The sequence below is a fragment of the Streptomyces showdoensis genome, assembly GCF_039535475.1.
GTDB classification, from domain to species: domain Bacteria; phylum Actinomycetota; class Actinomycetes; order Streptomycetales; family Streptomycetaceae; genus Streptomyces; species Streptomyces showdoensis.
This window is the reverse complement of the sequence record NZ_BAAAXG010000026.1, coordinates 3,385,082-3,498,616: the sequence shown is the minus strand read 5'-3', so window position 1 is coordinate 3,498,616 and position 113,535 is coordinate 3,385,082. Positions and strand designations below refer to the sequence as shown.

97 protein-coding genes and 1 pseudogene (2 of these 98 only partly in view) are annotated in these 113,535 nt (G+C 73.3%); 54 read left to right on the top strand and 44 right to left on the bottom strand.

All coding sequences use genetic code 11. The features are described from left to right. On the bottom strand, nt 1–31 hold the beginning of the coding sequence (gene pspAA, locus ABD981_RS29030) for a PspA-associated protein PspAA (protein WP_046908931.1). Its footprint begins 248 nt before the window's first position; 31 of the gene's 279 nt are visible here — the first part of the coding sequence; its start codon is at nt 29–31; the stop codon falls past the left edge of the window. A 70-nt stretch (nt 32–101) separates the two neighbouring features. Further along, nucleotides 102–896: a PspA/IM30 family protein gene (locus ABD981_RS29025; protein ID WP_123954651.1), complete on the bottom strand. Its 795-nt coding sequence runs from the start codon at nt 894–896 to the stop codon at nt 102–104. A gap of 249 nt (nt 897–1,145) precedes the next feature. Here ABD981_RS29025 and ABD981_RS29020 point away from each other — a divergent pair, with 249 nt between their 5' ends. Further along, nucleotides 1,146–1,748, top strand: coding sequence for a DUF3043 domain-containing protein (locus ABD981_RS29020; RefSeq protein ID WP_046908929.1), 603 nt, complete (start codon nt 1,146–1,148; stop codon nt 1,746–1,748). A 50-nt stretch (nt 1,749–1,798) separates the two neighbouring features. Further along, nucleotides 1,799–2,545 (top strand): class I SAM-dependent methyltransferase, encoded by a 747-nt coding sequence (locus tag ABD981_RS29015; protein WP_240495303.1) that lies wholly within the window; start codon nt 1,799–1,801, stop codon nt 2,543–2,545. Nucleotides 2,546–2,610: 65 nt separating this feature from the next. On the opposite strand, the gene ABD981_RS29010 is transcribed toward ABD981_RS29015, so the two are convergent. Next, nucleotides 2,611–2,817, bottom strand: coding sequence for a hypothetical protein (locus ABD981_RS29010; RefSeq protein ID WP_046908928.1), 207 nt, complete (start codon nt 2,815–2,817; stop codon nt 2,611–2,613). An 80-nt stretch (nt 2,818–2,897) separates the two neighbouring features. On the opposite strand from ABD981_RS29010, the gene ABD981_RS29005 reads away from it, so the two are divergent. The 4 genes from ABD981_RS29005 to ABD981_RS28990 all read left to right on the top strand — a co-directional run bounded on the left by ABD981_RS29005 (nt 2,898) and on the right by ABD981_RS28990 (nt 7,986). After that, nucleotides 2,898–4,100: a bifunctional adenosylcobinamide kinase/adenosylcobinamide-phosphate guanylyltransferase gene (locus ABD981_RS29005; RefSeq protein WP_046908927.1), complete on the top strand. Its 1,203-nt coding sequence runs from the start codon at nt 2,898–2,900 to the stop codon at nt 4,098–4,100. A gap of 190 nt (nt 4,101–4,290) precedes the next feature. Further along, on the top strand, nt 4,291–5,388 hold the full coding sequence (gene cobT / locus ABD981_RS29000) for a nicotinate-nucleotide--dimethylbenzimidazole phosphoribosyltransferase (protein ID WP_046908926.1): 1,098 nt from the start codon (nt 4,291–4,293) through the stop codon (nt 5,386–5,388). A gap of 97 nt (nt 5,389–5,485) precedes the next feature. Beyond that, on the top strand, nt 5,486–7,246 hold the full coding sequence (locus ABD981_RS28995) for a phosphatidylglycerol lysyltransferase domain-containing protein (protein ID WP_046908925.1): 1,761 nt from the start codon (nt 5,486–5,488) through the stop codon (nt 7,244–7,246). Beyond that, a complete protein-coding gene (locus tag ABD981_RS28990) occupies nt 7,243–7,986 on the top strand; it encodes a hypothetical protein (protein WP_240495302.1) in 744 nt (247 codons plus the stop codon). Before ABD981_RS28995 ends, ABD981_RS28990 begins: the two co-directional genes overlap by 4 nt. Here the strand turns inward: ABD981_RS28990 and ABD981_RS28985 are convergent. After that, a complete protein-coding gene (locus ABD981_RS28985) occupies nt 7,920–8,690 on the bottom strand; it encodes a hypothetical protein (RefSeq protein ID WP_046908924.1) in 771 nt (256 codons plus the stop codon). The two genes, ABD981_RS28990 and ABD981_RS28985, sit on opposite strands and share 67 nt — an antisense overlap. Nucleotides 8,691–8,769: 79 nt before the next feature. On the opposite strand from ABD981_RS28985, the gene ABD981_RS28980 reads away from it, so the two are divergent. Continuing rightward, entirely contained in the window at nt 8,770–9,534 is a 765-nt protein-coding gene (locus ABD981_RS28980) for an adenosylcobinamide-GDP ribazoletransferase (protein ID WP_046908923.1), read from the top strand. Nucleotides 9,535–9,579: 45 nt separating this feature from the next. Here ABD981_RS28980 and ABD981_RS28975 read toward each other — a convergent pair whose 3' ends face one another. From ABD981_RS28975 to ABD981_RS28955, 5 genes are read right to left on the bottom strand one after another with little or no spacing between them, the layout of a single operon-like run. Continuing rightward, a complete protein-coding gene (locus ABD981_RS28975) occupies nt 9,580–10,446 on the bottom strand; it encodes an endo alpha-1,4 polygalactosaminidase (protein WP_046908922.1) in 867 nt (288 codons plus the stop codon). After that, a complete protein-coding gene (locus ABD981_RS28970; protein WP_046908921.1) occupies nt 10,443–11,081 on the bottom strand; it encodes a spherulation-specific family 4 protein in 639 nt (212 codons plus the stop codon). Before ABD981_RS28970 ends, ABD981_RS28975 begins: the two co-directional genes overlap by 4 nt. Before the next feature lie 10 nt (nt 11,082–11,091). Beyond that, nucleotides 11,092–12,510, bottom strand: coding sequence for a hypothetical protein (locus tag ABD981_RS28965; RefSeq protein ID WP_046908920.1), 1,419 nt, complete (start codon nt 12,508–12,510; stop codon nt 11,092–11,094). Further along, a complete protein-coding gene (gene pelF, locus ABD981_RS28960) occupies nt 12,507–14,018 on the bottom strand; it encodes a GT4 family glycosyltransferase PelF (RefSeq protein ID WP_046908919.1) in 1,512 nt (503 codons plus the stop codon). The genes ABD981_RS28965 and pelF overlap by 4 nt, the downstream gene beginning before the upstream one ends. Before the next feature lie 28 nt (nt 14,019–14,046). Continuing rightward, a complete protein-coding gene (locus tag ABD981_RS28955) occupies nt 14,047–16,161 on the bottom strand; it encodes a hypothetical protein (RefSeq protein ID WP_123954649.1) in 2,115 nt (704 codons plus the stop codon). A 304-nt stretch (nt 16,162–16,465) separates the two neighbouring features. Here ABD981_RS28955 and ABD981_RS28950 point away from each other — a divergent pair, with 304 nt between their 5' ends. From ABD981_RS28950 to ABD981_RS28925, 6 genes are all read left to right on the top strand, one after another. Beyond that, nucleotides 16,466–17,974: a leucyl aminopeptidase gene (locus tag ABD981_RS28950; RefSeq protein WP_046908918.1), complete on the top strand. Its 1,509-nt coding sequence runs from the start codon at nt 16,466–16,468 to the stop codon at nt 17,972–17,974. A gap of 322 nt (nt 17,975–18,296) precedes the next feature. Further along, nucleotides 18,297–19,685, top strand: a complete 1,389-nt coding sequence (gene lpdA / locus ABD981_RS28945; protein ID WP_046908917.1) for a dihydrolipoyl dehydrogenase — start codon at nt 18,297–18,299, stop codon at nt 19,683–19,685. A gap of 62 nt (nt 19,686–19,747) precedes the next feature. Beyond that, nucleotides 19,748–21,526: a 2-oxoglutarate dehydrogenase, E2 component, dihydrolipoamide succinyltransferase gene (sucB, locus tag ABD981_RS28940; protein ID WP_345530408.1), complete on the top strand. Its 1,779-nt coding sequence runs from the start codon at nt 19,748–19,750 to the stop codon at nt 21,524–21,526. A 121-nt stretch (nt 21,527–21,647) separates the two neighbouring features. After that, a complete protein-coding gene (locus tag ABD981_RS28935; protein ID WP_046909934.1) occupies nt 21,648–22,271 on the top strand; it encodes a GntR family transcriptional regulator in 624 nt (207 codons plus the stop codon). Nucleotides 22,272–22,605: 334 nt separating this feature from the next. Next, nucleotides 22,606–25,320 carry a pyruvate dehydrogenase (acetyl-transferring), homodimeric type gene (gene aceE, locus ABD981_RS28930; protein ID WP_046909933.1) on the top strand — a complete coding sequence of 905 codons (2,715 nt, stop codon included), beginning with the start codon at nt 22,606–22,608 and terminating at the stop codon, nt 25,318–25,320. A gap of 45 nt (nt 25,321–25,365) precedes the next feature. Beyond that, a complete protein-coding gene (locus tag ABD981_RS28925) occupies nt 25,366–26,343 on the top strand; it encodes a helix-turn-helix transcriptional regulator (protein WP_046909932.1) in 978 nt (325 codons plus the stop codon). On the opposite strand, the gene ABD981_RS28920 is transcribed toward ABD981_RS28925, so the two are convergent. Further along, complete coding sequence (locus tag ABD981_RS28920; RefSeq protein ID WP_046909931.1) at nt 26,334–27,257, bottom strand: SDR family oxidoreductase; 924 nt, start codon at nt 27,255–27,257, stop codon at nt 26,334–26,336. The genes ABD981_RS28925 and ABD981_RS28920 overlap by 10 nt on opposite strands. A gap of 99 nt (nt 27,258–27,356) precedes the next feature. Between ABD981_RS28920 and ABD981_RS28915 the strand changes: the two genes are divergently transcribed. Further along, the gene (locus ABD981_RS28915; protein WP_046909930.1) at nt 27,357–27,878 is read left to right on the top strand and encodes a DUF4240 domain-containing protein; all 522 of its coding nucleotides are present in this window, start codon (nt 27,357–27,359) and stop codon (nt 27,876–27,878) included. 79 nt (nt 27,879–27,957) lie between these two features. Here ABD981_RS28915 and ABD981_RS28910 read toward each other — a convergent pair whose 3' ends face one another. Beyond that, on the bottom strand, nt 27,958–28,752 hold the full coding sequence (locus tag ABD981_RS28910) for an SDR family NAD(P)-dependent oxidoreductase (RefSeq protein ID WP_046909929.1): 795 nt from the start codon (nt 28,750–28,752) through the stop codon (nt 27,958–27,960). Between the two features lie 121 nt (nt 28,753–28,873). On the opposite strand from ABD981_RS28910, the gene ABD981_RS28905 reads away from it, so the two are divergent. Then, nucleotides 28,874–29,545 carry a TetR/AcrR family transcriptional regulator gene (locus ABD981_RS28905; protein WP_046909928.1) on the top strand — a complete coding sequence of 224 codons (672 nt, stop codon included), beginning with the start codon at nt 28,874–28,876 and terminating at the stop codon, nt 29,543–29,545. Nucleotides 29,546–29,580: 35 nt separating this feature from the next. Here ABD981_RS28905 and ABD981_RS28900 read toward each other — a convergent pair whose 3' ends face one another. Next, nucleotides 29,581–30,078, bottom strand: a complete 498-nt coding sequence (locus tag ABD981_RS28900; RefSeq protein WP_046909927.1) for a GNAT family N-acetyltransferase — start codon at nt 30,076–30,078, stop codon at nt 29,581–29,583. A 46-nt stretch (nt 30,079–30,124) separates the two neighbouring features. Here ABD981_RS28900 and ABD981_RS28895 point away from each other — a divergent pair, with 46 nt between their 5' ends. Together ABD981_RS28895 and ABD981_RS28890 are read left to right on the top strand one after the other, a co-directional pair. After that, on the top strand, nt 30,125–31,045 hold the full coding sequence (locus ABD981_RS28895; protein ID WP_046909926.1) for a TIGR01777 family oxidoreductase: 921 nt from the start codon (nt 30,125–30,127) through the stop codon (nt 31,043–31,045). A gap of 267 nt (nt 31,046–31,312) precedes the next feature. Then, nucleotides 31,313–32,608, top strand: coding sequence for an NAD(P)/FAD-dependent oxidoreductase (locus ABD981_RS28890; protein WP_046909925.1), 1,296 nt, complete (start codon nt 31,313–31,315; stop codon nt 32,606–32,608). 73 nt (nt 32,609–32,681) lie between these two features. On the opposite strand, the gene ABD981_RS28885 is transcribed toward ABD981_RS28890, so the two are convergent. Beyond that, on the bottom strand, nt 32,682–34,139 hold the full coding sequence (locus tag ABD981_RS28885) for an NsdA family TPR-like regulatory protein (RefSeq protein WP_046909924.1): 1,458 nt from the start codon (nt 34,137–34,139) through the stop codon (nt 32,682–32,684). 343 nt (nt 34,140–34,482) lie between these two features. Here ABD981_RS28885 and lipB point away from each other — a divergent pair, with 343 nt between their 5' ends. From lipB to ABD981_RS28865, 4 genes are all read left to right on the top strand, one after another. After that, nucleotides 34,483–35,304: a lipoyl(octanoyl) transferase LipB gene (lipB, locus tag ABD981_RS28880; protein ID WP_046909944.1), complete on the top strand. Its 822-nt coding sequence runs from the start codon at nt 34,483–34,485 to the stop codon at nt 35,302–35,304. A gap of 102 nt (nt 35,305–35,406) precedes the next feature. Further along, entirely contained in the window at nt 35,407–36,375 is a 969-nt protein-coding gene (gene lipA, locus ABD981_RS28875) for a lipoyl synthase (RefSeq protein WP_046909923.1), read from the top strand. Between the two features lie 185 nt (nt 36,376–36,560). Next, the gene (locus tag ABD981_RS28870; protein WP_046909922.1) at nt 36,561–36,770 is read left to right on the top strand and encodes an SCO2195 family GlnR-regulated protein; all 210 of its coding nucleotides are present in this window, start codon (nt 36,561–36,563) and stop codon (nt 36,768–36,770) included. A 10-nt stretch (nt 36,771–36,780) separates the two neighbouring features. After that, nucleotides 36,781–37,491, top strand: coding sequence for a DUF4191 domain-containing protein (locus tag ABD981_RS28865; RefSeq protein WP_046909921.1), 711 nt, complete (start codon nt 36,781–36,783; stop codon nt 37,489–37,491). A 105-nt stretch (nt 37,492–37,596) separates the two neighbouring features. Here the strand turns inward: ABD981_RS28865 and ABD981_RS28860 are convergent, their stop codons facing one another. Next, complete coding sequence (locus ABD981_RS28860; RefSeq protein ID WP_046909920.1) at nt 37,597–38,064, bottom strand: RDD family protein; 468 nt, start codon at nt 38,062–38,064, stop codon at nt 37,597–37,599. A gap of 222 nt (nt 38,065–38,286) precedes the next feature. Here ABD981_RS28860 and glnA point away from each other — a divergent pair, with 222 nt between their 5' ends. Then, a complete protein-coding gene (glnA, locus tag ABD981_RS28855; protein ID WP_046909919.1) occupies nt 38,287–39,711 on the top strand; it encodes a type I glutamate--ammonia ligase in 1,425 nt (474 codons plus the stop codon). Between the two features lie 124 nt (nt 39,712–39,835). On the opposite strand, the gene ABD981_RS28850 is transcribed toward glnA, so the two are convergent. After that, nucleotides 39,836–41,089: a thioester domain-containing protein gene (locus ABD981_RS28850; protein ID WP_046909918.1), complete on the bottom strand. Its 1,254-nt coding sequence runs from the start codon at nt 41,087–41,089 to the stop codon at nt 39,836–39,838. A gap of 558 nt (nt 41,090–41,647) precedes the next feature. On the opposite strand from ABD981_RS28850, the gene ABD981_RS28845 reads away from it, so the two are divergent. The 4 genes and pseudogenes from ABD981_RS28845 to ABD981_RS28830 form a co-directional block, all read left to right on the top strand. Next, the gene (locus ABD981_RS28845) at nt 41,648–42,613 is read left to right on the top strand and encodes a hypothetical protein (RefSeq protein ID WP_046909917.1); all 966 of its coding nucleotides are present in this window, start codon (nt 41,648–41,650) and stop codon (nt 42,611–42,613) included. 64 nt (nt 42,614–42,677) lie between these two features. Next, entirely contained in the window at nt 42,678–46,658 is a 3,981-nt protein-coding gene (locus tag ABD981_RS28840; RefSeq protein ID WP_123954844.1) for a wHTH domain-containing protein, read from the top strand. A 101-nt stretch (nt 46,659–46,759) separates the two neighbouring features. Beyond that, on the top strand, nt 46,760–47,488 hold the full coding sequence (locus ABD981_RS28835; RefSeq protein WP_123954847.1) for a cyclodityrosine synthase: 729 nt from the start codon (nt 46,760–46,762) through the stop codon (nt 47,486–47,488). Beyond that, nucleotides 47,485–48,408: pseudogene (locus tag ABD981_RS28830) on the top strand (cytochrome P450 family protein); the annotation flags it as partial. The gene ABD981_RS28835 and the pseudogene ABD981_RS28830, both read left to right, overlap by 4 nt. A gap of 331 nt (nt 48,409–48,739) precedes the next feature. Here the strand turns inward: ABD981_RS28830 and ABD981_RS28825 are convergent. After that, complete coding sequence (locus ABD981_RS28825) at nt 48,740–49,015, bottom strand: hypothetical protein (protein ID WP_046909914.1); 276 nt, start codon at nt 49,013–49,015, stop codon at nt 48,740–48,742. A gap of 136 nt (nt 49,016–49,151) precedes the next feature. Here ABD981_RS28825 and ABD981_RS28820 point away from each other — a divergent pair, with 136 nt between their 5' ends. After that, nucleotides 49,152–49,511: an arsenate reductase family protein gene (locus ABD981_RS28820; protein WP_046909913.1), complete on the top strand. Its 360-nt coding sequence runs from the start codon at nt 49,152–49,154 to the stop codon at nt 49,509–49,511. 14 nt (nt 49,512–49,525) lie between these two features. Here the strand turns inward: ABD981_RS28820 and ABD981_RS28815 are convergent, their stop codons facing one another. Continuing rightward, nucleotides 49,526–50,425, bottom strand: a complete 900-nt coding sequence (locus tag ABD981_RS28815; RefSeq protein WP_046909942.1) for a Gfo/Idh/MocA family protein — start codon at nt 50,423–50,425, stop codon at nt 49,526–49,528. A gap of 231 nt (nt 50,426–50,656) precedes the next feature. Between ABD981_RS28815 and ABD981_RS28810 the strand changes: the two genes are divergently transcribed. The 4 genes from ABD981_RS28810 to ABD981_RS28795 all read left to right on the top strand — a co-directional run bounded on the left by ABD981_RS28810 (nt 50,657) and on the right by ABD981_RS28795 (nt 55,331). Then, a complete protein-coding gene (locus ABD981_RS28810) occupies nt 50,657–52,087 on the top strand; it encodes a hypothetical protein (protein ID WP_046909912.1) in 1,431 nt (476 codons plus the stop codon). Then, a complete protein-coding gene (locus ABD981_RS28805; protein WP_046909911.1) occupies nt 52,084–53,220 on the top strand; it encodes an ARPP-2 domain-containing protein in 1,137 nt (378 codons plus the stop codon). The genes ABD981_RS28810 and ABD981_RS28805 overlap by 4 nt, the downstream gene beginning before the upstream one ends. Nucleotides 53,221–53,371: 151 nt before the next feature. Further along, nucleotides 53,372–54,403 (top strand): glutamine synthetase, encoded by a 1,032-nt coding sequence (glnII, locus tag ABD981_RS28800; protein WP_046909910.1) that lies wholly within the window; start codon nt 53,372–53,374, stop codon nt 54,401–54,403. 376 nt (nt 54,404–54,779) lie between these two features. Next, nucleotides 54,780–55,331 (top strand): winged helix-turn-helix domain-containing protein, encoded by a 552-nt coding sequence (locus ABD981_RS28795; protein ID WP_046909909.1) that lies wholly within the window; start codon nt 54,780–54,782, stop codon nt 55,329–55,331. On the opposite strand, the gene ABD981_RS28790 is transcribed toward ABD981_RS28795, so the two are convergent. Both ABD981_RS28790 and ABD981_RS28785 read right to left on the bottom strand, forming a co-directional pair. Then, nucleotides 55,332–56,774, bottom strand: coding sequence for a PepSY-associated TM helix domain-containing protein (locus ABD981_RS28790; protein ID WP_046909908.1), 1,443 nt, complete (start codon nt 56,772–56,774; stop codon nt 55,332–55,334). A gap of 54 nt (nt 56,775–56,828) precedes the next feature. Continuing rightward, nucleotides 56,829–57,569: a hypothetical protein gene (locus ABD981_RS28785; RefSeq protein ID WP_240495357.1), complete on the bottom strand. Its 741-nt coding sequence runs from the start codon at nt 57,567–57,569 to the stop codon at nt 56,829–56,831. A 200-nt stretch (nt 57,570–57,769) separates the two neighbouring features. Between ABD981_RS28785 and ABD981_RS28780 the strand changes: the two genes are divergently transcribed. The 4 genes from ABD981_RS28780 (at nt 57,770) to ABD981_RS28765 (ending at nt 62,694) form a co-directional block, all read left to right on the top strand. Further along, nucleotides 57,770–58,570 (top strand): tyrosine-protein phosphatase, encoded by an 801-nt coding sequence (locus ABD981_RS28780; RefSeq protein WP_046909906.1) that lies wholly within the window; start codon nt 57,770–57,772, stop codon nt 58,568–58,570. Between the two features lie 175 nt (nt 58,571–58,745). Further along, entirely contained in the window at nt 58,746–60,674 is a 1,929-nt protein-coding gene (locus ABD981_RS28775) for a hypothetical protein (protein WP_123954843.1), read from the top strand. A gap of 74 nt (nt 60,675–60,748) precedes the next feature. Then, nucleotides 60,749–61,636: a metal-dependent hydrolase gene (locus tag ABD981_RS28770; RefSeq protein ID WP_046909905.1), complete on the top strand. Its 888-nt coding sequence runs from the start codon at nt 60,749–60,751 to the stop codon at nt 61,634–61,636. Next, nucleotides 61,636–62,694: a PDR/VanB family oxidoreductase gene (locus ABD981_RS28765; protein WP_046909904.1), complete on the top strand. Its 1,059-nt coding sequence runs from the start codon at nt 61,636–61,638 to the stop codon at nt 62,692–62,694. The genes ABD981_RS28770 and ABD981_RS28765 overlap by 1 nt, the downstream gene beginning before the upstream one ends. 5 nt (nt 62,695–62,699) lie before the next feature. Here ABD981_RS28765 and ABD981_RS28760 read toward each other — a convergent pair whose 3' ends face one another. Then, the gene (locus tag ABD981_RS28760) at nt 62,700–63,041 is read right to left on the bottom strand and encodes a hypothetical protein (RefSeq protein ID WP_046909903.1); all 342 of its coding nucleotides are present in this window, start codon (nt 63,039–63,041) and stop codon (nt 62,700–62,702) included. Between the two features lie 38 nt (nt 63,042–63,079). Here ABD981_RS28760 and ABD981_RS28755 point away from each other — a divergent pair, with 38 nt between their 5' ends. Then, a complete protein-coding gene (locus tag ABD981_RS28755) occupies nt 63,080–63,799 on the top strand; it encodes a TetR/AcrR family transcriptional regulator (protein ID WP_046909902.1) in 720 nt (239 codons plus the stop codon). A 64-nt stretch (nt 63,800–63,863) separates the two neighbouring features. Here ABD981_RS28755 and pulA read toward each other — a convergent pair whose 3' ends face one another. The 7 genes from pulA to ABD981_RS28720 all read right to left on the bottom strand — a co-directional run bounded on the left by pulA (nt 63,864) and on the right by ABD981_RS28720 (nt 77,126). Continuing rightward, nucleotides 63,864–69,164, bottom strand: a complete 5,301-nt coding sequence (gene pulA / locus ABD981_RS28750) for a pullulanase-type alpha-1,6-glucosidase (RefSeq protein WP_046909901.1) — start codon at nt 69,162–69,164, stop codon at nt 63,864–63,866. Between the two features lie 69 nt (nt 69,165–69,233). Further along, the gene (locus tag ABD981_RS28745; protein ID WP_046909900.1) at nt 69,234–70,937 is read right to left on the bottom strand and encodes a carbohydrate-binding module family 20 domain-containing protein; all 1,704 of its coding nucleotides are present in this window, start codon (nt 70,935–70,937) and stop codon (nt 69,234–69,236) included. 149 nt (nt 70,938–71,086) lie between these two features. Then, on the bottom strand, nt 71,087–72,154 hold the full coding sequence (locus ABD981_RS28740) for a LacI family DNA-binding transcriptional regulator (RefSeq protein ID WP_046909899.1): 1,068 nt from the start codon (nt 72,152–72,154) through the stop codon (nt 71,087–71,089). Next, nucleotides 72,142–73,812, bottom strand: a complete 1,671-nt coding sequence (locus ABD981_RS28735) for a glycoside hydrolase family 13 protein (protein WP_046909898.1) — start codon at nt 73,810–73,812, stop codon at nt 72,142–72,144. The genes ABD981_RS28740 and ABD981_RS28735 overlap by 13 nt, the downstream gene beginning before the upstream one ends. A gap of 86 nt (nt 73,813–73,898) precedes the next feature. Further along, nucleotides 73,899–74,810, bottom strand: coding sequence for a sugar ABC transporter permease (locus tag ABD981_RS28730; protein WP_046909940.1), 912 nt, complete (start codon nt 74,808–74,810; stop codon nt 73,899–73,901). After that, the gene (locus ABD981_RS28725) at nt 74,804–75,817 is read right to left on the bottom strand and encodes a carbohydrate ABC transporter permease (RefSeq protein WP_046909897.1); all 1,014 of its coding nucleotides are present in this window, start codon (nt 75,815–75,817) and stop codon (nt 74,804–74,806) included. The genes ABD981_RS28730 and ABD981_RS28725 overlap by 7 nt, the downstream gene beginning before the upstream one ends. Before the next feature lie 31 nt (nt 75,818–75,848). Further along, entirely contained in the window at nt 75,849–77,126 is a 1,278-nt protein-coding gene (locus ABD981_RS28720; protein ID WP_046909896.1) for an extracellular solute-binding protein, read from the bottom strand. Nucleotides 77,127–77,443: 317 nt separating this feature from the next. Here ABD981_RS28720 and ABD981_RS28715 point away from each other — a divergent pair, with 317 nt between their 5' ends. Together ABD981_RS28715 and ABD981_RS28710 are read left to right on the top strand one after the other, a co-directional pair. Next, complete coding sequence (locus tag ABD981_RS28715; RefSeq protein ID WP_046909895.1) at nt 77,444–78,466, top strand: LacI family DNA-binding transcriptional regulator; 1,023 nt, start codon at nt 77,444–77,446, stop codon at nt 78,464–78,466. Between the two features lie 87 nt (nt 78,467–78,553). Then, nucleotides 78,554–79,471, top strand: coding sequence for a phosphatase PAP2 family protein (locus ABD981_RS28710; RefSeq protein ID WP_046909894.1), 918 nt, complete (start codon nt 78,554–78,556; stop codon nt 79,469–79,471). Here the strand turns inward: ABD981_RS28710 and ABD981_RS28705 are convergent. Further along, nucleotides 79,455–81,026 (bottom strand): amidohydrolase, encoded by a 1,572-nt coding sequence (locus tag ABD981_RS28705; RefSeq protein WP_046909893.1) that lies wholly within the window; start codon nt 81,024–81,026, stop codon nt 79,455–79,457. The two genes, ABD981_RS28710 and ABD981_RS28705, sit on opposite strands and share 17 nt — an antisense overlap. After that, nucleotides 80,936–82,573, bottom strand: coding sequence for an APC family permease (locus ABD981_RS28700; RefSeq protein WP_240495356.1), 1,638 nt, complete (start codon nt 82,571–82,573; stop codon nt 80,936–80,938). Before ABD981_RS28700 ends, ABD981_RS28705 begins: the two co-directional genes overlap by 91 nt. 122 nt (nt 82,574–82,695) lie before the next feature. Between ABD981_RS28700 and ABD981_RS28695 the strand changes: the two genes are divergently transcribed. The 3 genes from ABD981_RS28695 (at nt 82,696) to ABD981_RS28685 (ending at nt 84,143) form a co-directional block, all read left to right on the top strand. Continuing rightward, nucleotides 82,696–83,310 carry a TetR/AcrR family transcriptional regulator gene (locus ABD981_RS28695; RefSeq protein ID WP_046909892.1) on the top strand — a complete coding sequence of 205 codons (615 nt, stop codon included), beginning with the start codon at nt 82,696–82,698 and terminating at the stop codon, nt 83,308–83,310. A gap of 17 nt (nt 83,311–83,327) precedes the next feature. Next, nucleotides 83,328–83,546, top strand: coding sequence for a hypothetical protein (locus ABD981_RS28690; RefSeq protein ID WP_046909891.1), 219 nt, complete (start codon nt 83,328–83,330; stop codon nt 83,544–83,546). Nucleotides 83,547–83,684: 138 nt separating this feature from the next. After that, nucleotides 83,685–84,143, top strand: a complete 459-nt coding sequence (locus ABD981_RS28685) for a hypothetical protein (RefSeq protein WP_046909890.1) — start codon at nt 83,685–83,687, stop codon at nt 84,141–84,143. On the opposite strand, the gene ABD981_RS28680 is transcribed toward ABD981_RS28685, so the two are convergent. Then, nucleotides 84,094–87,081 (bottom strand): bifunctional [glutamine synthetase] adenylyltransferase/[glutamine synthetase]-adenylyl-L-tyrosine phosphorylase, encoded by a 2,988-nt coding sequence (locus ABD981_RS28680; RefSeq protein WP_046909889.1) that lies wholly within the window; start codon nt 87,079–87,081, stop codon nt 84,094–84,096. The two genes, ABD981_RS28685 and ABD981_RS28680, sit on opposite strands and share 50 nt — an antisense overlap. A 140-nt stretch (nt 87,082–87,221) precedes the next feature. Between ABD981_RS28680 and ABD981_RS28675 the strand changes: the two genes are divergently transcribed. Beyond that, nucleotides 87,222–87,653: a VOC family protein gene (locus ABD981_RS28675; RefSeq protein ID WP_046909888.1), complete on the top strand. Its 432-nt coding sequence runs from the start codon at nt 87,222–87,224 to the stop codon at nt 87,651–87,653. On the opposite strand, the gene ABD981_RS28670 is transcribed toward ABD981_RS28675, so the two are convergent. From ABD981_RS28670 to ABD981_RS28660, 3 genes are read right to left on the bottom strand one after another with little or no spacing between them, the layout of a single operon-like run. Continuing rightward, nucleotides 87,650–88,168, bottom strand: coding sequence for a GNAT family N-acetyltransferase (locus ABD981_RS28670; protein WP_338058646.1), 519 nt, complete (start codon nt 88,166–88,168; stop codon nt 87,650–87,652). The two genes, ABD981_RS28675 and ABD981_RS28670, sit on opposite strands and share 4 nt — an antisense overlap. A gap of 59 nt (nt 88,169–88,227) precedes the next feature. Beyond that, complete coding sequence (locus ABD981_RS28665) at nt 88,228–88,629, bottom strand: hypothetical protein (protein ID WP_046909887.1); 402 nt, start codon at nt 88,627–88,629, stop codon at nt 88,228–88,230. A 13-nt stretch (nt 88,630–88,642) separates the two neighbouring features. After that, nucleotides 88,643–90,004: a glutamine synthetase family protein gene (locus ABD981_RS28660; RefSeq protein WP_046909886.1), complete on the bottom strand. Its 1,362-nt coding sequence runs from the start codon at nt 90,002–90,004 to the stop codon at nt 88,643–88,645. Nucleotides 90,005–90,242: 238 nt separating this feature from the next. On the opposite strand from ABD981_RS28660, the gene ABD981_RS28655 reads away from it, so the two are divergent. From ABD981_RS28655 to ABD981_RS28640, 4 genes are all read left to right on the top strand, one after another. Next, a complete protein-coding gene (locus ABD981_RS28655; RefSeq protein WP_046909885.1) occupies nt 90,243–90,629 on the top strand; it encodes a hypothetical protein in 387 nt (128 codons plus the stop codon). 77 nt (nt 90,630–90,706) lie between these two features. Continuing rightward, nucleotides 90,707–91,384: a thioredoxin-like domain-containing protein gene (locus ABD981_RS28650; protein WP_046909884.1), complete on the top strand. Its 678-nt coding sequence runs from the start codon at nt 90,707–90,709 to the stop codon at nt 91,382–91,384. Between the two features lie 2 nt (nt 91,385–91,386). Further along, a complete protein-coding gene (locus ABD981_RS28645; protein WP_046909937.1) occupies nt 91,387–92,007 on the top strand; it encodes a DUF305 domain-containing protein in 621 nt (206 codons plus the stop codon). A 140-nt stretch (nt 92,008–92,147) separates the two neighbouring features. Next, nucleotides 92,148–92,567 carry a CBS domain-containing protein gene (locus ABD981_RS28640; RefSeq protein ID WP_046909883.1) on the top strand — a complete coding sequence of 140 codons (420 nt, stop codon included), beginning with the start codon at nt 92,148–92,150 and terminating at the stop codon, nt 92,565–92,567. 15 nt (nt 92,568–92,582) lie between these two features. Here the strand turns inward: ABD981_RS28640 and ABD981_RS28635 are convergent, their stop codons facing one another. Genes ABD981_RS28635 through gadC form a run of 3 tightly spaced genes read right to left on the bottom strand, consistent with a single transcriptional unit; the run spans nt 92,583 to nt 95,671 of the window. Further along, nucleotides 92,583–93,392: an alpha/beta fold hydrolase gene (locus ABD981_RS28635; RefSeq protein WP_046909882.1), complete on the bottom strand. Its 810-nt coding sequence runs from the start codon at nt 93,390–93,392 to the stop codon at nt 92,583–92,585. Nucleotides 93,393–93,436: 44 nt separating this feature from the next. After that, nucleotides 93,437–94,168, bottom strand: a complete 732-nt coding sequence (locus ABD981_RS28630) for a DUF998 domain-containing protein (RefSeq protein ID WP_046909881.1) — start codon at nt 94,166–94,168, stop codon at nt 93,437–93,439. A gap of 12 nt (nt 94,169–94,180) precedes the next feature. Continuing rightward, nucleotides 94,181–95,671, bottom strand: coding sequence for a glutamate/gamma-aminobutyrate antiporter GadC (gadC, locus tag ABD981_RS28625; RefSeq protein ID WP_123954840.1), 1,491 nt, complete (start codon nt 95,669–95,671; stop codon nt 94,181–94,183). 200 nt (nt 95,672–95,871) lie between these two features. Here gadC and ABD981_RS28620 point away from each other — a divergent pair, with 200 nt between their 5' ends. Next, entirely contained in the window at nt 95,872–96,705 is an 834-nt protein-coding gene (locus ABD981_RS28620; RefSeq protein WP_046909879.1) for a DUF4190 domain-containing protein, read from the top strand. Nucleotides 96,706–96,849: 144 nt separating this feature from the next. Next, nucleotides 96,850–98,607 carry an NAD+ synthase gene (locus ABD981_RS28615; RefSeq protein WP_046909878.1) on the top strand — a complete coding sequence of 586 codons (1,758 nt, stop codon included), beginning with the start codon at nt 96,850–96,852 and terminating at the stop codon, nt 98,605–98,607. Nucleotides 98,608–98,646: 39 nt separating this feature from the next. On the opposite strand, the gene ABD981_RS28610 is transcribed toward ABD981_RS28615, so the two are convergent. The 3 genes from ABD981_RS28610 to ABD981_RS28600 form a co-directional block, all read right to left on the bottom strand. Further along, a complete protein-coding gene (locus ABD981_RS28610) occupies nt 98,647–99,672 on the bottom strand; it encodes an endonuclease/exonuclease/phosphatase family protein (RefSeq protein ID WP_046909877.1) in 1,026 nt (341 codons plus the stop codon). A 169-nt stretch (nt 99,673–99,841) separates the two neighbouring features. Then, nucleotides 99,842–100,483, bottom strand: a complete 642-nt coding sequence (locus ABD981_RS28605) for a TetR/AcrR family transcriptional regulator (RefSeq protein WP_046909876.1) — start codon at nt 100,481–100,483, stop codon at nt 99,842–99,844. 50 nt (nt 100,484–100,533) lie between these two features. Beyond that, on the bottom strand, nt 100,534–102,147 hold the full coding sequence (locus ABD981_RS28600) for an MFS transporter (protein ID WP_046909875.1): 1,614 nt from the start codon (nt 102,145–102,147) through the stop codon (nt 100,534–100,536). 239 nt (nt 102,148–102,386) lie between these two features. Between ABD981_RS28600 and panB the strand changes: the two genes are divergently transcribed. The 3 genes from panB to ABD981_RS28585 all read left to right on the top strand — a co-directional run bounded on the left by panB (nt 102,387) and on the right by ABD981_RS28585 (nt 105,319). Continuing rightward, nucleotides 102,387–103,250, top strand: coding sequence for a 3-methyl-2-oxobutanoate hydroxymethyltransferase (gene panB, locus ABD981_RS28595; RefSeq protein ID WP_046909874.1), 864 nt, complete (start codon nt 102,387–102,389; stop codon nt 103,248–103,250). Nucleotides 103,251–103,466: 216 nt separating this feature from the next. Beyond that, complete coding sequence (locus tag ABD981_RS28590; RefSeq protein ID WP_205628248.1) at nt 103,467–104,468, top strand: ATP-binding cassette domain-containing protein; 1,002 nt, start codon at nt 103,467–103,469, stop codon at nt 104,466–104,468. Further along, nucleotides 104,465–105,319: an ABC transporter permease gene (locus tag ABD981_RS28585; protein ID WP_046909873.1), complete on the top strand. Its 855-nt coding sequence runs from the start codon at nt 104,465–104,467 to the stop codon at nt 105,317–105,319. Before ABD981_RS28590 ends, ABD981_RS28585 begins: the two co-directional genes overlap by 4 nt. A gap of 13 nt (nt 105,320–105,332) precedes the next feature. On the opposite strand, the gene ABD981_RS28580 is transcribed toward ABD981_RS28585, so the two are convergent. Further along, complete coding sequence (locus tag ABD981_RS28580) at nt 105,333–108,644, bottom strand: AfsR/SARP family transcriptional regulator (protein ID WP_345530407.1); 3,312 nt, start codon at nt 108,642–108,644, stop codon at nt 105,333–105,335. Between the two features lie 148 nt (nt 108,645–108,792). On the opposite strand from ABD981_RS28580, the gene ABD981_RS28575 reads away from it, so the two are divergent. After that, nucleotides 108,793–109,587, top strand: coding sequence for a site-2 protease family protein (locus tag ABD981_RS28575; protein ID WP_345530406.1), 795 nt, complete (start codon nt 108,793–108,795; stop codon nt 109,585–109,587). Between the two features lie 18 nt (nt 109,588–109,605). On the opposite strand, the gene ABD981_RS28570 is transcribed toward ABD981_RS28575, so the two are convergent. After that, nucleotides 109,606–109,785, bottom strand: a complete 180-nt coding sequence (locus tag ABD981_RS28570) for a hypothetical protein (RefSeq protein ID WP_345530405.1) — start codon at nt 109,783–109,785, stop codon at nt 109,606–109,608. 122 nt (nt 109,786–109,907) lie between these two features. Continuing rightward, nucleotides 109,908–110,636, bottom strand: coding sequence for an NADPH-dependent F420 reductase (gene npdG / locus ABD981_RS28565; RefSeq protein ID WP_345530404.1), 729 nt, complete (start codon nt 110,634–110,636; stop codon nt 109,908–109,910). Between the two features lie 101 nt (nt 110,637–110,737). Here npdG and ABD981_RS28560 point away from each other — a divergent pair, with 101 nt between their 5' ends. Beyond that, nucleotides 110,738–111,343 (top strand): hypothetical protein, encoded by a 606-nt coding sequence (locus ABD981_RS28560; RefSeq protein WP_345530403.1) that lies wholly within the window; start codon nt 110,738–110,740, stop codon nt 111,341–111,343. Nucleotides 111,344–111,491: 148 nt separating this feature from the next. After that, nucleotides 111,492–112,757 carry an MFS transporter gene (locus ABD981_RS28555; RefSeq protein ID WP_345530402.1) on the top strand — a complete coding sequence of 422 codons (1,266 nt, stop codon included), beginning with the start codon at nt 111,492–111,494 and terminating at the stop codon, nt 112,755–112,757. Here ABD981_RS28555 and ABD981_RS28550 read toward each other — a convergent pair. Together ABD981_RS28550 and ABD981_RS28545 are read right to left on the bottom strand one after the other, a co-directional pair. Then, complete coding sequence (locus ABD981_RS28550) at nt 112,754–113,137, bottom strand: hypothetical protein (RefSeq protein ID WP_345530401.1); 384 nt, start codon at nt 113,135–113,137, stop codon at nt 112,754–112,756. The genes ABD981_RS28555 and ABD981_RS28550 overlap by 4 nt on opposite strands. 16 nt (nt 113,138–113,153) lie before the next feature. Continuing rightward, nucleotides 113,154–113,535, bottom strand: the 3' portion of a protein-coding gene (locus ABD981_RS28545; RefSeq protein ID WP_345530400.1) for a plastocyanin/azurin family copper-binding protein. 170 nt of this gene lie beyond the right edge of the window; 382 of the gene's 552 nt are visible here — the last part of the coding sequence; the start codon falls outside the window, past its right edge; its stop codon occupies nt 113,154–113,156.

The following is a 113,535-nucleotide window of genomic DNA, read 5'->3' as shown; positions in this document are numbered from 1 at the left end:
ACTGGCCCTCCCCCATGATCCGTACGATCATGACGTGCCGTCCTCCTGAAGGATTGCCCCGAGTCGAGGGAATGGCCCCGAGGGAGTGCCCCCGGGGGCCGCTACTTCTCGAAGCGCGGGTGGGACTGCTGCTGCGACTGGTCCTGCGGGGCGGCGGCGCCGCCCTCGATGGCCTGCTGCTGCGCCGACGGGCCGCCGGCCAGTTCCGCCTTCATGCGCTGGAGCTCCAGCTCGACGTCCGTACCGCCGGACAGCCGGTCGAGCTCCGCCTGGATGTCGTCCTTGCCCAGGCCCGACTGGTCGTCGAGCGCGCCCGAGGCGAGCAGCTCGTCGATCGCGCCGGCCCGCGCCTGGAGCTGGGCGGTCTTGTCCTCGGCCCGCTGGATCGCGAGGCCGACGTCGCTCATCTCCTCCGAGATGCCGGAGAAGGACTCGGCGATCCGGGTCTGCGCCTGGGCCGCCGTGTAGGTCGCCTTGATGGTCTCCTTCTTGGTGCGGAAGGCGTCGACCTTGGCCTGGAGGCGCTGCGCCGCGAGGGTGAGCTTCTCCTCCTCGCCCTGCAGCGTCTGGTGCTGCACCTCCAGGTCGCTCACCTGCTGCTGCAGCGCGGCGCGGCGGGACAGCGCCTCGCGCGCCAGGTCCTCGCGGCCGAGGGCCAGCGCCTTGCGGCCCTGGTCCTCCAGCTTGGCGGACTGGCCCTGCAGCTGGTTCAGCTGCAGTTCGAGCCGCTTGCGGGACGTCGCCACGTCGGCGACGCCGCGGCGCACCTTCTGCAGCAGCTCCAGCTGCTTCTGGTACGAGTAATCGAGGGTCTCGCGCGGATCCTCGGCCCGGTCGAGGGCCTTGTTTGCCTTCGCGCGGAAGATCATCCCCATACGCTTCATGACACCGCTCATGGGCTTCGCGCGCCCCCTTCTGACGGACTCGGCTCCAGCTCTCCAACAGAAACCACAGTACGGTTCCTGCCTCCATTACCGCACTGTTCGGGACCCGATGTGCTCCTCCCCAAGGACGACTGACGATCATCCGTCTCCCGCCCAGGGAGTAGTGGAGCCCCGGTCTCCCCTGCCCAGGGACGCAGGCCGTTAGCGGATCGTTCCCACCGGCGCTGGGGTCCATGCGCGGCACCCCGTACCCTTGGCCTTGTGTTCCGTAGCCGTTCGAAGGATGAGAAGGCCCCCACCGAGAAGGTGACGGCGGACCTCTCCAAGCAGCCCCGCGACCCCGAGGCCCCCAAGGGCCGCCCGACCCCGAAGCGGAGTGAGGCCCAGACCCAGCGCCGGCGCGCGCAGTCCGCGCCGTTGGACCGCAAGGAAGCCGCCAAGCGGCAGCGCGAGGCGCGCCGTGTGGACATGGTCAAGCAGCGCGAGGCGCTGGCCAGCGGCGACGAGCGTTATCTGCCGGCCCGCGACAAGGGCCCGGTCCGGCGCTTCGTGCGTGACTTCGTCGACTCGCGCTTCGCGGTCGCCGAGTTCTTCCTGCCGATGGCCGTGGTCATCCTCGTGCTGTCGCTGTTCGGCAGCAAGGCGCCCCAGCTGCAGACCATCTCCCTGGTCCTGTGGGCCGGTGTGATCGTGATGATCGTCATCGACTCGATCGGCATCGTGTTCCGGCTGCGCAAGCAGCTGAACGCGCGCTTCCCGAACGAGTCGAAGCGCGGCGCCGTCGCGTACGGCCTGATGCGCACGCTCCAGATGCGCCGGCTGCGGCTGCCGAAGCCGCAGGTCAAGCGCGGAGAGCGGCCCTGAGCGCGGACGGCTCCGGTTCGGCGCTGCCCGTCGTCGCCCACTGGCCGGTCGTGCCGGGCGGACTGCGTGACACCGTCCGCCAGGAGTTGATCGCGCGCCAGCTCGACGAGCAGATAGCCGGCCGCTACCCCGTGGGGCAGCGGCTGCGGATCCTCGACGCGGGCATGGGCCAGGGAACCCAGGCCCTGCGCCTGGCCCGGGCCGGGCACACCGTGACCGGCCTGGAGGCCGACCCCGAGCTGTTGAAGGCCGCCCGCGAGTCGCTGGCGACCGAACCGGCCGGGATCCGCGAGCGGGTCCGGCTGATCGAGGGCGACGGGCGCGAGACCGGGGTGCACTTCCTGCCCGGCAGCTTCGACGTCGTCCTCTGCCACGGTGTGCTGATGTACGCCGACGAGCCGGACGCGCTGCTCGCGGGCCTGGCCCGCATGCTGGCCCCCGGCGGCCTGCTCTCCCTGGTGGTCCGCAACGCGGAGGCGCTGGCCATGCGGCCGGGCCTGGCCGGGGACTGGACGGGCGCGCTCGACGCCTTCGAGTCGGACGTGTACACCGACCGCAACGGCACGAAGGTGCGGGCCGACCGGCTCGACGCGCTGACCTCGACCCTCGCCGGGATCGCGGCGCCGCTGCACGCCTGGTACGGCGTGCGGGTCTTCACCGACGGCATCCCCGGCGACGAGGGCCTACCGGCCGCGGACGAGCTGGAGCGCCTGCTCACCGCCGAGGACCGGGCCTCGCGCACGGATCCTTACCGGCGCATCGCGGGACTGCTGCACCTCTGCGGCGTTCGGGGCTGAGCCCACCGGGTGCTCCGGGGTGCGGGCCCCGGGCCCGCACCCCGTCCTCGGACGCTCCGGGCGTCCTAGCCCTCCGCGTCGAGCGGCATCGGGCCGTAGATCTTCGCCCCGTCCTCGGAGAGCGTCACCTGGTCCGCGCCGCCGTCGAGCAGGTCGCGCCAGTTCTCACCGATCCAGGATTCCGCGTCGCCCTGGGTGGGGAACTCCTCGGGGGTCACCGCCGGTGCGACCTCAGTGCCGTCGGACTTCTCGAACCGCCACGTCCATGCCATGCCAGCCTCCGGATGATCGGTTTCCTGCCCGCAGCGTAGCCGGGCGCGCACCGCTTGCGGTGACGCGGGAGGATCTGAGGGTGGAACTGACTCTGCTCGGCACCGGCGCACCCCTCGGACTCCCCCGCCCCGACTGCCCCTGCGCGGTGTGCGCGCTGTCCCGCGGGGAGCGCGCGCGGGCGGCGACCTCGCTGCTCGTGGACGGGGCGCTGCTGCTGGATCTGACCCCGGGGGCCGCGCTGGCCGCGGCCCGGTCGGGGCACTCGCTGGTCGGGGTGCGCCAGGTGCTGCTCACGCATCCGCACGACGGTCCGGCCGTGGAGCTGCCCGCGGGGCTGCCGACGGCGGGGCGGGTGCCGGACGGGCGGGAGCTGACGCTGATCAGCGGGCACCGGGTGCGGGCGGTCTCGATGGACTCGCCGGGCACCGGGTACGAGGTGACCTCGGCGGAGGGCGAGCGGCTGCTCTACCTGCCGCCGGGCGGGGCGGCGGCCGGGCTGCCGGACGACCACCGGCCCCCGTACGACATGGTGGTCGCGGACGTGACGGGCCGCCCGGACGGGCTCGCCCGGCTGCGCGCGATCGGGGCGGTCGGGCCGGGCACGGACGTGATCGCCGCGCACCTGGACCACGACGCGCCCGCCGGAGCCGAGCTGGACCGGCGGCTCGCGGCGGCGGGGGCCCGTGCGGTGCCGGACGGGACGACGCTGTACGTCGGCGAGTACCACGCGGTGCCGGACGTGCCCCGGCGGACCCTGGTGACGGGCGGCGCCCGGTCGGGGAAGTCCGTGGAGGCCGAGCGGCGCCTGGAGACCTTCCCCGAGGTGCTGTACGTGGCGACCGGCGGGACGCGTGAGGGCGACCCGGAGTGGGCGCAGCGGGTGGGGCTGCACCGGGACCGGCGGCCGGGCTCCTGGCGTACCGCCGAGACCACCGACCTCGTGCCGCTGCTCGCCGGGGAGGGCCCGGCGCTGCTGGTCGACTGTCTGTCGCTGTGGCTGACGGACGCCATGGACCGGGTCGGGGCGTGGGACGACGAGCGGTGGGCGGCCGGGGGCCGGGAGGCCCTGGCGGAGCGGGTCGCCGAGCTGGTGGCGGCGGTGCGGGCGACGCCCCGGACGGTCGTGGCGGTGACGAACGAGGTGGGTTCGGGCGTGGTCCCGGCGACGGCCTCGGGGCGCCGCTTCCGCGACGAGCTGGGGCGGCTCAACGCGGCCTTCGCCGACGAGTGCGAGCAGGTGCTGCTGGTGGTCGCGGGTCAGGCGCTGGTGCTGCGCGGGTAGGCCGCCGCCGCGGGCGGGCGGGATCGGCACCCGGGGCCGGGCGTCGCGGGCCCGGCATGATCCGGAAGCCCCCCGGGCCGCCGCCGCGGGCCGGCGGCACGTGACGGACACGGCCCGGGGCCCCGGGTAGGGTTCGAACGTCCTACGGCCATGCCCACGAGCGTATTGACGTCACTAGGCGGAACGAACCTTGAACCTCGACGACTTCTCCGATCTGATCGAGCGCCCCGACGGGGGGATACGGCGTGACGCCGAGGAGCGCAGGGAGCGGCTGAGCGTCCGTCCCGGTGCGCTCGGGCGGCTCGACGAGCTGGGCGAGTGGCTGTCGGCGGCACAGGGCGCGGTGCCGCCGCGGCCGGTGGAGCAGCCGAAGGTGGTGCTCTTCGCGGGCGACCACGGGGTGGCCGCGCTGGACGTGTCCGGGCGGGCCGCCGGCGGCGGGTGCGAACTGGTGCGCGCGGTGCTCGACGGGGCGAGCCCGGTGGCGGTGCTGGCCCGGACCCAGCGGGTGCCGGTGCGCGTGGTGGACGCGGGTCTGGACTGCGATCCGGAGCTGCTGCCGGCCGAGGTGACCCGGCACCGGGTGCGGCGCGGCACGGGCCGGATCGACATCGAGAACGCGCAGTCCCTCGACGAGACCCGGGCGGCCCTGGAGCTGGGCATCGCGATCGCCGACGAGGAGGCCGACTCCGGCACCGATCTGGTGGTGCTCGGGGACCTGAGCGTGGGCGGCACGACCCCCGCCTCGACGCTGATCGCCGCGCTGTGCGGGACGGACGCCTCCGTGGTGACCGGCCGGGGCGGCGCCGGGATCGACGACCTCGCGTGGATGCGCAAGTGCGCGGCGGTCCGGGACGCGCTGCGCCGGGCCCGGCCGGTGCTGGGCGACCAGCTGGAGCTGCTCGCGGCGGTCGGCGGGCCCGATCTGGCGGCGATGACCGGTTTCCTGCTGCAGGCCTCGGTCCGGCGGCTGCCGGTCATCCTGGACGGCGTGGTGGGCGCGGCCTGTGCGCTGGTGGCGCAGCGGGCGGCGTTCCGGGCGCCGGACTGGTGGCTGGCGGGCCAGGTGAGCGGGGAGCCGGCGCAGGCGAAGGCGCTGGACCGGATGTCGCTCAACCCTCTGCTCGACCACGGCGTCACTGTGGGCGAGGGAACCGGGGCGCTGCTCGCTCTCCCCCTCGTCCGGGCCGCCGCGGCGCTGGCCGCGGAGCTGCCGGAGGTGACCACTCCGGTGGCGGAGACCACGCCGGTGGATGACACCGCCGTGGTGGCGGACGAGACGGGCTGAGCCGGATCACGGGCCCGGATGGGGCCGTTCCGCCACGTGCGGACGGTCGCATCCGGCGCCCAGCCATGCAGGGTGATGCCCCATATGATCGCTTTTCATGGGAGAGGTCCGTTTGTCCACCGAAGAAGCGCCCCGGACCACGGTCCGTTCGCGGCGCAGCGCCGCGTTCGCCGTCTGGTACCTGCGGGCCGTCACGTTCATCAATTTCCTGAGCGCCGTGTGGGTCTCGTTCGGCCAGGACCTGCGCCGGCACAACGAGGACAACTACTTCACCCCGTACATGCTCACCGCCGGCTTCGCGTCCGGCGTCTTCACCCTCTTCCTGGCGATCACCATGCGCCGCCGCAAGCGGGCGGCGTGGATCCTCAACCTGGTCCTGAGCGGGCTCTTCCTGCTGCTCTTCGCGCTGGTGATGATCTTCCCGGAGATCCGCCAGCACGCCCAGAACTGGGTCTCGCTGGTCCTGACCGCCGCCTTCTTCGTCTCCCTGCTGCTCGGCCGCAAGGAGTTCTACGCGAAGGGCGACCGCTCCAACCCGCTGCTCGCGGCGGCCGTGGCGGTCGGCGGGCTGCTGGTCACCTCGCTGCTCGCCGCGGTCCTGGTGACCGTCACCAACACCGCGGCCGGCCACTCCACCTTCCTGGAGCGCTGGAAGTACGGCGTGATGCGGCTGATCACCCTGGCCTCGGACGACTCGGCCTACGCCGCGATCGCCACCCCGGGCTGGGTGGACGTGGTCATCAACATCATGTCGACGCTGCTGCTCTTCGCCGTGCTGTTCGCCGCCTTCCGCTCCCGGCGGGCCGTCGACCCGCTCACCGAGGAGGACGAGGACCGGCTGCGGGCGCTGCTCGACAAGCAGGGGGACCGGGACTCGCTCGGCTACTTCGCACTGCGCCGCGAGAAGAGCGTCATCTGGTCGCCCAGCGAGAAGGCCGCCATCGCCTACCGGGTGGTCGGCGGGGTCTCGCTCGCCTCCGGTGACCCGATCGGCGACCCGGAGGCCTGGCCCGGGGCCATCGAGCCCTGGCTGGCCGAGGCCCGCGAGCACGGCTGGATCCCGGCCGTGATGGGCGCGAGCGAGGAGGCCGGCACCATCTACGCCCGGCACGGCCTGGACGCCCTGGAGCTGGGCGACGAGGCCATCGTGGAGACCGACGAGTTCACCCTCGACGGGCGGGCCATGCGCACCGTCCGGCAGGCCTTCAACCGGGTCAAGCGGGCCGGCTACGAGGTCCGCATCCGGCGCCACGAGGACATCCCGGCCGACGAGATGGACGAGCTGCTCCGCAAGGCCGACGACTGGCGCGACGGGGCCACCGAACGCGGCTTCTCGATGGCGCTCGGGCGCCTCGGCGACCCCAGGGACGGCCGCTGCGTGATGCTGGAGTGCTCCGACGAGTCGGGCGAGCTGCGCGCCGTGCTGTCCTTCGTGCCCTGGGGGCCGAAGGGCCTCTCCCTCGACCTGATGCGCCGCGACCGGGACTCCGAGAACGGCCTGATGGAGTTCATGGTGATCGAGCTCCTCCAGCGCGCGAAGGAGATCGGGATCACTCAGGTCTCGCTGAACTTCGCGATGTTCCGGTCCGTCTTCGAACGCGGCTCGAAGCTCGGGGCGGGACCCGTGCTGCGCATGTGGCGTTCGCTGCTCAGCTTCTTCTCCCGCTGGTGGCAGATCGAGTCGCTGTACCGCGCCAACGCCAAGTACCGACCGATCTGGGAGCCCCGCTTCATGCTCTTCGAGAAGAGCGCCGACCTGCTGCGCATCGGCCTCGCCGCCGGACGCGCCGAGGGCTTCCTGGAGGCCCCCGGTCTGCCCAAGTGGCTGCACCGCAAGCACCTGGAGGGACGGCGTTGAGGGGATCGCGCGGCGCACGGGGGGCGCGCGGGTCCCTGAAGGACTTCGCCATACGGGAGTGGGGGCCGCTGTACACGACCGTGCGGACGGCGCTCGTCGCCCGCAGGTGGCGGGCGATCCCCATGACCCTGGCGGCGGTGTGCCTCACCTCCGTCTTCCAGATCGTGCAGAACCAGGACTGGGGCTACCAGCCGGTCCAGGACATCGGCTCGGTGCGGGCCGAGGACCCGCTGGTCCTGGCCCTGCTGCGGACCCCGCTCTCGCTCTTCGTCCCGGCGCTCGACCTGCCGGTGTGGGGCGCGCTGGCACAGGTCCTGCTGGTCTTCGGGATCGCCGAGATCTGCCTCGGCCGGTGGCGGACGCTGCTCGTCGCGTACGCGGCGACGCTGGCCGGCACGCTGTACGCCCGGGTCGGCATCGCGCTCGGCCCGGACGGCCCGCTGGGGCTGCCCGCCTCCGACGCACGGGTGGTGGACACCGGCCCTTCGGCGGCGGTGGTCGGCCTCGCGGTGTACGTGTGCTGGCGCTACCGGGCCCGGTGGACCGGGACGCTGGTGGTCGTGGCGATGGTCGTCGAGGTGCTGATCAAGAACAACCTGGCCGGCAAGGAGCACATCGCCGCCATCGCCGCGGTCCTCGCGGTCATCGCCTTCCAGCGGTGGCGGGAGCGGGGTCAGCGCGGCGGCGGCGCGGAGCCCCGCCCGGGGACGCGCTCCTGGAAGCCGCCGATCAGGTCCTGAGCCCTGCGGCGCACCCGGGTCCAGCGCTTGTCGTGCCGGTAGGCGCGGATCCGGGAGCGGGCCCGGGCCCGGTGGCGCCGGGCGTAGAGGTGCCGGGACCACCAGGAGCCGGGGCGGGCCAGGCGGACCGCGCCGACGATCGCGACGAACGGCACCAGGGTGCCGAGCACGGCCATCCGGAACTTCCCCTTCACCAGGGTGACCAGGACGAAGAGGAAGTTCACCGCGAGGGTCAGGAGGAACGAGGCCCGGTCCTGGCGCTCCTCCGCAGACATGTCGTCCACGCCCAGCGGGGAGAAGCCGGCCAGGGTGAGCAGCACCAGGGCCGCGGTGAGGACGACGACCTCGACGCTCTTGCGGCCGTCGTCCGACCAGTAGACGTCGTCCAGGTGCAGGATCAGCGCGAACTCGTCCAGGACGAGCCCCGCGCCGACCCCGAAGAGCACCGCGAAGACGGCCGCCCCCACCCCCTCCCGCCCGCTGGCGACCGCCCCGAAGCCGCCGAGGACGGTCAGCACCACGCCCGGCACCACGTGGTGGATGTGCAGCCCGCCGGAGGAGACGTTGCGGAACGGGCCCTTGCCGGCCCGGATGAGCCGGGTGACCGTCCGGGTGACCGCGAAGGTCAGCACGAAGGAGGTCAGGGCGAGGAACAGCGGGAGCTTCCCGGGTTCGACGATGTTGCGCGAGAACCAGTGACCCATGCCACCCCTCTGCCGATTGGCCGCTTTCGTACCCTATGGCCAATTTAGCGTCCGGGCGCGTGGCACTACCCTTCCGCGGATGGACGGCCTGCGTTTCGCCTTCGGCACCCTCACGGTGCTCCCCGCCCGCATCACCCGCTGGGACCGCGACGCGGCCCGCGCCGGGATGCTCTGCGCCCCGCTCGCGGGCCTCGTCGTCGGTCTGTGCGCGGCCGCGGTGGGCGGGCTGTTCCTGCTGCTCGGCGCGGGTCCGCTGCTGGCCGCCGTCCTCACGGTCGCCGTCCCGGCGCTGATGACCCGCGGCCTCCACCTCGACGGGCTCGCCGACACCGCCGACGGCCTCGGCAGCGCCAAGCCCGCCGAGGACGCGCTGCGCATCATGAAGCAGTCCGACATCGGCCCCTTCGGCGTGATCGCCGTCCTCTTCGCCCTGCTGGCCCAGGTCGCCGCGCTCCACGAGCTCTACGCCGAGGGCTGGGCCACCGGCGCGGCCGCCGCCGTCCTCGCCGCCACCACCGCCCGCCTCGCCCTCACCCACGCCTCCCGCCACGGCGTCCCGGCCGCCCGCCCCGAGGGCCTCGGCGCGGTCGTCGCCGCGACCGTCCCGCTCCGCCCCGCCGCCCTGACCACCGCCCTGCTGCTCGCCCTCTGCGCGGCGGCCGGTGCCCTCTTCTCCCCGTACGACGCCCTCCGCCTCCCGCTGGCCGCCCTCGCCGCCCTCGGCGTCGCCGAACTGCTGCTGCGGCGGTGCGTGCGGCGCTTCGGCGGGGTGACGGGGGACGTGTTCGGCGCGGTGGAGGAGACGGCGGCGACGGCGGCGCTGGTGGCGCTCACCCTGGGGTGAGCCCCGGCGTGCCGCCCGGGCCGCCCCTGGTCCGGTGACCGCCCGTCAGCAGGCCCGCCGCCACGCCCCCAGGTCGTACTCCTTCCGGAGCGAGCTGAGGCCGAGCCCGCGGGTGCGCGGGCAGAACTCGGCCGGCTCCCGCTCGTACTCGACGTGGAACACCGCCTTGCCGGCCTTCACGAAGGGGGCCAGCAGCTCGCACTCCTCGTACTGCGCGCACTGCTCGTTGACCGCGAAGTCGAAGTCCGGCAGGAGCTCGGGGATCTGGTCCAGGTCGTTCTTCAGGCCGACGGCCAGGCCGCGGTCGTGGGCCAGGCGGGCGATCAGGCGGTTGTAGCGGAGCTGGTCGGCGGCGGTGAGGGGGAAGCCGGTGGGGTTGCGGTAGCCGTCCATGTTGTCCGGCTCGACCGCGTCGAAGCCCTTCGCCCGGCACATGTCCAGGCGGGCCGCCATCAGCGGGGCGAGCAGGTCGGTGCGGCGGATGTCGAGCCAGCGCTCGCCCTGCCAGCCGTTGCCCTTGCCGAGGAGGGCCTTCGGGAAGCGTCCCGCGTCCGGGCGGAAGTCCTCCCAGGCGCCGGTGGAGAGGTAGCAGATCACCTTGCGGCCCCGCCGGTGCAGGTCGGCGACGGTGGCCGCCGGGTGGTCGAAGCCGTCGATGTCGTAGACGGGGACGTCCACGGACGGGTCCAGTCGCCCGCTGAGCTGCCACTGCCAGGCCAGGCCGGGGCGGGGCTGCCAGCGGGCGGCCGGTTTCGGGTCGGAGGAGCGGGGGCGGGGCTCGGCGGGCGGGGCGGCCGTGCAGGCGGTCAGGAGGAGCAGGAGGCCCAGCACGGCCGACAGGACCGGCAGGGCGCGCGGGGGCGGCGGGACCGGCAGGGCGCGCGGGGCCGGCAGGATCGGCGGGCGTCTCATCGGGTGGGCTCCAGGGTGTGCGGCAGGGTGCCCCAGGGGTGGGCGCCCGTGCCCGGGACCGCGCAGTGCACCGGGGTCGCGGGGCGGACGTCCGCCGGGGCCGCGTACACCAGGTGGCAGTAGTGGTCGGCGACCGGCAGGTCGAGGTGCCGGTAGGAGTCCCAGGGGCCCTCGAAGGTCACCAGGAGGTCGGCGAGGGCCTCGTAGCCGGGGGCGGGGTGGGCGCCGTGGTTCAGGACCAGGGTGCGCAGCCCGGCGGCCCGCGCCGAGACGACCAGGCGCCGGTAGTGCGGCAGCGCGGAGGGCTCCGTCGGCACCTGGTCGAGGAAGGCGCCGTCCGCCGCGTACCAGTCGCGGTGCCGCACCAGGTCGGAGACGACCTCGGCGTGCGGGCGGCGCCCGTAGTCGGTGTCCGCGTAGCCGAGGACCCGCACCCCGGCGGCCCGCAGCCGGCCCGCCAGCTCGGCGAAGGCCGGGTCGGCGGAACGGCCCGCGCCGCTCGCCGGGTTGAGGACGACCCCGTAGAGGGCGGGGGCCGCCGCCACGACGGCGGCCCAGTCCTCGGGGCGGTCGGCGGGGTGCTCGTAGAAGGGGACGAGAAGGGAGGAGCGGGAGGAACAGGAGGAGGTAGTCACAGTTCGGGCCCTAGAAGCGGTGGGAGGTCGGTCGGACCAGCAGGACACACGTGAGCACGCACAGCACCAGTGCCGCCAGGCCCGCCGCCACCGGCCCCGCGGCCGGCACCAGCGTCTGCGCGCCCGCGGCCAGCAGGCACACCGAGGCGGCGCCCGCCACCCCGCCGAAGGCCTGCATCAGCAGCCCCAGCCACAGCACCGCGCCCACCAGGAGCAGCGAGCCGATCCGCCCGGGGCCGACGGCCGCGGCGCCCGGCCAGAGCGCGGCGGCGGTGAGGGTCAGGGCGGCCAGCACGCCCAGGTACGCGCCCAGGCAGCGGGCGAGCATGCCGGCGACGGCCCGGCGGAACTCGTAGGCCGTGGTCAGCAGCCGCAGCCGGGTGAGGCTCGCGCCGCGGAAGCGGTGCAGCAGCCATTCGGCCGGGCCCATGGAGAGGGTCAGCGCGATGACCGCGTCGGCCCCCGCGTAGAGCACGAGCAGTCCGCTGCCCAGGCCGAACAGGCCGTACGGGACGGAGGCCGCGAACGGCGGCCCGCCCCGGCCCCGGGCGGGGCGCCGCTCCCCCGGTCCGGGCCGCAGCGCCCGCCCGGCGCAGACCGCCGTCGCCGTGAGCGAGGCGAGCAGCAGGGCGATCCGGAGCGGGTCCGGCAGGTCGTGGCGGAACGCGGGGACGGCTCCGGCGAGCGGCAGCAGCGCGCCCAGCAGGGCCCGTTCGCGGCCCAGCACGAGCAGCACGGTCGCGGCCCCCAGGTACACCGCCTGGCCGGCCCCGAACAGGGCCGCCGGGGCCTCGCCCGGTCCCGCGGCGGCCACGGCGACGGCCGCGCCCGCGAGGGCTCCGGCCGGGGCGCCGGTGAGCAGCGCGCGGGCGGCGGCCCGCCGGTCGCCGAGGCCGAGCCAGGTGTAGGCGCGGTGGGACAGCGCCTGGTTCCAGACCCAGCCGGTGACCGCCCCGGCGAACAGCGGCACGGTGCCGGGCGGCAGCCCGTACCGGCCCGGTCCGGTGGCCAGCAGCGGGGCGCCGAGCACGTAGGCGAGCCCGGGCAGGGCGAAGACGAGGCCGCGCAGCAGGCAGCCGGCGAGCCCGGTGTGCCAGGGGTCGGCGGGCGGGGCCTCGGGGGCGGCGTGCCGGCGCTCGACGCGGGCGTAGAGGTCCTCGGCGAGGGCGAAGGAGTCGTCGCGGCCGTAGGTGAGGCGGATGTGCGCGTCGGTCATGCCGTCGGATTCCAGGATCGCCGCTATCTCGTCGGGGTGGACCGCGGCGGCGGCCAGGTCGTCCAGTCGGGCGGCGAGTTCGTCCAGGGGGTCGGCGGCCAGGTCCGGCGCCGCGGGGTCCGCGGGCCCCTGCGGGGGCGTGGTCCGCTGACGGGGGATCACCGGGAGGGTGTCCCCGGTCGTGCCGGGCTTCAGCCAGAGGGAGCCGCTCATGCCCGGGCACCTCCCAGCAGTTCGGCGCGCCAGGGGTCGGTGAGGCGGGTGGTCCAGTCGCCGGTCTCGGCGGGCGGCGCGGTCGGCCGCCGGCCCGCGAGTTCGAGGTAGATCCGGCGGAAGCCGTCGACCGAGCGGTGCAGGGTGAAGCGGTCGACCACGCGCTGCCGGGCGTCCCGGGCCAGGGCGGCGCGCCGGGTGTCGTCGTGGAGGAGTCCGGCGACGGCCGCGGCCATCACGGCCGGTTCCCGGGGCGGGACGACCAGGCCGGTGTCGCCGACGGCCTCGCGGACCCCGCCGACGTCCGTGGAGACGGTGGCCCGGCCGCAGGACATGGCCTCGATGAGGGAGAAGGGGAAGCCCTCGCTGATCGAGGAGAGCATCACGATGTTGCCGGCCGCGTAGGCCCCGGCGACGTCGGAGGTGCGGCCCTCGAAGCCGACCCCGTCGGCGACGCCGAGTTCGGCGGCGAGCTTCTCCAGCCGGGTGCGGTAGTCCTCGTTGCCCGCCGGGACGGGGCCGAAGAGCCGGAGCAGGAGTTCGGGGATCTCGGCGCGGACGATCGCGTACGCCCGGATCAGGGTCTCCAGGTCCTTGATCGGGTCGACCCGGCCGACCCAGCTGAGGGTGGGCGTCTCCGGTTCGGGCCCGGCCCAGGGGAAGGCGGCGGGGTCGACGCCGTTGTAGACGGTGCGGATGCGGTCGGCGGGGGCGCCGCCGCGCTCCTCCCAGCGCCGGTTGTACTGGTTGCAGGGGGTGATGAGGTCGGCCTTGCGGTAGCCGAGGGAGTTGAGCTCGCGGTAGAAGCCGAGCATGAGGGCCTTGACCGGCCAGCGCTGGGCCTCGGTGCGGTAGCCGAGGTAGCGCTCGCGGAGGTAGATGCCGTGTTCGGTGAGCAGGAAGGGCACCCCTTCGAAGTGCTGGGCGGCGAGCGCCGGCAGCGTGGCGAGACCGCTGGAGACGGCGTGCGCCACGCGGTCGCCGGGTATCCGGGCGGCGAGCGGGCGCAGGGCGTGTTCGAGCAGGTCGGTGGCGGTGAGGGCGTCGTGGACGGTGGGCCTGGCCACGGCCGTCGGCAGGTGTGGCATGGCCCAGATCCACATGAGGGAGCGCAGCACCCGCTCGGAGCGCAGGGCGGCGGTCAGGCGTCCCTGGCGGGCGAGTTCGGCCAGGGCGTAGAGGCCCTCGCCGAAGTCGCAGCCCGCGCTGGGGTCGAGGATCGAGAGCAGGAAGCGCTCGTAGGTGTCGAGGAAGCGGCGGCGTGCCCGGCCCCGAAGGGCCCCGCCCCGCTCCGGGGTGCCCCAGAGCGGGAAGGAGCGGTGCTCGGAGATGTTCGGCGGCAGCTCCCAGGTCACGGGTTCGCGGCCGCTGCCGGTGAGGGCGAGGATGCGGAAGTCGACCTCGGGCATGCCGCGGACGAGCTGGTCGCACCAGGTGCTGACGCCCCCGTGCACGTGTGGATAGGTGCCTTCGGTGAGCATGGTGACGTGACGGCCACTGCTCGGCATGTGAGTCCCCCCGGACGTGCTGGCGTGGTCAGGTGGTGGGCAGTTTGAGCGTGATCGAGGTCTGCAGCAGCTCGGGGCCGGTCCAGGCGGACCGGGTGCCCGCGTACGCCGTGCCGAAGGCCGTGGTGCCGAGCAGGAGTTGCTTGCGGGTGCCCTCGGGGGCGGTGAGCGGGACGTCCACGCCGGAGGGGGCCTTCACGGTGACGGTGGCGCCGACCCGGTAGGCGGTGACCTTGCCGTCGGCGAGCGCCCGCTCCCAGGCGGCGCGGCGGTCCAGCTCGGTGCCGACGTCCTTCTGGCGCGGGTTGACCAGCGGCGTGTTGGCCGCGAAGAGCTCGCGGTAGTCGGCGAGGACCTTGTCGAGGACCGGGTAGAGGATGCGCTCCTCGGCGAGGTTGGACTGGTGCACGTAGTGCGGGCGCGGGTCGTTGCCCATGACGTGGGAGAGGGCGGTGCGGGCCTCCTGCGGCGCGATGTGCTCCGCGTAGCCGGTGGCCGGGTCGAGCGGGGCGGGCAGGCAGGTGGAGGCCGGGTTGGACTCGCAGATCCCGCTGCCGCCGTCGGCGCGCGAGGTGTAGATCCAGTTGTACTCGTCGGTCATCTCGGCGGCGGTGCCCACGTTGTAGTACACGTTCATGGGGTGGCGGGGCACGGTCTGCGCGGCGAGGGAGCCGGTGCCGACGGAACGTTGCTGCGGTTCGCGCGAGTTGTCGCTCGCGGTCCACTCCACGCCGTTGTCGGCGAGCGCCCCGGCGAGGTTGGGGTTGTCCGCGGGCTGCTGGGGCAGCGTCTTCAGGCCGGAGTGCTCACCGGTGACCAGCTCGGTGCGGTCGACGGAGACGCCCTTGCCGAGGGCCCAGTTCAGGTTGTCGCGGATCTGGGCGGAGATCTCGCTGCGGCTGGTCCACTTCACGGCCCCGGTCACCGGGTCCTTGGCGCACTGCCAGGGGACGGTGGTGTTGTCCTGGACGCAGCCGAGGAACGGATGGGTGTAGGTGTGGTTGACCCAGCGGTACTGGGCGCGGTCGGCGAGCAGCCGGGTGGCGAGCGGGTCGGTGCCGCCGTGCTCGGTCTTCCACTGCTCGCCCTGGCCGCCGTTGTAGACCAGGTCGAGGAGGAGGCCGGAGGACTTCTGCCAGGCGGCCGCGTACTGGGCGTCGGCGGCGGTCATCCGGATCGGGTTCTCGGCCTCCCCGTCGCCGCCGGGGCAGTCGAGGTCGCCGGGGGTGCAGTTGCGCGCGGTGTCCCAGCGGGCGTCGGGGGCGAGCACGTCGTCGACGTGGACCGAGAGGTAGTTGCGCTCCTGCCCGAGGTGGACGCCCTGGGTGAGCCATTCGACGATGCCGCGGGCCAGCGCCCGGAACTGGCGCTGGTAGCGGTTGTACGCGAAGGAGACCACCAGCTCGCGCCGCCCGTCGTGGGCGTACTCGCCGATCAGGCTGGCCCGGGCGCCGCCCGCGACGGGCATGTCCAGGTAGCTGGTGTAGCCGGCCCGGGGGCGGCCGGCGTAGCCGTAGCTCTCGGAGACGGACGGGTCGTTGTCCTCGAAGTCCACCGCCCCCCTGAGGTGCCGGAAGGGGCCGCCCTGCCCGGCGGGCGTGACGTAGGCGCGGGCGCCGTCGAGGACGCCGGAGTAGCCGCCGTCGGAGGTGTAGTCGAGCCCGACGCCGGGGTGGGCCCAGGTGTACGCGTCGACCTGCGGGATGCCGAAGGTCTTCTCGTACGCGACGAGGGCGGCCTGCTCCGCGGAGTCGGGGCCGAAGACGGCCTCGTGCGGGAGGACGACGCCCTGGTACTTGGCGCGGGGGCGGCCGGTCACCGGGTCGCTGGGCTCGCTGAGGAAGGCGGCGGTGAGCGTCGGGCGGTTCGCGTCGTTCAGGTCGAGCGTGCGGTAGGGCACCCCGGAGCCCTTCAGCTCGGCGGTGATCGCCTCGACCGCGCTGCCGCCGTCGTCGACGACGAGCACCGTGAGGTCCACGCGCGGGGCCTGCTCGGCGGCGCCCGCCTGTGCGGACGGGACGACGGTGGCGAGCAGGCCGGCGGCGGCGAGGACCGCGAGGCGCCCGGACAGGGGCGTGCGCGGCGGGCGGTGCGCACGGGGTGTGCGGGCGGTTCTGGGCGTACGGATTCGGCCGGAGTCCATCGGACGGTGTCCCCCCTCGGGCAGGCCCGCCCGGTCGGGGGGACCTGTGGAGATGCTGCAGAGGATGCAAAGGCGAGGGCGTCGCCCTTGCGCGATTGAGGCGAGTGTGAAGGAGCTCCCGGACCCGGCGGGGTAAACATGAAAGAGACACCACGGATGAGTGAATCACCGCCGCCGTGAGCGAACACGGCGAGCGGGCGTAGGCTCGTTCTCGGCGCTCATCGGGCCGAAATACGATGCGGCGGGCACGGTCGGCCCATCCCTCGACCGCCACAGAACTCAATGGAAGCGAGATTTCACCACCGTGACTGCTCTCACTCTCAGCACCGCCGGAGCGGCGACGCTGCGCGCCGACGCCCTCGTGGTCGGCGTCGCGAAGTCCGGCAAGGCGCTCGTCGTCGCCCCCGGCGCCGAGGCCGTCGACCAGGCCTTCGACGGCGGGCTCGCCGCCGTCCTGGAGACTCTGGGTGCCTCCGGTGCCGAAGGTGAGGCGACCAAGCTGCCCGCCCCCGCCGGTGTGAAGGCCCCCGTGATCCTGGCCGTCGGCCTGGGCTCCGTCCCGGAGGACGACGAGGCCTACGCGGCCGAGACGCTCCGCCGCGCCGCCGGCACCGCCGCCCGCCTCCTGACCGGCTCGAAGAAGGCCGCCTTCGCGCTGCCGGTCTCCGCCCCGGAGGACGCGGCCGCGATCGCCGAGGGCGCGCTGCTCGGCGCGTACGCCTACACCGCGTACCAGGAGGCCGACAAGGACGCCAAGAAGCCGCTGGCCGAGGTCGCCCTGCTCGGCGCCAAGCCCCGCGACAAGGCCTACAAGGCCGCCGCGGAGCGCGCGCAGATCGTCGCCGAGGAGATCAACCGCTCCCGCGACCTGATCAACCAGCCGCCGAACGACCTCCACCCGGTCGCCTTCGCCGCCGCCGCCCAGGCCGCCGGCAAGGAGTACGGCCTCAAGGTCCAGGTGCTCGACGAGAAGGCGCTCGCCAAGGGCGGCTACGGCGGCATCCTGGGCGTCGGCCAGGGTTCGCAGAACCCGCCGCGCCTGGTCCGGATCGCCTACACCCACCCGAAGGCGGAGCAGACCCTCGCCCTGGTCGGCAAGGGCATCACCTACGACTCGGGCGGCATCTCCCTCAAGCCGGCCGGTCACAACGAGACGATGAAGTGCGACATGAGCGGCGCCGCCGCCGTGTTCTCCGCCGTCGTCGCCGCGGCCCGCCTCGGCCTGGCCGTCAACGTCACCGGCTGGCTCGCGCTCGCCGAGAACATGCCGTCCGGCTCGGCCACCCGCCCCGGCGACGTGCTGCGCATGTACAGCGGCAAGACCGTCGAGGTCCTCAACACGGACGCCGAGGGCCGCCTGGTCCTGGCCGACGCGCTGACCAAGGCCTCGGAGGAGGACCCGGACGCGATCGTCGACGTGGCCACCCTGACCGGCGCCATGGTGCTGGCCCTGGGCGACCGCACCTTCGGCATCATGGCCAACGACGACGACTACCGGACCGCGATCCACGAGATCGCCGAGGAGGTCGGCGAGCAGTCCTGGCCGATGCCGCTCCCGGCGGACCTGCGCAAGTCCATGGACTCCCCCACCGCCGACATCGCCAACATGGGCGTCCGGATGGGCGGCGGCCTGGTCGCCGGTCTGTTCCTGCAGGAGTTCGTGGGCGAGGGCATCACCTGGGCCCACCTGGACATCGCGGGCCCGGCCTTCCACGAAGGCGCCCCGTACGGCTACACCCCGAAGGGCGGCACCGGCTCCTCGGTGCGCACCCTGGTGAAGCTGGCCGAGCGCCACGCGGACGGCGAGCTCTGAGCGAGCCCCCGATCCGACGGTGACGGCCCCGGGACCCCTGTCCCCGGGGCCGTCGCCCGTTCCCGGGCCCGGTCCCGCGCCGGTTCCGCGCCGTTCGCCCGCGACGAAATCCGCAGCTCGGCACCCCCGCGTTACCGGTCCGTACGGACCATCGGCCGGTCTCATCCACCGGCCCCGCGTCCCGTCGTCCGTCAACAAGTGCGAAGATGGGTTCTCGGCAGGACAGGGCCCCCACCACAGGGCCGAAGAAAAGCGGCCGGACACCAGCCGCCGCCCGGTCACCGCAGACCGGCGACGAGCGCACATGCATGGAGGACGTGACGTGGCGAACGACGCCAGCACCGTTTTCGACCTAGTGATCCTCGGCGGCGGTAGCGGCGGTTACGCCGCGGCGCTGCGCGGAGCGCAGCTGGGCCTGGACGTCGCACTGATCGAGAAGAACAAGCTCGGCGGCACCTGCCTGCACAACGGCTGCATCCCGACGAAGGCCCTGCTCCACGCCGGCGAGGTCGCCGACCAGGCGCGCGAGGCGGAGCAGTTCGGTGTCAAGGCCTCCTTCGAGGGCATCGACATCAAGGCCGTGCACAAGTACAAGGACGACGTGATCTCGGGCCTGTACAAGGGCCTGCAGGGTCTGGTCGCCTCCCGCAAGGTGACGTACATCGAGGGCACCGGCCACCTGTCCTCGCCGACCTCGGTGGACGTCGACGGCCGCCGCGTCGAGGGCCGTCACGTCCTCCTCGCCACCGGCTCCGTGCCGAAGTCGCTCCCCGGCCTGGAGATCGACGGCAACCGCATCATCTCCTCGGACCACGCGCTGACCCTGGACCGGGTCCCGGAGTCCGCGATCATCCTCGGCGGCGGCGTCATCGGCGTCGAGTTCGCCTCCGCGTGGAAGTCCTTCGGCACCGACGTCACCGTCATCGAGGGCCTGAAGCACCTGGTCCCGGTCGAGGACGAGAACAGCTCGAAGCTGCTGGAGCGCGCGTTCCGCAAGCGGGGCATCAAGTTCAACCTCGGCACCTTCTTCCAGTCGGCCGAGTACACCGAGACCGGTGTCAAGGTCACCCTGGCCGACGGCAAGACCTTCGAGGCCGAGGTGCTGCTCGTCGCCATCGGCCGCGGCCCGGTCTCGGCCGGTCTCGGCTACGAGGAGCAGGGCGTCGCGATGGACCGCGGCTACGTCCTCGTCGACGAGTACATGCGCACCAACGTGCCCACCGTCTCCGCGGTCGGCGACCTGGTCCCGACCCTCCAGCTCGCGCACGTCGGCTTCGCCGAGGGCATCCTGGTGGCGGAGCGGCTGGCCGGTCTGAAGACCGTCCCGATCGACTACGACGGTGTCCCGCGGGTGACGTACTGCCACCCCGAGGTCGCCTCCGTCGGCATCACCGAGGCCAAGGCCAAGGAGGTCTACGGCGCGGACAAGGTCGTCGCCCTCAAGTACAACCTCGCGGGCAACGGCAAGAGCAAGATCCTCAAGACCGCGGGCGAGATCAAGCTCGTCCAGGTCAAGGACGGTGCCGTGGTCGGCGTCCACATGGTCGGTGACCGCATGGGCGAGCAGGTCGGCGAGGCGCAGCTGATCTACAACTGGGAGGCGCTGCCGGCCGAGGTCGCGCAGCTCATCCACGCCCACCCGACGCAGAACGAGGCCCTCGGCGAGGCCCACCTGGCCCTGGCCGGCAAGCCTCTTCACTCCCACGACTGACGCTCACGTCACTCAGGGCGCGACGACCACTTTCCGCACATTCGATAGGAGCAACCGAAACCATGTCGGTTTCCGTAACCCTGCCGGCGCTCGGCGAGAGCGTCACCGAGGGCACCGTCACCCGCTGGCTCAAGGCCGAGGGCGAGCGCGTCGAGGCTGACGAGCCGCTGCTCGAGGTCTCGACCGACAAGGTCGACACCGAGATCCCCGCCCCCGCCTCGGGCATCCTGGCCTCCATCAAGGTCGCCGAGGACGAGACGGTCGAGGTCGGCGCCGAGCTGGCCATCATCGACGACGGCACCGGCGCCCCCGCCGCTGCCTCCGCGCCGGCCGCCGAGCCGGCCGCCGCCCCGGCCCCGGCCGCCCCGGCGCCGGTCGCCGAGGCCCCCGCCGCCCCGGCCCCCGTGGCCGAGGCCCCGGCCGCCGCCCCCGCCGGTGCCGCTCAGGGCACCGACGTCGTGCTGCCCGCGCTGGGCGAGTCCGTCACCGAGGGCACCGTCACCCGCTGGCTGAAGTCGGTCGGCGAGACCGTCGAGGCCGACGAGCCGCTGCTCGAGGTCTCCACGGACAAGGTCGACACCGAGATCCCGGCGCCCGCCTCCGGCGTGCTGCTCGAGATCGTCGTCGGCGAGGACGAGACCGCCGAGGTCGGCGCCAAGCTGGCCGTCATCGGTGCCGCCGGTGCCGCGCCCGCCGCCGCCCCGGCTCCGGCCGCCGCAGCCCCGGCCCCGGCCGCTCCGGCCCCGGCCGCCCCGGCCCCGGCCGCTCCGGCTCCGGCCGCTCCGGCTCCGGCGCCCGCCCCGGCCGCCCCGGTCGCCGCCCCGGCCCCGGTCGCGCCCGCCGCCCCGGTCGCCGCCCCGGCTCCGGTCGCCCCGGCCGCCCCCGCCGCCGCACAGCCGGCGGAGGACGGCGCGTACGTGACCCCGCTGGTCCGCAAGCTCGCCACCGAGAACGGTGTCGACCTGGCGGCCGTCAAGGGCACGGGCGTCGGCGGGCGCATCCGCAAGCAGGACGTCCTCGCGGCCGCCGAGGCCAAGAAGGCCGCTCCGGCTCCGGCCGCCGCCGCTCCGGCCGCCGCCCCGGCCGCCGCGTCCAAGGCTCCGGCCCTGGAGGTCTCGCCGCTGCGTGGCCAGACCGTCAAGATGACCCGCATGCGCAAGGTCATCGGCGACAACATGATGAAGGCGCTGCACGGCCAGGCCCAGCTGTCCTCGGTCGTCGAGGTCGACATCACCAAGCTGATGAAGCTCCGCGGCCGCGCGAAGGACGCCTTCGCCGCCCGTGAGGGCGTCAAGCTCTCCCCGATGCCGTTCTTCGTGAAGGCGGCGGCCCAGGCGCTGAAGGCCCACCCGGTCATCAACGCCCGGATCAACGAGGACGAGGGCACGATCACCTACTTCGACTCCGAGAACATCGGGATCGCGGTGGACTCCGAGAAGGGCCTGATGACCCCGGTCATCAAGGGTGCGGGCGACCTGAACATCGCCGGCATCTCCAAGGCCACCGCCGAGCTGGCCGGCAAGGTCCGCGGCAACAAGATCACGCCGGACGAGCTCGCCGGTGCGACCTTCACCATCAGCAACACCGGTTCGCGCGGTGCGCTGTTCGACACGATCATCGTGCCGCCGAACCAGGTCGCCATCCTGGGCATCGGTGCCACGGTCAAGCGTCCGGCCGTCATCGAGACCGCCGAGGGCACCGTCATCGGCGTCCGCGACATGACCTACCTGACGCTCTCCTACGACCACCGTCTGGTGGACGGCGCCGACGCCGCCCGCTACCTGACGGCCGTCAAGGCGATCCTGGAGGCCGGCGAGTTCGAGGTCGACCTCGGTCTGTAAGACACGCTGCCGGAAGGCAACGTAACAAGCCTCACCTGCGGTGTCCCCGTCCGGATGTGTTTCCGGGCGGGGACACCGCCGTATTGTCTAAGGGTCAATGACTCCCTAAGGAGCGGCTTCCATGACCATGCCCGTCGTCCATTCGCTGCGCGAGCAGATCCGCGAGCACATCGTGGAGGGCATCGTCAGCGGGCGCTGGAAGCCGGGCGAGCGGATCGTGGAGCGCCGGATCGCGACGGAGCTGGAGGTCTCGCAGACCCCGGTGCGCGAGGCGCTGCGGGAGCTGGAGTCGCTGCGGCTGATCGAGTCGGCGCCGAACAAGGGCGTCCGGGTGCGCAATCTGACCGCCGCCGACCTGGAGGAGAGCTACCCGGTACGGGCCGGTCTGGAGCAGATCGCGGCCGAGCTGGCGGCGGGCCGGCTGGCCTCCGACTGCTCGGCCCTGGAGCCGCACGTGGCGGCCCTGTACGAGGCGGACGCGGCCGCGGACGGCACGGCCCAGGTGCGGCACACGGTGGCGTTCCACCGCGAGCTGGTGAAGGCGGCCGGGAACAGCGTGCTGCTGCACACCTGGGAGGGCCTGGGCATCGAGGTGTTCACGGCCCTGTCGATCCGCTGGCTGGGCACGGTGCAGAAGTCGTACGCGGAGGAGCACCAGGAGCTCGTGGAGGCCTTCCGCCGGGGCGACCCGAACATCGGGGCGCTGGTGAAGGCGCACGTCCTCGGGTGCGCCCCGAGGGCGTGAATCGAGGCGGTGGACCGAGGGCGTGTTCCGGCCACTCGTCCTCCCCTCCGCCGCATGAGCGGGTCCGTCTCGAACGGGCCCGCTCATTCGTGCGTACGGGCCCTCAATCGCTTCCCCCACCTGCGGGAATCCTTCGAAAAGTAGGCACCGGGTGCCCTTTTTCGCGGCACCCTGTGCCGACTTTCGTTCTCCGGAGAAGTTTTTCGCTCAACGCTTTGATCGATCATCGATCGGCGGCTTACAGTCTTCGGCGGGCCGTACCCCGGCCCTTCGCCCTGTCCTGCCAGACAAGGCCTCTTTTTCTCCACCCCCACCTGTCCGGAAGGCGGCGATCATGACCGATCCCGTAGGCAAGATTCCGAGCGAGCTCGACCAGCTCCCGGACCGTGACACCGAGGAGACCGCCGAGTGGGCGGCCTCCCTGGACGCCGTCACCAAGGCCGCCGGCCCCCACCGGGCCGCCTACCTGATGCGCCGCACGCTCCAGCACGCCGAGGGCGCGGGCCTGGCCCTGCCCAAGCTGCTGGAGACGGACTACGTCAACACCATCCCCACCTCCGCCGAGCCCTCGGTCACCGAGTTCGGCGGCGACGAGGAGATGGAGCGGAAGATCACCGCCTGGAACCGCTGGAACGCGGCCGCGATGGTCACCCGCGGCTCCAAGCACGGCGTCGGCGGCCACATCGCCACCTTCGCCTCCGCGGCCTGGCTCTACGAGACCGGCTTCAACCACTTCTTCAAGGGCAAGGAGTCGGGCGCCGCCGAGGGCTCCGGCGACCAGCTCTACATCCAGGGCCACGCCTCCCCCGGCATCTACGCCCGTGCCTTCCTCGACGGGCGGCTGAACGAGGGCCACCTCGACAACTTCCGGCAGGAGTCCGGCGGCAACGGCCTGCCCTCCTACCCGCACCCGCGGCGCCTCCCCTGGCTGTGGGAGTTCCCCACCGTCTCCATGGGTCTCGGCCCGCTCTCCGCGATCTACCAGGCGCGCTTCAACCGCTACCTGACCAACCGCGCCATCAAGGACGTCTCCGCCTCGCACGTGTGGGCCTTCCTCGGCGACGGCGAGATGGACGAGCCGGAGTCGACCGCCGCCCTGGCGCTCGCCGCCCGCGAGGGCCTGGACAACCTGACCTTCGTCATCAACTGCAACCTGCAGCGCCTCGACGGCCCGGTCCGCGCCAACTTCAAGATCGTGCAGGAGCTGGAGGCCCAGTTCCGCGGCGCCGGCTGGAACGTGGTCAAGTCCCTGTGGGGCAACGCCTGGGACGAGCTCTTCGCGCTCGACACCACCGGCGCCCTGGTCCGCCGCCTGCGCCAGGTGCCGGACGCGCAGGTCCAGACGTACCAGACCCGCGACGCCGCCTACATCCGCCAGGACTTCTTCGGCTCCGACCCGGCGCTCGTCGAGATGGCGAAGCTGCTGAGCGACGACAAGATCCTCGAGTGCTTCCACCTCTCCCGCGGTGGTCACGAGCCGCGCAAGGTGTACGCCGCGTACAAGGCCGCCCTGGAGTTCAAGGGCGCGCCGACGGTGATCCTCGCGCAGACCGTCAAGGGCTTCACCCTGGGTGAGGGCTTCGCGTCGAAGAACGCGAACCACCAGATGAAGAAGCTCACCACCGACGAGTTCAAGAACATGCGCGACCTCCTGGAGCTGCCGATCTCGGACGCCCAGTTCGTCGACGGCCAGGTCCCGTACGGCCACCCGGGCGCCGACGCCCCGGAGGTCCGCTACCTCCAGGAGCGCCGCGCGGCCCTCGGCGGCCCCGCCCCGGCCCGCCGCGTGCACCCGCTGGCCCCGCTTCCGGCCCCGGCCGAGAAGACCTTCGCCGCCTTCGACAAGGGTTCCGGCTCGCAGTCCATCGCCACCACGATGGCCTTCGTCCGCCTGGTCAAGGACCTGGTCCGCGACAAGGAGACCGGCAAGCGCTGGGTCCCGATCGTCCCGGACGAGGCCCGCACCTTCGGCATGGAGTCGCTGTTCCCCTCGCTCGGCATCTACTCGCCGAAGGGTCAGACGTACGAGCCGGTCGACCGCGACCAGCTGATGTACTACAAGGAGGCCGTCAACGGCCAGATCCTGAACGAGGGCATCACCGAGGCCGGTTCGATGGCCGACTTCATCGCCGCCTCGACGTCGTACGCGACGCACGGCGAGGCGATGATCCCGTTCTACATCTTCTACTCGATGTTCGGCTGGCAGCGGACCGCCGACCAGATGTGGCAGCTCGGCGACCAGCTCGGCCGCGGCTTCCTCGTCGGCGCCACCGCCGGCCGCACCACCCTGACCGGTGAGGGCCTCCAGCACGCCGACGGCCACTCCCCGGTGATCGCGGCCACCAACCCGGCGGCGCTGACCTACGACCCGGCGTTCGCCTACGAGGTCGCGGCCATCGTCAAGGAGGGCCTGCGCCGCATGTACGGCGAGGCGGCCGAGGGCGAGGACCAGAACGTCTTCTACTACCTCACCGTCTACAACGAGCCGATGCCGCAGCCGGCCAAGCCGTCCGGCATCGACGAGGGCATCATCAAGGGCCTCTACCGCTTCAACACGGCCGAGTCGGCCGGCCTGGAGCTGCCGGCGAACGCCTCGCGCATCCAGCTGCTCTCCTCCGGCACGGCCATCCACTGGGCCCTGGAGGCGCAGAAGCTGCTCGCCGAGGAGTGGGGCGTGGCCGCCGACGTGTGGTCCGCCACCTCCTGGACCGAGCTGCGCCGCGACGCGCTGGAGGCCGACGCGGCCCTGCTGCGCGGCGAGGAGCGCGTGCCGTACGTCCGCCAGGCCCTGGAGGGCGTGGACTCCCCGGTCCTCGCCGTCTCGGACTACATGCGCCAGGTCCCGGACCAGATCGCGCAGTGGGTCGAGCAGGACTGGTCCTCGCTGGGTGCCGACGGCTTCGGCCTGTCGGACACCCGCGACGCCGCCCGCCGCCACTTCGGTGTCGACGCCCAGTCGATCGTGGTCGCCGCGCTCGCCCAGCTGGCCCGCAAGGGCCAGGTCCAGGCGACCTCGGTGAAGGAGGCGCGCGAGCGCTACGGCCTGTAAGGGCAGCTTGATCCACCCGGGGCGGGCGGCACGCATGATGGAGTCATGCGTGCCGCCCGCCTCATCAAGTTGGTGCTCCTCCTCCAGTCCCGGCCGTCCATGACGGCCGCCGAACTCGCCGCCGAGCTGGAGGTCTCGGAGCGCACCATCACCCGCGACGCCCTCGCCCTCTCCGAGGCGGGGGTGCCGGTCTACGCGGACCGCGGCCGGGCCGGCGGCTACCGGCTGGTCGGCGGCTACCGGACCCGGCTGACCGGGCTCGCCCGCGGGGAGGCCGAGGCGCTGTTCCTGTCCGGGCTGCCGGGGGCGCTGCGGGACCTGGGGCTCGCGGACGCGGCCTCCGCGGCCCGGCTGAAGGTGTCGGCGGCGCTGACGCCCTCGCTGCGGGACGCGCCGGAGGCGGTGGGCCGCCGCTTCCACCTGGACGCGCCCGCCTGGTACCAGGAGCCGGAGACGCCGGAGCTGCTCGCCCCGCTCGCGGACGCCGTCTGGGACGACCGTCCGGTGCGGGCCCGCTACCGGCGGGGCGACGGCGAGGTGGAGCGCGCCCTCGAACCGTACGGTCTCGTCCTGAAGGCGGGCGTCTGGTACGTGTGCGCGCGCCTCCGGGACGGGGCCCGCCCGTACCGCACCTACCGGGTGGACCGCTTCGTGGAGGTGGTGGTGGTGGTGGCCGGGGAGCGCTTCGAGCGGGATCCGGACTTCGATCTGGCGGCGTTCTGGGACGAGCGGTCCGCCGAGTTCGCGCGCTCGCTGCTGCGGGCCGAGGTGGTGCTGCGGCTGACCCCGGCCGGGGCGCGGCGGCTGCCGTACGTGACGGACCGGGCCGCCGCCGAGGAGGCGCTGGCGGCGGGGGCCGGGGAGGCGGACGGCCGGGTCACCGTGACGCTGCCCGTGGAGAGCGAGGACGTCGCCTTCGCGCAGCTGCTCGGGCTCGGCCCGGAGGCGGAGGTGCTGGCCCCCGCCTCCCTGCGCGAGCGGTTCGCGGCGGCCGCCCGCGCGCTGGCCGGGATCTACCGGTAGTCCTCGATCCGGGCGTCCGGGTCCGTCTCCTTGGCCACGATGAACCCCCAGGAGTCGGGCCGGGAGCCGTCGGCGTCGGTGAAGCCGTACTCCCGGGCGAGCCGTCCGCTGTCGAGCGACCGCCCGTTCCAGCGCGCCCGGTCCGGGTCGGCGGCGAGGGCGGCGACCGCCCGGCCGACGTAGACCGGTGACTCGGAGACGCCGAAGTCGGGGACCTTCGCGGTCGCGTCGCGCCAGTTCTCCTCGGTGACGCCGAAGTGGGCGAGCATCTGCTCGGACCTGAGCCAGCCGGGGCTGACGCAGACGGCCGTGCCGCCGTACTCCTTCAGCTCCTCGCCGAGGCCGAAGGCCATCCGGATCGGGGCGTTCTTGGCGAGGTCGTAGAAGAGGTTCTCGCGGTAGCGGGTGCCGTTGTAGGCGCTGGTGCCGTCGGTGACCTCGACGACCAGCCCGCCGGGGTTGCGGATCAGCAGCGGCAGCGCGATGTGGGAGGTGATGGCGTGCGTCTTCACGCCGAGTTCGAGCATCCGCAGCCCGCCGTCGAGGTCGCTCTCCCAGGTCTTGCTGCCGAAGACGAGCAGGTGCTCGCCGCCCCAGACGTCGTTGACGAGGACGTCGAGGCGGCCCCGCTCGCGGTCGATGCGCTCGACCAGGGCGCGCACCTGTGCGGGGTCCAGGTGGTCGGTGGGGACGGCGACGCCCTCGCCGCCGGCGGCGGTGACGAGTTCGGCGGTCTCCTCGATGGTCTCGGTGCTGCGGCCGACCTCGCTGACCCTGTCGCGGGTGGTGCGCCCGGTGACGTAGACGGTGGCTCCGGCGGCGCCGAGCTGGACGGCGATGGCCCGCCCGGCGCCCCGGGTGGCGCCCGCGACGAGGGTGATCCGGCCGGACAGGGGCTTCGTTTCGGTGGTCATGGGCCGAGCCTGACAGGAAAATCAGACATCTTCCGTCCGGATTGTTTTCGGCCGTTTCCGGGTGCGTCGCCCGGCGGCACCCACGATGCTTGTCCCGTGATGGACGAGACGGAGTTCTGGGAGATCATCGACTCCACCCGGGAGGGCGCCGACGGCGACCCGGAGGAGCATGCCGACCTGCTCGTCGAACGGCTGACGCAGCTGGACCCCGATGCCGTCCTCGACTTCGCCCGCCATTTCGAGGCCCGCTACAACCGCGCGTACACCTGGGAGCTGTGGGGCGCGGCGGCGGTGCTGTTCGACGGGGCGGGCGACGACGCCTTCGACTACTTCCGCTGCTGGCTGATCGGGCAGGGCCGGGAGGTCTTCGAGGGCGGGGTGCACGATCCGGACGCCCTGGCGGAGCTGCTGGGCGCCTTCGACGAGGAGCTCGACGGGGACGGCGAGGAGCTGGGCTTCGCGGCGGACGAGGCGTACGAGCGGCTGACCGGCGCGGAGGCGCCGGACCTGGGGATCCCGCCGCAGGCGGCGGAGCCGGAGGGCACGCCCTTCGACCTGGCGGACGACGGGGTGCTCGCGGCCCGCTTCCCGCGGCTGTGGGCCCGGTTCGGTCCCGGCTGACGGGGGAAGGGGTGCCGGGACCGAACCGGACCGGTCCTTCAGCCCCCGAGCCGGAGCACGGGGTGCTCCCGGCCGAGGATCAGAAGTGGGTTCCGCCGTCGATGCGGACCTCGGTGCCGGTGATGAAGCGGCCGTCCTCGGAGGCGAGCATCGCGACGACGCCGGCGACGGTCTCGGGGCCGGCGAAGCCCTGGCCGAGGGCGGGGGCCAGCTTCGCGAACAGCGACCAGTCGGTGTCCTCGGGCAGGCCGGGGCCCGCGGACTGCTTGCTGGCGCCGCTGCCGTCGGTCATGCCGGAGGAGATGGAGCCGGGCTGGACGGCGGTGAAGCGGATGCCCTGCTTGGCGTACTCGGCGGCGAGCGCGTGGGTCATGGACTGGATGCCTCCCTTGCTGGCCGCGTAGGCCGCCATGTAGGGGTGGGCGAACGTCGCGGAGGTGGAGGAGAAGTTGACGACGGCGGCGCCCTCGCCCTCCAGGAGCGCGGGGATGGCCTCGCGGATCACCAGGAAGGTGCCGGTGAGGTTGATCCGGACCACCTGCTCGAAGGCGTCGAGGCTGGTCTCGTGGGTGTGCGAGGAGCGCAGGATGCCGGCGGCGTTGACCAGCACGTCCAGGCCGCCGAGGGTCGCGACGGCGGCGGCGACGCCCTCGCGTACCGAGGTCTCGTCGGCGATGTTCACGACGAGGGTGGTGAGGCGGGCGGCGTCGGCGCCGGCCTTGGCGACGGTGTCCTTGAGGCCGTCCTCGCTGATGTCGGCGGCGACGACGGTGCCGCCCTCCGCGAGCATGCGCAGGACGGTGGCCTGGCCGATGCCGGAGCCGCCGCCGGTGACCAGGGCGCGGCGTCCTTCGTAGCGGGTGAGCTGGTTCATGACGGCAACCTCTCGATGTCGAGCTATCCGGGGGATGCTCGCCACCGTACGCCTAAGTGGCACGTTTTGCCATAGCTGCACAAAGTGCACGCATGGCAGTCGCGGGCGTACGCTGGGTGGCGTGAGCGACAAGAAGCCGGCCGACGGCACCGCACCCCCCAGGAGCCCCTCCCTGACGGAGCGCCGCAAGGCGGCCACGCAGCTGGACATCGCCCGCGCGGCCGCCGAGCTGTTCACCGAGCGGGGCCCGGACGACACCACCGCCGAGGACATCGCCCAGCGGGCCGGGGTCGCGCTGCGCACCTTCTACCGCTACTTCCGCTCCAAGCAGGACGCCGTCGCCCCGCTCCTCGCGGGCGGCGCCGACCGCTGGCGGGCCGAGCTCGCCGCCACCGCCCCCGGCACGGCGCTGCCCGCCGCCCTGGAGCGGTCCATCGCCGGTTCGCTCGCCGCGGAGGGCGAGGAGGCGGAGGAGGGCCTGCGCTGGACCCGCGGGCTGCTGCGCGCGGCCGAGCACGACCCGGCGCTGCGGGCCGTCTGGTACCGCGTCAACCAGGAGTCCGAGGACCGGCTGCGCGGTGTCCTCGCCGGGCTCGCGGGCCCGTCCGCCGACCCCCTGGAGCTGCGCCTGGCCGCCGCCGCGGCGACGGACGCGATCCGGATCGCCCTGGAGACCTGGGCCGAGACGGACGCACCGTCCCGCGGCGAGGGCTCACCGGCCGCCCTCGCGGTGCGGTGCCTGCGGGAGCTGATGGGCGGGATGCGGGTGCTGGGGGTGGCGGGCGGGGGGTGAGCCCGGGCCCCGGGCCCGGCCCGGCTCAGCTCAGCTCAGCTCAGGGAGCGCCCCATGCAGACGTCGTCCACGTACTCCCCCGCCAGCAGGAACTCCCCCGGCAGGACGCCCTCGACGGCGAAGCCCTCCGCCTCGTAGAGGGCGCGGGCCGGGGTGTTGTGGCCGAGGACGCGCAGGGTGATGCGGGTGGCGCCCTGCCGGCGGGCCCGGTCCATCGCCGCGCGGACCAGCGCGCGGGCCACGCCCTTGCCGCGGGCGGCCTCGCCGACGACGAGGCCCTGGATCTGGCGCACATGGGCGTTGCTGGGGATCGGGACGGCCCGGACCAGGCGGACGAAGCCCACGACGCCCGCGTCCGGCAGCTCGGCGACCAGGTAGTCCTCGGGCAGGTGCCGCTCGTCGTAGAACGGCTCGCCGCCCTCCGGGGCGGGCAGGACCGCGTGCAGCGGCGACCAGGCGGTGCGGTCGAGCTCGGCGAGGACGGGCTCGTCGGCCCTCAGGGCCGCGCGTATCCGAATCTCCGGAACGATCATGCGAGCCACTGTGCCACGGACCGCGCCGGAAGGGCAGGATGAACGCATGCAGCGCTCCCCTCACACCTCCCCCCGCAAGCGCGTCGCCGTCACCGGCGCGACCGGACTGATCGGCTCCGCCCTCGTGCGCTCCCTGCGCGCCGACGGCCACGAGGTCCTGCGCCTGGTGCGCCGTCCCGCCGCCGCGCCCGACGAGGTCGAGTGGGACCCGGCCCGGCTGTACGTGGACGCCGCCGCGCTCGTCGGGGTCGACGCGGTCGTGCACCTGGCGGGGGCGGGCGTCGGCGAGCGGCGCTGGAGCGAGGCGTACAAGAAGGAGATCCGCGACAGCCGGGTGCTCGGCACGCGGGCGGTCGCCGAGGCGCTCGCCTCGCTGGCCGAGCCGCCCGAGGTGCTGGTCTGCGGCACCGCGCTCGGCTACTACGGCGACACCGGCTCCCGCGCGGTGGACGAGAGCGCACCCGCGGGCGAGGGCTTCCTGCCGTCGGTGTGCGTGGAGTGGGAGGCCGCCGCGGCTCCCGCCGAGGCCGCCGGCATCCGGGTGGCGTACGCCCGCACCGGCCTGGTCGTGGCGCGCGAGGGCGGGGCGTGGGGACGGCTGTTCCCGCTGTTCCGGGCCGGGCTCGGCGGACGGATGGGGGACGGCGGCCAGTACTGGAGCTTCATCTCGCTGCACGACGAGGTCGCCGCGCTGCGGCACCTGGTGGACACCCCCGCGGTGTCGGGCCCGGTCAACCTGACCGCGCCCGAGCCGGTCACCAACCGGGAGGTGACCGCGGCGATGGGCCGCGTGCTGCACCGCCCCGCCTTCTTCCACGTGCCGGCCGCCGCGCTGCGGGTGGTGCTCGGGGAGTTCGCGCAGGACGTGCTGGGGAGTCAGCGGGTGCTGCCGGGGCGCCTGTTGGAGACGGGCTTCGACTTCGCCTTCCCGACGATCGACGAGTCGGTGCGCGCGGCGGCCCGCTGACGTCCCGTCGGTGCCCTGCCGGGGCCCGGCCGGCGAGCCGCCACCGGGGGCCGCGCGCCGGGCGCCCCGCCGGCCCCGCCACCTCGCGCCTTTCCCCGCCGTTCCCCCGCCGCTCCCCTCCCGTGCGCTCCCCCGTGCTGCGTGCACCCCGTCGCGCGCGGCTTCGCCGGGTGGGAGCGCTGCCTAGTCTTCTGCGAACTCGGGCATTCCGGGGGTCTGTTGGGGGCATAGGCATCCCACCAACCGCGCCGACCTGGGGAGGGGCACGTGCTCAACAACTCGGACGTCGTCGTCGTAGGAGCCGGGATCGCGGGTCTCGCGGCGGCCCGGCTGCTGACCGAGGCCGGCCTCTCGGTCACGGTCCTGGAGGCGGCACCACGGATCGGCGGCCGGATGGCGACGGACACCGTCGACGGCTTCCGGCTCGACCGGCTCGGGCCGCTGTTCACCGCGCCACGGCTGGAGGGCGTCCCGCTGCGCGCCTTCGCCCCCGGGGTCGTCGTGCACAGCGACGGCCGGTACGGGCGGTGGGGGGCGCCGCACGCCCCGTGGAGCTCGCGGGGCGCGGGGCCCTCGGTCGTGGGGGGAGCACGTGCCAGGGCACGCGCCCTCGCGAGCGCCCCGCGGAATCCGGCCACCTCGCTCGACCAGGCGCGGCTCGGCGCCTCGCTGGTGCGGCTGGCCACCACGCCCACCCAGCGGCTGCTCGGCCGCGCGGAGCGGAGCGCCCGCGAGGCCCTGACGGCCCGGCTGCCCGCCCGTACGGTCCAGGGGGTGCTGCGTCCGCTGGTCGCCGCGCTGCTCGGCGACCCGGACCTCACCACCTCCAGCCGCCGCGCGGACCTCGCGCTGCGCTCCTTCGCGCGGGGCCGGCCGAGCGTGCCGGCGGGCGGTTCGGACGCGCTGCCGGAGCGGCTCGCGGCGGGGCTGCCGCCGGGGACGGTCCGTACCGGCGTCGAGGTCACCGAGGTGTCGATCGCACGGGTCACGACGGCGGAGCACGGGGTGTTCGCCTGCCGTTCGGTGATCCTGGCGACGGGCGGGCGGACGGCGGCGGAGCTGCTGCCGGGGCTGTGCGTGCCGGAGTACCACGCGGCGACCGTGCTGCACCACACGGCGCCGGTCGCGCCCACCGCGGACCCGGTGCTGATGCTGGAGTCCGACCCGGGCGGCCCGGTGGCCCACACCGCCGTGATGAGCGCGGTCGACCCGTCCCGCGCGCCGGCCGGGCGGACGCTGATCACCTCGACGGTGCTGGGGACCGCGCCGGACGACACCGAGCGGCGGGTCCGCAAGCACCTGGCGACGCTGTACGGCGCGTCGACGGACGAGTGGGAGCTGCTGGCGCTGCACCACACCCCGTACGCCTTCCCGGCGATGCGGCCGCCCTTCGACCCGGAGCGCCCGGTCCGGGTCCTGTCCGGGCTGTACGTGTGCGGCGACCACCGCGGCACCGGCACCCCGGTCGGCGCCCTCGCCTCGGCCCGCCGGGCGGCGACGACGCTGCTGGCGGACCTGGGGCTGCGGCCGGCGGGGGCGGCCTCGGAGGCGGAGGCGGCTTAGCCAAGCCCTTCGGATCGGAACGGACCGGCATCGGGCGGACGCCGCGGTCCGGTCCGGTCCGGACGACAGGGCCTCAACCCAGGGCCGCCACCCGGTCCCGGTAGGTCCGGACGGCCGGAGCGTCGCGGTAGGGCTCCAGGCGGCGTTCGAAGTCGCGGACGTATTCGACCGCGCGGGCCGAGCGCATCTCGGAGGCCTGCTGGGCGGCCTCGGCGCCGAGGGCGCAGGCCTGGTCGAGTTCGCCGAGGGCGAGCCGGGCGGAGGCCAGGACGACGCGGCAGAACAGGCGGCTGCGGGCGTAGCCGGGGGCGCGGAGCTGGAGGGCGCGCTCGGCGTGCTGGGCGGCGGCCCGGTACTGCTGGAGGTCGCGGTGGCAGTGCCCGAACTCGTCCGCCAGCTGGGCCTCGTCGAAGGGCCTGGCCCAGTAGGGCACCTCGTCGCCGGGCCGGGCGGCCTCCAGGGCGCGCTCCGCGCGGGCGAGGGAGGCGCCGCAGGCCCGGGAGTCGCCGAGGACGCCGTGGCCGCGGGCCTCGACGGAGTGCAGCAGCGCCTGGACGACGGGCGGGGCGGCGGAGCCGACGCCCTGCTGGGCGACCCGGGCGAGCTGGACGGCCTCGCGGCCGTGGCCGAGGTAGACGGCCTGGTGGCTCATGGTGATCAGGACGTACGAGCCGTACGCGCGGTCCCCGGCCGCCTGGGCGAGCCGCAGCGCCTGGACGAAGTACCGCTGGGCGAGGCCGTGCGCGGCGATGTCGTACGAGGTCCAGCCGGCCAGCCGGGTGAGGTCCGCGGCCGCCCCGAAGAGCCGGCGGCCGGTGTTCTCCCCGTAGGTGCCGCGCAGCATCGGCTCGGCCTCGTGCTCCAGGTAGCGGACGAGGGCCTGGCGGGCGTGGCCGCCGCCGTAGGCGTGGTCGAGGGTGCGGAAGAGCTCGCCCACGGAGCGCAGGGCGGCGATGTCGCCGCTGGAGACCCGCTGTCCCGGGCCGCGGTCGGTGCCGCGCTGGCGGGGCACCGAGAAACGTCCCTGGGCCGGCACGCGCGGGTCCCCCGGGGCGCCCGCCGGGGCGCCGGGCTCGCCGCGGGCCACCCGCTCGTCGGCGCGTCCGATCAGCCAGTCCCGGCTGGGGACGACGAGTCCGGCCGGGGTGAAGGCGATCTTCCGCAGCTCGGCGTGGCTGCCGGAGTCCTTGCGCCAGAGGCCGCTGACGATGTCGACGGCCTCCTCCGGCGTCGCCGCGAACTCCAGCCCCGCGTAGACCGGGGCGCAGGCGTCGAGCCCCAGGTCCTGGGCGGAGAGCCGGCGCCCCAGGCGCCGGGTGAAGACCTCGGCGATCAGCGCGGGGGTGGTGCCGCGCGGCTGCTGCCCGCGCAGCCAGCGGGTGACCGAGGTCTTGTCGTACCGCAGGTCGAGCCCGTGTTCCAGGCCGAGCTGGTCCACCCGTCTGGCGAGGCCCGCGTTGGAGAAGCCGGCCTCGGCGATGAGCGCGGCGAGCTGGCGGTTCGGGATGCGCTGCGGGGGTCGTTCCGTCATCAGCTGTGCGGTCTCCTGCCTTCCGGGCCGGGTGGCAGCCCGCCCGTGCGGACCCTCATGGCCCTCATGGAACGGCGTGAATTTAGCGGCAGACTCCGCCCTAACCGCCACCTTCGCCCCACATTCATCCGATCGTGTGAGGAACGCGGAGACTTCTTTACGCCAGTGCCGGAAGCGCAGGCCTCCGGAGCAGCGCGCACGTGCCCCCGCGCACCTGCCGGACGGCTGTTCGGCGTTCCGCCGTACAGTGGCATGGGCGCGTATGACGCATGGTGCCGAGCCGGCTCCCGCCCCGGGACGATCCCCGGAACCCGGCCTTCGGCATCCAGGAGGAGGCATGGCCGTGAGTGAGCTGCGATTCGTCCGTCTGGGCTTCGGCGAGGACGCCGTGGAGTACCGGGCGGCGTGGGACAAGCAGCGCGAGGTGCACGCCGCCCGGTTCGCGGACGAGGTCGACGACACCTGTCTGCTGCTGGAGCACCCGCCGGTGTACACCGCGGGCCGGCGCACCGCGGAGAGCGAGCGCCCCCTGGACGGGACGCCCGTCGTGGACGTGGACCGCGGCGGCAAGATCACCTGGCACGGCCCCGGCCAGCTGGTCGGCTACCCGATCATGAAGCTGCCCCGCCCGGTCGACGTGGTCGCCCACGTCCGCCGGCTGGAGGAGGCGCTGATCCGCACGGCCGCCGACTTCGGCCTGGAGACCACCCGCATCGAGGGCCGCAGCGGGGTCTGGGTGCTCGGCGACCCGGTCGAGCAGCGCCCCTCGCTCGGCGGGCTCTCGCTGGACTTCGACCCGCGGCTGACCGACGAGGAGTTCGACCCCCGGCTGAACGGCCCGGAGTACGCCCCGTCCAACGCGGGCCAGCGGCGCGAGGACCGGAAGCTCGCCGCGATCGGCATCCGGGTCGCCAAGGGCGTCACCATGCACGGCTTCGCGCTCAACGTGAACCCGGACAACACCTGGTTCGACCGGATCATCCCGTGCGGCATCCGCGACGCGGGCGTGGCCTCGCTCGCCAACGAGCTGGGCCGGGACATCACCATCGAGGAGGTGCTCCCGGTCGTCGAGGGGCACCTGCGCGAGGTGCTGGAGAACGCGGAGCTCAGGCCCCGGGACATCGAGCGGACCGCGGAGCCGGAGACCGCTCGGGCCTCCGCCTGAGGAATGCGTGGCGCCGGCCAGAGGTTGGCCGGACGTAGTAAGGCATGGGAAGCAACGGCGTACCCTGGTGTGCGCCGAAGAATCGAAGCTACAGGAGCCGATGTGTCCGCAGTCGCACCCGACGGACGCAAGATGCTGCGCCTGGAGGTCCGGAACGCCCAGACCCCCATCGAGCGCAAGCCCGAGTGGATCAAGACCCGCGCGAAGATGGGGCCGGAGTACAACAAGCTCCAGGGCCTCGTGAAGAGCGAGGGCCTGCACACGGTCTGCCAGGAGGCGGGCTGTCCCAACATCTTCGAGTGCTGGGAGGACCGCGAGGCGACCTTCCTCATCGGCGGCGACCAGTGCACCCGGCGCTGCGACTTCTGCCAGATCGACACCGGCAAGCCGGAGGCCCTCGACCGTGACGAGCCCCGCCGCGTCGGCGAGTCCGTCGTCACGATGGACCTGAACTACGCCACCATCACCGGCGTCGCCCGCGACGACCTGGAGGACGGCGGCGCCTGGCTGTACGCGGAGACCGTCCGCCAGATCCACGAGCAGACCGCGGGGCGCGCCGACGGCCGCACCAAGGTCGAACTGCTCGCCCCCGACTTCAACGCGGTGCCGGAGCTCCTGGAGGAGGTCTTCGCCTCCCGCCCCGAGGTCTTCGCGCACAACGTCGAGACCGTGCCGCGGATCTTCAAGCGGATCCGCCCCGGCTTCCGCTACGAGCGTTCGCTGGAGGTCATCACCAAGGCGCGTGACTACGGTCTGGTCACGAAGTCGAACCTGATCCTCGGCATGGGCGAGACCCGCGAGGAGGTCAGCGAGGCCCTCCAGCACCTGCACGACGCGGGCTGCGAGCTGATCACCATCACGCAGTACCTGCGCCCCTCCGTCCGGCACCACCCCGTGGAGCGCTGGGTGAAGCCGCAGGAGTTCGTGGAGCTGAAGGAGGAGGCCGACGAGATCGGCTTCTCCGGTGTGATGTCGGGCCCGCTGGTCCGCTCCTCCTACCGGGCCGGCCGTCTGTACCAGCAGGCGATCGAGAAGCGCGCGGGCGCGGTGGACGCGGCCCAGGCCGTCTGACCCGACCTGACCCCGCCTGACCCCGCCTGACCAGGTGTTGTCCGCGAAGCGGCCGTTCCTCCGGACGGCCGCTTCGGCGCATCAGGGTTTCATCAGTGTTTGACCGCCGGGTCACGCCCTGGTAACACCGATGCGTGAGGATTTACTCACTCACCGCCACCGAGCGTTCACGGAGGCCCTCACCCATGCAGGCCGCGCAGATCCGCGCCACGGCGCTCCCGTCCGTCACCGACGCCCTCCGGGCCGTCGAGTCCCTGCTGCTCTCCCGCGGGCAGCGCAGGGCCCGCAGCAACGCCTGGACCTCCGTCCTGGAGGACCGCCGCCGCGCCAAGGACCGGGTGGAGGCCCAGCACGTCCTGGAGGCGGTGTCGGGCCGGGCTTCCCGGGCCACGTAAACTTCAGGACATGGCGAGGAGTGCAAACACGGGCGGCGCTGACGCCGCGAACCCCGGGCGACTGAAGCAGATCGCCCTCACGTACAAGATGACCCGGAAGGCCGATCCCAAGGTCGGTCTCGTCGTCGCGGGCGTGGGCATCGTCGTACTCGGTGTCCTCCTCGCGATCGGCTTCCTGATCGGTCACCCGGTCTACCTGGGCATCCTCGGCTTCGTGCTGGCGTTCCTGGCGATGGCCATCGTCTTCGGCCGGCGCGCCGAGAAGGCGGCCTTCGGTCAGATGGAGGGCCAGCCGGGCGCGGCCGCGGCGGTGCTGCAGAACATCGGGCGCGGCTGGACGGTCACCCCGGCGGTGGCGATGAACCGCAACCAGGACGTCGTGCACCGGGCCGTCGGCCGTCAGGGCGTCGTGCTGGTCGGCGAGGGCAACCCGAACCGGCTGAAGACGCTGCTCGCGGCCGAGAAGAAGAAGATCGCCCGCATCGTCGTGGACGTCCCGGTGACCGACATCATCGTCGGCAACGACGAGGACCAGGGCCAGGTGCCGCTCAAGAAGATCCGCACCAAGATGCTGAAGCTGCCCCGGCTGCTGGCCGGCCCCCAGGTGACGGCCACCAACGACCGGCTGCGGGCGATGGGCGACCTGATGAGCAACATGCCGCTGCCGAAGGGTCCGATGCCCAAGGGCATGCGGATGCCGCGCGGCGGAAAGATGCGCTGAGCGTACGGCGACGTACGACACGCGCGGCACGTACGACGGGAAGCGCCCCGGACCGATCGATTCGGTCCGGGGCGCTTCCCTGTGCGCGTGCTGCGGGTGCCGGTGTCAGATCCGGACCTGGACGGCGCCGGAGAAGCGGTCGTGCAGGCCGCGGCCGTCGCGGTCCCAGATGAGGGCCGGGAGGGCCAGGCAGACGAGGAGGCTGCGCAGGGCCACCCGGAGGAGGCCGAGGCGGCCGCCGTGCACCGAGGCCACCCGGAGGCCGAAGAGGCGCTTGCCGGGGGTGGAGCCCACGGTGCCGACCGTGAGCACGCTCAGGACCAGCAGGATGAGCAGCGCCCAGTTGCCGGTGGCCTGGCTGTAGCCGTGGGTGATCAGGCCGTATGCGATCAGCATGCAGAGGGCCCAGTCGACGGCGAGGGCGCCGAGCCGGCGGCCGGGGCGGGCGATCGAGCCGGGCCCCTCCTCGGGCAGACCGAGCTGCTGCCCCCGGTAACCGAAGTCCACGCCCGCTTCTTCGGCCGCGGCGCGCGGTCCGGAGAGCCATGATCCGAGTGCTTGCCTGTTGTCCACCCGACCACGGTACTGTGCCCGTTTTTGATCACTTCGGCCTGGGTCCGCACAGTGCGGCGGACGGGTGACGGCCCACCCGGGCCGGTTAACTTCGACGAAACAAATGGGTCATGCTTGAGAAATCCGGTCTGCCTATGGTCGGGTCCTGCGTGTGCCACCGCACTGGCCGCACCATCGAGCTGCAAGCCCGCCCCTCCCCGGGCCGGGAGTAGGAGGAGTTGGATGTCCGAGAAGCACGGGTTCCAGAACGCCGACGAGGTCCAGAAGTTCATCAAGGACAACGACGTCAAGATGGTCGACGTCCGCTTCTGCGACCTTCCGGGCGTGATGCAGCACTTCACGATCCCGGCGACGGCCTTCGACCCGGCGGAGGAGCTCGCGTTCGACGGTTCGTCGATCCGCGGCTTCCAGGCCATCCACGAGTCGGACATGGCGCTGCGCGCCGACCTGTCGACGGCCCGGGTGGACCCCTTCCGCCGCGACAAGACGCTGAACATCAACTTCTTCATCCACGACCCGATCACGGGCGAGCAGTACAGCCGTGACCCGCGCAACATCGCGAAGAAGGCGGAGGCGTACCTGGCCTCCACCGGCATCGCCGACACCGCGTACTTCGGCCCCGAGGCCGAGTTCTACGTGTTCGACTCGGTCCGCTTCGAGACCTCGGCGAACCAGGGCTTCTACCACATCGACTCCGAGGCCGGCGCCTGGAACACCGGTGCGGAGGAGAACAACCGCGGTTACAAGGTCCGCTACAAGGGCGGCTACTTCCCGGCCCCGCCGGTCGACCACTTCGCCGACCTGCGTTCCGAGATCTCCCTGGAGCTGGAGAACGTCGGCCTCCAGGTCGAGCGCCAGCACCACGAGGTCGGCACCGCCGGCCAGGCCGAGATCAACTACAAGTTCAACACGCTGCTCGCCGCGGCCGACGACCTGATGCTCTTCAAGTACATCGTGAAGAACGTCGCCTGGCGCAACGGCAAGACCGCGACCTTCATGCCGAAGCCGATCTTCGGCGACAACGGCTCGGGCATGCACGTCCACCAGTCGCTGTGGACCGGCGGCCAGCCGCTCTTCTACGACGAGGCCGGCTACGCGGGCCTGTCGGACACCGCGCGCTACTACATCGGCGGCATCCTCAAGCACGCCCCGTCGCTGCTCGCCTTCACCAACCCGACGGTGAACTCGTACCACCGTCTGGTCCCGGGCTTCGAGGCCCCGGTCAACATGGTGTACTCGCAGCGCAACCGCTCCGCCGCCATGCGCATCCCGATCACGGGCTCGAACCCGAAGGCCAAGCGCGTCGAGTTCCGCGCGCCGGACCCGTCGTCGAACCCGTACCTCGCCTTCTCGGCCCTGCTCCTGGCCGGCCTCGACGGCATCAAGAACAAGATCGAGCCGGCGGAGCCGATCGACAAGGACCTGTACGAGCTGGCTCCCGAGGAGCACGCGAACGTGCAGCAGGTCCCGACCAACCTGGAGGCCGTCCTCAACGCCCTCGAGGACGACAACGAGTACCTCCAGGCCGGCGGTGTCTTCACCTCCGACCTGATCGAGACCTGGATCGACTACAAGCGCACCCACGAGATCGCCCCGATCCAGCTGCGCCCGCACCCGCACGAGTTCGAGCTCTACTTCGACCTCTAAGCCGGTGGAGGTCTTCTGACCTGCGCACGCGCACAGCTTTCGACGGAAGGGCCCCGGGCCGGCATCGCGCCGGACCGGGGCCCTTCCGGCGTCCGGTCCGGCCCGCGCCCGGCCCGCGTCCGGCTCAGTCCATGGTCCGGCAGCGGCGTCGCCACTCGTGGACCAGGACGACGAGGGCGCCGATCACGCACAGTCCGCCGGCCGCCACCAGGACGAAGCCGAGGGCGGCGCGGCTGCTGCCGGTGGAGGCGAGTTCGGTGCCTCCGTCCGCGCCGCCCGAGGGCGCGGGGGCGGGACCCGTGCTCCCGCTCGGGTCCGGGCTCGTCGGCACGCCGGGCGAGCCCGGTGCGGTCGGGGAGGCGCTCGGGGGAACGGACGGGGTCGGGCTCGGCGAGCCTCCGGGGTCGGCGGTGGGAGTGGGTGACGGCGAAGCGCCGCCGGTCCAGCCCACCGTCGCGTGCGCGAGGAACGGGACCCGGTCTCCGGTCATGAGGGCCAGGGCCTGGCTGCCCTCGCCGACCAGCTTGCGACCGACCGGGACCGGGACGAAGGACATCGCCGAGACGGTCGCGGTGCCCGGCCGCGCACCGGCCGGGGCCTTCACGAACAGCGATTCGCCGTCCCTCGCGGACTGGGCCAGCCTGCCCTCGGCGTCCGAGACCACCTTTCCCCCGCGGTCGGTCAGCGTCACGCCGGCCGCCACGGCCGCGGGGTCGAGAGAGGCGCCGACCTGATCGCCGGTGGTGCCGATCGTGAGCGGACCGAGGACCGACCCGGCCGGCCCGGTCACCGTGCCGGGGTCGAGGACCAGCGAGGGAGCCGGTTCCGTGGCGTCGACGGCGTGTGCCACGAGGTAGTCGGCGAGGGCGGCGCCCGCCGGATCCCAGGGGACCGCCTTGACGTGGTTGGTGAGGCGCCAGATGGCGGCCTGGGTGCCTCCGGCCGCCGCCTTCTTGGACACCGTGCGGCCTATCAGCTTGCCGAGTTCGGCCTCAGAGAGCCACGGGTACCCGTGCTGAAGGACCCAGTCGACCTTCGCCGCGTCCGGGTTGTCCTTCAGCGTGGGCACCTCGGACCGGTCGGCCTGCCGGTATGCGGCGCCCTTCCTCAGGGCGGTGCGGACGTCGAGGCAGTAGGCGAACAGGGTGTCGCCGTCGCGGGTCGTCACCTTGATCAGGCCACCGGGGAGCCCGTCGTCCTCGCCCTCGGGCTCCGTCACGTGCGCGATGTAATCGAACTCGGGGATCGTGTCCTCCGCGACGACCAGAACCCCGTCGTCGCTGTCGCCTGCACCGGTCTCCGCGACCGCCGGCCCGCTCATCAGCAGGCCGCTCGCGAGCGCGCCGATCGCTGCGAGGCTCCTGTGTTTCCGTCTCACTGCGGCTCTTCTCCTCTGTCGGTTCAGGGCTCGGGCCCCTTCGATCCGGCGCGACTGCCCCGGAGGCGTCACCACGGCCCCGACCACGCTAGGAGCGGCCCGAGCCGGATCACGGCCGGAGACGGGGGCACTACCTGCGGACTTCGGCTGCAGCTTCCTGCAGGCCAGGACGCTCCGCCCGTGGCCCGGCCTATGGCCCCATAAGTCCGCCGTATGGGTCGTCCCGCGGCGCGGGGCGCACCGTCCCGCGCCGACGCGCGGGCCGTCCGGGGGTGAACTCCCCCTCCGGGCCCGCGCCTTGGCATCGAACCGGGGCGCCGCGCGCCGTTCCGGGCGGTCCGGGACCACCCGGAACGGCGACGGCGGGGCAGGGGCGTTGGTCCCGCCGGGTACGGGCTTAGGTCCCTGGGAAGGGGCGCCCGGCCTGGTGGACGATCTCCGTTCGGCAGGGCCCGCGCTGTGGGGGCGGGGGGCCCCGCCGCGGGGCAGGGGCACACGCTGTGGGGCGCGCGACCCCTGCCCCTCCGGACGGCTGAACGGGAATGCGGGGCGGACACGGTGGAAGGCAACACTCTCGCGCTGCTCGGGGTGAGCGCGGGCGAGGAGGCGGTCTACCGGGCGACCCTGCGCACCCCGGGGATCGGGATCGCCGAGGTCGCCGTCGCGTGCGGGATCGACCGGGAGAGCGCGGGCAGCGTGCTCGGCCGGCTCCAGGACCTGGGCATGGTGACCACGGCCGACCAGCGGACGTTCAGCGGCGCGGATCCGGTGTCCGTGGTCGACCGGCTGGCGCGGAGCCGGATCCACGGGCTGCAGGGCGAGATCCGGCGGGTCGCCTCCTCACGCCACCTGGTGGAGAGCCTGATCGCGGACCGGCGGACGGGTCGGCGGGGGCAGGTCGTCGAACTGCAGCACGTCGAGGGGCTCGACCAAGTGGCCTCCTGCGTGGACGAGTTGTCGTTCTTCGCCCGCGAGGAGCGGCTCACCACCTACCCGGGCCCCATCCTGGCCGCCGAGTTCGAGACGGTCAGGGCCTCCGACCTGAAGTACCTGCGCCGGGGCCTGCGGATGCGGACCCTCGTGCACGCGGGTGCGCTCGGTGCCCCGGAGGTCGGGCGCTTCGCGTCGGAGCTGACGGAGCGCGGCGCCCAGGTGCGGGGCACGGCCCGGCCGCTCGAACGGATGGTGATCTTCGACCGGCGGACCGCCATGGTCGCCACCGACCCCGAGGACATCACGCGGGGAGCCGTGATCGTCCGCCAGCCGGGGCTCGTGTCACCGCTGCTCGCCCTCTTCGAGTACCGCTGGGCCCGCTCCTCCGGGATCGTGGACGGCCTGCCGAGCGACACCGAGCGCCGCGTCCTGCACACCATGGCGCGGGTGGACAAGGACGAGGCGGGCGCCCGTGAACTCGGCATGTCCCTCCGGACCTACCGGGGCCACGTCGCCGCGCTCCTGCGGCGCCTGGGCACGCCGAACCGCTTCCGGGCCGCGCTGGCGGCCCGGGAACGCAACTGGCTCTGACGGGGCCCCGCCGCTTGCTACGTTCGTCTCTCCTTCGTGTCGCAGCGGAAGAAAGGGGCGGGGAGTGGAGCAGGGCGGGACCCGCAACGTCGTCGACGGCGGGGCGCTGACGGGGCCGGTGGTCCAGGCCGGTTCGATCGGCAGCCTGCACGTCCACGCGCCCGCTCCCCCGCCCGCGCCGGACGCCCCCGCCGATCCCTGGGTGCGCGCCGTCGGCGGCTCCGCCGTGTGGGGGCACGTGGCGGCCGACCGGGACACGCGGGCGCACCGGGAGCTGGCCGGGACGGTGGCGACCCGGCTGGCCGGGATACGGGACGGGTTACGGGCGGACGCCCGCGCACGCGACGGCGAGGACCCCTGGGACGATCCGGGGCTCCCGGCGCGCTTCCTGGAGCAGGTCGAGTGGCTGCTGGGCGAGCCCGGCCAGGGCCCGGACCTCGACCTGTATCCCGCGGAGGCGGCGCTCCTCGCCCTGTTCCCGTTCCTGTACCGGGCGCACTGCCTGCTCCGCGTCGAGCAGCTCGCGGCGGTCCGGCCCTGGTCCCTGGCCCCGGTGGCGGAGCCCTCGGCGGACCGCCGCTCCTTCGAGGTCTTCACGGAGGGGGACCAGGCGCTCGTCCAGCGGGCCCGGCGCGCGCCCGGGGCCGAGCCGGCGGTCGGCTGGTGGCTGTTCCACCGCTGGCTGGCGCAGCAGCGGGAGTTCGCGGGGCCCGATCCCGTACGCCGGCTGCTGGACGAGCTGGGCGAGGCGGCGGAGGGGCTCGGCGAGGCGCTGGCGCCGCGCCGGGTGACGGCCCTGCTGCACGGGCTGCGGCGCGGTCCCGACGTGTGCCACCCGGAGTTCCTCACCCTGTTGTCGACCGACGACCGGGTCCGCTCGGGCCCCGGCCACCAGCGGATCCGGGACCAGCGGCTGGCCCTGCTGCTCGCGCTCGCGCACGGCATGGCGATCGAGATGACGGCGCTGCCCGCGATCGTCGCCGAGCACCTGCCCATCCCGTACCCGGTCGACCTGGACGCGCTGCGCCGCACCCTGGACGGGGCCAACTGGGGCGGCCCGCACGACGTTCCGGTGCTGCGGGCCGAGTGCCGGCACGAGGCCGTGGTGGAGGGGCTGCGGGAGTACGCGGCCCGTGCAGACGAGCTGCTGCACACGGTGCGGCGCACCGCGCGCGACCGGATCACCCAGCCGCTGCCCGAGCTGCCGGCCCGGCTGTCCGGCGACGGCGTGGTGCCGAGCGAGGGCGCCTTCGACGGGTACGCGCGCTTCCGGGGCGACGGGCGCCGGATGCTGGACCTGGCGATGGGCGTGCAGCTCTACAAGTCCCGCGACCTGGCGGTCCGCGAGCTGTACCAGAACGCCCTGGACGCCTGCCGCTACCGGCGGGCCCGCGGCGAGTACCTGGACCGGACGGGCCCGCCCTCCTCGTCCCCGTACCGGGGGCGGATCGCCTTCGCGCAGGGCGTCGACGACGACGGCCGGGAGTACCTGGAGTGCCGGGACGACGGCGTCGGCATGGGGGACGCGGAGCTCCGCGGAGTCTTCTCGCGGGCCGGGTCGCGCTTCGCCGAGCAGCTGGAGTTCACCCTGGAGCGGGCCGACTGGGAGCGGCTCGACCCGCCCGTCACGCTCTACCCCAACAGCCGCTTCGGCATCGGCGTGCTCAGCTACTTCATGCTCGCCGACGACATCCGGGTCACGACCTGCCGGATGGGCCGCGACGGCGTTCCCGGGCCGGTGTACGAGGTGTCGGTGTGCGGGCCCGGGCACCTGTTCCGGATCGTCGAGCGCGCGGCGCGCGGCCGGGAGCCGGGCACCACGGTGCGGCTGTACCTGCGGCCGGGGACGCTGGAGGAGGGCTGGTCCTGCGTCGACGTGCTGGAACGGGTGCTGGGGATCGCGGAGTTCGCGACGACGGCGGAGCACGGCGGGGTGGTGAGCGAGTGGGTGCCGGGGGTGTTGCGGACGCGGACGCAGGCCTACGGGGAGACCGAGCCCGCCCTCAACGCGCACGGCTCGCTCGTCCCCTGGGCCGAGGCCCCGGAGGGCGTGCACGTGGTCTGGTGCGAGCGCGGCGGCGCGCTCCTGGTGGACGGACTCCTCGTCGCACCGAAGGTGCGCTCGACGGGGGTCTTCGGCGCGAAGGGCTCCGGCCTGACCGGCGCCGTGGTGAACCTCAGCGGGCCCTGGTCGCCGGGGAGCCTGTCGGTGGACCGGCAGCATGTCGTCGACGACGTGGCACCCGTCGTGGGCGACCTGTTGCGGCGGGCGGCGGGGATCCTCGCCGACGTGGACGTGGACGCCCTCACGGATGCGGACGCGCCCGCGGATGCGGATGCGGGCGAAGGCGTGCCCGGGTTCGAGTGGGTCTGCCGGGTGGCCGCGGAGAGTCCCGTCCTCGCCGACATCGCGACCTCGGCACTGGCCGCGCGCGGGCGGGACCTGGTGTTCAAGGGCTTGTCCTTCGGAACCGCGACGGCCGGGTTCCTGCCGATGGACTTCTCCCTTCTGCCGAGGTCCCGCGGCGGCAGCGGGTACTCCTCGGCCCGCTGGGCGAAGGACGGGGAGGACGTGCCCGACCATGTCTACCTGTGGCGGCTGCTCGCCAGGCGGCACCCGGCGCTGGACGACCTGGCGGAGCTGTGCCCCGAGATCGGCGACGTGGGACCGGTCCTGCGGGCCGTGCCTTCCGACCAGTGGCTCCTCGGTTCCTCCGCACGCAGGCTGGGCGGCATCCCCGACGCGGCCCGCTTCCTCGCGTCCACCTCCCGTGAGATCGCGGAGCGGGTGGCCGGGCTCGGGTTCCCCGACGCGGACCCCCTGCACTGGGAGCCCGACGCCCGGCTCACCGCGGCGAACGCCCGGGCCTTCGGAGAGGGCGCCGCGTACCCCCTCACACGACGCAGCCGGGTCACCGCGAACGTCCTCCACGACGCCGCCGCCCGCATGCGAGCGGACGTGGCGGCGACCGCGGCACATCTGCGCGGCTTCGGGCTGACCGTGCCCGAGCACGTCGAGCGCCAGGCCGCCGCGTCGGACGACCTGCTCGTCGAAAGACCGATGTCCGACGAGGCCGGCCTCCTCGACTCCGACACGGCCGTCCCGCCGGGACACATCGCCCGGGTCGCCGTCGCGTCGGACCTGTCCGTCGCCGAGGTGTGCCGTCGGCTCACGGCGTACGGTCTGGCCGTCGATCCCGGTGGCCTCCCCCCGCGCCCTTCGGCGGAGGACCTGATGCTGCTGAGCGAACGGGGAACCGGTCGTGCTCCCTGGCTCGACCGGGCGAGGGTGACGCCTCCCGGACACGCGGTTCGCGCGGCGGCCCGGCTGGGGCTGCCGTTGGCCGCGGTGCTCGCGCGGCTCACCCGGCTCGGCTTCACGGTTCCCCGCGCGTTTCCCGCGGACGCCGGACCCGAGGACGTGCCCCTGCTCACGGACGAGTTCGAGCGGGAGCTCCTGGTCCCGGCCGAACCGCCCCTGTACACCGTCGTGCTCGACGGGCCGGACGACCTGCCCGAGCTGCGCCGCAAGGTCGCCCGACTGCGGTCCTACGGCTTCGACGTCGCCCTCGACGTGCCCGCGCGGCCCACCGCGCTCGACCGCGAGATCCTGCGCCCCTTCGGTCCCTTCAACTGGTGGACCTCCTCGAACGCGCCCGTGCCCTTCACGCACGTCGTGATGGCCGCGAGCCTCCTCGCGACGAGTCCGCGGGACATCGCGAAGCGGCTGCGCGCCTGCGGGATCACGCCCTCGCACGACGACCTGCCGCCCGGGCTGTCGTTCGGCGAGGCCACGGAGCTGCTCAGGCTCGACGACCTGCAGGACGGCGAGGTGCCCGAGGTGCAGGACTTCAGCCTCCAGTACCTCCACCGCGTCGCCCTCCGCCGCCGCACCTCCCTCACCGAGGTCGTCGGCCTCGTCCGCGGCCTCGGTGTCCCCCTCCCCGACCCCGCCGACACGATCCGCGCCGCCCTCGCCCGTGTCCCCCGTGCGACGGGAATGCGAAGAGGTGACGAATTCCCGCCCCTACCCGCCGGTAGATGACTCGCTCTCCGTGACGGATCGATAGCGTGTCGTCGTCGCTGCCGCCACACCCGGAGCACTGGGCTCCGCTGGGACTAGTAGGCGCGATGAGGATTCAGAACGTGACTCAGGCGGCTATCGCCCCTGCAGAGACGCTCCAACTCCAGCCGTACACCGACCATTGCCGCGTCATCGCAGACGAGGGCGCGCACGTGGTCATCGGCGTCTCCCCGGGGAACAGCTACTTCACGGCCCAGCGATTGCGCGATCTGGCGCGCTGGGGGCTCGCACATTTCGAGACGGTCGACTTCGTCTACACCGATCTGCATGTCGCCGACATGTACGAGGCGCTCGGGTACGGGGCCGACGAGGCGCGGCGGAAGGCCGTGAAGAACCTGCGGGGGGTGCGGGCGAAGGTGCACGCGGCGGTGGCCGAGGAGGATCCTTCGGGGCTGCGGCTGCGGGCCCGGGGGATGTCGGAGTTCACCGGGGTGCCCGCGTACCGGGCGCTGCACGTGGAGACCGTGGCGGCCGTGGCCGGGGATGCGGTGGTGCGCCGGACCTGTGACGCGCTGGCCGGGATCTTCCTGGCCGGGAAGCTGACGCCCGGGCAGGAGATCACCGACCGGCAGCGGGAGGTGTGCCGGGAGTACATCTGCGCCGAGGTGCCGCTGTTCCTGGACACGCCCGCGATCCTCGGGGTGCCCTCCTCGCTGAACGTCTACCACCAGGCCCTGCCGCTCGCGGACCTGCTGTACGCCCGGGGGTCCGGGCTGCGGGCCTCGCGCAACCAGGGGCACGGCATCCTCACGCCCGCCGCGCACACCGGAGAAGAAGGAGGGCCGCGATGACGGCCACCACGGTCGATACCCTGCCCGCCTTCCCCTTCGACTGGAACGGCACCCGGCTGCCCGAGGAGGTGGAGCGGCTGCGGACGGAGCCGGTGCGCAAGGTGCGGACCCTCGCCGGGGCCGAGGCCTGGCTGGTGTCCTCGTACGGGCTGTGCCGGCAGGTGCTGGAGGACCCGCGGTTCAGCCTGAAGGACACCTCCGCGCCGGGGGCGCCGCGGCAGTACGCGCTGACCATCCCGCCGCACGTCGTGAACAACATGGGCAACATCACCGGGGCGGGGCTGCGCAAGGCGGTGATGAGGGCGATCAACCCGAAGGCGCCCGGTCTGGAGGAGTGGCTGCGGGCGCGGGCCGGTTCGCTGCTGGACGCGATGGTCGGCGAGGGGGCTCCCGGGGAGCTGCGCGGCGGCTTCGCCGATCCGTACTCGGCGGGGCTGCACTGCCGGATGCTCGGCATCCCCGAGGAGGACGGGCCGCGGCTGCTGCGCAGCCTGGACGTGGCCTTCATGAACGCGCCGCGCGAGATCGAGGCCGCGGGGCTCCACTGGGACCGCGACATGGCGTACATGGTGGAGCGGCTCGACGACCCGGCGACCGGCGGGCTGATGGCCGAACTGGCGGCGCTGCGGGACGATCCCGCGTACGCGCACCTGACGGACGAGATGCTCGCGACCGTCGGCGTGACGCTGTTCGGGGCCGGGGTGATCTCCACGGCCGGGTTCCTGACGATGGCGCTCGTGTCGGTGCTGACCCGGCCGGACGTGCGGGAGGCGCTGGCCTCCGGCGGGGTCGCCGGGGCGATGGACGAGCTGCTGCGGGTGAACCTGTCGATCGGCGACGGGCTGCCGCGGCTGGCGCTGGAGGACGTGCGGCTGGGTGACGTGCTGGTGCGCAAGGGCGAGCTGGCGCTGGTGCTCGTGGAGGCGGCCAACCACGACCCGGAGCACTTCGCCGACCCGCTGGTCTTCCGGCCCGGCCGGGAGAACGCGGCCGACCACCTCTCCTTCGGCGGGGGGCCGGCACTACTGCCCGGCGACCGCGCTCGGGAAGCGGCACGCGGAGATCGCCCTGGAGACCGTGCTGGAACGGCTGCCGGGGCTGCGGCTCGCGGTGCCGGCCGAACAGCTGGTGTGGCGCACCAACTTCATGAAGCGGCTGCCGGAGCGGCTGCCCGTGGCCTGGTAGGACGCGCCCCGGGCGTACGGGAGGGCGCCGCCCGGCACCGGGTGTGCCGGGCGGCGCCCTCCGGGGTCAGCGGCCGTAGCGGATCAGGGCGCGCACCATGTGGCAGGTGGTGTCGGAGGGCGGGTGGATGCCGAGCTGGACGGCGGTCGTGCGTATCTTCGCGTTGGTGGCCCGCGAGGGGATGTAGACCCCCGCGTCGAGCAGGGCGATCGCGAGGCGCATGGCCTTCAGTCGGCGGTTGTGGGTGACGTACCACTCGCGGGGGTGGCCCGCGGGCAGCGGCTGCTTCTGGAGCGGCTTCCAGGGTTCGAGGGACGGTGTCCGGATCACGGCGAGAGCCATGCGCGACCTCCTGGCGAACGGTGGGCGAGGGCCCTCCCCGGGACCCTCGCTCTCACCCCCCATTTTAGTCGCCCCCACTGACAATCGCCCCTGGTCGGACGGGCTTTGGCGGTGCTTTGGCGGTACGTTGGGGGGCATGGAGATCTGGATCAATCCCGCCTGCTCGAAGTGCCGGAGCGCGCTCACCCTGCTGGACGCCGAGGGCGCCGACTACACCGTGCGGCGCTACCTGGAGGACGTGCCGAGCCCGGACGAGATCCGGGCCGTGCTCGGGCGGCTCGGCCTGGAGCCGTGGGACATCACGCGCACGCAGGAGGCCGCCGCGAAGGAGCTCGGGCTCAGGGACTGGCCGCGGGACGAGGCGGGCCGGGACCGCTGGGTCGAGGCGCTGGCCGCGCACCCGAAGCTGATCCAGCGGCCCATCATCACGGCGGAGGACGGCACCGCCGTCGTCGCCCGCTCCGAGGAGGCCGTGCGGGACGCGCTGTCCCGCTGACCCCCCCGGCCGGGTCAGGCGGACGCCGCCTCGGCCTCCGCCAGGATCTCGGTGAGCCGCGCCCCGAAACGCACGTCGCAGGGGTGCGGCTCTCCGCTGCGGACCGCCTCCAGGAGGGCGTCCACCGCGCCTCCGAAGGCGTCCAGGGCGCCGTCCCAGCCCGGCATCGTCACCCGCCCCCGCTCCCCGTACAGCGAGAGCGCGGCCTCGGCGGCCCCGGGCGGGGCGCTGAGGGTGAGGGTCGCGGTGCTGCTCGCGCCCGAGGTGTGGCGCAGCACCAGGTGCCGGGTGTCGGCGGGCCCCCGGGCGCAGGTCACCGAGGTGACGTCGCCGAGGACGGGCAGGTAGACGGAGAGGACGTGCGGGCCGACGTCCCACAGGCCGCCCTTGTCGCGCCGCCACGGCGAGGCCGCGTACGCGCTCTCGGAGCCCGGTGCGAAGAGGGAGCCCAGCCAGTGCGCCTCGCCGAGGAACCAGCCGCCCGCCGCCGTCTGTTCGCCGATCCAGCGGGCGGTGGGCTCCGCGAAGCGGAGGGTGCAGAAGACCACGGACGCGACCCCGGCCGCGGTCACCGCCGCCGCCAGGTCCCGGGCCGTGCCGACCGAGGTCGCCACCGGCTTGTCGAGGATCACGTGGCAGCCGGCGGCCGCCGCGCGGGCCGCGAGCGGGGCCTGGACGTCCGGCGGCAGCGCGAGGGCGACGGCGTCGCTCGCCTCGAAGAGGGCGTCGACCCCCGCGAAGGCCCGGGTCCCGAACCCGGCGGCGAGCGCCGCCGCGGCCTCGGGGCGCCTGCCCCACACCCCGCTGAACTCCACGCCCGGATGCGCCGCGAGGGCGGGCGCGTGCGTGCGCTCGGCCCAGGGGCCGGTGCCGAGCAGACCGATACGGGGCTTCGCGCCGGGGATCTTCGTCATGCCCACCAGTCTGCCGCCCCGCTCGGACATCCGGCCCCGGGGAGGTCCCGGAAGCCTCCCCGGCCCCGTAATCCGGTGGCCCCGCTCCCCTCCCCCGGTGCTAGCGTCTCCTCGCCGGCCGCGGGACTCCGGTGCGACTTCCGGGACCTGCCTCTGAAGCAACGTATTCGCTGTTCGCACCCCCATTCCCCGGCCGGCGCCCTTCGCCGCCGGAGCCCGAGGAGCCCCCGGATGTCCGACCTCGTCGCCGCCGAGGACGTGCTCCTCTTCGTCAACGCGGCCCTCACGGCCACCGGCCAGCGCGAGTTCCGCGCGACGGCCGACGAGCAGCGGCTCTCGCTGGCCTTCCTGCACGAGTACGTGTGCGTCAACTACCGGCCGCTGTACGCCGCCGCCCTGGCGCTCGACGTCAACGACCACAACGCGGCCCTGATCGCCGAGCGGCTGCTGCGCACGCCCCGGGAGGCCGGGCCCGGCGAGGGGCGGCTGATCGCCGCGCGGCTCGCCGTGATGCCGCCGCAGCGCGTGTACCGGCTGTTCGGCGCCCTGCGGGCCGCCGGGGTCAACAACCGGCGCACCCGGGCGATCGTGCGCGACTGGCTGGCCGGACGCGCCGACCTCGGGCACGACGCCGTGAAGTACCGCCCGGGTCTGAAGGCCGCCGCCCGGCACGCGCACCTGCCGCTGCCCGGGAGCGGCGGGCAGGCGGCGGAGGCCGGGACGACCGGGGAGGTAGGGGACTTCCTCTTCGCGCCGGGCCGCAGGACCCGTTACGCGCACCCCGCGCTGGAGGCCTTCCGCCGGGCGCACCACGAGCAGGGGGCGCTGTACGAGCTGCCGTTCACGGTCGCCGAGGGGTTCGCCGCGCGGCACGGGGTGGCCCGCGAGGTGTTCCTGGAGCGGATCGCGCCGCGGATGACCCGGCTGGAGCGGCTGCGGACCCGCCCGGGGGCGACGGACCTCGGTGTGATGCCGCTGACCCGGCTCGCGCTGTACGTGCTGTCCCTCCCCTTCGGGGAGAGGGCGGCGCGCCGTGCCGAGCTGACCGGGGCGCTGCGGGCGGCCGCGCGGCGGGTGGCGGGGCCGTACGCGGGGAGCTGGGGGCGGGTGGCGGCCGTGCTCGACGACAGCTTCTCGTCCTCCGGCTCGGCGGTGAAGCGGCGGCGCCCGCTGGCGGTCGCCCTCGGCTGCCACTTCCTGCTGGAGGCGCTGGCCGCGCCGGGCGGGTACGCGGCGCACTGGACCTCGGGCGGCGGTGATCCGCTGCTGGTGCGTCCGTGGGGGCCGACGCCCCTGGGGATGCGGATCCTCGACGCCCTGGAGAGCGCCCCGGAGGGCGCCCCGGAGCGGCTGGTGATCGTCTCGGACGGCTGGGACAACGCACCGCCCGGGCTCGCCGGCGAGGTGCTGCGGGTGTGGCGGGAGCGGCTCGATCCGGAGCACCGGACGAGCGTGGTGCACGTGAACCCCGTATACGACGCGGAGGTCTTCGACGTGCGCCGGCTCGCCCCGGAGGTGCCGACGGCCGGGATCCGGGACGCGGAGGATCTGCCGGCGCTCGTGGAGATCGCGCGGTTCGCGGAGGGGCGCGAGAGGCTCGCCGCCCTGCGCGCCTATCTGGACCGGCGGGTGGAGCTGTTCCTCGGGGAGGGGGTCCGGTGACGCGGATCGATCTGACGGGCCTGGAGGTCCGGCCCGCCCAGGTGTGGGGCGGGGTGCGGCTCGTGCCGCTGGTGCGGGCGGAGCCGGTCGCGGGCCTGCGGCTGCACCGCAAGGTGTACGCGGGCGGCCCGGGCCCCGCCACGGTCGAGGTCGGCGACGGCACGGCGTACTCCTCGTACGTCCCGCACGGCTTCGTCGCCGACTGGTCGGATGCGGGTGCGGAGGCCGCCGCCTACGGGACCCGGCTCGGCGAGGAGCCGCCGGCGGCCGTGCCGGTGCGGCGGCCGGCCCGGCGCCGCCGGGGCGAGCGGCGGCTGCGGTTCCTGCCGCTGCACCTCGCCCTGGAGGGCTATCTGGCGCTCCACTTCGGCGGGCCGTCCGTCGCCTGGGAGGAGTGGTCCGCGGAGGCGGTGCGCCGGGGTCTGTCGCCGCGCGCGGAGGCCGCGTACGCCGGGTGGCGGGTGCCGGGCCTCGAGGACGCGCTGCGGGTCTTCGAGATCCATCCGGGGCAGTGCGGGACGATGCTGTACGTGGCGGACGCGCTCGCCGCCGCCTTCGTCGTGCCGCATCCCGAGGACTACCGGGTGCTGCATCCGACCCTGGTGGAGGACCTGTTCGGGGAGCTGGTGCACCAGTACGCGCTCTACGGGGCGCCGGTCGCGGACTTCACCGCCTCCCTGGAGAGCGCCGCCGTCCGTTCGCTCGCCCAGCTGCGCGCCGCCGCGCGGGCGCAGGAGCGGGCCTGGGCGGAGGCCCACGACGGCCTGATGGCGCGGGACCTGCTGGAGACCCCGTACGCCTTCGAGCAGGTCCACCGGATGGGGGACTTCCGGCTCTTCCGCTTCCTGCCGCCGTTCCTGCGGTCCGGGCGGGAACAGCACATCGGCGAGCTGATCAGCGACCACCGGGGGCGGACGGCGTACCTGAAGACCTTCCGGCTGTCGGAGGCCCAGATCCGGCGGGGTCACCTGCTGCGCCGGCTCGCGGACTGCGACTGGCACCTGGGGCGGACCGCGGAGGCGCTGGGGACCTCGTACGCCGAGCTGGTGGAGCGGATCCGGCGGGCCGGGTTCGGGGCGCTGCTGAACGCGCACGTCGTCGCACGGCGGCTGCGGGATACGGAGGAAGGCTGAGTAACACGGGGTTCACAATCGGGCAACCATCGGGAAATCCGATATTGCGAAGCTGCGCGCAGACACCGCCACCGCAGCTCTCGCAGCGTCGCGAGCGTAGCGAAGCCCGGTGCCCCGAAGCACCCGCAGCGCACGCCAAAGGATGAGGCCCGTGACCTTCAAGGCTGAGTACATCTGGATCGACGGCACCGAGCCGACCGCCAAGCTCCGCTCGAAGACGAAGATCATGCCCGGCACGGGTGCGGCCCTCGAAGAGCTGCCGATCTGGGGCTTCGACGGCTCCAGCACCAACCAGGCCAAGGGACACGCCTCGGACCGCGTCCTCAAGCCGGTCTTCTCCTGCCCGGACCCGATCCGCGGCGGCGACGACGTGCTGGTGCTGTGCGAGGTGCTCAACACGGACATGACGCCGCACGAGTCCAACACGCGTGCCGCGCTGGCCGAGGTGTACGCGAAGTACGCGGCCCAGGAGCCGATCTTCGGCATCGAGCAGGAGTACACCTTCTTCGACGGCGAGCGCCCGCTCGGCTTCCCGGTCGGCGGCTTCCCGGCCCCGCAGGGCGGCTACTACTGCGGCGTCGGCGCGGACGAGATCTTCGGCCGTGACATCGTCGAGGCGCACCTGGAGAACTGCCTGACGGCGGGCCTGGGCATCTCCGGCATCAACGCCGAGGTCATGCCCGGCCAGTGGGAGTTCCAGGTCGGCCCGCTGGCGCCGCTGGAGGTCGCCGACCAGCTGTGGGTGGCCCGCTGGCTGCTCTACCGCACGGCCGAGGACTTCAAGGTCTCCGCGACGCTGGACCCGAAGCCGGTGAAGGGCGACTGGAACGGCGCCGGCGCGCACACCAACTTCTCCACGAAGGCGATGCGCGAGGGCTACGACGCGATCATCACCGCGTGCGAGTCGCTGGGCGAGGGCTCGAAGCCGCTCGACCACGTCAAGAACTACGGCGCGGGCATCGACGACCGCCTGACCGGTCTGCACGAGACCGCCCCGTGGGACCAGTACTCCTACGGCGTCTCCGACCGCGGCGCCTCGGTCCGCATCCCGTGGCAGGTCGAGCAGGACGGCAAGGGCTACATCGAGGACCGCCGCCCGAACGCCAACGTGGACCCGTACCTGGTGACCCGCCTCATCGTGGACACCTGCTGCGAGGCCCTGGAGCGGGCCGGCCAGGTCTGATCCGCCCGCTGGGACGCGCACCCGGAAGGGGCGCCCGCCGTTCCGTACGGTGGGCGCCCCTTCCGGCATGTGGGAAACGCATGTGGGCAGCGCGACACGGGTTTTGGCCGACCGAGGGCTGCCCACCGCACTTCCCTCCTGGTTTAATAGGGATATGGTCAGCATCGAGAACGACACCGCGAAGGGTCGCCACGACCTCGAGCCGTTCTGGCCTTCCCGTCAGCACCATGACTTCGACCGGTGCTGTCGACGCGTGAGGAACGCGTCGGCCCTCTAAAGCCCCGACCGGTAGGTACCGGTCCTCCGGCCTTCGGCCGACGCGCAATGACGTACGACGCCTGTCCGTCCGTAACTCGCGCGAAAGAGTTGAGCTTTCATGGCCCATACCCAGGCTGCCGCCACCCTCACCCCCCTCCGCCCCCGCGTGGACCGTGCCGACCGGCACCGGCTGCGCGCCGTCGACCCCGACGAGGTCGCCGGCCTCGCGCAGGTCGCGGACTTCCTGCCGCCGGGCGCCACCCTGCTGCCCGCGCCCCAGCACGCCCTGCCCACGCTGCCCGGCCGGCCGCCGATGGTCGGCTACCTGGTGCTGCTGCCGGCCGACCAGCAGCCGCCCGCCCCGGTGGCGGCGGCGCCGGCCGGCGAGCAGGGGCCCGTGGCCATCGACGGCGTCCAGCGGGTCGCCGTCGTGGACGGCCGGGCGCTGGACCTGACGTATCTGGAGTTCGAACTGCTCGCCCATCTCGTGGCCCACCCGCACCGGGTGCACACCCGTGACCAGCTGGTCACGACGGTGTGGGGGTACGGGCACGTCGGCGACGGCCGGACCGTGGACGTCCACGTGGCCCGGCTGCGCCGCAAGCTGGGCGCCGAGCACCGCCACACGATCCAGACCGTGCGGCGGGTCGGCTACAAGTACACCCCCTGATCAGGCCGTTCCGGCGGGGTCCGGGCCGCGCCCGGCCCGGACCTTCGCCACGAACCCGGCCGTCACGTCCACGGCCAGGAACAGCAGCAGGCTGAGGCCGAGCATCGGCACGAACCAGCCCACCAGGGCGGTCCCCGCGAGCAGCGGCAGCAGCGTCGTCACCGGGGCCTTGCGCCAGGCGCCGCGGGCGACCGGGCGGCCCGGGCGGCGCAGCCACCACATGCGGTAGCCCCACACGACCAGCAGGACGAGCGCGAGCCCGAGGGCGGCGAGCGCCAGCTGGTTGAACAGGCCGAGGAAGACGCCCATGTGGGCGTCGATGCCGATCCGGGTGAGCTTGGCCAGAAGCGGGTAGTCGGCGAAGCGGAGCTCGTCGAGGACGGTCCCGTCGGCCGGGTTCACGGCCACCGAGTCCAGCTCGACCGGGAACTGCTTGTCCGTCTCCTTGACCACGTAGCCGGCGCCCTCCGCGGGCAGCACGACGGAGATCGAGGAGCTGTCGATCCCGGCCGCGCGGGCCGCCTCGACGGCCTTGTCGATGCCGATGTCGGTGCCCTTCGGGGCGGCGGGTGCCGGCTGGTGGCCGGCGCCGTGGCCCGCGTGCTCGCCGCCGCCCGCCGCGCCGCCGGGGGTGACGGCCGCGGACAGCGCCGGGGTCGCCCCGCCGAGCCGGTCCTGGACGGAGCCGATGTTCTCGCCCGCGTACCGCGACCAGGTCAGACCGGTCGCGGAGAGCGCGACCAGACCGGCCACCGTCCACAGGCCGACCGTGCCGTGCCAGGAGAGGGTGCGGCGGCGCGACTTCGGGCCGCGCTCGGGCAGGAAGAGCGCCCGCCGGTTCTTGCGGCGTCGGCCGATCCACAGCAGCAGGCCGCCGAGCGCGACCACCCACAGCCAGCTGGCGGCCAGCTCGCTGTAGTTGCGGCCGAGCTCGCCGAGGTGCAGGTCCACGTGGAGCCCGGAGATCCAGGTGCGCAGCGGGAGCGCGCCGGAGCTGCCGTAGCTGGGCAGCTGCCCGCGTATCTCGCCGGTGTACGGGTCGACGAAGACGCCCATCGAGGTGCCCTCGGGGGCCTCGGGGTCGGCCATCAGGACCCGGGTGGTGGCACCGGGCTCGGCGCCGGGCCACACGGCCGTGACGGTGCCGTCGGGGTTGGCCGCGCGGGCCAGCTCGACCTGGCGGGAGAGCGGCAGCGCCGTGGCGTCGGCCGGGACGGGGACCTCGAGCTCGTGCGCGTACACGAGCTTCTCGGCCGGGACGGACACCGCGTAGAGCAGTCCGCTGACGGCGGCGAGGAGGAGGAAGGGGGCGACGAGGACGCCCGCGTAGAAGTGCAGGCGCAGCACGAGCGGGCGCAGGGCCGCCCAGCCGCCCGGTCTGGCGGCGGGTTCGGGGGTGCGGGCCTCGGGGGTTTCCGGGCGCGCGAGGTCGTCGACGGTCATGACGTTCCTAGGGAAGTGTGTCGGCATGGGGGAGCGACCCCCGGGCCGAACACGTCAGACGCGTGCTCCGAGGGCCGTGGCGCGGAAAGCGGCCGGGGCGGGCGGGCCGCGCCGGGAGACCGCGTGCGCGAGGACGACACCGCGCAGCCTGCGGGTGTACGGGGCGGTGCGCACGGGCCGGAGGACCGGTGGTGCGGGGGCGAGGACGCGTACGGCGGCGAGCGCGAGGCGCAGCGGCGTGAACGCGGACGCGGCGACGGCGCGGGCCAGGCGGAACAGCGCGGCCTCGCCGCGGGCGAGCCAGAGCCCGCAGGCCAGGGCGGCGAGCAGGTGCGCGGCGAGCATGCCGAGACCGGAGCCGGAGCCCATGGTCATGGTGTGCGCCATGGAACCCATGTGCTCCATGGCGGCCATGGGGTCGCCGGATGCCAGGGAGTCCAGGGAGTCCGTCGAACCCATCGAGCTCATCGACTTCATGGAGTCCATGGAACCCATCGAGTCCATCGAGCCCATCGAGCCCATCGAGCCCAGGGAACCGAGGGGGTCCGTCGGACCCGTCGGGTCCATGGAGCCCGCACCGGCCGGGTCCGCCGTGCCGGCATGGCCGGCCGGGGGCCCGTGCGTCGGCCCGTGCTCCCCCGCCCCGAAGATCAGGTGCAGCGCCCCCTGCACGGCCGTCAGGCCGGACGCGATGGCGAGCACGCCCCGGCGGCGGCCGGCGGCGGACCAGGCGAGGACGGCCGTCACGGCGAAGGCCAGGAGGAGGGAGCGCGGCGGGATGGCATGGGCAGACATGGACGAATGCCCCACCGCCGCCAAAGTGACGCACACCGCCGCGAAGAGTGCGGCACGGAGGGCGCGCAGCGGCGACCTGGTGTGCGTCATGGTCCGGTCATGCTGTCATCCCCGCACCCGGTACGGCAGACCGCCCCCGGCACCCATCGGCTACGGTGAGCGGGAAACTGCTTTTGTACCGGTTTCGGAGGAGTCGACGCATGCCCGCCATCCCCGCCGCCACCGTCGCCAACCTCCGCGGCCTCGGCACCCTGCCCCTCGGCGAGGGCCGCAGCGTCCGCGAGGGCCTGGTCTTCCGGTCCGGACAGCTGGACCGGCTCGACCCGGCCGATCCGGTGGTGGCCGCCCTCGGCATCCGTACCGTCGTCGACTTCCGCACCACCGCCGAGCGGGCCGAGCGGCCCGACCACGTGCCGCCGGGCGGGCGGCTGCTCGTCGCGGACGTGCTCGCGGACTTCCTGGCGACCAGCGGGCTGCCGCCCGCCGCCCGGCTGAAGACCCTGCTCTCCGATCCGGCGCTGGCCGAGGAGCACCTGGGAGGGGGCCGGGCGCAGGCGGTGTTCCAGCGCACCTACCGGGCCTTCGTGAACACGGAGTCGGCGCGCGCGTCCTACCGGGCCTTCCTCACCGAGCTGGGCGATCCGTACGCCGGTCCGCTGCTGTTCCACTGCACGGCCGGCAAGGACCGCACGGGCTGGGCGGCGACGATCCTGCTCGCGCTGCTCGGCGCGGACGAGGAGACGGTCATGGCGGAGTACCTGTCGGTCAACCCGGGGGTGCGGCAGGCGTTCGCGCCGCTCATCGAGGGCTTCACGGCCCAGGGCGGCGACCCCGAGCTGGCGCTCGCGCTGATCGGGGTCGTGCCGGAGTACCTGGAGGCGGCGCTCGACGAGGTGGCGGTGCGGCACGGGTCGATGGAGAAGTACGTACGGGAGGGGCTCGGCGTCCCGGACGAGGTGACCGCGCTGATCCGCGAGCGGCTCACGGTGTACGCGGCCTGAGGCGGGGCGGGCCGGCGGGCCGCACGCCCGGCGCGCGGGCCGCCTGCCCACCCCCGATCCGCCGCCTCCGGCCCGGCGCCCTCGGGCCGGGGGTGGGCCGTCCGGGGGACCCCCGTGGCCCGTCCGGGGGGCTCGGCCGGGGTGACCATCGCACGATTCGCTCGTTCTGCTGAACGTGAGCACCCAGGAACTCGCCCCCTCCTCAGGCCCCTCCCCCGACTCCCCCGGCCCCGTCGACGTGGAGCAGGCCGAGGCGGCGCTCGTCGAGCACTATCCGCGGCTGGTCCGGATCGCCTACCTCGTCCTCCCGCCGTCGCTGGGCCGCAACCGCCGGGTGCTGACCGCCCACGCCCTGGTGCAGCGCTCGCTGCCGCGCCGCCGCACCTCGGGCGCGGCCTTGCCCGGGGCGCGCCGGCCGGAGGACGCGGTCGACCCCGGGTACGCGTACGTGCGGGGCGAGGTGCTGCGGCAGGCGCTGGTGGCCGGGCTGCCGCTGCGGCGGCGCGCGCTGCCGCGGCGGGCACAGTTCCCGCCGCTGCTGCCGCAGGTCCGGGGGCTGCGGCTGTTCCCCCGGGCCGGCGGCGCCGACGAACTGGCCCTGGACCAGCGGCTCTCGACGCTCTCCGGCCCCGGGCGCGCGGCCTATGTGCTGCGCGGCCTGGAGCGGCAGGGCGACCCGGAGGTGCTGCGCGTGCTGGCGGCGGCCGGGGCGGCGGACCCGGAGGCGGCACTGGCGGAGGCGGACCGGGTCGAGGCGCAGAGCGCGCTCCTGGAGTCGCCCGAGTTCGACCCCTGCTCGCTCCAGGCCCGCCCGCCGGACCTGATGCGGCGGCGCCAGCACGGCCGGGCGGCGCTGGCCGCGGCCGCGGCGGTGGTGGTGTGCGGGACGCTGCTCGGGCTGCCCGGGGACGGCTGGGGCAGAAACGGTGCGGCGGCGCCCTCGTACGCCCGCAACCCGGCGGCGGAGGCGGCGCTCGACCCGGGCGGCGTGAAGCGGGTGGAGCCGGCCGCGTGGCGGACGTCCACGCGGACGGACTTCTCGGTGTGGCCGGCCCGGGGCGGGCTCACGGGCGACACGGCACTGCTGCGCCGGGCGCTCGCGGTGTGGGCGCGGCCCGGGCCGGACGTGCACGCCTCGGCGACGCCCGGGACGCCGCCGGGGCCGCCGATGGGCTCGCCGCAGCTGCTGTTCGCGGGGCGGGTGGACGCGGTGCGGGTGGTGCTGTTCCACGACGGCCTGCGGGTGGTGCGGTACGCGGAGCCGGTCGACGACACGAGCGGGGCCGCGCTGGACTTCGCGCGGACGGACGGGGCGGACGCGGTGGGCTCGGCGGCGCTCGTGGTGTCGCGGGCGGCGGGCAACGTGCGCTATCTGACGGCGCCCTGGGTGACGGAGACGGCGGTCGTCGACCTCCTGGCCCCCGCCAAGGCGGCGCGGCCGCTGCCCCGGGACGCGGCCGGGGTGACGGAGCCGATGCCGAGTCCGGCGACGGCCCGGAGCTGCGAGCGCTGGAACACCCTCCAGGTGCGGGACGGGTCCGGTGTCCGGCTCCTGGGCGACCTGGGCGAGCTGGCCCCGGCCCGGCTGACCTCGGGCCCGCCGGCCGCGCCCGTGGACGCGACGGGGCCGGCCGCGCGGGAGGCGTGGGCGCGGACGGCCTGTCAGCTCTCGGCGGTGCGCTCGCACGGGGTGCGGACGGTGAACTCCTGGCCGTACGCGGGGCAGTCGCTGCCTGAGGGCGGCGGGCGGGCGGAGTGGCTGTGCGCGCGGGCGGAGACCTGGCGGGGGACGGGCAGCCGCGCCCTGGCCCTGTTCCGCGCGCCCGGCGCGACGGGCACGGCGGCCCTGGCGGCCCGCTCCGAGTCCACCCCGGCCTGCGGGGTGCGGGAGCCCCGGGTGCTGGCCGGCGTGGTCTGGCAGGCGAAGAGCGGGCAGTGGTACGTGCTGGCGGCGGGCACCGGGGACTTCAGGTCGCTGGCCCTGTCGGGCGGGGTGACGGGGCGGGCCGAGGGGCATCTGCTCGCGGTGAAGGCGGCGCCGGGGAGCCGGGCGGACCTGACCGGGGCGCTGGCGGACGGGACCCGGGTGGGCGCCCTGAGGTGACGGGGCGCCGGGGCCCGGGAAATGGGCGTGCCCGACCCCTGGCCCTCCCGCCTACCCCTCAGTACATTGACGCCATGTCTAATACGCAGCCTGCACCGGTGGCGTCGGAACACATCGAGCTCAAGGCCCGCAAGGTCTCCTTCGACTGGGAGGAGACCCCGCTGCACTGGGTTCCCGGCGACCCGTTCACCACCCACACCATCAACGTGCTGCACCTGCTGCTCCCGGCCGGCGAGCGCTGGTTCGTGCACGTCTACAAGCAGGTCCTCCCGTACATCACCGACGACCGGCTGCGTGCGGACGTCATCGGGTTCATCGGGCAGGAGGCCGTCCACTCCCAGGCCCATGACGACGTGCTGCCGCACCTCAAGCGGCTGGGGCTCGACCCCACCCCGTACACCGCGCAGGTCGACTGGTTCTTCGAGAAGCTGCTCGGCGACCGGACGCTGCCCCCGGGCCGCCCGCGGCGCTGGTGGCTGATGGAGCGGGTCGCGCTGATCGCCGCGATCGAGCACTACACCGCCTTCCTCGGCAACTGGGTGCTCAACGCCGAGGAGCTCGACCGGGTCGGCGCCGACCCGGTCATGCTGGACCTGCTGCGCTGGCACGGCGCCGAGGAGGTCGAGCACCGCTCGGTCGCCTTCGAGCTGTTCCTGCACCTCGACGGCGGCTACCGGCGCCGGGCCCGCACCTGGGCGGCCGCGTTCTCCGCGCTCGTCTTCCTCTGGCAGCGCGGGGTGCGCTTCTTCATGGAGAACGACCCCACCGTGCTCGACGCCAAGCCGAGCGTGGGCCAGTTCGTCCGCAAGGGCCGCGCGGGCGTGCTGCCCTCCACGCCCGACATGCTGCGCTCCATCCCCCGCTACCTGAGCCGCGACTACCACCCCAGCCAGGAGGGCTGCACCGCCCAGGCCGCGGCCTACCTGGCGAGCTCCCCCGGCGCCAACGGAGGCCGTCACTGATGCCCCGCCTGCGTACCGTCGTCCTGCTCGCCGGGGCCGCGCTGCTCGCCAAGCGGGCCCTGCGGCGCCGGATCGACGCCTCCCCGCTCTGGCCGATGCCCGCGCTCGACGAGCCGGTCTCCGGCCGCGGCCGCGGCTCCACCGTGACCCTGCGCGCCGTCGTCGCCGATCGCCGCGAGCCCGCCGCCGGGGTCGTCCAACTGCGCCTGGAGGGCACAGGGCTGCCCGCCTGGCAGCCGGGCGCGCACATCGACCTCGTACTGCCCTCCGGCGCCGTCCGCCAGTACTCGCTGTGCGGCGACCCGGACGAGAAGGACGTCTACACGATCGCCACCCGGCTCATCGAGGCCGAACAGGGCGGCCGGGGCGGCTCCCGCGAGGTGCACGAACAGCTGCACGTGGGCACCGAGATCGAGATCCGCGGGCCGCGCAACCGCTTCCCGCTGGCCCCGGCCCCCTCGTACGTCTTCGTCGCCGGAGGCATCGGGATCACCCCGATCCTGCCGATGGTGCGCGCCGCCGAGGCGGCGGGGGCGGAGTGGCGGCTGCTGTACTGCGGGCGGCACCGCGCCACCATGCCGTACGTGTACGAGGCCGAGAAGCTGGGGCGCGGCCGGACGACCGTGGTCACCGAGCACGAGAGCGGGCTGCCCGACCTCTCGTTCCTCGGCGGGCTGCCCGCCGAGACCGCCGTCTACTGCTGCGGGCCCGAGGGGCTGATGGACGCGGTGGGCGCGGCGCTGCCCGAGGGGCGGACCCCGGTCCTGGAGCGCTTCTCCGCCGCGCGCGCCGAGGGCACGGCCTTCGAGGTCGAACTCCGCCGCACCGGGCGCACGTTGACGGTGGCGGCCGACCAGTCGGTGCTGTCCGCGGTCCGCGAGGCCGTGCCGGGGGTCCTGTACTCCTGCCGGCAGGGCTTCTGCGGGACCTGCCGGCAAGGGGTCCTGGAGGGCGAGGTGGACCACCGGGACGAGCTGCTCACCGACGAGGAGCGGGCCGGCTCGATGCTGATCTGCGTGTCACGGTGCGCGGGCGAACGGCTCGTGCTGGACCTGTAGGTCCGTCAGGGAAGGACCAGCCAGTCGAGGGCGAACGCGGTCAGCAGGCCGCCGGTCAGCAGCCAAGTGGCGAGCCGCGTGCGCCCGTTGCGGGAGAGTTCGATGACGACCCCGCACAGGATCATGGCGAGTCCGTACACGCCGACGACGAGGACGGACGTGTGGTTCGCCAGCCGGACCGCCAGCACGGTGCCGGTCACGACGAGCAGGACCGAACCGGCGACGACCCGCAGCAGACGCGCCTGCTTCGGGGTGAGCCCCAGGTCCGGGTCGGCCTCGTCGGCGTCGTCCGGCTCGTCCGGCTCCGCCGCGGTGGCCGGGGTGGTGTCCTGCTCAGAAGCGCTCATATGCCGGGAGCGTAACGGACTCCCGTTAGGCTGTTCGCATGACGACCGGGGTACGCCGCAGGATGGGCGTCGAGGAGCGCAAGCAGCAACTGATCGGGGTGGCCCTCGAGCTGTTCAGCCACCGCTCCCCCGACGACGTCTCCATCGACGAGATCGCCGCCGCCGCGGGCATCTCGCGGCCGCTGGTCTACCACTACTTCCCGGGCAAGCAGTCGCTGTACGAGGCGGCGCTGCGGCGGGCCGCCGACGATCTGGCGGGGCGGTTCGTGGAGCCGCCGCAGGGTCCGCTGGGGGCGCGGCTGCTGCGGGTGATGGGGCGCTTCTTCGACTTCGTCGAGGACCACGGGCCGGGGTTCGCCGCGCTCATGCGGGGTGGGCCGGCGGTCGGTTCCTCCACCGCCAACGCGATGATCGACGAGGTGCGGCAGGCCGCGTACGAGCAGATCCTGGCCCATCTGGACGTGACCGAGCCCTCCGCGCGGCTCGAACTGGTCGTCCGCTCCTGGGTGTCGCTGGCCGAGTCGACGGCACTGCTGTGGCTGGACGGGCGCCGGGTGCCGCGGGCGGAGCTGGAGCTGCAGCTCGTGCACGACTTCGCGGCGCTGGCGGCGGTCAGCGCGGCGTACGACACCGGGATGGCGGAGGTGCTGGTCCGGATCCTCGCCGACGAGCCCGCGGACGGGCCCTTCGGTGAGCTGGTGGGCCGACTCCTCGCGCTCGCCCCGCCGTCGCGGCTCCCGGACCAGCGCTCGTCGTGACGACCACCGCCGCCTCCGCCCCGCCCCCACGGGGGGCGGGGCGGAGGCGGTCCGGGTCGTCGGGTCAGTCGGTGGTGAAGACCGCCACCGTGCGGGGCGGGACCGTGAAGGTGGCCGAGGGCCGGTCGTAGGTGGAGGTCCTCGTCGTCGGGTCGGAGCCCTTCGCCTGGAGCGGGTGGAGGCGGTAGGCCCGCCCGGCCAGCTCGCCGACGGTCTGGCGCTGTTCCCGCGGGGTCGCGTTGAAGACCACGACCAGCTCGCCCAGGCGCATGGTGATCACGCCGGGGGTCTCGTCCCGCCCCGAGAGGGGGAAGGAGAGGGCGGACTGGACCCGGTCGGCCGAGGCCAGCGAGAAGGCCGGCTCCGTGGTGCGGATCCGGAGCAGGTCGCGGTAGGCGGCGGAGGCGCCGTCGATCTCGGCGCAGCCGGGGGTCAGGGCCGGGTTCGACAGGAGCGGCTTGGCGGAGGGCCATTTGGGCTTGTTGTCGGCGGCCGGCGGCAGGCCCCGCCCGAAGCCGTTGCCGTCCCGGCAGTCCCAGTGGATCGCGTTGAACCAGTCACCGCTGTCGTAGGAGTTGCGGTCCAGGGACTTCGAGCGCAGCAGGTCGCTGCCCGCCTGGGAGAGCGAGGGCCCCTGGGAGAGGGCGGCCGTCGCCATGGCGAGGACCTGCATGCGGGCCCGGTCGGCCGCGGAGGTGCCGGCCGGCAGCTTGAAGGCGAGGGCGTCGTACAGGGTCTCGTTGTCGTGGGCGTCGGCGTAGGCGAGGGCGTCGCCGGGCTGGGCGGCGTACCCGGCCGGGGAGCCGTTGTAGTCGACCTCCGCGCCCTTGACCGTACGCCCTGAGGTGTCGGTGAAGGTGTAGGCGGCCAGGTTGCCGGTGAGGCCCACCTTGATGAGGTCCTGGTAGTGGAGGAGGCGGGCCTTCTGCTCGGCGGGGGTGCCGTTGGCGGTGGAGGTGTTGGGGTCGGTGTAGAGGCCGCTCGCGAAGCCCTGGACGCCCGGGTCCTCATCGAAGGGGCCGCCGCCGCGGACCGCGTCGCGGGCCCGGTCGGAGAAGGTCGCGACGCCGGTGCCGGCCATGTTCTTCTGGGTGGCCTGGACGAAGCGCGCGTCGTCCGCGATCTCGCCGAAGTTCCAGCCCTCGCCGTAGAGGACGATGGCCTTTCCGTCGACGCCGTCCTTGGCGGGGGTCAGGGCGTCGAGCGCCTTGCGGACGGCGAGGATGTTGGCCTTGGGGTGGTGGCCCATGAGGTCGAAGCGGAAGCCGTCGACCTTGTACTCCTTGGCCCAGGTGACGACCGAGTCGACGACCAGCTTGCCCATCATCGCGTTCTCGGGCGCGGTGTTGGCGCAGCAGGTGGAGGTGGCGACGCTGCCGTCGGCCTGGAGGCGCTGGTAGTAGCCGGGCACGATCCTGTCGAGGACGGACTTGTCGGACTGCCCGGCGGCGACGGTGTGGTTGTAGACGACGTCCATGACCGTGCGCAGGCCGGACGCGTTGAGGGACGTGACCATCTGCCGGAACTCGACCGTGCGGCGGGTGCCTTCGGGGTCGGTGGCGTAGGAGCCCTCGGGGACGGTGTAGTGCAGGGGGTCGTAGCCCCAGTTGTAGGCGTCCTTGGCCGCGGCGGCGGCGACGCAGGCCTGCTGCTCCTCGGAGTCGGGGGCGTAGACCTTCAGGTCGCAGGCGGGGGTGGTCTGCGCGGACTTCTTCTCGGGGATGGTGCCGATGTCGAAGGCCGGGAGGAGGTGGACGTAGGACGTGCCGGACGCGGCCAGGGACTTCAGGTGCCGGGCGCCCTTGCTGCCGCTGTCGCCGAAGGCCAGGTACGTGCCGCGGTGCCCGGCCGGCACCGTCGGGTCGGCGACGGAGAAGTCGCGGATGTGGAGTTCCTGGATCTGCGCGTCGCGCAGCGGCACGGCGGCGGGCTTCTTCAGGGTCCGCCAGCCCTTGGGCGCGAGGGCCGGGGCGGCGAGGTCGACGACGAGGCTGCGGGCCGAGTCGGTGGTGAGGGCGGTCGAGTAGGGGTCGGTGACCGTGTTGACGACGAGCCGCTGGACGCTGGGGGCCCAGACCCGCACGACGTAGCGGTAGGGCTTGCCCGTCCAGGTCCGCGGGCCCGTGACGGACCAGACCCCGCTCGCCTCGTCGCGGCGCATGGGGACGTTCTTCCCGTCGAGTTCGAGGGCGACGGACCGGGCGGTCGGGGCCCAGAGGGAGAGGGTGGGGCGGCCGGCGCGGAAGACGGGGCCGAGGGCGGCCTTCGTCGCCGCCGGGGCGTACAGGTCGTCGAGGACGCCGGCGGTCTGGACCCCGGTGGCCGCGAGCAGGGCGCCGTTGGCCGCGCGCTGGGTGGCGATCAGCTGGCCGCGCAGGGAGGCGCGGACGCGGTCGGCGTCGCGCGGGTCGACGGTGAAGGCCGGGTAGTCCTTGAGGTGCGGGAACCTCGCCTTCTGCGCGTCGGTGAGGGTGCCCTGGTTCAGGCGGAGCCACTGCCCCTCGTCGCTGAGGGCGCCGTCGGTGACGGTGATGCCGCCCTCGGGCGCGTACACCAGCTGCTGGCTGGTGGCGTCGGTGGCCTTGACCTTCCAGACGACGGTGGTGCGGTCGATCCACTGGGCCTCGGCCTTGGCGAGGTCGAGGGACGGGGTGCCGCCGGTCTGCGGCAGCAGGTACTTCGGCTGTCCGCCGAGCAGCCACACCTCGTGCCCGTAGGTGGCGAGGTCGAGGGACTGGTCGGTGGGCAGGTCCTTCTGGTCGCCCTTGTGGACGATGTACGAGAGGGACGGGGCGCCGTCGGTGAGCGGGACCTCGTAGACCGCGCCGTACGCGTCGAAGCGGGTCGGCATCAGCGGCCGGGACCAGTCGGTGGGCTGGGCGGCGCCGGTCCAGGTGTGCAGGCCCCAGCCCTCGTAGTCGCCGTCGGCGCGCTGGTAGTGGACGACGGCCTTGGTCTTGTCCTGCGGCGGGGTGGCGGGGGCGGTGTCGGACTGGGCGTCGGAGCCCTGCGTGATCCAGACCTCGCCGGTGCGGGCGAGGGTGATGCCGCGCTGGGGTCCGTCGGCGGTGCCGTCCTTCTCGACCGTGTACGGCACGGTGGCGGCGCCTTCGGGGACGCGGACCCAGGCGAAGGCGCCGTGGGCGTCGCGGCCGGTGAAGGCGGCTTCCTGTCCGGCGGCCTTCAGCTTCCAGCCGTCGTAGTCGCCGTCCGGGCGCTTGTAGTGCACGACGGCCCAGGTCCGCTCGACGGCGACGGGCTTCTCGGGCGCGGGGGCCTGTCCGGCCGTGGTGGCGGCGAGGGCGCTCGCGGTGCGGCCGGCGGAGTCGACGGCGACGGCCTTGTAGCGCAGGGCGGTGCCAGCGGGGGCGGTCACATGCTGGGTGATCTTGTAGGGGGCGTGGTCGGCGGTGCCGAGGGTCCGCCAGCGTCCGTTGCCGGTCTGGGCGGCGAAGACGACCCGGTTGAGGCCGCCGCCGCTGACGTCGGCGGTGAGTTCGACGGTGCCGGTGGCGCCCGCGGCGGGGGCCGCCAGGGAGATCTCCGGGGCGGTGGCCGGGGCGGACAGCGGCCGGTCGGCCTTGAGGACGAGGGAGGACAGGGCCGGGACGGTGACGGTGACCTTGCCGTTCTCCGCGCGGACGGCGCCCTGACCCCCGTACAGGACGTGGAAGGCGGCGGAGTCGGCCGGCACCGTGACGGTCCTGGCGGTGCCGGCGCTGTTGGCCGCGACCAGGTACTCGGTCCGCGCCGTGGCGTCGGTGCGGGAGAAGGCGTAGACGGAGCCCTCGGCGTACCGCTCCTGCTGGACGCCGTCGCGCAGCGCGGGGTGCGCCTTCGTGAGGCGGGACAGTTCGGCGATGGACCGGTAGAGCGGGTGTCCGGTGTCGTACGCGTCGGAGGCGTGGGTGCGGTCGGTGCCGAGCTGGTCGTCGTCGAGGTAGTCGGCGGTCCTGGAGGCGAAGAGGGTCTGGCGGGCGTCCTTGTCGCCGCCGGCTCCGGTGAAGCCCTGCTCGTCGCCGTAGTAGACCACCGGGTTGCCGCGGCCGAGGAACATCAGCTCGTTGGCGAGCCGGGCCCGCCGGAGGAGTTCGGCGTCGGGGGCGTCGGGGTGGTCCTGCTTCAGGAAGGTGCCGATGCGGCCCATGTCGTGGTTGCCGAGGAAGGTGACCTGCTCGTAGGCGTTGGCCTTGTCGGTGGTGTAGCGGTAGTCCTCGGCGAAGACCTTGGCGAGCCGGTCGGCGCCGGCGCCCTGGGAGGCGTAGGCGCGGGCGGCGTCCTGGAAGGGGAAGTCGAGGGTGGCGTCGAGCCGGCCGCGGGTGACGTAGGGGCTGGTGACGGTGGTGTCGGCGGAGTAGACCTCGCCGAACATGAAGAAGTCCTCGCGGCCCCGCTTCTTGGCGTAGGCGTCGAGGGCGGTGGCCCACTGGGTCCAGAAGTCGAGGTCGACGTGCTTGACGGTGTCGATGCGGAAGCCGTCGATGTCGAAGTCGCGGACCCAGGTCTCGTAGATCCGCTTCATGCCCTCGACGACCTCGGGGCGCTCGGTCCACAGGTCGTCGAGGCCGACGAAGTCGCCGTACTCGGCGGACTCGCCGGCCCAGGTGGAGTCGCCGCGGTTGTGGTACATCGTCGGGTCGTTGAGCCAGGCGGGGACCTTGGCGGCCTGGTCGCCGGGGCGCACGGCCGGGGTGTAGGGGAAGGAGTCGCGGTCGACCCCGGCGATCCCGGCCCGGTCGTCGAAGGGGCGGCCGTCCTCGTCGAGGTACGGGTAGGCGCCCTTGGGGCGGTAGCCGTACTTCTGCTCGGCGTAGTCGACGGTGTCGGCGGTGTGGTTGGTGATGACGTCGAAGAAGACCTTCATGCCCTTGGCGTGGGCGGCGGCGATGAGCCTCCTGAGGTCGTCGTTGGTGCCGAAGTGCGGGTCGACCTGGGTGAAGTCGGTGATCCAGTAGCCGTGGTAGCCGGCGCTGGCGTCCTTGCCGGTGCCCTGTACGGGCCGGTTCTTGAAGATCGGCGCCATCCAGATGGCGGTGGTGCCGAGGCCCTTGATGTAGTCGAGCCGCTCGGTCAGGCCCTTGAGGTCGCCGCCCTGGTAGAAGCCCTTGTCGGTGGGGTCGAAGCCGGTGCGCTCGCGGCTGCCGGTGAGGCCGCCGCGGTCGTTGGCGGTGTCGCCGTTGGCGAAGCGGTCCGGCAGCACGAAGTAGAACTGCTCGCGGGTCAGGTCGTGGCGGGCCGGGGTGGCGGCGAGCGCCCGGTCGGAGGGCGGGGCCGGCGGGCGCGGCGCTGCGGCCGCGGGCAGGGCGGGCACGAGGGCCGCGCACAGGGCGGCGGCCACGGCGACCGCCGTTCTCTTGCGTGTCACGAGGGTGCTCCCAGGGGTACGGGAAGAGGGGCCGCCCCGGTCGGGGCGGCCCTGGGACGTCGGGGGGCGTCAGGTGCGGAAGGTGTCGTTCAGGACGATCCGGCCGGAGGCGGGCACGGTCGCGGTCCGGTTGGCGCCGGATTCCCAGGTGACGTTCCCGGCGGCGTCCTTGCGGACGTACTTGTACTCGAAGACCGTTCCGGCGGGCAGGCCGACGGCCAGCTTCCAGACGGGGTACGCGGCCGGGTCCAGCTTGAGGGCGGCGGCGGGGGCCCAGTTGCCGAGCTCGGGGCGGTTGCCGGTGACGTAGATGTTCTGGCCGGTCACGGTGGTGGCGTTGACGTTGAAGTCGGCGCCGGCCGTGACGGGCTGCGTCGTTCCGCAGGAGGTGGCGCCGGTGTGCAGGGCGAGCGCGGTGTTGGCGCCGAGGGTGGCGGTGAACTGCCCGGAGGAGTTGACGCTCACCGCGGTGTTCGACTGCACGTCGCAGTAGGAGCCGGCGGGCAGGGAGGTCTGGAAGGTGCGGGTCAGGGCCGCGCCCTCGTGGTTGATCGCCACGTAGGCCTTGGCGCCGCGGCCGAACGCGATGGCGTTGTTGCCGTTGTCCCACCAGTCGGTGACGGCCTGTCCGCGCGCGGTGTTGCGGAAGGCGACCATCGAGGCTATCTCGCGCCAGGCGTGCTGGCACTTCCAGCCGTTGCTGTAACAGGCGTTCACCTGGTGCCCGTTGGGGGCGCCGGCGTCCTTGTCGGTCCATTCGTAGCCGGAGTGGACGTCCGGGGAGCCGTACGGCCAGGCCAGCATGAAGACGGAGGCGAGGGTGTAGTCGGCGCCGTTCTTGTAGGTGAGGGTGTCGCCGCCGCGCTCGGTGTCGTGGTTGTCGACGAAGACGGCGGACTGGCCGGAGGGCATGTAGCCCCAGGCCTCGCCGAAGTTCTTCAGGTAGGCGAGCTTCTCGCCCTGGAGGACCCGCTTGAGGTCGCGGGCGTAGCGGAACTCCTGCACGTCGCCGTTGCCGAGGTACTCGCTGGGCGAGACGGCCTCGCCGGCGCCGTAGATGGCCTCCTGCTTCCAGTAGGCGGAAGGATTCGTCAGCCGGGACTTGATGTTGGCGAGGTCGGCGGCCGGCATGTGCTTGGCGGCGTCGATGCGGAAGCCGTCGACGCCGAGCGAGAGCAGGTCGTTGAGGTAGCCGGCGATGCGGCCGCGGACGTACTCCTCACCGGTGTCGAGGTCGGCGAGGTTGACGAGCTCGCAGTTCTGGACGTTCGCCTTGTCCTGGTAGGTGGAGATGGTGGCGCGGCAGTCGTCCATGTCGGCGCCGGAGTAGAGGCCGGGGTAGTTGTACTTGCTGTAGCTGGATCCGCCGGTGCCGGTGTAGGTGGCGTTGGGGTCCGAGGGTCCGGCCATGTGGTTGATGACCGAGTCGGCGACGACCTTGACCCCGGCGGCGTGGCAGGTGTCGACCATGTTCTTGAAGGCGGTGCGGTCGCCCAGCGGGCCGGCGATCTTGTAGCTGACGGGCTGGTAGGCGGTCCACCACGCCGCGCCCTGGACGCGTTCCTGGGGCGGGGAGACCTGCACGAAGCCGTAGCCCGCGGGGCCCAGCTGGTCGGTGCAGGCCTTGGCCACCGAGGCGAAGTTCCACTCGAACATCACCGCGGTGACGTCCTTGACCCCGGGGGCCGCGGCCTGGGCCGCCGGGGTTCCCGTGACGGCCACAGCGGCTCCCGCCACGAGGGCGAGTGCAGCGGCCACGGTCTTTCTTGCCATGTTTCCTCCTGTACGACGTCCCTGTCGCAAGAGTGGGTTCGCAAGAAGTTGCCGAAAATGACAGCAACTGTTTTCAGCCGCGACCGTAGGGGCGTACAGGCGTGCGGTCAACCCTTCCGGCACCGCAATGCAAGGGATTGCGCAAGGAGTTACGCGACCGGCTGCGGCGACTGCGCGGTGGAGCCGCGCACGACCAGCTCGGGCTGGAACACGAACTCCGTGCGCTGGACCGGGTTTCCCTCGATCTCCTCCAGGAGCGCGCCGACCGCCGCCGTCGCCATCGCCTGCACCGGCTGGCGCACGGTGGTCAGCGGCGGGTCGGTGAAGGCGATCAGCGGGGAGTCGTCGAAGCCCACCACGGACACGTCCCGGGGCACGTCGAGGCCCCGCGCTCGGACCGCCCTGACCACCCCGAGGGCCATCAGGTCCGAACCGCACACGATGCCGGTGCACCCCTCGGCGAGCAGCAGGTCGGCGGCGGCGTGCCCGCCCTCCACGCCGAACAGCGTGGGCCGCACGAAGCGTTCGGCCTCGGCCCGCTCGACGCCCAGCTGCTCGCGCAGCTCCGCCGCGAAGCCCTCCGCCTTGCGCCGCGAGGGCACGTACCGCATCGGCCCGATGGCCAGCCCGATCCGCTCGTGGCCGAGTTCGACCAGGTGCCGCACGGCCATCCGCGCCGCGGCCCGGTCGTCCGGCGAGACGAAGTTGGCGTCGATGTGCTCGTTGAAGCCGTTGATGAGGACGAACGGCACGCCCCGCGCCGCCAGCCGCGTGTAGCGGGCCGGATCGGCGGTGGCGTCCGCGTGCAGCCCGGACAGGAAGACGATGCCCGCCACCCCGCGCTCCACCAGCTGCTCGACCAGCTCGTCCTCGGTGGCCCCGCCCGGCATCTGGGTGCAGAGCACCGGGGTGTAGCCGTGCCCGGCCAGGACCTGCTCCACGACCTGCGCGAAGGCCGGGAAGATGGGGTTGGTCAGCTCGGGCACGACCAGGCCGATCAGGCCGGCGCTGCGCCGTTTCAGTCGCACGGGACGCTCGTAGCCCAGCACGTCGAGCGCGGCGAGCACCTTGTGCCGGGTCGCCCCGGCCACCCCCGCCTTGCCGTTGAGGACCCGGCTGACGGTGGCCTCGCTCACCCCGGACTGGGCCGCGATGTCCGAGAGCCGCGGGGCGCCGCTCCCGGCGCCCCGCGGCAGCGGGATCGTCACACCGCCCACCAGACGGTGGTGTCGGCGGGCAGCTCCACGACACCCTCCCCGTGGGAGACGGGCCCGCTGGAGAGGATGAACCGGCCGGGCAGCGGGACGGAGATGGCCCGGCCGGTGGTGTTGGCGGTGCAGACGAAGCCGTCGCGGCGGAAGGCCAGCACCCCCTCGGGGGCCTCCAGCCACTCGACCGCGTCGCCCGCACCGAGTCCGGGCCGCGTGCGGCGCACGGCGAGCGCGCTGCGGTACAGCTCCAGGGTGGAGGTGGGGTCGCCGGCCTGCGCCTCGACGCTGAGCGCGCCCCAGGTGGCGGGCTGCGGCAGCCAGGAGCCGCCCGCGCCGAAGCCGTACGAGGAGCCCTCGACGGTCCACGGGATCGGCACCCGGCAGCCGTCGCGGAAGCCGTCCTGGCCGGTGGCCCGGAAGAACGACGGGTCCTGGCGCACCTCGTCGGGCAGGTCGGTGACGTCCGGCAGGCCGAGCTCCTCGCCCTGGTAGACGTACGCGGAGCCGGGCAGCGCCAGCATCAGCAGGGTCGCCGCGCGGGCCCGGCGCAGTCCGAGCTCCCGGTCGCCGGGGGTGCGCAGCTGGGTGCCGAGGCCCGGCGGGTTGGCGAAGCGGGTGGCGTGCCGGGTGACGTCGTGGTTGGACAGCACCCAGGTGGTGGGGGCGCCGACCGGCTGCATCGCGGCCAGCGAGGCGTCGATGACCTGCCGCAGCTCGGCGGCGTCCCAGGAGGTGCCCAGGTACTGGAAGTTGAAGGCCTGGTGCATCTCGTCGGGGCGCACGTAGTGCGCGGTGCGCTCGACGGTCGGGGTCCACGCCTCGGCGACGAGGACGCGCTCCCCGTCGTACTCGGCGAGCACCTTCCGCCAGGAGCGGTAGATCTCGTGGACGCCGTCCTGGTCGAAGAAGGGCATGACGTCGTTGCCGAGCAGCTTCAGCTGGTCGTGGCTGCCGATGTCGGGCAGGCCCTCGGCCTTGACCAGACCGTGGGCGACGTCGACGCGGAAGCCGTCGACGCCCATGTCGAGCCAGAAGCGCAGGATCGAGCGGAACTCGTCGCGGACCGCCGGGTGTTCCCAGTTGAAGTCGGGCTGCTCGGAGGCGAAGAGGTGGAGGTACCAGTCGCCGGGGGTGCCGTCCGGGTTCTCCGTACGGGTCCAGGCGGGGCCGCCGAAGATGGACTCCCAGTCGTTGGGCGGGAGTTCGCCGGCCGCGCCCTTGCCGGGGCGGAAGTGGTAGCGCTCGCGCAGCGGGGAGCCGGGGCCCTCGCGCAGGGCGCGCTGGAACCACTCGTGCTGGTCGGAGGAGTGGTTGGGGACGAGGTCGACGATGATCCGCAGGCCCAGTCCGTGGGCCTCGCGGATGAGGGCGTCGGCGTCGTGGAGGGTGCCGAACATGGGGTCGATGGCCCGGTAGTCGGCGACGTCGTAGCCGGCGTCGGCCTGCGGGGAGGCGTAGAACGGCGAGAGCCAGACGGCGTCGACGCCGAGCTCCTTCAGGTACGGCAGCCGGCTGCGAACGCCCTCCAGGTCGCCCATGCCGTCACCGTTGCCGTCGGCGAAGCTGCGCGGATAGACCTGGTAGATCACCGCGTCTCTCCACCAGCCCGAGTGCGTGCCGGTGGTCGGAGCGGCGGCGGCGGGAGTGGCGAGGTGCTGGGTCATGTCTTCCTTGAGTCGTAAGGAGATTACGGACACGGGTTCGGGCACGGGTGCGGGCCCCGGCGCGGTGTGCGGCGCCGGCCTGCGGCTCAGCCCTTGACGGCGCCGGCGGACATGCCGGTCACCAGGTGGCGCTGGGCGAAGAGGAACACCAGGGCGGCCGGGATGGCGATGAGCACGGAGGCCGCGGACATCGGACCCCACTGGGCGCCGTACTGGTTGACGAACTTCTGCAGTCCGCCGGCGAGGGTCAGGTTCTCGTCGCCGACCATGAACGCGGAGGCGTAGGCGACCTCGCTCCAGGCGGTGATGAAGGAGTAGAACGCGGTGACCGCGATGCCCGGCTTGGCCAGCGGCAGGATGAGCCGCCAGAAGGTGCCGAAGGGGGTGAGGCCGTCGACGTACCCCGACTCGTCGATCTCGCGCGGGATGGTGTCGAAGAAGCCCTTCATCATCCAGGCGCAGAACGGGACGGCGATCGTCAGATAGGTGATGACCAGGCCGGCCGGGCTGTTGAGCAGGCCCATCGAGGCCATGATGTTGTAGATCGGCACGATGAGGACGGCGACCGGGAACATCTGGGTGATGAGCAGCGTCCACATCAGTCCGCGCTTCCCGGGGAAGCGGAAGCGGCTGACGGCGTAGCCGGTGGTGGACGAGACGAAGACGCCGAGCACGGTGGTGAGGGCGGCGACCAGCAGCGAGTTCCCGAACCAGGTGAGGAACGGGGTGTCGTTCAGCAGGTTCGTGTAGTTCTCGAACGTCGTGTCTTTGAAGAAGTCGGTGGTGGCCGCGAACTTCGCCGGCTTGAGCGAGGTCAGCAGGACCCACAGCACCGGGAAGACGGCGATCACGGAGGCCGCGATCAGGGTGAGGTGCAGCGCGGCCGAGCTGAGCGGCGAACGGCGGCCTCGGCGCGGGGCCTTGGCGGGCCGGGCCGCGGGGGCCTGGGCGGCGCGGCGGGCGGGGGCCTTGGCGGCGGGGGTGGTCGTGGTCACCAGACTTCTCCCTGCTTGCGGAGGACTCGCCGGTAGACCGCGGCGAAGACCATCAGGAGGATCAGGATCAGCACGCCCCACGTGGAGGACTGGGCGTAGTCGCGCGGGCTGATCTCGAAGGAGAACTTGTACGCCTGGGTCACCAGGATCTGGGTGGCCTCGCCGGGACCGCCCCGGGTGAGCAGGAAGATCACCGGGAACATGTTGAAGGTCCAGATGGTGGAGAGCAGGATCACCGTCGTGGACACCGAGCGCAGCCCGGGCAGGGTGATGTGCCGGAAGCGCTGCAGGGCGCCGGCGCCGTCCATCTCGGCGGCCTCGTAGAGCTCGCCGGGGATGGACTGCAGCCCGCCGAGGAGGGCGACCATCATGAAGGGGACGCCGAGCCAGACGTTGACGGCGATGACCGAGAACTTGGCCCAGGTCGGGTCGTTCAGCCACGGCACCGCGTCGATGCCGCCGCCGGCGAGGATCTTGTTGAGCAGGCCGTTGTCCTCGTTGTAGAGGAAGCGCCAGGCGAAGACGGAGACGAAGCCGGGCACGGCCCAGGGCAGGATCAGCAGCATCCGGTAGACGGAGCGGCCGGCGATCCTGCGGTTGAGGAGGTTGGCGAGACCGAGACCGAGGGCGAAGGTCACGGAGACGCAGGAGACCGTCCACACCAGGGTCCAGCCCAGGGTGGAGAGGAACTGGTTCCCGGTGAGCGCGTCGACGTAGTTGTCCACGCCCACGAACTCGTAGGTCGCGGGGATGTGGTTGACGCCGATGGAGCGCTCGACGTTGCGCTCGTTGGCGTCCGTGAGCGACAGCCAGATGCCGCGGACCAGCGGATAGCCGATGATCACGCCGATCACGATCACCACCGGGGCGACCATCGCCCAGGCGTACCAGTGGGTGGAGAGGGAGCGCTTGACCGCTCCCTGCCGGTTGCCAGTTCCGCGGCTCCGGCCGCGGGCGACGTCCTCGCCCGCGGCCTTCGCCACCGACTGGCTGCTGGTGTCCACAGCCATCAGCCGGTCTGCCTTCCTTCCCGCTTCCTTGTTACTTCCAGTCCTTCAGGAGCTTGCGGTAGGACTCGCCCGCCGTCTTGGCTCCCTGCTCCGGGGTGGTCTGGTTGGTGAGGACCTTGGTGTACTCGGTGACCAGCGGGGCGAAGAGGCTGCCGCCCTCGGGGATCCAGGGGCGCTCGACGGCCTTGTCGACGACCGGCTTGAAGAAGGTGATCATCTCGTTCATGGCCACGTCGGACTTGCCGTAGACCGAGGAGCGGGTCGGGAGCAGGCTCAGCTCCTTGGCGACCTGGGTCTGCACCTCGGGCGAGCTCATGTACTCGACGAAGGCGTAGGAGGCGTCCAGGTTCTTGGAGCCCGCGTAGACGGCGAGGTTGTGGCCGCCCTGCGGGGCGCCCTGACCGGCGGAGCCGGCCGGGACCGGGGCGATGCCCAGGTTGGCCTTGTCGGCGAACTCCTTGCCGGCGTAGGTGTCGGCGACGGCCCACGGGCCGTTGATCATCATGGCGACCTTGCCGTCCTTGAAGGCCGTCTGCATGTTGTTCCAGCCGTCGGTGGCGTCGGTCTTGGCGGCGCCCGAGTCGACCAGGTCCTTGACGGTCTTGAAGGCCTTCACGCCGGCCGGGTTGTCGATGGAGACGGTCTTGGTCTCGGCGTTGACCATGTCGCCGCCCTCGCCGTACAGGAAGGAGAGGAACCAGTAGGCGTCGTCGCCGCGCAGGTACAGGCCGGTCTTGCCGGTCTTCTGCTTGATCTTGGCGGAGACGGACTTCAGCTCGTCGATGGTCTTGGGGACCTCGACGCCGGCCTCCTTGAAGATCTTCTTGTTGTAGAAGACGCCCATGGAGTCGATGACCTGCGGCACCGCGTAGGTCTTGCCGTCGTACTTGGTGGAGGCGGCGGCCTGCTTGAGGAAGTCGTCCTGGTCCTTCAGGGCGGCGGTGCCGTCCAGCGGGGCGAGGTAGCCGAGGTTCGCGAAGTCCGGGGTCCAGGCGACCTCGGAGCGGATCACGTCGGGGGCGCCGGAGCCGGACTGGGCGGCGTTCTTGAACTTGTTCTGGGCGTCGCCGAAGGGCACGTTCACGTACTTGACCGTGACCTTGGGGTGCTTCTTCGTGAAGTCCTCGGCGAGCTTCTTGAAGACCTTGTCCTCGGAGCCGACGGTGGAGGTGTCCCACCAGGTGACGGTGCCGGACAGCTCACCCGAGCCCTTCGAGCCGCCGCCGGTGGAACCGTCTCCGCTTCCGCACGCCGCCAGGGACACACCCAGGGCCGCGACCAGCGCGGTGGCCGCTATGCCACGCCGCATGTGAACTCCTTCAACATGATCCCGGATTGGACGAGGGTTCTGAAAGGTTCCTCATGCGACCGCTCCCTCGCGGCGCCCCGGGTTGCCAGGAACGTAACAGGGATGAAAACGAGCCGAAAGACCTTGCGGGAACTTTCTGCAAGACCCGGCGATCGTTACATCCACGTGTCCTGAAGGTTGCCTACGGGGCGCTTGACAGCGCCCGGACCCCTCCACCCCTTGCAAGAACTTGCGAAAGACGACCGGCAGTCCGTGCACGACGGCTGGAACCCGCGTTCGGTGGGCAATCCGACGGGCGACCGGTACAGTCCACTCCCATGACCGCGCGGCTCTCCGACATCGCAGCCCAGGCGGGGGTCAGTGAGGCCACAGTCAGCCGCGTGCTCAACGGCAAGCCCGGTGTGGCCGGGGCCACCCGTGAATCCGTGCTCGCCGCACTCGACGTGCTCGGCTACGAGCGTCCCGTGCGCCTGCGTCAGCGCAGCGCGGGGCTCGTCGGGCTCATAACCCCCGAACTGGACAACCCGATCTTCCCCGCGCTCGCGCAGGTCATCGGGCAGGCCCTGACCCGGCAGGGGTACACGCCGGTGCTCGCCACCCAGACGCCCGGCGGGTCCACGGAGGACGAGCTCACCGACATGCTGGTGGAGCGCGGGGTGTCCGGGATCATCTTCGTCTCCGGGCTGCACGCCGACACCACGGCCGACACCACCCGCTACGACCAGCTGCGCGGCAAGGGCGTCCCGTACGTCCTCATCAACGGCTTCTCCCCCAAGGTGCAGGCCCCCTTCGTCTCCCCCGACGACCGGGCCGCGATGGTGCTGGCGGTGACGCACCTGGCCGCGCTCGGGCACACCCGGATCGGGCTCGCCGTCGGGCCCAAGCGGTTCGTGCCGGTGCTGCGCAAGATCGAGGGCTTCCGCAAGGGGATGCAGGAGCGGTTCGGGCTCTCCCCCGAGGAGGCCGAGGAGCTGATCCAGCACTCCCTCTACACCCTGGAGGGCGGCCAGGCCGCGGCGGCCGCGCTCATCTCCAGGGGGTGCACCGCGATCGTCTGCGCCAGCGACATGATGGCGCTCGGCGCCATCCGGGCCGCACGCCAGCAGGGCCTCCAGGTGCCCAGGGACGTGTCGGTGGTCGGCTTCGACGACTCCCCGCTCATAGCGTTCACCGATCCGCCGCTGACCACCATCCGGCAGCCCGTGCAGGCGATGGGGCAGGCGGCGGTCCGTGCGCTCCTGGAGGAGGTCGGCGGTACGCCGGCCCCGCACAGCGAGTTCGTCTTCATGCCCGAGCTGGTCGTTCGCGGTTCAACGGCCTCGGCTCCCGTACGGGGCTGAGCTCCGCCCTGAGTCGGAGAGGGTGCGCTCCGAACCCGACCGAGGGATGATCGGTCGGAGGAAAGGGATCTGGCAGACTCTCCTCCCATGGGTGAAACGACCGTGAAGAGTTTGGAAAACCGGACGACCCCGTCGTCACCCATCGTGACCGGCGGAAGGTTCGCGCGCCTGCGTGCCCGGGCGCCCCGGCGCCCGACGATCTGGTTCGAGATCGCGCTCATCGCGATCAGCTACTGGACCTACTCCCTCATCCGCAACGCGGTGCCGGAGCAGAAGGCCCAGGCGCTGAAGAACGCCGACTGGATCTGGCAGGCCGAGCACTCCCTCGGGCTCGCCTTCGAGCACACCGTCAACCACGCCGTGAACTCGGTGACCTGGCTGATCGTGTCGATGAACTACTACTACGCCACCCTGCACTTCGTCGTGACCATCGGTGTGCTGGTGTGGCTGTACCGATGGCAGCCGGGCCGTTACGCGGCGTTCCGCACGGTCCTGTTCGCCACCACCGGCGTGGCCCTGGTCGGCTACTACCTGTACCCGCTCGCGCCGCCGCGGCTGATGAACGGCCAGGACTTCATCGACACCGTGCTGGTGCACCACACCTGGGGCTCGATGGCCTCGGGCAACCTCAAGCACATGTCGAACCAGTACGCGGCGATGCCGTCGATGCACATCGGCTGGTCGCTGTGGTGCGGCGTGACCATCTTCCTGCTGGCCAAGGCGCCCTGGGCGCGGATCCTCGGCCTGCTCTACCCGACGGCGACCCTGGTCGTCATCGTGGCCACCGCCAACCACTTCTGGATGGACGCGGTCGGCGGCATGATCTGCCTGGCCTTCGGCTTCGCCGTCTCGTACTTCTGGTACGGCTCCCGCCCGCACCGGCTGCCCAAGCTGGTGGAGCACCCCGCCCCGGTCGCCCAGGGCGGCCCCCAGGGCGGTCCGCCCCCGGCGAAGGGGGCGGACGACGCCGAGGCGGAGGAGCGCCGGGTCAGCTCCGGTACGTGATCCGGCCGCCGGTCACCGTGAGCCGGACCGGGGCCTCGGCGGTCTCGTCGGCCGGGGCCGTCGCCGGGTCGACGGTGAACGCGGTGAGGTCCGCGCGGTGCCCGGGGGCGATGCGGCCCGCCACGAGCTCCTCCCCCGCCGCGAACGCGGCGTGCGAGGTCATTCCCTCCAGGGCCATCGGTCCGGTCAGCCCGGGCCTGGCCGCGGCGGCGCCGCGCGGGGCCCGGGCGGTGGCGAGGACCTGCCGGGCGTCGTAGTGGGCGATGGGCCAGTCGGAGCCGAGCGCGAGGTGCGCCCCGGCCTCGCGGAGGTCCCGGCAGCGCCAGGCCCGGTCGGCCCGCTCGTCGCCGAGCCGCTTGGACCACTCGTCGGTGTGGTCGGCCCGGGTGTACGCGGTGTGCGGCGGCTGCATCGAGGCGACGACGCCGAGCTCGGCGAAGCGGGCCAGCTGGCCGTCGGGGACGGTCTCGATGTGCTCGATCCGGTGGCGGGGGCCGGCCCCGGTGCCGAGGGACTCGACGGTGTCCAGGACGTGCCGTACCGCCGCGTCGCCGATGGCGTGGGTGGCGGTGCCGACGCCGGCCCGGTGCAGGTGCCGTACGGCGGCGGAGTACGCGGCCGGGTCGGGCCAGAAGGCGTCGGTGCCCTGGCCGTGGCAGTCGGCGTGCTCCAGCCAGGCGGTGCCGCCCTCGACGGTGCCGTCCATGAAGAACTTGACCCCGCCGATCCGCCAGAGCCGCCCGGCCCGGTCCTGCAGCCGGACCAGCTCGTCCAGCTCCTCGGCGGTGGCCCCCGGCATGCACCACGGGGCGAGGCGCAGCCGTACCGGCAGCTCGCCGGCGGCCTCGACGGCGTCGAGCAGGCCGGGGACGTCGTGGCCGCCGAGGTCCATGACGTGGGCGCCGGTGAGTCCGGTGGCGGCCATGGCGCCGAGCAGCTCGACGAGCCGGTCGCGGCGCTCGGCGAAGGGCTGGGCGGGGAGCACCGGGTTCATCAGGTCCATGGCCGCGTGCTCGTTGAGGTGCCCGGTGGGGCGTCCCGCCGCGTCGCAGACGATCTCGGAGCGCTGGGTGAAGGCGCGCGGGCCGTCGATGCCGGCGGCCCGGAGGGCGGCGGCGCTGGCGAGGGCGGAGTGGCCGTCGTAGAGCCGGAGGAAGGCGGGGGCGCCGTCGAGCGCCTCCTCGATCAGCTCGTGGTGGATGGGGCGCCCGCCGAAGGTGTTGTGGTCCAGGCCGTAGCCGACCACCCAGCCCTCGCGCCGCTCGGCGGCGCGGAGCGCGGCCCGCAGTCCGTCGAGGTCGGTGACGGCCGAGAGGTCGGTGCCCGCGGACATCTCCAGGCCCCAGACGGGGTGGCTGTGGGCGTCGGTGAGTCCGGGGGTGAGGGTGGCGCCGCCGAGGTCGACGAGCTCGGTGCCGGGGCCGAGCCAGGTGCGGGCGTCGGCGTCGTCTCCGATGGCGGTGATCAGTCCGTCGCGGACGGCGACAGCGGTGTGGCGGGAGAGGGCGGGGGTACGGAGGCGGGCGTCGACGAGGACGAGGTCGGGCGCGGACACGAGGGATCGGCTCCTTCGGTGGGGGCTTCGTCGGTGGAGGCTTCGTCGGTGGAGGCTTCGTCGGTGGGGGCTTCGTCGGTGAGGCGTGCTTCGGCGGCGGGTTCGGTGGCCGGTTCTTCGGCGAAGTGGGCGTAGACCTCGGGACGGGTGCGGCGCAGCCGGTACGCGAGGAGGAGCCCGAGGAGGAAGACGGCGGGGACGACGGCGACGAGGACCGCGTCCACGGTGGCCGAGGCCCCGGTGAAGAGCTGGACCTTGGAGGCGACCAGCCAGATCGCGACGGCCAGCAGGACGGCGGCGGTGCCGGGGGCCACGAGGGTGCGCAGCGCGCCCTCCCGGTGCGGGACGCGGCGGAAGTAGCGGACGACGGCGAGGGCGGCGAGCAGCATCAGCGCCATGAGTCCGAGCATGCCGGGGGTGTTCACCCAGAGCAGCAGCTGTGCGTACGGGTCGGCGCCCGCGGCGGCGAAGCCGAGGACGACGACGGCGCCGAGCGCGGTCTGGACGAGGCCGGCGACGTACGGGGAGCGGTGGCGGGGGTGGATCCGGCCGAGCGCGGCGGGCAGGACGCCCTCCTCGGCGAGGGCGAGGCCGTAGCGGTTGATCGCGTTGTGGAAGGCGAGGAGCGAGGCGATGATGCTGGTCACGATGAACACGTGCATGAGGTCGGCGGCCCAGGGGCCGACGTACGTGGTGATCGCGGCGAAGAAGAGCCCGCCGGGGTCGTCGGAGGCGGCGGCGACGACCCGGTCGTCGCCGAAGGCCTGGATGACGGTCCAGACGATGAAGGCGTAGAACAGGCCGAGGAACGCGACCGCGATGTAGGTGGCGCGGGGGATGGTGCGGTCGGGGTCGCGGGCCTCGCGGCGGTAGATCACGGTGGACTCGAAGCCGGTGAAGGCCGAGAAGGCGAAGGCGAGCACGGCGGCGGTGCCGGGGACGAGCACGTTGCCGGGGGCGAAGGAGGCGAGGGAGAGGCCCGTCGCGCCGCCCTCCAGCAGGACGCCGCCGGCGAGGAGCAGGAGTATGCCGGTCTCGGCGACGAGGAGGACGCCGAGGACCTTGGCGCCGAAGTCGATGGAGCGGTAGCCGCCGTACCAGATGAGCAGCAGGCCGGCGAGGGCGATCGGCAGCCAGGGCAGGTCGACGCCCCACAGGGCCTGGGCGGTGTCGGCGGTGGCGGAGCCGAGGAGTCCGTAGACGCCGATCTCCATGCCGTTGTAGCCGACCATCGCGATGAGCGCGGCGGCGATGCCGACGGGTTTGCCGAGGCCCTGGGCGATGTACGCGTAGAAGGCGCCGCCGCTGCGGACGTGGCGGCTCATGGTGGTGAAGCCGACGGCGAAGACGGCGAGGGTGATGCCGGCCAGGAGGTAGCCGGCGGGGGCGCCGATGCCGCCGAGGACGAGGGCGATGGGGGCGACTCCGGCCATCACGGTGAGCGGGGCGGCGGCGGAGACGACGAAGAAGGAGATGTCGGCGGTGGTGAGGCTGCCGGTTCTCAGCCCGGGCGGCTGTGGCGGCTCTTCGGCGGTGCTGGAGGACATGCGGGAGAAGCCCTTCGCTGGCAGGACGTCGGGTCCGGGGAGGAAACCTAAAGCCTTTCGGTTGGCGCAATGTAGCCTCGGGTCCAACGATTCGGGAAGACCTGAACAGGGGGAAAACCTTCATGGGCCGGCCGCGCACACCCCTCCTCGACCGGGAGCGCATCACCACCACGGCGCTCGAACTCGTCGACGAGCAGGGCGACTTCAGCGTGCCGCAGATCGCCCGGCGGCTCGGCGTGCAGACGGCCTCGGTGTACCACCATGTGGACGGCAGGGACGGCATAGTCGAGCTGTTGCGGGAGCGGGTCTGCGCCGCGATCGACGACGCCGCGCTGGACCTGGAGCCCTGGGACGAGGCCATGGGGGCCTGGGCCCGCTCCTACCGTGCCGCCTTCGCCGCCCATCCACGCGCGATCCCGACGCTCACCACCTCGCCGGTCCGGGCGCCCAAGGTGCTGCTGCAGTACGAAAAGGCCGTGGTGCGGCTGCTGGACGCGGGGTTCCCGCTGGCGGACGTGATGCCGGTGATCATCGCCATGGAGAACCTGGTGCTCGGCTCGGCCCTCGACATGGCCGCGCCGGAGGCGATGTGGGAGCTGGCCGACGAGACGGCCACGCCCCACCTGGCCCGCGCGCTGGCGGAGGTCGCCGAGGGCCGGACGGACACGGCCTTCGAACTGGCGCTCGCCGGATACCTGGAACACTGCCGGAGGCGGCTCGCGGCCGCCACCACCTGACGAAGGAGAACCGCACCGTGGTCGTCCTCATCCTGTCCGGCGTCCTCGCCCTCACCGTCGCGGGCTGCGTCTGCGTCGTCTGGGCGGCCCGGGGCGGCCCGCGCTGGACGCACGGCGTGGCCGCGGCGACCCAGGCGGCGGGCCGACTGGCGCGCGGCGCAACCCGTTCCGGCCGGAAGCGGAACGGGGGCGAGTACCCCTTCGGCGGCGACGGGGGCGCGGGCGGCGGGGAGTAGCCGCGGGGACCCCCGGGGCGGGCAGGGACACCCGGGGCGAGCGGGGACTCCCGGGGCGAGCGGGGACTCCCAGGGCGAGCGGGGGTTCCTCCACCCCACTATGCACTCCATGTATACACACTGCGTATAGTCCCCGGCATGACCACCGTCTCCCGGCCGTTCAAGGCCCTGGCCGTCTCCTCGCTCGCCGTCGCCGCCTCGCACCTGATCCTCTCCGACACCCTGTACCTGGGCTTCGCCGGACAGGCCGCGTCGACCCTGGGTGCCGGGGGGCCGGCCTACTCCGCGGACCAGGCGTTCACCACGGCGCTCATGAACACGGCCCTGGTGATGCCGCTGGTGCTCTGGATCGGCCTGCGGATCTCCGGCGAGCGGCGGCTCTGGCTGACCGTGACGACGGGGACCTTCGCCTGGATCGTCGCGGTGTGGAACGGCGTCGACGAGATCGACGACGCTCCCGGCGCCCTGCTGCCCCTGCGCCTCATGCTGCTCGTCGTGGCCCTGACGGCGCTCGCCTCGCTGATCCCGACGAGCGCCCTGCGCCGCGCTACGCGCCGTAGAAGCGCTCCTCCACCACCGCCCGCGCCCGGCGCGTGATCCGTCGGTAGTCGTCGACCATCTCGCCGACGTGGCCCGGACCGTAGCCCAGGTAGCGCCCGACCGCGGCCAGTTCGCGCGGCTCGGAGGGGAAGGTGTCGCCGGCCCGGCCGCGGACCAGCATCACCGCGTTGCGCACCCGGGTCGCCAGCACCCAGGCCTCGTCGAGGATCTGCGCCTCCTCCGTGGCGAGCAGGCCCGCCGCGTGGGCGGCGGCCAGGGCCTCGCGGGTCCGGGTGGTGCGCAGGCCGGGCTCGGCCCAGCCGTGCCGCATCTGGAGCAGCTGCACCGTCCACTCGACGTCGCTCAGTCCGCCGCGGCCCAGCTTGGCGTGGAGGGTCGGGTCGGCGCCGCGCGGCAGCCGCTCGGTCTCCATCCGGGCCTTGAGCCGGCGGATCTCGCGCACCGCGTCCTCGCCGAGCCCCTCCACCGGGTAGCGCAGCGGGTCGGCGAGCTCGATGAAGCGGGCGCCGAGCTCCGCGTCGCCGGCCATCGGTTCGGCGCGCAGCAGGGCCTGCGCCTCCCAGACGAGCGACCAGCGGCGGTAGTAGGCCTCGTAGGACTTGAGGGTGCGGACCATCGGGCCGCTCTTGCCCTCCGGGCGCAGGTCGGCGTCGATGAGCAGGGGCGGGTCGGCGGTGGGGAGTTGCAGCAGCCTGCGCATCTCGGTGACGACCCGGTTGGCGGCCCGGGCGGCCTCCTGCTCGTCGACGCCCTCGCGGGGCTCGTGCACGAACAGCACGTCCGCGTCGGAGCCGTAGCCGAGTTCGTGGCCGCCGAAGCGGCCCATGCCGATCACCGCGAAGCGGGTGGGCAGTTCGTCGCCCCACTCGGCCCGCACGGCCGCCCGGAGCGCGCCCGCGAGGGTGGCCGCGTTGAGGTCGGTGACGGCCTTGCCGACCCGGTCGACGAGGGCGCCGGGGTCGGGTTCGCGGGGGCTGTCCTCCGTGCCGTACGAGCGGATGAGGTCGGCCGCGGCGGTACGGAAGAGCTCGCGGCGGCGCACTCCGCGGGCCGCGGCGACCGCCTGCTCGGCGCCGTCCGCGCGGCCGACGGCGGCGAGGACCTCCTGCTCCAGGTGGTCCCGGCCGCGCGGCTTGAGGCCCTCGGGGTCGCCGAGGAGCGCGACCGCCTCGGGGGCCCGCAGCAGCAGGTCGGGGGCCAGCCGGCCGGCCGACAGGACCCGGGCCAGGTTCTCGGCGGCGGCGCCCTCGTCGCGCAGCAGCCGCAGGTACCAGGGGGTCTTCCCGAGGGCGTCGGAGACCTTGCGGAAGCCGAGGAGTCCGGCGTCCGGGTCGGCGGAGTCGGCGAACCAGCCGAGCAGCACCGGGAGCAGCGTGCGCTGGATGGCGGCCTTGCGGCTGACCCCGGAGGACAGGGCCTCCAGGTGGCGCAGGGCGGCGGAGGGGTCGGCGTAACCGAGCGCTTCCAGGCGCTGGCCGGCCGCCTTGGGGCTGAGCCGGATCTCGCCGGGGGCGAGCTGGGCGACGGCGTCGAGGAGCGGCCGGTAGAACAGCTTCTCGTGCAGCCGGCGGACCACGGCCGCGTGCCGCTTCCACTCCTTGTTGAGCTCGGCGACCGGGTCGGTGCGCAGGCCGAGGGAGCGCCCGAGGCGGCGCAGGTCCGCCTCGCCCTCGGGTACGAGGTGGGTGCGGCGCAGCCGGTAGAGCTGGATGCGGTGCTCCATGGCGCGCAGGAAGCGGTAGGCGTCGTCGAGCTGGGCGGCGTCGGCGCGGCCGACGTAGCCGCCGGCGGCGAGGGCGGCGAGCGCGTCGAGGGTGGTGCCGCTGTGCAGCGTGGCGTCGCTGCGGCCGTGCACGAGCTGGAGGAGCTGGACGGCGAACTCGACGTCCCGCAGGCCGCCGGGGCCCAGCTTCAGCTCGCGCTCGACCTGGGCGGCGGGGATGTTGTCGATCACCCGGCGGCGCATCTTCTGCACGTCGGGGACGAAGTTCTCGCGCTCGGCGGCCTGCCAGACGAGCGGGGAGACGGCGTCGATGTAGGCGGCGCCGAGCTCCGGGTCGCCGGCCACCGCGCGCGCCTTCAGCAGGGCCTGGAACTCCCAGGTCTTGGCCCAGCGCTGGTAGTAGGCGAGGTGGGAGGAGAGGGTGCGCACGAGCGGGCCGTTGCGGCCTTCGGGGCGGAGGTTGGCGTCGACCGGCCAGATGGTGCCCTCGACGGTGGTCTCGGAGCAGATCCGCATGAGGTGCGAGGCGAGCCGGGTCGCGGCCTGGACCGCCTTGCCCTCGTCGGCGCCCTCGGCCGGCTCGCCCACGAAGATGACGTCGACGTCGGAGACGTAGTTGAGCTCGTGGCCGCCGCACTTGCCCATGGCGATGACGGCCAGCCGGCACTGGGCGGCGTCCTCGGGCGCGGCGGCCTTGGCGAGCGCCAGGGCGGCGCGCAGGGTGGCGGTGGCGAGGTCGGCGAGCTCGGCGGCGGTCTGGGCGACGTGGGTGGTGCCGCAGACGTCGCGGGCAGCGAGGGCGAGCAGGCAGCGCCGGTAGGCGACCCGCAGCGAGACCGGGTCGTCGGCCTCGGCGAGCCCGCGCTCGAAGTCGGCGACGCCCGGGTGGAGGTCGGCGGCCTCGTACGTGACGAGGGCCTGCCAGTCGTGCGGGTGGCGGGCCAGGTGGTCGGCGAGCGCCTCGGAGGCGCCGAGCACGCCGAGCAGCCGGTCCCGGAAGGGCTTGGCGGAGAGCAGCGTGGTGGTGAGCGCGGGCCGCTCCGCCTCGGGCTGCGCCTCGACGAGCCGGACCAGGCCGCGCAGGGCGAGGTCGGGGTCGGCGGTGCCGCCGAGGGCGTCGAGCAGCACCGAGTCGTCGCGCAGGGCGGCGAGCTCCTCCAGGTCGAGCAGCCGTTCGGCGGCGGACGGATCGGTGAACCCGTGCCGCAGCAGCCTGCTGAACGTGCTGCTCCTGCGTCCCGGCACCGTCATGCCGCCGCTCCCTCCGCCGGTCGGTCCAGCCCGGACGAGCCTATCCGGCGAACGGCCGCCTTGGCGTTTCGAGGTGCGTGGCGGCGCCGTCCCGGGCACGGTGGTACGGCCTGAATACCGTCGCCCGAGGAGCCCCGAACGTGAACTGGACCCTGGAAGTCGTCCCCGTCCCCGTGACCGATCTGGACCGGGCCAAGGAGTTCTACGCCGACCGGTGCGGCTTCACGGTCGACCTGGACCAGGAGGTGGCCCCGGGCGTCCGGATCATCCAGCTCACACCGCCCGGCTCGCGCTGTTCGCTGGCCCTGATCGAGGGCATGCCGCCGTTCCCCGGCACCCGCGGGATGGCCCCCGGCACGCTGCACGGCCTCCAGTTCTGCGTCACCGACATCGAGGGGGCCCGGAACCGGCTCGTCGAGGCGGGCGTGGACGTGTCCCCGGTGATGCACGTGGGCGCGACGGGCTGGGAGGAGGGCAAGGGCGGCACCTGGAACTCCTTCCTGACCTTCGCGGACCCGGACGGCAACGGCTGGGTGGTCCAGGAGGCCCCGTCGGAACTGTCGGAGCGCTAGGTGGCGTCCGCGGCCCCCTGGAACACGACGCGGTAGTTCCGCACCTTGTCGTCCTCGCCCTCGTACACCATGCCCGCGGCCTCCATCACCCGCTGCGAGGGGATGTTGTCCAGGTCGGCGTCGCCGCGGACGGCGGTGGCGCCGGCCTCGCGGGCGCGGCCGATCAGGCCGCGCAGGGACTCGGAGGCGTAGCCCTGTCCGCGGAAGGCCGGGACGAGGCCGTAGCCGACGGTGACGACGCCGTCCGGCCCGGGCGGGCGGTGGAAGCCGATGCCGCCGATGACGAGGCCGTCGGCGTCCAGGCGTATCGCGTACGGCCGGTAGACGCCGGGGTCGCCCCGCTCGGCGATCCCGGCGAGGAAGGCGCGCGCCACCCCGGTGTCGCCGACGCCGGGGTAGCCCTCGGCCCACAGCTCCCCCGGCGCGGGCCGGGCGTCGACGATGCGCTGGGCGTCGCCGAAGGAGAGCGGGTGCAGCCGGAGCCGGGCGGTCTGGATCATGGTCACGTCGTTCACGCTCCGCAGTGTCGGACGTCGCCCTCGCCGCCGCAACGGGTTTGACCGGAGCCGACGGCTCAGCGCCGCCCGGCCGCCCAGCGCCGCAGCCGCGCCACGTTCTCGCGCTTGCGGCGGCGCGTGCCGGCCGTCTCCTCGGACGTGCCGAGGAAGGCCAGGACCGGCGTCCACCGCTCCCGGCCGCCGGGCGCGGTCCAGCGGACGGCCGGGAAGTCCGTGACCCCGGTGATCCGGGACCGGTCGATCCGGCGGGTCCGCAGATAGCCGTGCACCACCAGCCGCCCCGGCTCGCACCGCACCCCCAGCCGCCAGCCCCGCACCGCGAACACCAGCGAGGCCAGGGCGGCGGCGAGGGCCCAGCCGGCCCCCGACTCCGCCGCGTGCACGGCGAGGAGGACGGCCGGGGCGACGCCAGGGATGGTGTTCGCGCAGCGGTTGGGGGTGGTCGGGAGGAGTCGCACGGCGCCGCGGCGCCTACAGCACCGGCAGGTTCTTGCGGAGCTCGAAGGCGGTGACCTCGCTGCGGTACTCCTCCCACTCCTGCTTCTTGTTGCGCAGGAAGAAGTCGAAGACGTGCTCGCCGAGGGTCTCCGCGACCAGTTCGCTGCGCTCCATGAGGGCGATGGCCTCGCCCAGGTTCTGCGGGAGGGGCTCGATGCCCATCGCGCGGCGCTCGGCGTCGCTGAGGGCCCAGACGTCGTCGTCGGCGCCGGCCGGGAGCTCGTAGCCCTCCTCGATGCCCTTGAGGCCCGCGGCGAGGAGGACCGCGTAGGTCAGGTACGGGTTGGCGCCCGAGTCGATGGAGCGGACCTCGACGCGGGAGGAGCCCATCTTGCCGGGCTTGTACATCGGGACGCGGATCAGCGCGGAGCGGTTGTTGTGGCCCCAGCAGATGTACGCGGGGGCCTCGCCGCCGGAGCCCGCGGTGCGGCCCGAGCCACCCCAGATGCGCTTGTAGGAGTTGACCCACTGGTTGGTGACGGCCGAGATCTCGCCGGCGTGCTTCAGCAGGCCCGCGATGAAGGAGCGCCCCACCTTGGAGAGCTGGTACTCGGAGCCCGACTCGTAGAACGCGTTGCGGTCGCCCTCGAAGAGGGAGAGGTGGGTGTGCATGCCCGAGCCGGGGTACTCGGAGAACGGCTTCGGCATGAAGGTGGCCTGGACGCCCTGTTCGAGCGCGACCTGCTTCATCACCAGGCGGAAGGTCATGATGTTGTCGGCGGTGGAGAGGGCGTCCGCGTACCGCAGGTCGATCTCCTGCTGGCCGGGCGCGCCCTCGTGGTGGGAGAACTCCACCGAGATGCCCATCGACTCCAGCATCGTGATCGCCTGGCGGCGGAAGTCCATGCCCACGTTCTGCGGGGTGTGGTCGAAGTAGCCCGAGTTGTCGGCCGGGGTCGGCCGCGTGCCGTCGAGCGGCTTGTCCTTCAGCAGGAAGAACTCGATCTCGGGGTGGGTGTAGAAGGTGAAGCCCAGGTCCGAGGTCTTGGCGAGGGCCCGCTTCAGGACGTAGCGCGGGTCCGCGAAGGACGGCGAGCCGTCGGGCATGAGGATGTCGCAGAACATTCGGGCCGTGCCGGGGGCCTCCGCACGCCAGGGCAGGATCTGGAAGGTGCCCGGGTCCGGCTTGGCGATCATGTCCGACTCGTATACACGGGCGAAGCCCTCGATCGCGGAGCCGTCGAAGCCGATCCCCTCGTCGAACGCCTGCTCAAGCTCGGCGGGAGCCACGGCAACCGACTTCAGGAAGCCCAGCACGTCGGTGAACCACAGACGCACGAAGCGGATGTCGCGCTCCTCGAGCGTACGGAGCACAAATTCCTGCTGCTTGTCCATTTCCACACCCATCCTCGCTGGTCAGGCCGCCTGCTCCCACCGCCTCGGGCACATCGGGGGGGCACCTGAGCATCCCACCACATGGTTTCGTGCACGTTGCACACCCATAGTGCCTGGTCCGCTGTGACTCAGGTAACGGGGAAGCGGCCGGAAAACGGCGCCGGTCAGGCATCTTTCCGGTACCGACTGATCCCCCGTCCGGCCCAAGGGTCCGCTTCTGCCACTACGATCGGCGCCCATGGGAGCCTCCCGGCTCATCGGCCCGCCGCGACACGCGCGTCCCCTGGCACTGGCGAGTGCCGTGGCGACGCTCCTCGGCGCGCTCTTCCTCTGTCTGGGTGTCGGCGACCCGGGCGGCGCCGACCGGTTCGCCGGGCACGAGACGGCCGCACGGCACCACACCTCGGTGGTCGACGAGTTCGTCTGCCCCTACGACCCGGGCGGCTGCTCCCTCTTCCCGTCCCTCTCCCCCGCGGTGCTCAGCGCCCCGCCGCCGGCCACCCCGCTGCACGCGGAGGGACGGCCCCCGCGCCCCGGCGCGCCGCCCCACTCCGGCCAGGCGCCCCGCCCCGGCGCACAGCCCCGTGCGCCGGACCTCCACGTCCTTCAAGTCCTGCGGACGTGAGCGGCCGGGTTATCCCCCTCAGTTCGTTCGCATTTTTTCTTCTTCACTTCCGAACTTCCGAGAAGGACGACACCACCATGGCCGCGAACCGCTCCACCACCGCCGACCGCCGCGCCAAGATAGAGGAGCTGCGCCGCGCCGAGCAGGCCCGTGAGCGCCGCAACCGCTTCCTGACCATCGGTCTCTCCACCGTCGTCGTGCTCAGCCTCGTCGGCTTCGGCGGCTGGGTCATCACCAAGGAGAACAAGGAGCAGGAGCAGCAGGAGGCCGCCGCCAAGGCCCCCATCAAGGACGAGAAGTCCTGGGACGCCAAGAAGCTGGGCCGCAACCACGTCACCACGCCGGTGAAGTACGACATGAAGCCGCCGGTCGGCGGGGACCACAACCCGGTCTGGCAGAACTGCAACGGCGACGTGTACACCAAGGCGGTCAACGACACCAACGCGGTGCACTCCCTGGAGCACGGCGCCGTCTGGGTGACGTACAACAAGAAGGCGTCCCCCGCGGACGTCGAGAAGCTGAGCTCGAAGGTCAAGAAGACCCCGTACTCGCTGATGAGCCCGGTCGACGACCAGTCCGGCACCATCATGCTGAGCGCCTGGGGCAAGCAGGTGACCGTGGACGGCGCGGGCGACCCGCGGGTCGACGCCTTCTTCACCAAGTACGTGAACGGCCCGCAGACGCCGGAGCCGGGCGCCGCCTGCACCGGTGGGGTCGGTGCGGACGGTCAGGGCGGCGCCGGGATGGGCCAGTGAAGCTGAACCGTACGCAGTGGGCGTCCGTCACCGCCGTGGTCCTGGCGCTGCTGTTCGCCGGGGGCGCGGTCACCGTCGCCTCCGCGGACCGCGACAAGGCGCCGGCCACGCCGACGGCGGAGTCGGCGGACGCGGGCTTCGCCCGTGACATGGCCGTCCACCACCAGCAGGCCGTCGAGATGTCCTTCATCGTCCGCGACCGCACGAAGGACGAGGACGTGCGCCGCCTCGCGTACGACATCGCCAACACCCAGGCCAACCAGCGCGGCATGATGCTGGGCTGGCTCGACCTGTGGGGGCTGCCGAAGGTGCAGTCCGGCGTGGAGCCGATGACCTGGATGGACATGGGCGGCATGGCCGCGGGCGGCGAGGACGGCGAGCTCATGCCGGGCATGGCCACCCGCGCCGACCTCGACCGGCTGCGCGAGGCCTCCGGCCGGGACGCCGAGGTGCTGTACCTGAAGCTGATGACCGCGCACCACAAGGGCGGCATCCACATGGCCCAGGGCTGTGTCGAGCGGTGCGTGCCCGGGGTCGAGCGCGACCTCGCGCAGGGCATGGTCGACGCCCAGGAGTCCGAGATCAAGCTGATGGCGGACATGCTCAGGCAGCGCGGCGCCTGACCGCCGCCCCCTTGTGCCGATGCGCCGGCCCCCGTGACCCCAGCGGTCGCGGGGGCCGCGTCGTGAACGGACAATCGAGAGTGCTCGGGGACTTCCGTACGTACGACCGCGATCGGCGTCCGACGAAAGGTACGCACCCCATGACCACGGCGAAGGACATCATGCACGCGGGGGCCCAGTGGATCCCCGCACACGAGACGCTCGACCGCGCCGCCCAGCTGATGCGCGACCTGAACGTGGGCGCCCTGCCCATCGCCGACCGGAACGAGCGGCTCTGCGGCATCCTCACGGACCGCGACATCGTCGTGGGCTGTGTGGCGATGGGCCACGATCCCGCCAAGATCACCTGCGGTGAGATGGCCAAGGGCACGCCCCGCTGGATCGACTCGGGCGCGGACGTGGGGGCGGTGCTGGAGGAGATGCAGAGCCACCAGATCCGGCGGCTTCCCGTCGTCGAGAACAAGAAGCTGGTCGGCATGATCAGCGAGGCCGATCTGGCCCAGCAGCTGTCGGACGAGCAGCTGAAGGCGTTCTGCGCGAGCGTGTACGCCGCCTCCTGACCCGCTCCGGGGCTCCTACTCCCCGAGCACGGCCCGGGCCACGGCCTCCGGGTCGTCCAGCATGACCAGATGGCCCGACGGCTCGGCCGCCTCGTAGCGGGCGCCGAGCCGTCGGGCCAGCGCGCGCTGGCGGCGTTCCCAGCGGGCGGAGCCGTCGGGCGCGGCGAGCACGGTGACGGGGAGGCCCGGCGGCAGCGGCGCCCAGGCGCGCAGGGCGAGGAGTTCGGCGGCGACGGCGCCGTAGCGGGCGTTCTCGTCGAGGGTGCCGCGCAGCACCCGCGAGGTGCGGTAGACCCGGCGGACCAGGGCGGGCGGCGCGGGGTCGTGCCGTACGGAGAGCCGGCGGGCGGCCGGTCCGAGCGCGGCCGGGATCCCGGCGGCGGACAGCACGGCGCCCAGCAGGCGGGCGCGGGCCGGGGCGGTGCGGGAGGCGCGCGGACGCTCCTCGACGGAGGAGTCGACGAGGACGAGGGCGGCGGTACGGGCGGGGTGGAGGCGCGCGAAGGCCTCCGCGTGGAGGCCGGCGAGGGAGTGGCCGACGACGGTGGCGGGCCCGGGCAGCCGCAGGGCGTCGAGCAGGCGGGCGATCCGGTCGGCCTCCCCGGCGGCGGTGGACGGTCCGGCGGCGGGGGCGGAGAGGCCGTGGCCGGGGCGGTCGAAGCGGACGACGGTGCGGTGCGGGGCGAGCAGCGGGACGACCGGGTCCCAGTCGAACCAGCTCATGCCGAGCCCCGCGGACAGGACGCAGACGGGCCCGGAGCCGTCGACGACGACGTGGTGGGGGACGCCGCCGAGGCGGACGAAGAGGGGGGCGGGGGTCGTCATGGGCGCCGTTCCCTCGCCGGCCCGCCCCGGGCCCCGTACCGCCCTCACGCCCGCCCCCGCTCGCGCCACACCGACCCCGCCAGGACCGCCAGCCAGACCGCCACGAGGAGGACCTGGAGGCGTTGGCCGGCGCCCAGGGACCACATGCCCTGGCCGGCCTCGAAGGCGGCCACGGCGGCGAGGGTCCAGGCGGTGGCGGCGAGTTCCAGGGCGACGAGGGCGGGGCCGGTGCGGGCGAGGGGGCGCCAGAGGCCGTAGCGGCGGGCGGCCACGGTGAGGGCGACCATCGCGGTCAGCGCGCCGGCCATGGCGAGGCTGGAGCTGACGGCGTGGGCGGTGTGCGTGGCGGGCACGAGTCCGGCGGTCTCGCGCGCGGCGCACTCGGGGTCGGCGGTGGGGGTGCAGCTGAGCGGGAGGCGGGAGTCGACGGCGGTGGCGGCGCCGAAGAGCGCGAGGGCGAGCCAGCCGGCGAGCAGCCAGGGGCGGCGCGGGCCGGGTTCGCGCCGGGCCCAGGAGGTCCCGGCGCCGCCGGCCCGGCCGTGCCAGCCGGTGGCCGCGAGGCCGGTCAGCGCGCCCGCGAGGACGAGCAGCCCGGCCGTGAGGTCGGTGGCGCGGAACAGGCCGCCGAGGGGCTGGTCGGCGGCGGCGAGCTCGGAGACGTAGGTCCGGACCGGGTCGAGCCCGGTCTGGACGACGACTTCGAGCACCCAGGCGGTGTACGCCAGCGCGCCGAGCGCGAGGAGGACGGCGGCGGCGCGGGTGGCTTTCCTGGACACACTGGTCCTACGTCAGGGTGCGGCGGATGGTTCCCGGTGTTCCGGGTGGATCCAGCCCGGCTTGCGGTATTTGAGCAGGGCCGCCGGGATGGCGAGGCCGAGGAGGAGCAGGCCGCCGCCGACGATCAGGAGGTAGCGCCACAGCGGCTGGTCGCCGAACTGGTCGGGCGGTACGAAGCCGATGGCGAGGGCGGCGAGGGAGGAGACGAAGCCGACGGAGGCGACCCAGGTGACGGCGGGGACGCGGAAGCCGCGGTCCACGGAGGGCCGGGTCCTGCGCAGTCTCACGACGGCGACGAACATCAGCAGGTAGGCGATGAGGTAGATCTGCACGGTGATCACGGAGAACATCCAGTACGCGCTGGAGACGTCGTCGCTGAAGGCGTAGAGGATGCCGATCAGGGTGGTGACGACGCCCTGGGCGACCATGATGTTCACGGGGGCGCCGGCCTTGTTGAACCTCTGGAAGGCGGGCGGCAGATAGCCCTCCTGCCGGGAGAGCAGGACGAGGCCCCTGGCGGGTCCGGAGAGCCAGGTGAGCATGCCGCCGAGGGCGGCGCAGACCAGCATGACGCCGACGACCTTGGTCATCCAGCCGATGGAGAAGTGGTCGAAGAAGGCCTGGAAGGCCTGCATGAGTCCGGCGGTCAGGCTGAGCTGTTCGGAGGGCATCACCCAGGCGATGGCCAGGGCCGGAAGGATGAAGATCAGCAGGACGAGGCCGGTCGCCAGGAACATCGACTTCGGGTACTCGCGCTTGGGCTCGCGCAGCGAGGAGACGTGGACGCCGTTCATCTCCATGCCCGCGTAGGAGAGGAAGTTGTTGACGATGAGGACCAGGCTGGCGAGGCCGGTCCAGGGCGGCAGCCAGTGGTCGGGGCTCATGGGCTGCGCGGAGGGGTTGCCCTGGCCGAGGAAGACGATGCCGAGGGCGACGAGCAGGACGCCGGGGATGAGGGTGCCGACGATCAGGCCGAAGGAGGAGAGGCCGGCGATCGCCTTCGTACCGCGCGCGGAGATCCAGACCCCGGTCCAGTAGACGACGACGATGACGATCGCGACGTAGAGGCCGTTCTCCGCGAGGGAGGGGTCGATGACGTACGCGAAGGTCGAGGCCACGTAGGCGAGCAGGCTCGGGTAGTAGGCGATCGTCATGGCGAACTGGCACCAGACGGCGAGGAAGCCGAGCGGTTTGCCGAGCGCCTCGCTGACCCAGCGGTAGATGCCGCCCTCCCAGCCGGAGGCGAGCTCGGCGCCGACCAGGGCGGTGGGGAGCAGGAACACGATCGCGGGCAGCAGGTAGAGGAAGATCGCCGCGAGTCCGTAGATGGCCATGGACGGCGAGGGCCGCAGCGAGGCGACGGACGCGGTGGTCATGAAGGCGAGCGTCAGCCAGGAGATGAACTGCCTTCTGGTGCCGTCGTCCTGGCGGAGCTCCGCGTCGGTCACGGCGGCCGTGCCGGTGTTCCCAGCCGACTCTGCCGGATCGTCAGTGGTCGTCATGGGCCCATGATCAGCGGCCCGGACCGGCTTCGCATGTCGGCCGAAAGAGGCGGGAACCCGCGTGTTCCGGCCCTCGTGTGGATCACGAACACGTCTCGTTCACAAATCAACTGGTCTCTTCACATCCACCTGGCTTACGGTCATGACCTCCAGGGGTGGGGCGGTCTTGCCATGCCCCGAACCCTCTCGAAGGACACTGCATGACCATGCCCACCCACTCCCCCGACCAGCAGCCCTGGGGCGCCCCGGGGATGCAGCCCCCGGCCCAGCCCCGCAACGGGCTCGGCACCACGGCACTGGTGCTCGGCATCGTGGGCCTGGTCTTCGCGATCATCCCCTTCCTCTTCTGGCTGGGCGCGATCCTGGGCCTGCTGGCCCTGATCTTCGGCATCGTCGGCGCCTCGCGGGCCGGCAAGGGCCTGGCCACCAACAAGGGCATGGCCGTCACCGGCCTGGTCCTGGGCGCCGTCTCGGTCCTGGTCGCGATCGTCTGGACGGTCGTCATCGCCACCGCCGTGAAGGACGTCGCCGACGAGCTGGAGAAGGAGGGCGGCCTGAAGGGCGCCGCCAGCTCCTCCGCCGAGCCGAGCAAGGGCGCCGCCGAGCCCTCGGCCGACCCGTCCGACAAGGCCCCCGAGGCGCTGAAGTTCGGTGAGACCTTCACGTACGAGGACGGCATCAAGGTCACCGTCTCCAAGCCGCGCGCCCACAAGCCCGACGAGTTCGCGGCCGGTTTCACCAAGGGCAACAAGGCCTTCCAGGTGACCGTCACCATCGTCAACGGCAGCAAGGAGGCCGTCGACATCACGGCCGCCCTGCCGAACGCGAGCGACGCCAACGGCGCGGCCGCCGAGATGGTCTTCGACGGCAGCTACGCCACCAAGCCCTTCGAGGGCAAGGTGCTCCCCGGCAAGCAGGCCAAGGCCGACTTCACCTTCGGCGTGAAGCCCGACGCCGCCGGCGAGCTCCAGGTGGAGATCTCCCCGACCGTGCTGGACCACGACTCCGCGGTCTGGACCGGCCCGACGAAGTAGGGCCTGACGCCGCGCGAGAGCGGCACGGCAGCCGGACGGAATCCGGGGACGGCGGGCGCGGATCGCGCCCGCCGTTCCCGTTCCCCGGGCGTTCCCGGGCATTCCCCAGGACATAGCGTCGAATTGACGATTAGACTGGGGGGGGTGCCTCAACTACGCCTCGCCCTGAATCAGATCGACTCGACGGTCGGCGATCTCGCCGGCAACGCCGAGGCCGTCGTCCAGTGGACCCGGCACGCCGCCGAGCAGGGGGCGCACCTCGTCGCCTTCCCCGAGATGGTGCTGACCGGCTACCCCGTCGAGGACCTGGCGCTGCGCCCCTCGTTCGTCGAGGCCTCCCGGGACGCCCTGCGGGCGCTCGGGCGGCGCCTCGCGGCCGAGGGCCTCGGCGAGCTGCCGGTCCTCGTCGGCTACCTCGACCGGTCCGAGCGCGACCGGCCCCGGCTCGGCCGGCCCGCCGGCTCCCCGGAGAACGCCGCCGCGGTGCTGTACCGCGGCGAGGTGGTGCTGCGCTTCGCCAAGCACCACCTGCCCAACTACGGCGTCTTCGACGAGTACCGCTACTTCGTCCCGGGCGACACCCTGCCGGTACTCCGCGTCCACGGCGTCGACGTCGCCCTCGCCATCTGCGAGGACCTGTGGCAGGAGGGCGGCCGGGTCCCGGCGGCCCGCAGCGCCCGGGCCGGACTGCTGCTCTCGGTCAACGCCTCGCCGTACGAGCGGAACAAGGACGACACCCGCCTCGAACTGGTCCGCAAGCGCGCCCAGGAGGCCGGCTGCACCACCGCCTACCTCGCGAGCACGGGCGGCCAGGACGACCTGGTCTTCGACGGCGACTCGATCGTCGTGGACGCCGCGGGCGAGGTCGTCGCGCGCGCCCCGCAGTTCGCCGAGGGCAGCGTGATCCTGGACCTCGACCTGCCCGCCGCGCTCCCGGACGCCCCCGGGGGGACCGTCGACGACGGACTGCGGATCGACCGGGTGGTGCTCTCCGAGGAGCCGCTGCCGCCGTACGAGCGGGAGGTGACCGGCGGCTACGCGGAGCGGCTCGACGACGACGAGGAGGTCTACTCGGCGCTGGTCGTCGGCCTGCGGGCGTACGTCGCCAAGAACGGCTTCCGGTCCGTCCTGGTCGGCCTGTCCGGCGGCATCGACTCCGCCCTGGTCGCCGCCATCGCCTGCGACGCGGTGGGCGCCGCGCACGTGCACGGCGTGTCGATGCCCTCGAAGTACTCCTCGGACCACTCGCGCGGCGACGCCGCCGAACTGGCCCGCCGCACCGGCCTCGACTTCCGCACCGTCTCCATCGAGCCGATGTTCGACGCCTACATGGGCTCCCTCGGCCTGACCGGCCTCGCCGAGGAGAACCTGCAGTCCCGGCTGCGCGGCACGCTGCTCATGGCGCTCTCCAACCAGGAGGGCCACCTGGTCCTCGCACCGGGCAACAAGTCCGAGCTGGCGGTGGGCTACTCCACCCTGTACGGCGACTCCGTCGGCGCGTACGGGCCCATCAAGGACGTCTACAAGTCGGACGTCTTCCGGCTCGCCCGCTGGCGCAACCGGGCCGCCGAGGAGCGCGGTCAGGTCCCGCCGATCCCGGAGAACTCGATCAGCAAGCCGCCGAGCGCCGAACTCCGCCCGGACCAGGTCGACACGGACTCGCTGCCGGACTACGCGGTGCTGGACCGGATCCTGGAGCTCTACGTCGACCGGGACCGGGGCAAGGACGAGATCGTCGCGGCCGGCTTCGACGAGGAGCTGGTGGCCCGCACCCTGCGGATGGTGGACACGGCGGAGTACAAGCGCCGCCAGTACCCGCCGGGCACCAAGATCTCCGCGAAGGGCTTCGGCAAGGACCGCCGGCTGCCCATCACCAACCGCTGGCGGGAGACCCGCTCCTGACGGAGGCTCCGGCGGCCCGGGCCGCTCCGGCCGCCGGGCTCAGAGCTTCAGGCGGGCCGCGACCGGCAGGTGGTCGCTCTTCGTCTGGGGGAGGGTCCAGGAGGAGAGCGGCTCCACGCCCTTCACCATGATCTGGTCGATGCGGGCCATCGGGAAGGACGCGGGCCAGCTGAAGCCGAAGCCGTCGCCGGCCGCGCCCTGCGTGGAACGCAGCTGCGAGGTGACCGCGTTGAGGGAGCGGTCGTTCATGGTGCCGTTCAGGTCGCCGAGCAGCACGACCCGCTGGTGCGGGTCGTGGGAGATGGCCTCGCCGAGGGCGACGACGCTGTTGTCGCGCTGGTTGGCGGTGAAGCCGGCGTTCAGCTTGACCCGTACGGAGGGGAGGTGGGCCACGTAGACCGCCACCTCTCCGGCGGGGGCGGCGACGGTGGCCCGCATGGCGCGGGTCCAGCCCATCCGGATGTCGACCGGCCGGACCCCGCGCAGCGGGTACTTGCTCCACAGACCGACCGTGCCCTGCACGGAGTGGTACCGGTACGTGTCGGCCAGGACGCTCTCGTAGGTGGGCACCATGTCGCCCTTGAGCTCCTCCAGGGCCACCACGTCCGCCCCGGAGGCGGCGATCTGACGGGCCGTGCCCTCGGGGTCGGGGTTGTCGGCGTTCACGTTGTGGCTGACCACGGTGAGGTCGCCGCCGGACGCCGACTTGTCGACGATCAGGCCGCCGAAGAGGTTGACCCAGACGACGGCCGGCAGCAGCAGGGCGATCAGCGCGGTCGCGGAGCGGCGCAGCAGGGCCAGCACGAGGAGCAGCGGCACGAAGAGGCCGAGCCAGGGCAGGAAGGTCTCGGTCAGGCTGCCGAGGTTGCCGATCCGGTTGGGGATGTCCGAGTGGAACACCATCAGGAGCGTCAGCAGCACCGCGCACAGGGCGAGGAGGACGCCCCGGCGCCAGATGCCGCGGTCGCCGCGCAGCGACCGCAGGCGGTGGGCGAACCGGGAGGCGGGGCCCTTGTCGTGCGGCGCGCCGCCGTTCTCGGTCTCCGTCATGTCCACCCGCGTCATCGCTGCCGTCCTCACTGCCTTGCTCTGCGACCCGGTCTCGACCCTAGGCGATTCCGGTTCGGTCGTACTCCCCGAGGGACGACAGAGCCGCGTGGCGGGTTCCTGCACGTGGCGCGGGACGTACTCCTGTGACAGAACGCGCACATTCGTACGACTCGTCCCCGTGGGGTCAGTCGCGCGGGCGCAGGCCCTCCAGGACGGCGTCGACGACCCGCTCGGCGAGGTCCGGTTCCAGCGTGGCGCCGGGGCGGATGACGGTGCGCAGCAGGAGCGGGCCGGTGAAGAGGTCGTTGACGAGTTCGACGTCCAGGTCGTCGCGGATCTCGCCGAGCGCCATCCCGCGCCGGACCAGGTCCAGGCCGAGGAGGCGGCGGGGCTCGATGACGACCTGGTGGTAGGTGTCCCACAGCTTGGGGTACGCCTGCATCTGCGAGAACACGTTGTGCAGCAGCGCCGAGTTCCGCTTGGCGAGTCCGCGCCGCCGGATCGACTCCATGAGGACGACGAGGTCGCCCCGGACCGAGTCGCCGGGCAGCACCGGGTCCGGGGGCTCGACGGAGCGCAGGAGGTCGACGAAGAGCTCCTCCTTGCCGGGCCAGCGCCGGTAGATGGTGGCCTTGCCGACCCCGGCGGTGCGGGCGATCTTCTCGATGGACACCTCGGTCAGCGGCGTCCCGCCCTCCAGGAGCCCGATCGCCGCGTCGAAGATGGCCTGCTCCGCCGCCTCGCTCCGCGGCCGGCCGCGCCGCGCGGACCCGGCGCAGTCCTCGGCCGGGTCCGTCGCCCCTGCCCCGCCGTTCTCCCGCGTCACGTCCGCTCCGCCTCTCCGCCCGGGCCCCTCGGCCACCGTCGTCCCTGTCGTTACCTCGTCACCGATTCTCCCGCCTCGGCCCGGCCGGCGGGAACGGAGGCCCGCTCCGCGCCGGGCGCCGGGGTACGGCCGGGGAGGAAGACGGCGACGACGACCGCGCCCAGGAGGGCGACGGCGGCGGAGCCGATGGCGGTGACGTGCATGGCGTCGAGGAAGGCGTCGTACGCGGGGGCGACCAGGCCGCGCCCGGCCGGGCCCAGCTTCTCGGCGACCGCCAGGGTGGCCTCGATGGACTCGCCGGCCGCTTCGCGCAGGCCCGGCGGGACCGCGCCGAGGTGGCCCTCGATGCCGCCGCGGTAGGTGGAGGACAGGACGGAGCCGAGCACGGCCACGCCGAGCGCGCCGCCGACCTGGCGGAAGGTGTTGTTGATCGCCGAGCCGGAGCCCGCCTTCTCGCGGGGCAGCGCCTGCATCACGGCGACGGTGACCGGCGGCATGATGTGCGCCATGCCGGCGCCCTGCACGAAGAAGACCACTTCGAGGACCCAGATCGGGGTGCCGGCGTCGAAGAAGGCGAAGGCCCCCAGGCCCAGGGCGACGGCCAGCATGCCGGCGGTGCACACGGCCTTGGCGCCGAAGCGCTCGACGACGAGCCGGGCGCGCGGCGAGAACAGCATCTGGGCGATGGCGAGCGGCAGGATGAGCAGGCCGGACTCCAGGGCGCTGTAGCCGCGGACGCTCTGCAGGTAGAACGCGGAGAAGAAGGTCACGCCGAGCAGGGCGAAGAAGACCAGCGCGATGGCGGCGACGGCGGCCGAGAACGCGGGCTTGCGGAAGTACGAGATGTCGAGCGCCGGGTGGTCGGCGCGCTTCTCGTACAGCACGAATCCGGCCAGGATCGCGAGACCGGCCAGGGCGGGCACCAGTACGGTGACGTCGGTGACGCTCGCCAGCTCGCCGCCGCGGATGATGCCGTACACGAGCAGGACCAGGCCGAGGACGGAGAGGAGCACGCCGGGCAGGTCGATCCGGCCGGGCTTCGGGTCCTTGGAGTCGGGCACGAGCCAGGCCATGAGGACCAGCGCGAGCAGCACGACGGGCACGTTGACCAGGAAGATCGAGCCCCACCAGAAGTGCTCCAGCAGGATGCCGCCGGTGATGGGGCCGACGGCGATGGCCAGGCCGACGCTGCCGGCCCAGATGCCGATGGCCTTGGGCTGCTCGTCGCGCTCGAAGACGTTCATGAGGACGGCCAGCGTGGCCGGCATGACGAACGCGGCGCCGAGGCCCATCAGCGCCCGGTAGGCGATGAGCTCGCCCGGCGAGCCGGAGAGCGCGGCGAGCGCGGAGGCCAGGCCGAAGACGGTGATGCCGAAGAGCAGCACCTTCTTGCGCCCGAGGCGGTCGCCGAGGAGGCCGGAGGTGAACAGGAGCCCGGCGAAGACGAGCGTGTAGGAGTTGATGGCCCACTCCAGCTCGCTCTGGGTGGCGCCGATGCCGGTGGGGGCGGGGCTGGCGATCGTCTTGACCGCGACGTTCAGGATCGAGTTGTCGAGGACGACGATCAGCAGGCTGAGCATGAGGACGCCGAGGATCGCCCAGCGGCGGCGGTGCACGGCCTCGGGTATCCGGGGTGCGGCGAGTACGGGGGACGGCTGAGACATGCCCTCACCCTAAGCTCATTTCGATACGAGACCGTCTCGTATCGAAAAAGCTGACGTTTTCTTTACCGACCCGCCCACCGACGACCGCCGACGACCCCCGGCGGCACATTGCGCCGCGTTGCGGCGGTGTGAACAGCGCCACTCCGCCCCACTTCCCCGTCCCCCCGGCGAAGTGCCACCATGGACATGGTCCGGGGACGCCACAGGGCGCCTCGAGATGACAAAAGGAGCCGTTCACCATGACGCTTCAGGCTGCCCAGAAACCGCCCGCCGACAGCAGCAAGGCGCTGTACGGGGGGAAGGGCACCCGCCGCATCACCGTCCACGACATCGCCGCCGCCAAGACCCGCGGCGAGAAGTGGCCCATGCTCACCGCCTACGACGCCATGACCGCCTCCGTCTTCGACGAGGCCGGCATCCCGGTGGTCCTCGTCGGCGACTCCATGGGCAACTGTCACCTCGGCTACGACACCACCGTGCCCGTCACGATGGACGAGATGACGCTGCTCTCCGCCGCCGTCGTACGGGGCACCAAGCGCGCCCTGGTCGTCGGCGACCTCCCCTTCGGCTCGTACCAGGAGGGCCCGGTCCAGGCCCTGCGCAACGCCACCCGGCTGGTCAAGGACGCCGGCGTCGGCGCGGTCAAGCTGGAGGGCGGCGAGCGCTCGCTGCCGCAGACCGAGCTGCTCGTCCAGGCCGGCATCCCCGTCATGTCCCACCTGGGCCTGACCCCGCAGTCCGTGAACACCATGGGCTACCGGGTGCAGGGCCGCTCCGACGAGGCCGCCCACCGGCTGCTCAGCGACGCCAAGGCGGCGCAGGACGCGGGCGCCTTCGCCGTCGTCCTGGAGCTCGTCCCGGCCGAACTGGCCGCCGAGGTCACCCGCTCGCTGCACATCCCCACCATCGGCATCGGCGCCGGACCCGACACGGACGCGCAGGTCCTCGTCTGGACCGACATGGCCGGTCTGACCGGCGGCAAGGTGCCGCGCTTCACCAAGCAGTACGCCAACCTCCGCGAGACGCTCGGCGACGCCGCCCGCGCCTTCGCCGAGGACGTCGCCGGCGGGGCGTTCCCCGCCGAGGAGCACAGCTTCCACTAGAACGCCGCGGACCCTCCCGGTAAGAACGACAGCCCGCCGACCGTCCCCCGTCGGCGGGCTGTCGGCTTCCTCCGGCGTCCACGCAGACGTCCGCAGGTGTGCAGGCATCTGTAGGTGGGTGCTGTAGGCGTCTGCAGGTGCCTGTAGGCGTCTGTAGGCGTCTGTAGGCGGTGCTGTCGGTCGGCTGTCGGTGCGCTGTCGGTGGCGCCCTGTTCCATGGTGGACATGACGCGATCACACACCAACGCCGTCGAGGTCCGGGGCCTCGTGAAGCACTTCGGCGAGACGAAGGCCCTCGACGGGGTCGACCTGGACGTCCGCGAGGGCACCGTCCTCGGGGTCCTGGGCCCCAACGGCGCCGGCAAGACCACCCTCGTCCGCTGCCTGTCCACCCTCATCGTCCCGGACGCCGGCACCGCCGTCGTCGCCGGCTACGACGTGGTGCGCCAGCCCCGCCAGCTGCGCCGCACCATAGGCCTCACCGGACAGTACGCCTCGGTCGACGAGAAGCTGTCCGGCTGGGAGAACCTGTACATGATCGGGCGGCTGCTCGACCTCTCCCGCAAGGACGCCCGCGCCCGCGCCGACGAGCTCCTGGAGCGCTTCTCGCTCACCGAGGCCGCCAAGCGCCCCGCGATGAACTACTCCGGCGGCATGCGGCGCCGCCTCGACCTGGCCGCCTCCATGATCGGCCGGCCGGCCGTGCTCTACCTGGACGAGCCGACCACCGGCCTCGACCCGCGCACCCGCAACGAGGTGTGGGACGAGGTCCAGCGGATGGTCGCCGAGGGCGCCACCGTCCTGCTCACCACCCAGTACATGGAGGAGGCGGAGCAGCTCGCCAGCGAGCTGACCGTCATCGACCGCGGCCGGGTCATCGCCCGGGGCGGGGTCGACGAGCTGAAGGCCCGGGTCGGCGGCCGCACCCTCCAGGTCCGCCCGGCCGACCCGGCCGACCTGCCCGCCATGGCCGCCGCGCTCCGCGAGACCGGCCTCGACGGGATCGCCGGCGCCACCGTGGTGCCCGACGAGGGCCTGCTGTACGTGCCGATCCTCAGCGACGAGCAGCTGACCGCCGTGGTGGGCCTGTTCGGCGCCCGCGGCTTCGGCATCGCCCACATCGGCACCCACCTCCCGAGCCTCGACGAGGTGTTCCTCGCCATCACCGGCGAGAAGACGTCCACCACCGACGCGATCAGCCAGGAGGTCGCCGCATGAGCACCACCACCCTGCCCCAGTCCCCCGTGGACACCCCCGGCCCCGCCCCGGTCCGGGCGGCCGGCGCCGCCGACGGCCGGATCGGCCTGCGGGCCAACCTCCGCCACATCGGCGCCCTGGCCCGGCGCAACGCCCTCCAGATCAAGCAGGACCCGGAGTCGATGTTCGACGCCGTCCTGATGCCGGTCATCTTCATCCTGCTGTTCACCTACGTCTTCGGCGGTGCGATGGCCGGCAAGGGCAACCAGCAGGAGTACGTGAACTACCTGGTGCCCGGCCTGATGGCCATGATGGGCATGAACATCGCGATGGGCGTCGGCACCGGCATCAACGACGACTTCAAGAAGGGCGTCATGGACCGGTTCCGGACCATGCCGATCGCCCGCTCCTCGGTCCTCATCGCGAAGATCGTCGTCGAGATCGGCCGCATGCTGATCGCCACCACGATCCTGCTCGGCATGGGCTTCCTGCTGGGCCTGGAGATCCAGACCTCGATCTTCCACCTGCTCGCCGCCATCGGTCTGTCGATGGTCTTCGGCGCCGCCCTGATGTGGATCTTCATCCTGCTCGGTCTCACCATGAAGACGGCCCAGGCCGTCCAGGGGATGGCGATGCTCGTGCTGATGCCGCTGCAGTTCGGTTCCTCGATCTTCGCCAAGCCGACCACGATGCCCGGCTGGCTGCAGACCTTCACCGACTACAACCCGCTGTCCAACCTCGCCGACGCCGCCCGCGGCCTGATCAGCGGCGGCCCCGTCGCCCACTCGGCGTGGATGACGCTCGCCTGGGCGGCCGGCATCACCGTGGTCATGGCGCCGCTCGCGGTCTCCAAGTTCCGCAAGAAGACCTGATCCACAGGGGGATTCAGGACTCGGCGCGCCCGTTGATCGCGTCGGCGCGTACGAGCAGGGCGGCGGCCTCCTCCAGGGAGAGGCCGCCGCCTTCGGCGTAGGCGGCCTCGAACTCCTTCTCGCCGCCCAGCGCGGCGAGCGCCAGCTCGGTGGCCCGCGCCAGGTTCTCCCGCTCCATGGGCGGGGACAGGTGCCCGGGCGGCAGCAGCCCCTCGTACGCGCCGAGCAGGACCGCCGCCGTACGGGCCGCCGGGCCGCCGATCCCGGCCAGCGCCCAGGCGGCGGTGACCAGGTGGATCGCCGGCATCTGCGGGGCGACCATGATCGACAGCGCGCCCAGCGAGCTCTCGTACGCCCGCCGGGCGAGCGTGAGCGCCGAGGCGTACCGCCCGTCCAGGTTGTCCACCCAGCCGAGGCTGCCGAGCGTGAAGCCCTCGAAGACGGAGAAGGTCTCCGAGCTGAACTCGTCCAGCAGCCGCTGCAGGTGCACCCGGGCCTCGGCCGTGCGACCGGTCCGGCCGAACAGCATCGCCAGGAAGATCCGGGCCGCGAGCATCGGCTCGTGGCCGCGCCCGTGCTCGCCCTCGACGACCTCCCGCAGGATCCGCTCGGCCTCCTCCTGGCGGCCGGTCTCGATCAGCATGTCGGCGTAGCGGGCGCGCAGCAGCGCCATCTGGGACTGGGCGCCGACCCGGCGCGCGTAGCCGATGGCGGCCTCGAAGTCCTCGGCGGCACCGTGGAACTCCAGCCGCCGTTCCCGGGCCTCGGCCCGCGAGGACAGCGCCTCGGCCGCGCCCCAGGCGTCGTCGAGCCCGACGAAGATCCGCAGGCTCTCCTCCGCGTCGGCGGCGGCCTGCCCGGCCAGGTCGGCCCGGTTGGCGAGCATGTTGGCGCGCAGCTGGAGGGCGTTGCCCAGCTCCCACTCGTAGCCGTAGCGGCGGCAGGCGGCGACGTGGGCGTCCAGGGCCGCACCCATGCGCCCGGGTTCGGCGATGAGCAGCACGGCGAAGACGGTGAAGGAGCCGGGCAGCCGGCAGGTCTGCGGAAGCCCGGGCGGGTAGCAGTCGTTGATCCGCCGCAGCCGCTCGACGCCCTCGGGGGTGGTCCACCGCCCCGTCTCGTGGTCCATGTTGAGCAGCTCGATCAGCCGCACGCCGCGCCGCGCCTCCCACAGCTGCTCCTCGCTCAGCGGCGGCGGCCCGGCGGTGACCGGTTCGTGCAGCGGTACGACGGGGGCGGCGGCGGGTCCGAAGGGGTCGGGTCCGAGGGCGGCGACGGACTCGGCCCAGTGCAGGGCGTCGGCGCGCAGGTCGCGCATGGTCCAGTACCAGAGCAGGGCGTGGACGAGGACGAGCGCCTCGTGCTCGTCCCGGGCGGCGACCGCCCGGCGCAGCGCGGTGCGGAGGTTGCCGTACTCGGCGCCGAAGCGGGTGAGGGCGGCGGTCTGGCGTCCGGTGCGCAGTTCGGGGTCGGTCAGGCGCGCGAGTTCCCGGTAGTAGGTCAGATGACGCCGCTCGACCGCAGCCCGCTCCCCTGCCTCGTCCAGCCGCTCCCCCGCGTACTCGGCCACCGTCTCCAGCAACCGGTACCGCATCCCGCCCTCCGCCTCGGCCGCCACCACCAACGACTTGTCCACCAACGACCCCAGCAGCTCCAGCACGTCCCCGGCCGCACCCGGCCCCCCGCACACCGCCTCCGCCGCCTCCAGATCACACCCGCCCGCGAACACCGACAACCGGCGCAACACCCCCCGCTCCGCACCACCCAGCAGATCCCACGACCAGTCCACCACCGCCCGCAAGGTCTGCTGCCGCGGCAACACCGTCCGCGCCCCCGACGTCAACAACCGGAAACGATCATCCAACCGCTCCGCGATCTGCCCCGCCGTCAGCATCCGCAACCGCGCCGCCGCCAGCTCCACCGCCAACGGCAGACCGTCCAGCCGCCGCACGATCTCCGCAGCCGCCCCCGCCTCCTCCTCCACCCGGAACCCCGGCCGCACCGCCGCACCCCGCTCACCGAACAACCGCACCGCCACCCCCAACGGCAACGGCCCCAACGGCCGCACCACCTCCCCCGGCACCCCCAACGGCTCCCGACTCGTCGCCAGCACCGTCACCCCCGGACACCGCGCCAACAACACCTCCACCAACCCCGCCACCGCACCCACCACATGCTCACAGTTGTCCAGCAACAACAGCATCCGACGCCGCGCACAGTGCTCCACGAGCCGTCCGGTGGGATGCATCGGATCGTCGCCGAGGCGCAGCTCCTCGGCGCCGGCGCCGCGCAGGACGGTCTCGCGGGCGCCGACCGCGGCGAGGACGGCCTCGGTGACGGCCTCCGGGTCGGTGACGGGGGCGAGCTCGACGAGCCAGACGCCGTCGGGCCAGCCGCCGCCGACGCGTTCGGCGGCCTCCTGCGAGAGCCGGGTCTTGCCGACGCCGCCGGGACCGAGCAGCGTGACGAGCCGCGACTCCCGCAACTCGGCGCCCAGCGACTCCAGTTCGCCGTCCCGCCCGAGGAAGCTGGTGAGCCGGGCGGTGAGATTGCCGACGACCGCCCCGGCCCCGGGGGCCACGGGCTCGGGCAGCTCCAGCAACTCGGCGTGCAGGGAACGCAGTTCGGCGGAGGGATCCGCACCGAGCCGCTCGGCGATCTCGCCTCGGACCAGGTCGTAGGCGGCCAGTGCCTCCGCCGAGCGTCCGGCATCCCGCAGCGCCCGGATGCGCAGGGCCTGGAGGGGCTCGTCGAGCGGGTGGCTCTCGCACAGGGCGGTCAGCTCGGGCAGCGCGCCGGCCGCCTCGCCGAGCGCGAGGGCGGCGGCCAGCCTGGCCCGGCGGGCGTCGAGGTGCCGGGCCTCCCAGCGGGCGGCCTCGGCCCCGCGGTCGGGAAGGTCGGCGAGGGCCGGCCCCTTCCACAGTCCCAGCGCCTCGTCGAGCAGCCGGGCGGCGCCTGCGGCACGGCCGGCCGCCAACTCCCGTACGCCTTCGTCGGCGAGCCGCTCGAAGCGGAACAGGTCGACATCGCCCCGTACGGCCTCCAGCCGGTAGCCGCCCTCCGTGGAGACCACCCGCTCGTGGCCCAGGGCCCGCCGCAGCCGGCCCACCAGCGCCTGGAGCGCGGCGACCGCGTCGGCCGGCGGCTCGGCGCCCCAGACCTCGTCGACGAGCACCCCCACGGGCACGGCCCGGCCCGCCCGCAGCGCGAGGACGGTCAGCAGCGCCCGCACCCGGGGACCGCCGACGGTGACGGCGGCCCCGTCGGGGCCTTCTGACGTCTGCGCCCGAGCCGGGCCGAGGAGGAAGTAGCGCACGGGCCCCATTGTCCGCGAGCCGCGCCAAAGCCCGCACGCGAGACCGAACGACCCCCGCCCCCACGGGTGACCGCCCCCCGCCGCAGGAACCGTCCCCGTGCCCCGGTACGTTTCCCGGGCACCGACAGACCCCCGTCCTCCGCCCCGGGAGCCCCGTATGAGCTCGACCACCCACCGCCGGCACGAGCGGAGGATCAGCCCGGTCTTCCTGGCGATCCTCGCCGTGATGGGCGTCACCGGCTGGGCCGTGTGGACGGACTTCGCCGCCTCGGTCGGCCTCGCGGTCTTCCTCTTCGTGACCTCGGCGTGGGTCGTCTCGCTCTGTCTCCACGAGTACGCGCACGCCCGCACCGCGCTGCACGGCGGCGACATCACGGTCGGCGCGAAGGGCTATCTGACCCTGAACCCGCTCGCGTACACGCACGCCGTGCTGAGCGTCGTGCTGCCGGTGCTCTTCGTCATCATGGGCGGCATCGGTCTGCCGGGCGGCGCGGTCTTCATCGAGCGGGACCGGGTCCGGGGCCGCTGGAAGCACAGCCTGATCTCCGCGGCGGGCCCGCTGGCCAACGTGCTGTTCGCGATCGTCTGCACGGCGCCGTTCTGGCTGGGCGCGCTCGACGGCGTACCGCGCGCCTTCCAGTACGCGCTCGCCTTCCTGGCGTTCCTCCAGGTGACGGCGGCGCTGCTGAACTTCCTGCCGGTGCCGGGGCTCGACGGCTACGGGGTGGTCGAGCCCTGGCTGTCGTACCGCGTCAAGCGCCAGATCGAGCCGTACGCGCCGTACGGCTTCTTCGTCGTGATCGCGCTGCTGTTCGTCCCGGCGATCAACGGGGCGTTCTTCGACGGGGTCGACGCGCTGATGCGGACGCTCGGTGTCCCGGAGCTGTCCCGCTACTGCGGCTCCCAGCTGTTCCGGTTCTGGGAGTCGGCGCCCGAGTTCTGCGCGGTGTAGGCCCGGGCGGACCGGGTCCTAGCCGTTCGCGGCGGCGGAGGCCTTCGCGCGGCGGACGTAGTACCAGGCCATGTTCGAGGAGAGGCCGGCCAGCAGCACCCAGATGACGCCGAGGAAGCTGCCCTGGACGAAGGAGACGACGGCCGCGGCGACGGCGAGCGCGCAGACGACCAGGGCGTAGAGGGCGAGGCGGGGCATGGGGTCGGCTCCTGTCCGGGTACGGCGTGTGGTGCCCGTCCAGTGTCCCCCATGCCCGGCGCCGCGCCCGCCCGGGACCCGCCCCGGCGGCCGGGGCGGGCGGGACGCGGCCCGGAGCCCGCTCAGACGTCGGTGACGCGCAGGCCCGCGTGTGCCTTGTACCGGCGGTTCACCGAGATGAGGTTGGCGACCAGCGACTCGACCTGGTGGGCGTTGCGCAGCCGCCCGGCGAAGACGCCGCGCATGCCGGGGATGCGCCCGGCCAGCGCCTGGACGATCTCGACGTCGGCGCGGACCTCGCCGAGGACCATGACGTCGGTGTCGATCTCGTCGATCGAGGCGTCCTGGAGCAGCACGGCCGACAGGTGGTGGAAGGCGGCGGTGACGCGCGCGTCGGGCAGCAGGACGGCGGCCTGCTCGGCGGCGGAGCCCTCCTCCGGCTTGAGGGCGTAGGCGCCCTGCTTGTCGAAGCCGAGCGGGTTGACGCAGTCGACGACGAGCTTGCCGGCCAGCTCCCCGCGCAGCGCCTCCAGGGTCTTCGCGTGGCCGTCCCACGGCACGGCCACGATGACGATGTCGCTGCGCCGGGCGCACTCGGCGTTGTCGGCGCCCTCGACGCCGAGGCCGAGCTCGTCGGCCGCGGCCCGGGCGCGGTCGGCGGCCCGCGAGCCGATGATCACCTTCTGGCCGGCCTTGGCGAGCCGGTAGGCGAGGCCGCGGCCCTGGTCGCCGGTGCCGCCGAGGACGCCGACGACGAGGCCGGAGACGTCGGGGAGGTCCCAGGGGTCCTTGGGGGCGCGGGCGGGGGCGGACTCGGACGCGGGGCCGCCGGCGGAGGTCGAGGAAGTCATGGCCCCGACATTACCGACCGGTCGGGTCGGTGCGCCCCGTACGGGTGAGACTTCCGCGAACGCCCGCGTACGCCCCCCGCGCGGGCGCAGGATGCGGGGCCATGGACGCCGTTCGTGTCGCGCTGCTGCGCGAAGTGCTCGCCGGTACGGAATGGCCGGCGGCGGCCCGCCGCTTCGCGGGCTCCCTGCGCTCCTCCGTCGTCTCGCACGGCGGCGGGCTGCTGCTGGTGGGGACGGAGGAGTACGAGCCCTGGCACCTGGCCGCCCACCTGGTCGACGAGTCGGCCTGGTCCGGCTGTCCCGAGCTCGCGCCGACCCTGGTGAGGCACCGGGTGCGGCCCGGGGACCCGGCGCACCTGGCCGTCGGGCTCGGCCGGATCGAGACGGCGGGGCGCGGGGCGACCCTCCTGGTGGTGGCGCCCTCGCGGCCCGGGGCGGGGCTGCTCGAACGGGTCCACGACGCCCGCCGGGCCGGGGCGACGGTGCTGTCCCTGGACGGCGGCGACCCGGAGCTGATGGGGCTCGCGCACGAGACGCTGCCGGTGACGGCGGACGCGGAGGTGGACCTGGACACGGTCCAGCACCTGGTGAGCGCGGCGACCGGCGAGAACTGCCTGCCCGCGGCGCCGCGCGGGCGGCTGCGGTTCCGGGACCGGCTCTCGCGGCTGGCCGACCAGCTGACGGCGCCGCCGCCGGCCCGCTGGTGAGGCACGCGACCGGCACGGACGGCACCGACGGCGCGACCGGCACGGACGGCGCGACCGGCGGACGGCGCGACCGGCACGGACGGCGCGACCGGCACGGACGGCTAATTCGGTTGCCCGGGGCACGCGCCGCGGCCGAGCATGACCCCTCGTGACACGTCTGCTCCGCCTCCTTCCCGACCTCGCGCCCTGGCGCTCCTCCCGTGACTTCCGGCTCCTGTGGGCGCAGGGGCTCGTGGCCTACTTCGCGAGCTTCATGGCGCTGATCGCGCTGCCGCTGCAGATCAAGGACCTCACGGGCTCGCCCCTCGCGGTGGGCGCGATGGGCGCGGTGGAGCTGGTGCCGCTGATCGTCTTCGGGCTGTACGGCGGGGCGCTCGCCGACGCCGTCGACCGGCGCAAGGTGATCGTGGCGACGGAGGCGGGCCTCGCGCTGCTGGCGCTCGTCCTGTTCCTGAACGCCCTGCTGCCGCAGCCGCTGCTCTGGCCGCTGTACGTCGTCGCGGCCGGGGTCTCCGCCCTGGCCGGGCTGCAGCGGCCCGCCCTCGACTCGCTGATGGCCCGGATCGTGCCGCACGAGCAGCAGACGGCCGCGGCCGCCCTGAACTCGCTGCGCTGGCAGCTGGGGTCCATCGCCGGTCCGGCGCTCGCGGGTCTGGTCGTCGCCTACGCGGGCCACGCCCCCGCCTACGCGGTCGGGGTGGCCGGGTTCGTGCTGTCGGTGCTGCTGTGCCGGCGCCTGTCGCCCGCGCCCCCGGCGCGGGACGCGGACAAGCCGTCGCTGCGCGGGATCGCGGAGGGCGCGCGGTACGCGTGGTCGCGGCCGGTGCTGCTGGGCACGTACGCGATCGACCTCGCGGCGATGCTCTTCGCCTTCCCCAACACGATCTTCCCGTTCCTCGCGGACGAGCTGGACGCGGAGTGGTCGCTGGGCCTGATGTACGCGGCGGGTTCGGTCGGCTCGCTGGTCCTGGGGCTCACCAGCGGGTGGACGTCGAAGGTGCGGCGGCACGGCGTGCTCGTGGTGGCCGGCGCGACGGGCTGGGGCCTGGCGATCGCGGCGGCGGGCTGGTTCTCGAACGTCTGGCTGGTGCTGCTGTGCCTGGCGTTCGCGGGCGCCGGCGACATGCTGAGCGGGCTCGGCCGGTCCACGATCTGGAACCAGACGATCCCGGAGGAGCTGCGCGGGCGCCTCGCGGGCATCGAGGTCCTCTCGTACAGCGTGGGCCCGCAGCTGGGCCAGGTCCGGGCGGGTGCGATGGCCGGCTGGACGGGCACCCGCGCGGCGGTCTGGTCGGGCGGCGTCGCCTGCGTGGCCTCGGTCGGCCTGCTCTGTCTGGCCCTGCCGAAGCTGCTCGCGTACGACTCCGGGACCGACGAGGACGCGCTGGCCCGCAAGGCGGCGGCCGCCGTCTAGCTCGTGGCCTTTCGGTCGGGCCGGGCGCGCAGGGCCAGGGCCGCGAGGACGAGGACCCCGGCGGTCTCCACGGCGAGCGTGGGGACGACCAGGTCCGCGGCGGTCGACTCCCTGAAGCCGAAGAGTCCCGTGGTGAGGCTGAGGAGCAGCGCGCCCAGGGTGCCCGCCGTGAAGAGCGCGGTGCCGGCGGCGACGGGCTCCAGGAGGCGGGCGGGGCTCACGAGGAGCGCCGCCGCGAGGGCGAGGCCGATGATGCCGTTGAGCAGGAACAGGACGCCGATGGTGACGAGGTCCCGGTAGCCGTCGGCCCACAGGTGCAGGTGGATCGCGGCCATGGTGGCGGTCAGGGCGGCCGCGGTCAGCCGCAGCAGGACCGTCACGGCGCCGTGCCCCGCCCTAGTAGCCGCCGCCGGCGCCGGTGCCGTTTCCGTTCCCATGGCCGTTCCCGTCGCTCGGGGCGGTGCCGTTCGTCGCGCCGCCGATGGTGATCTGCGTCTTCATCCCCAGGTCCTTGTGTCCGTCGACCGGGCAGTAGACCTGGTAGGTACCGGACGTGAGCTCCACCGTGAGGGTGGCCGATTCGCCCGGGGCGAGCGTGCTGCTGCGGTTCTCCGCGCCGTTGCCCTCGATCTCCAGGGCGTGCTCGTGCTGTCCGTCGTTCTTCGCGACGAAGGTGTACCGCCCCGGCTGGGAGGGCTGCGGGGAGAGCGCGATGTGGAAGTCGGTCAGGTCGGCCTTCACCTGGGTCGCCCCCGCGGTACCGGTGCTCCCGGTGGTC

Excerpts from the sequence above, each read along its gene's own strand:
- ABD981_RS29025 (WP_123954651.1), bottom strand. The coding sequence starts at position 896 with ATGAGCGGTGTCATGAAGCGTATGGGGATGATCTTCCGCGCGAAGGCA.
- ABD981_RS29010 (WP_046908928.1), bottom strand. The coding sequence starts at position 2,817 with ATGGCATGGACGTGGCGGTTCGAGAAGTCCGACGGCACTGAGGTCGCA.
- ABD981_RS28995 (WP_046908925.1), top strand. The coding sequence starts at position 5,486 with ATGGGAGAGGTCCGTTTGTCCACCGAAGAAGCGCCCCGGACCACGGTC.
- ABD981_RS28985 (WP_046908924.1), bottom strand. The coding sequence starts at position 8,690 with ATGGGTCACTGGTTCTCGCGCAACATCGTCGAACCCGGGAAGCTCCCG.
- ABD981_RS28980 (WP_046908923.1), top strand. The coding sequence starts at position 8,770 with ATGGACGGCCTGCGTTTCGCCTTCGGCACCCTCACGGTGCTCCCCGCC.
- ABD981_RS28975 (WP_046908922.1), bottom strand. The coding sequence starts at position 10,446 with ATGAGACGCCCGCCGATCCTGCCGGCCCCGCGCGCCCTGCCGGTCCCG.
- ABD981_RS28965 (WP_046908920.1), bottom strand. The coding sequence starts at position 12,510 with ATGAGCGGCTCCCTCTGGCTGAAGCCCGGCACGACCGGGGACACCCTC.
- pelF (WP_046908919.1), bottom strand. The coding sequence starts at position 14,018 with ATGCCGAGCAGTGGCCGTCACGTCACCATGCTCACCGAAGGCACCTAT.
- ABD981_RS28955 (WP_123954649.1), bottom strand. The coding sequence starts at position 16,161 with ATGGACTCCGGCCGAATCCGTACGCCCAGAACCGCCCGCACACCCCGT.
- sucB (WP_345530408.1), top strand. The coding sequence starts at position 19,748 with ATGTCGGTTTCCGTAACCCTGCCGGCGCTCGGCGAGAGCGTCACCGAG.
- ABD981_RS28935 (WP_046909934.1), top strand. The coding sequence starts at position 21,648 with ATGACCATGCCCGTCGTCCATTCGCTGCGCGAGCAGATCCGCGAGCAC.
- aceE (WP_046909933.1), top strand. The coding sequence starts at position 22,606 with ATGACCGATCCCGTAGGCAAGATTCCGAGCGAGCTCGACCAGCTCCCG.
- ABD981_RS28925 (WP_046909932.1), top strand. The coding sequence starts at position 25,366 with ATGCGTGCCGCCCGCCTCATCAAGTTGGTGCTCCTCCTCCAGTCCCGG.
- ABD981_RS28920 (WP_046909931.1), bottom strand. The coding sequence starts at position 27,257 with ATGACCACCGAAACGAAGCCCCTGTCCGGCCGGATCACCCTCGTCGCG.
- ABD981_RS28915 (WP_046909930.1), top strand. The coding sequence starts at position 27,357 with ATGGACGAGACGGAGTTCTGGGAGATCATCGACTCCACCCGGGAGGGC.
- ABD981_RS28910 (WP_046909929.1), bottom strand. The coding sequence starts at position 28,752 with ATGAACCAGCTCACCCGCTACGAAGGACGCCGCGCCCTGGTCACCGGC.
- ABD981_RS28900 (WP_046909927.1), bottom strand. The coding sequence starts at position 30,078 with ATGATCGTTCCGGAGATTCGGATACGCGCGGCCCTGAGGGCCGACGAG.
- ABD981_RS28895 (WP_046909926.1), top strand. The coding sequence starts at position 30,125 with ATGCAGCGCTCCCCTCACACCTCCCCCCGCAAGCGCGTCGCCGTCACC.
- ABD981_RS28885 (WP_046909924.1), bottom strand. The coding sequence starts at position 34,139 with ATGACGGAACGACCCCCGCAGCGCATCCCGAACCGCCAGCTCGCCGCG.
- ABD981_RS28870 (WP_046909922.1), top strand. The coding sequence starts at position 36,561 with ATGCAGGCCGCGCAGATCCGCGCCACGGCGCTCCCGTCCGTCACCGAC.
- ABD981_RS28865 (WP_046909921.1), top strand. The coding sequence starts at position 36,781 with ATGGCGAGGAGTGCAAACACGGGCGGCGCTGACGCCGCGAACCCCGGG.
- glnA (WP_046909919.1), top strand. The coding sequence starts at position 38,287 with ATGTCCGAGAAGCACGGGTTCCAGAACGCCGACGAGGTCCAGAAGTTC.
- ABD981_RS28825 (WP_046909914.1), bottom strand. The coding sequence starts at position 49,015 with ATGGCTCTCGCCGTGATCCGGACACCGTCCCTCGAACCCTGGAAGCCG.
- ABD981_RS28820 (WP_046909913.1), top strand. The coding sequence starts at position 49,152 with ATGGAGATCTGGATCAATCCCGCCTGCTCGAAGTGCCGGAGCGCGCTC.
- ABD981_RS28815 (WP_046909942.1), bottom strand. The coding sequence starts at position 50,425 with ATGACGAAGATCCCCGGCGCGAAGCCCCGTATCGGTCTGCTCGGCACC.
- ABD981_RS28810 (WP_046909912.1), top strand. The coding sequence starts at position 50,657 with ATGTCCGACCTCGTCGCCGCCGAGGACGTGCTCCTCTTCGTCAACGCG.
- ABD981_RS28795 (WP_046909909.1), top strand. The coding sequence starts at position 54,780 with ATGGCCCATACCCAGGCTGCCGCCACCCTCACCCCCCTCCGCCCCCGC.
- ABD981_RS28790 (WP_046909908.1), bottom strand. The coding sequence starts at position 56,774 with ATGACCGTCGACGACCTCGCGCGCCCGGAAACCCCCGAGGCCCGCACC.
- ABD981_RS28785 (WP_240495357.1), bottom strand. The coding sequence starts at position 57,569 with ATGTCTGCCCATGCCATCCCGCCGCGCTCCCTCCTCCTGGCCTTCGCC.
- ABD981_RS28780 (WP_046909906.1), top strand. The coding sequence starts at position 57,770 with ATGCCCGCCATCCCCGCCGCCACCGTCGCCAACCTCCGCGGCCTCGGC.
- ABD981_RS28770 (WP_046909905.1), top strand. The coding sequence starts at position 60,749 with ATGTCTAATACGCAGCCTGCACCGGTGGCGTCGGAACACATCGAGCTC.
- ABD981_RS28765 (WP_046909904.1), top strand. The coding sequence starts at position 61,636 with ATGCCCCGCCTGCGTACCGTCGTCCTGCTCGCCGGGGCCGCGCTGCTC.
- ABD981_RS28760 (WP_046909903.1), bottom strand. The coding sequence starts at position 63,041 with ATGAGCGCTTCTGAGCAGGACACCACCCCGGCCACCGCGGCGGAGCCG.
- ABD981_RS28755 (WP_046909902.1), top strand. The coding sequence starts at position 63,080 with ATGACGACCGGGGTACGCCGCAGGATGGGCGTCGAGGAGCGCAAGCAG.
- ABD981_RS28745 (WP_046909900.1), bottom strand. The coding sequence starts at position 70,937 with ATGGCAAGAAAGACCGTGGCCGCTGCACTCGCCCTCGTGGCGGGAGCC.
- ABD981_RS28735 (WP_046909898.1), bottom strand. The coding sequence starts at position 73,812 with ATGACCCAGCACCTCGCCACTCCCGCCGCCGCCGCTCCGACCACCGGC.
- ABD981_RS28725 (WP_046909897.1), bottom strand. The coding sequence starts at position 75,817 with ATGGCTGTGGACACCAGCAGCCAGTCGGTGGCGAAGGCCGCGGGCGAG.
- ABD981_RS28720 (WP_046909896.1), bottom strand. The coding sequence starts at position 77,126 with ATGCGGCGTGGCATAGCGGCCACCGCGCTGGTCGCGGCCCTGGGTGTG.
- ABD981_RS28715 (WP_046909895.1), top strand. The coding sequence starts at position 77,444 with ATGACCGCGCGGCTCTCCGACATCGCAGCCCAGGCGGGGGTCAGTGAG.
- ABD981_RS28710 (WP_046909894.1), top strand. The coding sequence starts at position 78,554 with ATGGGTGAAACGACCGTGAAGAGTTTGGAAAACCGGACGACCCCGTCG.
- ABD981_RS28700 (WP_240495356.1), bottom strand. The coding sequence starts at position 82,573 with ATGTCCTCCAGCACCGCCGAAGAGCCGCCACAGCCGCCCGGGCTGAGA.
- ABD981_RS28695 (WP_046909892.1), top strand. The coding sequence starts at position 82,696 with ATGGGCCGGCCGCGCACACCCCTCCTCGACCGGGAGCGCATCACCACC.
- ABD981_RS28685 (WP_046909890.1), top strand. The coding sequence starts at position 83,685 with ATGACCACCGTCTCCCGGCCGTTCAAGGCCCTGGCCGTCTCCTCGCTC.
- ABD981_RS28680 (WP_046909889.1), bottom strand. The coding sequence starts at position 87,081 with ATGACGGTGCCGGGACGCAGGAGCAGCACGTTCAGCAGGCTGCTGCGG.
- ABD981_RS28660 (WP_046909886.1), bottom strand. The coding sequence starts at position 90,004 with ATGGACAAGCAGCAGGAATTTGTGCTCCGTACGCTCGAGGAGCGCGAC.
- ABD981_RS28655 (WP_046909885.1), top strand. The coding sequence starts at position 90,243 with ATGGGAGCCTCCCGGCTCATCGGCCCGCCGCGACACGCGCGTCCCCTG.
- ABD981_RS28650 (WP_046909884.1), top strand. The coding sequence starts at position 90,707 with ATGGCCGCGAACCGCTCCACCACCGCCGACCGCCGCGCCAAGATAGAG.
- ABD981_RS28640 (WP_046909883.1), top strand. The coding sequence starts at position 92,148 with ATGACCACGGCGAAGGACATCATGCACGCGGGGGCCCAGTGGATCCCC.
- ABD981_RS28635 (WP_046909882.1), bottom strand. The coding sequence starts at position 93,392 with ATGACGACCCCCGCCCCCCTCTTCGTCCGCCTCGGCGGCGTCCCCCAC.
- gadC (WP_123954840.1), bottom strand. The coding sequence starts at position 95,671 with ATGACGACCACTGACGATCCGGCAGAGTCGGCTGGGAACACCGGCACG.
- ABD981_RS28620 (WP_046909879.1), top strand. The coding sequence starts at position 95,872 with ATGACCATGCCCACCCACTCCCCCGACCAGCAGCCCTGGGGCGCCCCG.
- ABD981_RS28610 (WP_046909877.1), bottom strand. The coding sequence starts at position 99,672 with ATGACGCGGGTGGACATGACGGAGACCGAGAACGGCGGCGCGCCGCAC.
- ABD981_RS28600 (WP_046909875.1), bottom strand. The coding sequence starts at position 102,147 with ATGTCTCAGCCGTCCCCCGTACTCGCCGCACCCCGGATACCCGAGGCC.
- panB (WP_046909874.1), top strand. The coding sequence starts at position 102,387 with ATGACGCTTCAGGCTGCCCAGAAACCGCCCGCCGACAGCAGCAAGGCG.
- ABD981_RS28590 (WP_205628248.1), top strand. The coding sequence starts at position 103,467 with ATGGTGGACATGACGCGATCACACACCAACGCCGTCGAGGTCCGGGGC.
- ABD981_RS28585 (WP_046909873.1), top strand. The coding sequence starts at position 104,465 with ATGAGCACCACCACCCTGCCCCAGTCCCCCGTGGACACCCCCGGCCCC.
- ABD981_RS28580 (WP_345530407.1), bottom strand. The coding sequence starts at position 108,644 with ATGGGGCCCGTGCGCTACTTCCTCCTCGGCCCGGCTCGGGCGCAGACG.
- ABD981_RS28575 (WP_345530406.1), top strand. The coding sequence starts at position 108,793 with ATGAGCTCGACCACCCACCGCCGGCACGAGCGGAGGATCAGCCCGGTC.
- ABD981_RS28570 (WP_345530405.1), bottom strand. The coding sequence starts at position 109,785 with ATGCCCCGCCTCGCCCTCTACGCCCTGGTCGTCTGCGCGCTCGCCGTC.
- npdG (WP_345530404.1), bottom strand. The coding sequence starts at position 110,636 with ATGACTTCCTCGACCTCCGCCGGCGGCCCCGCGTCCGAGTCCGCCCCC.
- ABD981_RS28560 (WP_345530403.1), top strand. The coding sequence starts at position 110,738 with ATGGACGCCGTTCGTGTCGCGCTGCTGCGCGAAGTGCTCGCCGGTACG.